The sequence below is a fragment of the Streptomyces sp. NPDC032940 genome (assembly GCF_040636935.1).
GTDB lineage: Bacteria > Actinomycetota > Actinomycetes > Streptomycetales > Streptomycetaceae > Streptomyces.
In genome coordinates this window covers 140808-253898 of record NZ_JBEZVJ010000003.1, presented here as the reverse complement: position 1 = coordinate 253898, position 113091 = coordinate 140808, and the positions used below count along the sequence as shown (strand labels likewise).

General features: G+C 73.4%; 104 protein-coding genes, 2 pseudogenes and 1 riboswitch (1 of these 107 cut by a window edge). Of the genes and pseudogenes, 46 read left to right on the top strand and 60 right to left on the bottom strand.

Going from position 1 to position 113091, the window contains the following annotated elements:
• Positions 1-70 carry the 3' end of an FAD-dependent monooxygenase gene (locus AB0E77_RS06150; RefSeq protein WP_361566236.1) on the top strand. 1334 nt of this gene lie to the left of the window's left edge, so 70 of the gene's 1404 nt are visible here — the last part of the coding sequence; its start codon lies beyond the left edge, outside the window; the stop codon is at positions 68-70.
• Between the two features lie 15 nt (positions 71-85).
• Here AB0E77_RS06150 and AB0E77_RS06145 read toward each other — a convergent pair whose 3' ends face one another.
• From AB0E77_RS06145 to AB0E77_RS06135, 3 genes are all read right to left on the bottom strand, one after another.
• Complete coding sequence (locus AB0E77_RS06145) at positions 86-655, bottom strand: hypothetical protein (protein ID WP_361566233.1); 570 nt, start codon at positions 653-655, stop codon at positions 86-88.
• Between the two features lie 89 nt (positions 656-744).
• On the bottom strand, positions 745-3135 hold the full coding sequence (locus AB0E77_RS06140; RefSeq protein ID WP_361566231.1) for a serine/threonine-protein kinase: 2391 nt from the start codon (positions 3133-3135) through the stop codon (positions 745-747).
• A 200-nt stretch (positions 3136-3335) separates the two neighbouring features.
• Entirely contained in the window at positions 3336-4094 is a 759-nt protein-coding gene (locus AB0E77_RS06135; RefSeq protein ID WP_361566228.1) for a VOC family protein, read from the bottom strand.
• Between the two features lie 123 nt (positions 4095-4217).
• Between AB0E77_RS06135 and AB0E77_RS06130 the strand changes: the two genes are divergently transcribed.
• The 3 genes from AB0E77_RS06130 to AB0E77_RS06120 all read left to right on the top strand — a co-directional run bounded on the left by AB0E77_RS06130 (position 4218) and on the right by AB0E77_RS06120 (position 6213).
• Positions 4218-4865 (top strand): TetR family transcriptional regulator, encoded by a 648-nt coding sequence (locus AB0E77_RS06130; RefSeq protein WP_361566225.1) that lies wholly within the window; start codon positions 4218-4220, stop codon positions 4863-4865.
• A gap of 204 nt (positions 4866-5069) precedes the next feature.
• Positions 5070-5495 carry a pyridoxamine 5'-phosphate oxidase family protein gene (locus AB0E77_RS06125; RefSeq protein WP_361566222.1) on the top strand — a complete coding sequence of 142 codons (426 nt, stop codon included), beginning with the start codon at positions 5070-5072 and terminating at the stop codon, positions 5493-5495.
• Between the two features lie 52 nt (positions 5496-5547).
• The gene (locus AB0E77_RS06120; RefSeq protein ID WP_361566220.1) at positions 5548-6213 is read left to right on the top strand and encodes a pyridoxal 5'-phosphate synthase; all 666 of its coding nucleotides are present in this window, start codon (positions 5548-5550) and stop codon (positions 6211-6213) included.
• Between the two features lie 7 nt (positions 6214-6220).
• Here the strand turns inward: AB0E77_RS06120 and AB0E77_RS06115 are convergent, their stop codons facing one another.
• The gene (locus AB0E77_RS06115) at positions 6221-6832 is read right to left on the bottom strand and encodes a GNAT family protein (protein ID WP_361566217.1); all 612 of its coding nucleotides are present in this window, start codon (positions 6830-6832) and stop codon (positions 6221-6223) included.
• 118 nt (positions 6833-6950) lie between these two features.
• On the opposite strand from AB0E77_RS06115, the gene AB0E77_RS06110 reads away from it, so the two are divergent.
• Positions 6951-8153 (top strand): NAD(P)/FAD-dependent oxidoreductase, encoded by a 1203-nt coding sequence (locus tag AB0E77_RS06110; protein WP_361566214.1) that lies wholly within the window; start codon positions 6951-6953, stop codon positions 8151-8153.
• A 7-nt stretch (positions 8154-8160) separates the two neighbouring features.
• Here the strand turns inward: AB0E77_RS06110 and AB0E77_RS06105 are convergent, their stop codons facing one another.
• Positions 8161-9048, bottom strand: a complete 888-nt coding sequence (locus AB0E77_RS06105) for a hypothetical protein (protein ID WP_361566211.1) — start codon at positions 9046-9048, stop codon at positions 8161-8163.
• A gap of 21 nt (positions 9049-9069) precedes the next feature.
• Positions 9070-10383 carry an MFS transporter gene (locus AB0E77_RS06100; protein ID WP_361566208.1) on the bottom strand — a complete coding sequence of 438 codons (1314 nt, stop codon included), beginning with the start codon at positions 10381-10383 and terminating at the stop codon, positions 9070-9072.
• 71 nt (positions 10384-10454) lie between these two features.
• Between AB0E77_RS06100 and AB0E77_RS06095 the strand changes: the two genes are divergently transcribed.
• On the top strand, positions 10455-11462 hold the full coding sequence (locus AB0E77_RS06095) for a helix-turn-helix domain-containing protein (protein WP_361566205.1): 1008 nt from the start codon (positions 10455-10457) through the stop codon (positions 11460-11462).
• A 343-nt stretch (positions 11463-11805) separates the two neighbouring features.
• Here AB0E77_RS06095 and AB0E77_RS06090 read toward each other — a convergent pair whose 3' ends face one another.
• The 3 genes from AB0E77_RS06090 to AB0E77_RS06080 all read right to left on the bottom strand — a co-directional run bounded on the left by AB0E77_RS06090 (position 11806) and on the right by AB0E77_RS06080 (position 13823).
• Complete coding sequence (locus AB0E77_RS06090) at positions 11806-12279, bottom strand: ATP-binding protein (RefSeq protein ID WP_361566676.1); 474 nt, start codon at positions 12277-12279, stop codon at positions 11806-11808.
• Positions 12280-12803: 524 nt separating this feature from the next.
• Positions 12804-13316 (bottom strand): EF-hand domain-containing protein, encoded by a 513-nt coding sequence (locus AB0E77_RS06085; protein WP_361566203.1) that lies wholly within the window; start codon positions 13314-13316, stop codon positions 12804-12806.
• A gap of 126 nt (positions 13317-13442) precedes the next feature.
• Positions 13443-13823 (bottom strand): STAS domain-containing protein, encoded by a 381-nt coding sequence (locus AB0E77_RS06080; RefSeq protein ID WP_361566201.1) that lies wholly within the window; start codon positions 13821-13823, stop codon positions 13443-13445.
• 370 nt (positions 13824-14193) lie between these two features.
• Here AB0E77_RS06080 and AB0E77_RS06075 point away from each other — a divergent pair, with 370 nt between their 5' ends.
• A complete protein-coding gene (locus AB0E77_RS06075; protein ID WP_361566198.1) occupies positions 14194-14775 on the top strand; it encodes a sigma-70 family RNA polymerase sigma factor in 582 nt (193 codons plus the stop codon).
• Positions 14772-16052 (top strand): zf-HC2 domain-containing protein, encoded by a 1281-nt coding sequence (locus AB0E77_RS06070; protein ID WP_361566195.1) that lies wholly within the window; start codon positions 14772-14774, stop codon positions 16050-16052. Before AB0E77_RS06075 ends, AB0E77_RS06070 begins: the two co-directional genes overlap by 4 nt.
• A gap of 83 nt (positions 16053-16135) precedes the next feature.
• Here the strand turns inward: AB0E77_RS06070 and purU are convergent, their stop codons facing one another.
• Complete coding sequence (gene purU / locus AB0E77_RS06065; protein ID WP_361566193.1) at positions 16136-17017, bottom strand: formyltetrahydrofolate deformylase; 882 nt, start codon at positions 17015-17017, stop codon at positions 16136-16138.
• Between the two features lie 75 nt (positions 17018-17092).
• Positions 17093-17539: a hypothetical protein gene (locus AB0E77_RS06060; protein ID WP_361566190.1), complete on the bottom strand. Its 447-nt coding sequence runs from the start codon at positions 17537-17539 to the stop codon at positions 17093-17095.
• Positions 17540-17710: 171 nt separating this feature from the next.
• On the opposite strand from AB0E77_RS06060, the gene AB0E77_RS06055 reads away from it, so the two are divergent.
• Positions 17711-19027: an ABC transporter substrate-binding protein gene (locus AB0E77_RS06055; RefSeq protein WP_361566187.1), complete on the top strand. Its 1317-nt coding sequence runs from the start codon at positions 17711-17713 to the stop codon at positions 19025-19027.
• A gap of 45 nt (positions 19028-19072) precedes the next feature.
• Here AB0E77_RS06055 and AB0E77_RS06050 read toward each other — a convergent pair whose 3' ends face one another.
• Positions 19073-20761, bottom strand: coding sequence for a hypothetical protein (locus AB0E77_RS06050; RefSeq protein WP_361566184.1), 1689 nt, complete (start codon positions 20759-20761; stop codon positions 19073-19075).
• 199 nt (positions 20762-20960) lie between these two features.
• Positions 20961-22346, bottom strand: coding sequence for a transcriptional regulator (locus AB0E77_RS06045; protein WP_361566181.1), 1386 nt, complete (start codon positions 22344-22346; stop codon positions 20961-20963).
• Between the two features lie 276 nt (positions 22347-22622).
• Between AB0E77_RS06045 and AB0E77_RS06040 the strand changes: the two genes are divergently transcribed.
• The 3 genes from AB0E77_RS06040 to AB0E77_RS06030 all read left to right on the top strand — a co-directional run bounded on the left by AB0E77_RS06040 (position 22623) and on the right by AB0E77_RS06030 (position 25823).
• Positions 22623-23276 (top strand): bifunctional DNA primase/polymerase, encoded by a 654-nt coding sequence (locus tag AB0E77_RS06040; protein WP_361566179.1) that lies wholly within the window; start codon positions 22623-22625, stop codon positions 23274-23276.
• 154 nt (positions 23277-23430) lie between these two features.
• Positions 23431-24207, top strand: coding sequence for an ABC transporter ATP-binding protein (locus tag AB0E77_RS06035; RefSeq protein WP_361566176.1), 777 nt, complete (start codon positions 23431-23433; stop codon positions 24205-24207).
• Positions 24204-25823: a transporter gene (locus tag AB0E77_RS06030; protein ID WP_361566173.1), complete on the top strand. Its 1620-nt coding sequence runs from the start codon at positions 24204-24206 to the stop codon at positions 25821-25823. Before AB0E77_RS06035 ends, AB0E77_RS06030 begins: the two co-directional genes overlap by 4 nt.
• Positions 25824-25847: 24 nt before the next feature.
• On the opposite strand, the gene AB0E77_RS06025 is transcribed toward AB0E77_RS06030, so the two are convergent.
• The gene (locus AB0E77_RS06025) at positions 25848-26738 is read right to left on the bottom strand and encodes an alpha/beta hydrolase (protein ID WP_361566171.1); all 891 of its coding nucleotides are present in this window, start codon (positions 26736-26738) and stop codon (positions 25848-25850) included.
• Between the two features lie 492 nt (positions 26739-27230).
• Positions 27231-27923 (bottom strand): metal-dependent transcriptional regulator, encoded by a 693-nt coding sequence (locus AB0E77_RS06020; RefSeq protein WP_361566168.1) that lies wholly within the window; start codon positions 27921-27923, stop codon positions 27231-27233.
• A 223-nt stretch (positions 27924-28146) separates the two neighbouring features.
• Between AB0E77_RS06020 and AB0E77_RS06015 the strand changes: the two genes are divergently transcribed.
• Entirely contained in the window at positions 28147-28902 is a 756-nt protein-coding gene (locus AB0E77_RS06015) for an SIS domain-containing protein (RefSeq protein ID WP_361566165.1), read from the top strand.
• Positions 28903-28942: 40 nt separating this feature from the next.
• On the opposite strand, the gene AB0E77_RS06010 is transcribed toward AB0E77_RS06015, so the two are convergent.
• The 3 genes from AB0E77_RS06010 to AB0E77_RS06000 form a co-directional block, all read right to left on the bottom strand.
• Complete coding sequence (locus AB0E77_RS06010) at positions 28943-30406, bottom strand: PAS domain-containing protein (RefSeq protein ID WP_361566162.1); 1464 nt, start codon at positions 30404-30406, stop codon at positions 28943-28945.
• A gap of 102 nt (positions 30407-30508) precedes the next feature.
• Positions 30509-31351 (bottom strand): GNAT family N-acetyltransferase, encoded by an 843-nt coding sequence (locus tag AB0E77_RS06005; protein WP_361566160.1) that lies wholly within the window; start codon positions 31349-31351, stop codon positions 30509-30511.
• Positions 31352-31707: 356 nt separating this feature from the next.
• Positions 31708-32808: a citrate synthase 2 gene (locus AB0E77_RS06000; protein ID WP_361566157.1), complete on the bottom strand. Its 1101-nt coding sequence runs from the start codon at positions 32806-32808 to the stop codon at positions 31708-31710.
• A 292-nt stretch (positions 32809-33100) separates the two neighbouring features.
• Here AB0E77_RS06000 and pdxH point away from each other — a divergent pair, with 292 nt between their 5' ends.
• Positions 33101-33769: a pyridoxamine 5'-phosphate oxidase gene (pdxH, locus tag AB0E77_RS05995; protein ID WP_361566155.1), complete on the top strand. Its 669-nt coding sequence runs from the start codon at positions 33101-33103 to the stop codon at positions 33767-33769.
• 24 nt (positions 33770-33793) lie between these two features.
• On the opposite strand, the gene AB0E77_RS05990 is transcribed toward pdxH, so the two are convergent.
• The 8 genes from AB0E77_RS05990 to AB0E77_RS05955 form a co-directional block, all read right to left on the bottom strand.
• Positions 33794-34408 carry a TetR/AcrR family transcriptional regulator gene (locus tag AB0E77_RS05990; RefSeq protein WP_359395683.1) on the bottom strand — a complete coding sequence of 205 codons (615 nt, stop codon included), beginning with the start codon at positions 34406-34408 and terminating at the stop codon, positions 33794-33796.
• Positions 34396-35130, bottom strand: coding sequence for an enoyl-CoA hydratase family protein (locus tag AB0E77_RS05985; RefSeq protein ID WP_361566150.1), 735 nt, complete (start codon positions 35128-35130; stop codon positions 34396-34398). The genes AB0E77_RS05990 and AB0E77_RS05985 overlap by 13 nt, the downstream gene beginning before the upstream one ends.
• Complete coding sequence (locus AB0E77_RS05980; protein WP_361566147.1) at positions 35127-36695, bottom strand: 4-coumarate--CoA ligase family protein; 1569 nt, start codon at positions 36693-36695, stop codon at positions 35127-35129. Before AB0E77_RS05980 ends, AB0E77_RS05985 begins: the two co-directional genes overlap by 4 nt.
• A gap of 28 nt (positions 36696-36723) precedes the next feature.
• A complete protein-coding gene (locus AB0E77_RS05975) occupies positions 36724-37869 on the bottom strand; it encodes an acyl-CoA dehydrogenase family protein (RefSeq protein ID WP_361566144.1) in 1146 nt (381 codons plus the stop codon).
• An 84-nt stretch (positions 37870-37953) separates the two neighbouring features.
• Positions 37954-39801: a biotin carboxylase N-terminal domain-containing protein gene (locus AB0E77_RS05970; RefSeq protein WP_361566141.1), complete on the bottom strand. Its 1848-nt coding sequence runs from the start codon at positions 39799-39801 to the stop codon at positions 37954-37956.
• A 14-nt stretch (positions 39802-39815) separates the two neighbouring features.
• Positions 39816-41414: a carboxyl transferase domain-containing protein gene (locus AB0E77_RS05965; RefSeq protein WP_361566138.1), complete on the bottom strand. Its 1599-nt coding sequence runs from the start codon at positions 41412-41414 to the stop codon at positions 39816-39818.
• Positions 41411-43105 carry an acyclic terpene utilization AtuA family protein gene (locus AB0E77_RS05960; protein WP_361566136.1) on the bottom strand — a complete coding sequence of 565 codons (1695 nt, stop codon included), beginning with the start codon at positions 43103-43105 and terminating at the stop codon, positions 41411-41413. The genes AB0E77_RS05965 and AB0E77_RS05960 overlap by 4 nt, the downstream gene beginning before the upstream one ends.
• A complete protein-coding gene (locus tag AB0E77_RS05955; RefSeq protein WP_361566134.1) occupies positions 43102-43896 on the bottom strand; it encodes a TIGR03084 family metal-binding protein in 795 nt (264 codons plus the stop codon). Before AB0E77_RS05955 ends, AB0E77_RS05960 begins: the two co-directional genes overlap by 4 nt.
• 173 nt (positions 43897-44069) lie before the next feature.
• Here AB0E77_RS05955 and AB0E77_RS05950 point away from each other — a divergent pair, with 173 nt between their 5' ends.
• Together AB0E77_RS05950 and AB0E77_RS05945 are read left to right on the top strand one after the other, a co-directional pair.
• Positions 44070-44468 carry a VOC family protein gene (locus AB0E77_RS05950; protein WP_361566131.1) on the top strand — a complete coding sequence of 133 codons (399 nt, stop codon included), beginning with the start codon at positions 44070-44072 and terminating at the stop codon, positions 44466-44468.
• Positions 44465-44977: a DinB family protein gene (locus tag AB0E77_RS05945; RefSeq protein WP_361566129.1), complete on the top strand. Its 513-nt coding sequence runs from the start codon at positions 44465-44467 to the stop codon at positions 44975-44977. The genes AB0E77_RS05950 and AB0E77_RS05945 overlap by 4 nt, the downstream gene beginning before the upstream one ends.
• Here AB0E77_RS05945 and AB0E77_RS05940 read toward each other — a convergent pair.
• Positions 44970-45968, bottom strand: coding sequence for an EamA family transporter (locus AB0E77_RS05940; RefSeq protein ID WP_361566126.1), 999 nt, complete (start codon positions 45966-45968; stop codon positions 44970-44972). The two genes, AB0E77_RS05945 and AB0E77_RS05940, sit on opposite strands and share 8 nt — an antisense overlap.
• A gap of 196 nt (positions 45969-46164) precedes the next feature.
• On the opposite strand from AB0E77_RS05940, the gene AB0E77_RS05935 reads away from it, so the two are divergent.
• From AB0E77_RS05935 to AB0E77_RS05925, 3 genes are all read left to right on the top strand, one after another.
• On the top strand, positions 46165-46617 hold the full coding sequence (locus AB0E77_RS05935) for an NUDIX domain-containing protein (RefSeq protein WP_361566123.1): 453 nt from the start codon (positions 46165-46167) through the stop codon (positions 46615-46617).
• A gap of 70 nt (positions 46618-46687) precedes the next feature.
• Positions 46688-46816, top strand: a complete 129-nt coding sequence (locus AB0E77_RS05930) for a hypothetical protein (protein WP_361566120.1) — start codon at positions 46688-46690, stop codon at positions 46814-46816.
• A gap of 51 nt (positions 46817-46867) precedes the next feature.
• Complete coding sequence (locus AB0E77_RS05925) at positions 46868-47482, top strand: SUKH-4 family immunity protein (RefSeq protein ID WP_361566118.1); 615 nt, start codon at positions 46868-46870, stop codon at positions 47480-47482.
• Positions 47483-47498: 16 nt separating this feature from the next.
• Here AB0E77_RS05925 and AB0E77_RS05920 read toward each other — a convergent pair whose 3' ends face one another.
• Both AB0E77_RS05920 and AB0E77_RS05915 read right to left on the bottom strand, forming a co-directional pair.
• Positions 47499-48056: a DinB family protein gene (locus tag AB0E77_RS05920; protein WP_361566115.1), complete on the bottom strand. Its 558-nt coding sequence runs from the start codon at positions 48054-48056 to the stop codon at positions 47499-47501.
• Between the two features lie 108 nt (positions 48057-48164).
• Positions 48165-49643, bottom strand: a complete 1479-nt coding sequence (locus AB0E77_RS05915; RefSeq protein WP_361566112.1) for a VCBS repeat-containing protein — start codon at positions 49641-49643, stop codon at positions 48165-48167.
• A gap of 217 nt (positions 49644-49860) precedes the next feature.
• Here AB0E77_RS05915 and AB0E77_RS05910 point away from each other — a divergent pair, with 217 nt between their 5' ends.
• Positions 49861-51057, top strand: coding sequence for an alpha/beta hydrolase (locus tag AB0E77_RS05910; protein WP_361566109.1), 1197 nt, complete (start codon positions 49861-49863; stop codon positions 51055-51057).
• 18 nt (positions 51058-51075) lie between these two features.
• Here the strand turns inward: AB0E77_RS05910 and AB0E77_RS05905 are convergent, their stop codons facing one another.
• Positions 51076-53925, bottom strand: a complete 2850-nt coding sequence (locus tag AB0E77_RS05905; protein ID WP_361566106.1) for an FAD-binding and (Fe-S)-binding domain-containing protein — start codon at positions 53923-53925, stop codon at positions 51076-51078.
• Positions 53926-54035: 110 nt separating this feature from the next.
• On the opposite strand from AB0E77_RS05905, the gene serC reads away from it, so the two are divergent.
• Positions 54036-55154 (top strand): phosphoserine transaminase, encoded by a 1119-nt coding sequence (gene serC / locus AB0E77_RS05900; protein WP_361566103.1) that lies wholly within the window; start codon positions 54036-54038, stop codon positions 55152-55154.
• 147 nt (positions 55155-55301) lie between these two features.
• Here serC and AB0E77_RS05895 read toward each other — a convergent pair.
• Both AB0E77_RS05895 and AB0E77_RS05890 read right to left on the bottom strand, forming a co-directional pair.
• Positions 55302-55400, bottom strand: a pseudogene (locus tag AB0E77_RS05895) (ABC transporter permease); the annotation flags it as partial.
• A gap of 376 nt (positions 55401-55776) precedes the next feature.
• Positions 55777-56751 (bottom strand): WD40 repeat domain-containing protein, encoded by a 975-nt coding sequence (locus AB0E77_RS05890; RefSeq protein ID WP_361566100.1) that lies wholly within the window; start codon positions 56749-56751, stop codon positions 55777-55779.
• 100 nt (positions 56752-56851) lie between these two features.
• Here AB0E77_RS05890 and AB0E77_RS05885 point away from each other — a divergent pair, with 100 nt between their 5' ends.
• From AB0E77_RS05885 to AB0E77_RS05875, 3 genes are all read left to right on the top strand, one after another.
• Positions 56852-57532 (top strand): GDSL-type esterase/lipase family protein, encoded by a 681-nt coding sequence (locus tag AB0E77_RS05885; RefSeq protein ID WP_361566096.1) that lies wholly within the window; start codon positions 56852-56854, stop codon positions 57530-57532.
• A 101-nt stretch (positions 57533-57633) separates the two neighbouring features.
• On the top strand, positions 57634-58035 hold the full coding sequence (locus AB0E77_RS05880; RefSeq protein WP_361566093.1) for a Uma2 family endonuclease: 402 nt from the start codon (positions 57634-57636) through the stop codon (positions 58033-58035).
• A gap of 52 nt (positions 58036-58087) precedes the next feature.
• Complete coding sequence (locus AB0E77_RS05875) at positions 58088-59080, top strand: aldo/keto reductase (RefSeq protein ID WP_361566090.1); 993 nt, start codon at positions 58088-58090, stop codon at positions 59078-59080.
• A 133-nt stretch (positions 59081-59213) separates the two neighbouring features.
• On the opposite strand, the gene thpR is transcribed toward AB0E77_RS05875, so the two are convergent.
• A complete protein-coding gene (thpR, locus tag AB0E77_RS05870) occupies positions 59214-59786 on the bottom strand; it encodes an RNA 2',3'-cyclic phosphodiesterase (protein ID WP_361566087.1) in 573 nt (190 codons plus the stop codon).
• A gap of 116 nt (positions 59787-59902) precedes the next feature.
• Here thpR and AB0E77_RS05865 point away from each other — a divergent pair, with 116 nt between their 5' ends.
• Positions 59903-60490 carry a Uma2 family endonuclease gene (locus AB0E77_RS05865; RefSeq protein WP_361566084.1) on the top strand — a complete coding sequence of 196 codons (588 nt, stop codon included), beginning with the start codon at positions 59903-59905 and terminating at the stop codon, positions 60488-60490.
• Positions 60491-60506: 16 nt separating this feature from the next.
• Here the strand turns inward: AB0E77_RS05865 and AB0E77_RS05860 are convergent, their stop codons facing one another.
• Both AB0E77_RS05860 and AB0E77_RS05855 read right to left on the bottom strand, forming a co-directional pair.
• Positions 60507-61871, bottom strand: a complete 1365-nt coding sequence (locus AB0E77_RS05860) for an MFS transporter (protein ID WP_361566081.1) — start codon at positions 61869-61871, stop codon at positions 60507-60509.
• Positions 61872-61898: 27 nt separating this feature from the next.
• A complete protein-coding gene (locus tag AB0E77_RS05855) occupies positions 61899-62336 on the bottom strand; it encodes a MarR family transcriptional regulator (RefSeq protein WP_359396527.1) in 438 nt (145 codons plus the stop codon).
• A 150-nt stretch (positions 62337-62486) separates the two neighbouring features.
• Here AB0E77_RS05855 and AB0E77_RS05850 point away from each other — a divergent pair, with 150 nt between their 5' ends.
• Complete coding sequence (locus tag AB0E77_RS05850; RefSeq protein WP_361566078.1) at positions 62487-62675, top strand: ribbon-helix-helix protein, CopG family; 189 nt, start codon at positions 62487-62489, stop codon at positions 62673-62675.
• Positions 62676-62701: 26 nt separating this feature from the next.
• Here the strand turns inward: AB0E77_RS05850 and AB0E77_RS05845 are convergent, their stop codons facing one another.
• Positions 62702-64159, bottom strand: coding sequence for an NCS2 family permease (locus AB0E77_RS05845; protein WP_361566075.1), 1458 nt, complete (start codon positions 64157-64159; stop codon positions 62702-62704).
• 179 nt (positions 64160-64338) lie between these two features.
• On the opposite strand from AB0E77_RS05845, the gene AB0E77_RS05840 reads away from it, so the two are divergent.
• Both AB0E77_RS05840 and AB0E77_RS05835 read left to right on the top strand, forming a co-directional pair.
• Entirely contained in the window at positions 64339-64626 is a 288-nt protein-coding gene (locus tag AB0E77_RS05840; protein ID WP_361566072.1) for a DUF2530 domain-containing protein, read from the top strand.
• Between the two features lie 130 nt (positions 64627-64756).
• Positions 64757-67150 carry an HAD-IC family P-type ATPase gene (locus AB0E77_RS05835; RefSeq protein WP_361566069.1) on the top strand — a complete coding sequence of 798 codons (2394 nt, stop codon included), beginning with the start codon at positions 64757-64759 and terminating at the stop codon, positions 67148-67150.
• A 54-nt stretch (positions 67151-67204) separates the two neighbouring features.
• Here the strand turns inward: AB0E77_RS05835 and AB0E77_RS05830 are convergent, their stop codons facing one another.
• Positions 67205-70357: a molecular chaperone Hsp90 gene (locus tag AB0E77_RS05830; RefSeq protein ID WP_361566066.1), complete on the bottom strand. Its 3153-nt coding sequence runs from the start codon at positions 70355-70357 to the stop codon at positions 67205-67207.
• Between the two features lie 225 nt (positions 70358-70582).
• A complete protein-coding gene (locus AB0E77_RS05825; protein ID WP_361566063.1) occupies positions 70583-71509 on the bottom strand; it encodes a DUF3027 domain-containing protein in 927 nt (308 codons plus the stop codon).
• 446 nt (positions 71510-71955) lie between these two features.
• On the opposite strand from AB0E77_RS05825, the gene AB0E77_RS05820 reads away from it, so the two are divergent.
• The 4 genes from AB0E77_RS05820 to AB0E77_RS05805 are packed head-to-tail and all read left to right on the top strand — an operon-like array spanning position 71956 to position 75473.
• Positions 71956-73344: an MFS transporter gene (locus AB0E77_RS05820; protein ID WP_361566061.1), complete on the top strand. Its 1389-nt coding sequence runs from the start codon at positions 71956-71958 to the stop codon at positions 73342-73344.
• Positions 73345-73403: 59 nt separating this feature from the next.
• Complete coding sequence (locus AB0E77_RS05815) at positions 73404-73916, top strand: DUF2771 domain-containing protein (RefSeq protein ID WP_361566058.1); 513 nt, start codon at positions 73404-73406, stop codon at positions 73914-73916.
• Between the two features lie 11 nt (positions 73917-73927).
• On the top strand, positions 73928-74635 hold the full coding sequence (locus tag AB0E77_RS05810; protein WP_361566055.1) for a futalosine hydrolase: 708 nt from the start codon (positions 73928-73930) through the stop codon (positions 74633-74635).
• Positions 74625-75473, top strand: a complete 849-nt coding sequence (locus tag AB0E77_RS05805) for a 1,4-dihydroxy-6-naphthoate synthase (protein WP_361566052.1) — start codon at positions 74625-74627, stop codon at positions 75471-75473. The genes AB0E77_RS05810 and AB0E77_RS05805 overlap by 11 nt, the downstream gene beginning before the upstream one ends.
• 106 nt (positions 75474-75579) lie before the next feature.
• Here the strand turns inward: AB0E77_RS05805 and AB0E77_RS05800 are convergent, their stop codons facing one another.
• On the bottom strand, positions 75580-75963 hold the full coding sequence (locus AB0E77_RS05800) for a cold-shock protein (RefSeq protein ID WP_361566049.1): 384 nt from the start codon (positions 75961-75963) through the stop codon (positions 75580-75582).
• 323 nt (positions 75964-76286) lie between these two features.
• Here AB0E77_RS05800 and AB0E77_RS05795 point away from each other — a divergent pair, with 323 nt between their 5' ends.
• Both AB0E77_RS05795 and AB0E77_RS05790 read left to right on the top strand, forming a co-directional pair.
• Entirely contained in the window at positions 76287-76544 is a 258-nt protein-coding gene (locus AB0E77_RS05795; RefSeq protein WP_361566046.1) for a hypothetical protein, read from the top strand.
• Positions 76545-76670: 126 nt separating this feature from the next.
• Positions 76671-76937 (top strand): hypothetical protein, encoded by a 267-nt coding sequence (locus tag AB0E77_RS05790; protein ID WP_361566673.1) that lies wholly within the window; start codon positions 76671-76673, stop codon positions 76935-76937.
• Here the strand turns inward: AB0E77_RS05790 and AB0E77_RS05785 are convergent.
• Together AB0E77_RS05785 and AB0E77_RS05780 are read right to left on the bottom strand one after the other, a co-directional pair.
• Positions 76898-77554: a haloacid dehalogenase-like hydrolase gene (locus AB0E77_RS05785; protein WP_361566043.1), complete on the bottom strand. Its 657-nt coding sequence runs from the start codon at positions 77552-77554 to the stop codon at positions 76898-76900. The genes AB0E77_RS05790 and AB0E77_RS05785 overlap by 40 nt on opposite strands.
• Before the next feature lie 304 nt (positions 77555-77858).
• On the bottom strand, positions 77859-78905 hold the full coding sequence (locus AB0E77_RS05780; protein ID WP_361566040.1) for a hypothetical protein: 1047 nt from the start codon (positions 78903-78905) through the stop codon (positions 77859-77861).
• 109 nt (positions 78906-79014) lie between these two features.
• Here AB0E77_RS05780 and AB0E77_RS05775 point away from each other — a divergent pair, with 109 nt between their 5' ends.
• The gene (locus AB0E77_RS05775; protein ID WP_361566037.1) at positions 79015-81588 is read left to right on the top strand and encodes a helicase C-terminal domain-containing protein; all 2574 of its coding nucleotides are present in this window, start codon (positions 79015-79017) and stop codon (positions 81586-81588) included.
• A gap of 57 nt (positions 81589-81645) precedes the next feature.
• Here AB0E77_RS05775 and AB0E77_RS05770 read toward each other — a convergent pair whose 3' ends face one another.
• The 5 genes from AB0E77_RS05770 to AB0E77_RS05750 form a co-directional block, all read right to left on the bottom strand.
• A complete protein-coding gene (locus AB0E77_RS05770; protein ID WP_361566670.1) occupies positions 81646-82821 on the bottom strand; it encodes an ABC transporter permease in 1176 nt (391 codons plus the stop codon).
• Between the two features lie 116 nt (positions 82822-82937).
• The gene (locus tag AB0E77_RS05765) at positions 82938-83633 is read right to left on the bottom strand and encodes an ABC transporter ATP-binding protein (protein WP_361566035.1); all 696 of its coding nucleotides are present in this window, start codon (positions 83631-83633) and stop codon (positions 82938-82940) included.
• The gene (locus tag AB0E77_RS05760) at positions 83630-85123 is read right to left on the bottom strand and encodes a peptidoglycan-binding protein (RefSeq protein WP_361566032.1); all 1494 of its coding nucleotides are present in this window, start codon (positions 85121-85123) and stop codon (positions 83630-83632) included. Before AB0E77_RS05760 ends, AB0E77_RS05765 begins: the two co-directional genes overlap by 4 nt.
• Positions 85116-86099, bottom strand: a complete 984-nt coding sequence (locus AB0E77_RS05755) for a hypothetical protein (RefSeq protein WP_361566029.1) — start codon at positions 86097-86099, stop codon at positions 85116-85118. The genes AB0E77_RS05760 and AB0E77_RS05755 overlap by 8 nt, the downstream gene beginning before the upstream one ends.
• A complete protein-coding gene (locus AB0E77_RS05750) occupies positions 86077-86580 on the bottom strand; it encodes a hypothetical protein (RefSeq protein WP_361566026.1) in 504 nt (167 codons plus the stop codon). Before AB0E77_RS05750 ends, AB0E77_RS05755 begins: the two co-directional genes overlap by 23 nt.
• 266 nt (positions 86581-86846) lie before the next feature.
• Between AB0E77_RS05750 and AB0E77_RS05745 the strand changes: the two genes are divergently transcribed.
• From AB0E77_RS05745 to AB0E77_RS05735, 3 genes are all read left to right on the top strand, one after another.
• Positions 86847-91283 (top strand): hypothetical protein, encoded by a 4437-nt coding sequence (locus tag AB0E77_RS05745; protein WP_361566023.1) that lies wholly within the window; start codon positions 86847-86849, stop codon positions 91281-91283.
• 98 nt (positions 91284-91381) lie between these two features.
• A complete protein-coding gene (locus AB0E77_RS05740; protein ID WP_361566020.1) occupies positions 91382-91570 on the top strand; it encodes a hypothetical protein in 189 nt (62 codons plus the stop codon).
• A 73-nt stretch (positions 91571-91643) separates the two neighbouring features.
• Positions 91644-93284 carry a DNA repair helicase XPB gene (locus AB0E77_RS05735; RefSeq protein ID WP_361566017.1) on the top strand — a complete coding sequence of 547 codons (1641 nt, stop codon included), beginning with the start codon at positions 91644-91646 and terminating at the stop codon, positions 93282-93284.
• Between the two features lie 33 nt (positions 93285-93317).
• Here AB0E77_RS05735 and AB0E77_RS05730 read toward each other — a convergent pair whose 3' ends face one another.
• Together AB0E77_RS05730 and AB0E77_RS05725 are read right to left on the bottom strand one after the other, a co-directional pair.
• Positions 93318-93704, bottom strand: coding sequence for a hypothetical protein (locus AB0E77_RS05730; RefSeq protein ID WP_361566014.1), 387 nt, complete (start codon positions 93702-93704; stop codon positions 93318-93320).
• A 121-nt stretch (positions 93705-93825) separates the two neighbouring features.
• Positions 93826-94011 carry a hypothetical protein gene (locus AB0E77_RS05725; RefSeq protein ID WP_361566011.1) on the bottom strand — a complete coding sequence of 62 codons (186 nt, stop codon included), beginning with the start codon at positions 94009-94011 and terminating at the stop codon, positions 93826-93828.
• Positions 94012-94286: 275 nt separating this feature from the next.
• Between AB0E77_RS05725 and AB0E77_RS05720 the strand changes: the two genes are divergently transcribed.
• On the top strand, positions 94287-96347 hold the full coding sequence (locus AB0E77_RS05720) for an AAA family ATPase (RefSeq protein WP_361566009.1): 2061 nt from the start codon (positions 94287-94289) through the stop codon (positions 96345-96347).
• Between the two features lie 51 nt (positions 96348-96398).
• Here the strand turns inward: AB0E77_RS05720 and AB0E77_RS05715 are convergent, their stop codons facing one another.
• Together AB0E77_RS05715 and AB0E77_RS05710 are read right to left on the bottom strand one after the other, a co-directional pair.
• Complete coding sequence (locus AB0E77_RS05715; protein ID WP_361566006.1) at positions 96399-97088, bottom strand: copper homeostasis protein CutC; 690 nt, start codon at positions 97086-97088, stop codon at positions 96399-96401.
• A gap of 116 nt (positions 97089-97204) precedes the next feature.
• Positions 97205-97888, bottom strand: coding sequence for a maleylpyruvate isomerase family mycothiol-dependent enzyme (locus AB0E77_RS05710; protein WP_361566004.1), 684 nt, complete (start codon positions 97886-97888; stop codon positions 97205-97207).
• A 50-nt stretch (positions 97889-97938) separates the two neighbouring features.
• On the opposite strand from AB0E77_RS05710, the gene AB0E77_RS05705 reads away from it, so the two are divergent.
• Positions 97939-98601, top strand: coding sequence for a hypothetical protein (locus AB0E77_RS05705; protein WP_361566001.1), 663 nt, complete (start codon positions 97939-97941; stop codon positions 98599-98601).
• Between the two features lie 10 nt (positions 98602-98611).
• Positions 98612-99691, top strand: coding sequence for a GNAT family N-acetyltransferase (locus AB0E77_RS05700; RefSeq protein ID WP_361565999.1), 1080 nt, complete (start codon positions 98612-98614; stop codon positions 99689-99691).
• Here the strand turns inward: AB0E77_RS05700 and AB0E77_RS05695 are convergent.
• Both AB0E77_RS05695 and AB0E77_RS05690 read right to left on the bottom strand, forming a co-directional pair.
• Positions 99664-99951, bottom strand: a complete 288-nt coding sequence (locus AB0E77_RS05695; RefSeq protein ID WP_361565997.1) for a DUF4031 domain-containing protein — start codon at positions 99949-99951, stop codon at positions 99664-99666. The genes AB0E77_RS05700 and AB0E77_RS05695 overlap by 28 nt on opposite strands.
• A 10-nt stretch (positions 99952-99961) precedes the next feature.
• The gene (locus AB0E77_RS05690; RefSeq protein WP_361565994.1) at positions 99962-100345 is read right to left on the bottom strand and encodes a hypothetical protein; all 384 of its coding nucleotides are present in this window, start codon (positions 100343-100345) and stop codon (positions 99962-99964) included.
• 55 nt (positions 100346-100400) lie between these two features.
• Between AB0E77_RS05690 and AB0E77_RS05685 the strand changes: the two genes are divergently transcribed.
• From AB0E77_RS05685 to AB0E77_RS05675, 3 genes are all read left to right on the top strand, one after another.
• Positions 100401-101354, top strand: coding sequence for a MurR/RpiR family transcriptional regulator (locus AB0E77_RS05685; protein ID WP_361565991.1), 954 nt, complete (start codon positions 100401-100403; stop codon positions 101352-101354).
• 130 nt (positions 101355-101484) lie between these two features.
• Positions 101485-102420: an N-acetylmuramic acid 6-phosphate etherase gene (murQ, locus tag AB0E77_RS05680; protein ID WP_361565988.1), complete on the top strand. Its 936-nt coding sequence runs from the start codon at positions 101485-101487 to the stop codon at positions 102418-102420.
• Between the two features lie 48 nt (positions 102421-102468).
• A complete protein-coding gene (locus AB0E77_RS05675; protein ID WP_361565986.1) occupies positions 102469-103032 on the top strand; it encodes a hypothetical protein in 564 nt (187 codons plus the stop codon).
• A 25-nt stretch (positions 103033-103057) separates the two neighbouring features.
• On the opposite strand, the gene AB0E77_RS05670 is transcribed toward AB0E77_RS05675, so the two are convergent.
• The 6 genes from AB0E77_RS05670 to thrC all read right to left on the bottom strand — a co-directional run bounded on the left by AB0E77_RS05670 (position 103058) and on the right by thrC (position 109268).
• The gene (locus tag AB0E77_RS05670; RefSeq protein ID WP_361565984.1) at positions 103058-103630 is read right to left on the bottom strand and encodes a dihydrofolate reductase family protein; all 573 of its coding nucleotides are present in this window, start codon (positions 103628-103630) and stop codon (positions 103058-103060) included.
• Positions 103631-103800: 170 nt separating this feature from the next.
• A complete protein-coding gene (locus AB0E77_RS05665; protein WP_361565981.1) occupies positions 103801-104931 on the bottom strand; it encodes an NADH:flavin oxidoreductase in 1131 nt (376 codons plus the stop codon).
• A 230-nt stretch (positions 104932-105161) separates the two neighbouring features.
• Positions 105162-106784: a chaperonin GroEL gene (gene groL / locus AB0E77_RS05660; protein ID WP_361565978.1), complete on the bottom strand. Its 1623-nt coding sequence runs from the start codon at positions 106782-106784 to the stop codon at positions 105162-105164.
• Between the two features lie 329 nt (positions 106785-107113).
• A complete protein-coding gene (locus AB0E77_RS05655) occupies positions 107114-107317 on the bottom strand; it encodes a cold-shock protein (RefSeq protein WP_004929928.1) in 204 nt (67 codons plus the stop codon).
• A 386-nt stretch (positions 107318-107703) separates the two neighbouring features.
• Complete coding sequence (locus AB0E77_RS05650) at positions 107704-107979, bottom strand: MoaD/ThiS family protein (protein ID WP_361565975.1); 276 nt, start codon at positions 107977-107979, stop codon at positions 107704-107706.
• Positions 107976-109268 carry a threonine synthase gene (gene thrC / locus AB0E77_RS05645; RefSeq protein ID WP_361565972.1) on the bottom strand — a complete coding sequence of 431 codons (1293 nt, stop codon included), beginning with the start codon at positions 109266-109268 and terminating at the stop codon, positions 107976-107978. Before thrC ends, AB0E77_RS05650 begins: the two co-directional genes overlap by 4 nt.
• An 18-nt stretch (positions 109269-109286) precedes the next feature.
• Positions 109287-109449, bottom strand: a riboswitch (SAM riboswitch).
• Between the two features lie 142 nt (positions 109450-109591).
• On the opposite strand from thrC, the gene AB0E77_RS05640 reads away from it, so the two are divergent.
• The gene (locus AB0E77_RS05640) at positions 109592-110536 is read left to right on the top strand and encodes a glucosyl-3-phosphoglycerate synthase (RefSeq protein ID WP_361565969.1); all 945 of its coding nucleotides are present in this window, start codon (positions 109592-109594) and stop codon (positions 110534-110536) included.
• 3 nt (positions 110537-110539) lie between these two features.
• Here AB0E77_RS05640 and AB0E77_RS05635 read toward each other — a convergent pair whose 3' ends face one another.
• A complete protein-coding gene (locus AB0E77_RS05635; RefSeq protein ID WP_361565966.1) occupies positions 110540-111208 on the bottom strand; it encodes a hypothetical protein in 669 nt (222 codons plus the stop codon).
• 152 nt (positions 111209-111360) lie between these two features.
• On the opposite strand from AB0E77_RS05635, the gene AB0E77_RS05630 reads away from it, so the two are divergent.
• Positions 111361-112749: a trehalose-6-phosphate synthase gene (locus tag AB0E77_RS05630; RefSeq protein ID WP_361565963.1), complete on the top strand. Its 1389-nt coding sequence runs from the start codon at positions 111361-111363 to the stop codon at positions 112747-112749.
• 13 nt (positions 112750-112762) lie between these two features.
• Here AB0E77_RS05630 and AB0E77_RS05625 read toward each other — a convergent pair.
• Positions 112763-113091, bottom strand: a pseudogene (locus AB0E77_RS05625) (hypothetical protein); the annotation flags it as partial.

Here is a 113091-nt window from a genome sequence, read left to right as displayed (position 1 = left end):
CGGCCCGAAGAGGCCCCACCTGGACGGCCCGCCGATCAGCGAGGCGGAGCGCCGGGCGGCCCGTTCCTGACCTCCGGGGGCCTGGTCACGTCAGCGGCAGGGGTTCCTCGTCGTCCAGTTCGCAGTGGTCGGCGGTCTCACCGGGGGCGTCGAACGCGAGGCGTACGCGGGTCGCGCTGCCGGCGGGGACGGTGGTCTCCTCCCGGGCGTCGTCGAGCGTGACGTCGCCGGCGTCCTTGAAGAAGACGGTGACGGCGAAGGTGTACTCCCGGTCGTTCGGGTTGGTGATCTCGACGGTGGCGTACGGGTCGTCCTCGGTCGCGCAGCTCACCAGCTCCACCGTGGCGGCCTGGAGGGCGCCGGCGGTGCCGTCGCCGCTGCCGCCGTCGGTGCCGTAGTCGTCATCGTCGTCGTGGTCGGAGTGACCGTAGCCGTAGCCACCGCTCGTGCCGCTGCCGGAGGAGCCGTCGTCCTTGTGGACGTCGCCGTCCGACGAGGAGGACGAGCTGTCGTGGTCCTGACTGCTGCTGCTGCAACCGCCCCCGCCGTCACCGCCGCCGTGGCCGTGGCCGCGTCCCGTCGTGAAGCCGGTCAGGCTGAGCACCACCAGTGCCGAGACCGCCGTGAACCTGAGAGCCCGTCCCCGTGTCGTCATGGCCCACACGCTAACCAGCCGCTGTCACGGTCATGTCACCGCCCTGCCACGACCGGACACGGGGTGTGACCGGACCGGGGCGGGGCGCGTCAGGCCGTACGGGCCGTGCCGGTGCCCTTCTCCGCGTCCAGCGCGTACACGCAGCGGTCCTTGCTGCACGCGTACACGATGCCGTCCCGCACGACCGGCGAGCCGGTGATCTCGCCGCCGGTGGCCAGCTTCCAGCGCAGCCGCCCGTCGTCGGCCTTCAGCGTGTAGAGCAGGTGGTCGGTGGAGCCGAAGTGGATGCGGCCCTCGGCCACCGCGGGCGCGCCGACGATCTCGCCGCCCGCCTGGAAGCGCCACTTGGGCGTGCCCGTGACCGCGTCCAGGGTGTAGAGGCCCTTGCCGCTGCCGACGTGGACGTGACCGGCGGCCACCAGGACCGGGTCGGTGGAGGAGCGGCCCTCCGTGGCGATGCGCCAGCGGTCGCGGCCGTCGGTGGCGTCGAGGGCGTACACCGTGCCGAGGTAGTCGGCCAGGTAGACGCCGCCGCCGGTCACCGCGGGGCCCGGTACGAAGACCGGCGGGGAGAGGAAGACGGCCGGGGCCTCGAAGTGCCAGCGGACGTGTCCGGAGGTGACCTCGAGCGCGAGGACGCGGGTGCCGGCCGCGACGTACACATAGCCGTCGGCCGCCTGGGTCAGGCGGACCGGGACGCCGCCGCAGGAGGCCGCGTCGCCGATCGGGTACGACCAGCGCTCGTCTCCGGTACGGGCGTCCAGGGCGCGCAGCCGGGCGTCCTGCCAGACGTACACCGTGCCGTCGTGGACGGTCGCGCCCGCCTCCGGGGACTCGAAGTCGGCCTGGGCGCCGGTGATCTCCCACAGCTTCTGGCCGCCGGAGGCCTCCCAGGCCTGGACGCCGCCGCCGCGGGTGGCGGTGACGACCGTGCCCCGGTCGGCCCGGAGAGAGTAGACCCAGGCGTCCGTCTGGACGCGCCACAGGTCGCCGCCCTCGCGCGCGTCCAGGGCGAACAGGGTCGGGCCGTCGGAGGCGTGGATACGGCCGTCCGCGACCGCCATCGACCAGGCCACGTCCCGGGTCTTGAAGCGGCGGCGTCCGGTGGCCACGTCCAGGGCGTGCACCTCGAAGGAGGTGACGTAGACCAGGTCGCCGTCGACGGACGGTGTGCCCCAGACGTCGTTGGACATGCGGAAACGCCAGGGCCGCCAGCCGCCGGCCGCCGCCTCGGGGGGCGTCGCCGGGGCGGCCGGCGCCGGTACGGCCGGGTCCGCACCGTTGACGCCGGGGCGCGGCCGGGACCAGGAGGCGGCGAGCGCGGACTCCGGGGGCGGCGGGGCGACGGCGGCGGCGCGCATGTCGGCGACGCGCGGGCCGGGGCCGATGGGCACCGCGGCGCCGGCCAGCTGGACGGGCCCGGTGTCCGGGGCGCCGGCGGGCACGGGCACCGGCGGCGCGGGGACGACGGGGTCGTGCGAGGGCGGGGGCGGCAGCGGGGGCGCCGGTACGGCGGGCCGGGCACCGCCCGGGCCGCTGCCGCCGCCGCGCCCGCCGGCCGTCGCCGGGGGCCGGGCCGTGGTGCGGCCCCCGCGGCGGCCCTCGATCAGCCCCACCGCCCGTTCGGGCAGCCACGCCGACGCCGTACCGCTGTCGTCCGATCCCGAGCCGTACAGGTGCGGGGCGAGCTGGGCCTGGAGGTCGGCCGGGTTGGGGCGGGCCGTGGCGTCCATCTGCATGCACGCCTCGATGAGCGGGCGCAGCTCGTCGGGCAGGCCCTCCAGGTCGGGGCCCTCGCGCAGCAGCATGAAGACCGTCTCGACCGGGTTGGCCCCGTGGAAGGGCGGGTGCCCGGTGGCGGCGAAGACCAGCATGGAGCCGAGCGAGAACACGTCGCTGGCGCCGGTGACGCTGCGCGAGTCCTTGGCCTGTTCCGGGGACATGTACGCCGGGGTGCCGACCGCGACGTTCGTCATGGTCAGACGGGTGTTCGAGACGCCGGAGGCGATGCCGAAGTCGATCACCCGGGGGCCGTCCTCGACGACGAGGACGTTGGACGGCTTGAGGTCGCGGTGGACGAGCCCGGCGCCGTGGATCGACTGGAGCGCCTCCGCGACGCCCGCCGCGAGCCAGCGCACGGCCTGGGCCGGCAGCGGCCCGCACTCGTTCACTATCTCCTCGAGGGAGGGCGCGGGGACGTACGCGGTGGCCAGCCATGGCACGGCGGCCCGGGGGTCGGCGTCGACCACGGCCGCCGCGTAGAAGCCGGACACCGCGCGGGCGGCCTCCACCTCGCGCGTGAAGCGGACCCGGAACAGCTGGTCCTCGGCGAGCTCCGTCCGCACCGTCTTGATCGCCACGCGCCGGCCGGACGCCGAGCGCGCCAGATAGACCAGCCCCATGCCGCCGGCGCCGAGCCGCCCCAGCACCTCGAACGGCCCGATCCGCCGCGGATCGTGCTGCGTCAGCTGATCCACCACTTGCCTGCCACCTCCCCGTACGAGCCGCGCCACCCACATATGTACGCGACCGACGTGCAGCGTCTCACCACCGCACCGCCGCGGCGGCACACACCCCGATTCTTCCTGTCCGAAGCGCTGGTGGCGAACCCTGGGACAATCGGGGTGTCACGCCGCAATCCCGGGCGAACACCCAACCTGGTCCGGCCACGCGGCGCCCGTCAGCGCTGGAGCAGCGCGAAGGACGCCCCCTGCCCGTCCGAGACCACGGCCACCGTGCCGTACGACGTCCCGAACGGCGGTACCCGCACCCGGCCGCCGAGCCGGGTCACCTCGGCGAGCGCCGCCTCGCAGTCCTCGACCCCGAAGTGCACGAGGAAGTGCGGCGGCATCTCGGCGGGGAAGACGTCGGTCACCGCGGCGCGGCCCACGTCGGGCGCGGCGCCGGGGCCGAAGAGGGCGTCGTGGAAGAGGTCCCCGTAGAAGGCGTTGGCGGCCTCCGTGTCACGGGTGTACAGCTCGGCCCAGGCGAAGGCGCCCGGCTCGTGCCGCCTGCCGAAACCGGCGAAGGCGGTCCCGTCGGCCTCCTGGGCCGGCTGCAGCAGGGCGAAGACCGCGCCCTGCGGATCGGCCACGAGAGCGGTGGTGCCCAGGCCGCCGACCGGCTCGGGCGGCGTGACGATCTGCCCGCCGGCCTCCCGGATCCGCCCGGCCAGTCCCACGGCGTCGCGGGCGGCGAAGTACACCGTCCACACGGTGGGCATCCGGCCGTCCACCTTGGGGACCAGCGCGGCGACGGGCTCACCGTCCAGCCGCGCCCACGCGGGGGCGCCGGGACGCATCTCCTCGAAGGTCCAGCCGAAGAGCCCGCCGTAGAAACGCTTGCCCGCACGGACGTCGGGGAGCTGCGCGTCCACCCAGCAGGGGACGCCTTCTGCGTACGCGGACGCCCTCCGGGCGGATGCACCGTTTTCGGCCATGCCGCCAACGTAACCGCGTCCCGCGCACCGCGCAGACCAGGCACAGCAGCCACTTCGCACCCGCGCACCCCATTTGCAGTCGGCCGAATCGCGCCCAGAACGCCCGTCGGTAAGCTGACCGGCATGACAGGACAAGTGCGCACCGTGGACGGCCGCGTGGCCGGTCGACGCGGGCAGGCGACCCGGCAGAAACTGCTCGACTGCCTGGGCGACATGCTGAGCTCCTCCCCCTACCGGGACGTCAAGGTCATCGATGTCGCCCGGAAGGCAGGCACGTCGCCCGCGACCTTCTACCAGTACTTCCCGGACGTCGAGGGAGCCGTCCTGGAGATCGCCGAGCAGACGGCCGCCGAGAGCTCCGGCCTGGCCGAGCTGGCGGCGGACCGGTCCTGGGTCGGCAAGGCCGGCTGGCAGACCGCGCAGGAACTGGTCGACGGCTTCCTGGAGTTCTGGCGGAAGAACGACGCGATCCTGCGCGTGGTCGACCTGGGCGCCGCGGAGGGCGACAAGCGGTTCTACAAGCTGCGCATGAAGATCCTGAACTCGGTGAACACGGCCCTCACGGACTCCGTCGCCGAGTTGCAGGCCAAGGGCAAGGTCGACAAGGACGTGAACCCGGCGGCGGTCGCCGGTTCGCTGGTCACGATGCTCTCGGCCGTCGCCTCGCACCAGAAGGGCTTCACGTCCTGGGGCGTGAAGCAGGCCGAGCTCAGGCCGGCCCTAGCCCTGTTGACGTATCTCGGCATCACCGGCAAGAAGCCCACGAAGTAGCGCGCCCGGCCTGCGCCCGACCGGTCACGCGGCAGCCTGTCATCCCTGCCCGATCCGCCACGCCCGCCCGTCGGACGCCCTCACCCTCGCCGGTGACTCCCCCGCCTCTCCACGCCTTGCGGAACAACCGCCCGCCCGCCCGCCGTTGCCACGGGTGCAGGCACCGAACAGCCGGACGTCCGAACGCCGTCGGAGGAGAGCTGCATGCCCCTGAGCCGCGAAGAACGTGAACAGTTCCTGGCCGAGCCCCGCATCGCCGCGCTGGCCGTCGACGCGGAAGCCGGACGCGCCCCGCTGACGGTGCCGATCTGGTACCAGTACGAACCCGGCGGCGACGTCTGGATCATGACCGGGCTCGACAGCCGCAAGAACGGACGGATCCAGGCCGCGGGCCGGTTCTCCCTCCTGGTCGACCGGCTGGAACCCACCATCCGCTACGTGTCGGTGGAGGGCCCGGTCGTCGAGACGGCCCCCGCCACCATCGAGCGGCTGCGGGAGCTGGCCGCCCGCTATCTGCCGGCCGAGAAGGTCGACGGCTACGTCGACTTCGCCTGGAAGAACCACGGCGAGCAGGTCGTCGTCCGGATGCGGCCCGAACGCTGGGTCTCCTCCGACCTCGGGCAGGTGTGAACCGTACGGGGAACGCCCCTCCCCCGGCCCCTCGTCACGTGACAATCGGGACATGGAACCCGATCTTCACGAGCTGCTGAGGTCACTGCGAGTCTGGGACCCGGCGGTCACCGAGCTGCCCCCGTTCGACCCGGCCACCGCGCCCGGCGATCCGCTGCCCCTGTTCACCCGGTGGTTCGCCGACGCGGTGGCCGCGAGGCAGAGCGAGCCGCACACCGTGACGCTGGCGACGGCCGACGCCGAGGGGTGGCCGGACGCACGCATCGTGATGCTGCACGGCGCGGACGCGGACGGCTGGTCCTTCGCCACGCACGCCGACAGCCACAAGGGCCGTCAGCTGGCCGCCCGGCCGTACGCCGCGCTCGTCTTCTACTGGCCGGTGCTGGGCCGTCAGGTGCGAATCCGCGGCCCGGTCACCGTCGCCCCGGCCGAGGAGGCGCGGGCCGATCTGCGCGCACGGTCGGCCGGTGCGCTGGCCGCGGCCCTCACCGGCCGGCAGAGCGCGCCGCTGAGCTCCCCGGAGGAGCTGGCGCGTGCCTCGGAGGCGGCGTGGGAGCAGGCGGAGCGGGAGCCGGACGCGCCCGTGCCGTCCTGGACGCTGTACCGGCTGCGGCCGGACGCGGTGGAGTTCTTCCAGGGCGACGCCCGGCGCCGCCATGTGCGCCTCGGCTACCGGCGGACGGAGGAGGGCTGGCGCACGCAGCTGCTGTGGCCGTGAGCGGCGCTCACCGCACTCCGGGGCCGGCCGGCTCCGGGTCGGTCGCCAGCCGGGCGTGCAGGTGCGCGTCCCGGAAGGCGTCGTGCCGGCCGGCCTCGAACATGGCGCCGCGCATCGTGCCCTCGTAGACGTACCCGCTCCGCTCGGCGACCCGGCAGGAGGCTCCGTGGCCCAGGGCGTGCCCCAGCTCCAGCCGGTGGACGCCGAGCTCGGCGAAGGCCCAGCGCGAGGCGAGGAGCAGGGCGCGGGTGGCGACGCCCCGGCCGCGGGCCTCGGGCAGCACCCAGTAGCCGACGTGGGCCTGCCCGAGGTGCGGGTTGATCTCGCCGACACCGATGTGCCCGAGCGTCGTGCCGTCCGCGCCGTCCGTGATCCGGAACGACGCGGACCTGCCCTCGCCGGCGTCCCGGGCCCGCGCCCGCAGCGACTCGCGGGCGGCCCTGAGGTCGGTCACCGGCCGGAGCGGTGTGTTCCAGCGCTGGAAGCCGGGGTCCAGGTGGCCGCGCAGCCACGCCTCCACGTCGGCGTCGTCGCCGGCGTCCCAGGCACGGAGGTGCAGGCCGTGTCCCCGCGGTCCGGTGACGGAGGGGGCGAGGGTGCGCATACGTGTGTGGGCCATCCGGCCATTCAATCCGACCGGGCCGCGACGAGGGGCGTGGGCCGGTCCGTGACCGATCCGCAACCGATTTCGGTCTTGACCGAGACCCATCAAGCGGGGGTGGGATTACGCTCGCCGCATGGCCGACTCCACAGCGTCCGCAGAACAGCGGTCCGCCCACCCCGCGGACCTCCCCGTGTACGTCGTCGGCGGCGGCCCGGGCGGCCTGGCCGTCGCCCACGCGCTGCGCGCGAGGGGCCTGCGGGCGGTGGTCCTGGAGCGGGCCGACCGGGTCGGCGCGTCCTGGCGGCGCCACTACGACCGGCTGCGCCTGCACACCACCCGCCGCCTGTCGGCGCTGCCCGGCCTGCCGATGCCGCGCCGCTTCGGACGGTGGGTCGCCCGGGACGACATGGTGCGGTACCTGGAGAAGTACGCCGACCACCATCAGCTGGAGATCGTCACGGGGGTCGAGGTCTCCCGCGTCGAGCGCGCGCCCGACGGCACGGGCTGGCTGCTGCACGCGTCCGGGGGCCGTGAACTGACCGGCGCCGCGGTCGTGATCGCCACCGGCCACAACCACACCCCGCGCCTGCCGGACTGGCCCGGCCGCGACACCTACACCGGCGAGCTCCGGCACGCCGCCGAGTACCGGAACGCGGCGCCCTACGCCGGCCGGGACGTCCTGGTCGCCGGCGCCGGCAACACGGGCGCGGAGATCGCCGTGGACCTGGTGGAGGGCGGCGCCGCGCGGGTACGGCTGTCCGTCCGCACCCCGCCGCACCTCGTCCGCCGCTCCACCGCGGGCTGGCCGGCCCAGTACAGCGGCGTCCTGTGCCGTCGCCTCCCGGCCGGCCTGGTCGACCGGCTCGCCCGGCCGCTGGCCCGCGTCACCGTGCCCGACCTGTCGGCCCAGGGACTGCCGCGTCCCGGGACCGGCCTCTACACCCGGGCCCGGCAGGGCGCGATCCCGGTGCAGGACGCCGGCCTGATCGACGCGGTCCGCTCGGGCCGGGTGGAGGTGGTGGCCGCGGTGGAGGGCTTCGAGGACGACAAGGTCCTCCTGGCCGACGGCACCCGCATCGCCCCGGACTCGGTGATAGCGGCGACGGGCTATCTGCGCGGCCTGGAGTCCCTGCTCGGCCACCTCGACGTCCTCGACCCGCACGGCGGCCCCGTCACCCGGGGCCCCCACGCCCCGCCGAACGCCCCCGGCCTCTACTTCACCGGCTTCACCAACCCGATCAGCGGCATGCTCCGCGAACTCGCCCGCGACGCCACCCGCATCGCCACGGCGATCGCAAGAACCGAGGGCCCCCGCGTCTCCCGCCTGCCGGGGTGACGCGGGGTCAGTCGCGAGTGAGGATCAGCACGTCACCGGCGTCCGGGTCGCCGAGAAGCACGAACAGCTCGGGGTGCTGCTCGGTACCGCCGATCGTCCAGTCCGTCTCCTGCGCGCAGTCGCCGGTCAGACGGACGACGACGCCGTCGCGGTACCGGTCGTGCTCACCCTCCCGTTCGAGGGCCCACGTGCCGGTGCCGTCGCAGCCCGCGGCGCCGCGGTCGTCCCTGACGGAGGCCGGGACGCGGATCGCCTCGGCCGTGCCGTCCGGCAGCAGGGTCAGCAGCATCCCGTCGGGGCCGTGCCACGGCCCGGCGATCCGGGCGGCGGACAGCACCGGGGGCTCGTAGTCGTCGACCAGGCAGAAGCCGGCGGCACCGACCAGGACGGCCAGGGCCACGGAGACGCCCGCGGAACGGAGCCAGACGCCCCGCTCCCACCGCCGCCCGCGCAGATACGCCAGCCCCAGGACCGGCAGCACACCGGCACCGGCGAACCACAGGGCGGGGCCGGCCAGGGACCAGCCCCACAGTGCGTGCGCGAGCACCGCCCAGCACACACCGACCAGGGCGGACGTCGTCAGGTGCCAGGCCCACTCGGGGCCCCCGGAGTGGCGCCGTTGCACGCGGGCCAGGGTCGCGGCCGGCATCACCTGCAGGGTGGCGTGCAGCAGGCCCAGGCACGGCACGATCACGGGTGCCGTCACCAGCAGAAGGGCCAGCCCCAAGGCCCCGTCGTACCGGCCGTGGTCGTCCCCGCTCGACGCGTCGATCGACGACCACAGCACCATCGCCGGAAGCTGCGCCGCGCACAGCGCCGCCGCCCGGCTCCACTCGCCGTAGTCCCAGAGCAGGCGCGTGCCTGCGCCCCGTTTCCCGGTCTTCCCCCACCCCACGCGCCGCAGCCTACGACCCCCTCACGCCGCCTGCGCCGCCACCGTCGGCCTGCGGCGGATCACCAGGGACATCAGGGCCGCCACCGCGCACAGGGCGCCCGAGGCGTACCAGACGACGTCGTACGTGCCGAAGGTGTCGCGGGCGACGCCGCCGAGGAAGGCGACGAGGGCCGCGCCGACCTGGTGGGAGGCGAGGACCCAGCCGAAGACGATGGCGCTGTCCTCGCCGTACTGCTCGCGGCACAGGGCGAGGGTGGGCGGGACGGTGGCGACCCAGTCGAGGCCGTAGAAGACGATGAAGAAGACCATCGGCGGATGGACGCCGGGGGCCAGGAGGAAGGGGAGGAAGAGGAGGGAGACGCCGCGCAGGGCGTAGTAGACGGCGAGCAGGCGGCGAGGTTCGAAGCGGTCGGTGAACCAGCCGGAGGCGACCGTGCCGATCACGTCGAAGACGCCGATGACGGCGAGCAGCGAGGCGGCGGCGGTCAGCGGCATGCCGTGGTCGTGGGCCGCGGGCACGAAGTGGGTCTGGATCAGGCCGTTGGTGGAGGCGCCGCAGATCGCGAAGGTGCCGGCGAGCAGCCAGAACGGGCCGGTGCGGACGGCGGAGAACAGGACCCTCAGCGCGCGGCGGGCGGCTCCGGGGACGGGTGCGGGCTTCGGCACGAACTCCTCGGCCCCGTAGGGCTTCTGGCCGATGTCGGCCGGGTGGTCGTGCAGCAGGAGCCAGACGAAGGGGACGACGGCCAGGGCGGCGAGGGCGACGGTGACGGCCGCGGGGCGCCAGTCGTAGGTCTCGACGATCCAGGACAGCAGGGGAAGGAAGATCAGCTGCCCGGAGGCCGAGGCGGCGGTGAGGACGCCGGTGACCAGTCCGCGGCGTTCGGTGAACCAGCGGTTGGTGACGGTCGCGGCGAAGGCCAGGGCCATCGATCCGGAGCCGAGGCCGACCAGCAGGCCCCAGCAGAGGATGAGTTGCCAGGCGGAGTTCATCCAGACGGTGAGGCCCGAGCCGAGTGCGATGACGGTGAGGGCGACGGCCACCACGCGGCGGATGCCGAACCGGTCCATCAGCGCGGCCGCGAAGGGCGCGGTCAGGCCGTAGAGCGCGAGGTTGACGGAGACTGCGGCCCCGATCGTGCCCCGCGACCAGCCGAAGTCGGCATGGAGCGGGTCGACGAGGATGCCGGGCAGGGAACGGAAGGCGGCGGCGCCGATGATCGTCACGAAGGTCACGGCGGCCACCCACCAGGCACGGTGCACCCGGGGTCCGCGGCGCGGCCGGGTGGGTTCGGTCCGCGGTGCGGTCGCCGTGGCGTCGGTTGTCTGGGTCACGTCACCGAGCTTCGCCGCTCGCCGCGGCCCGATCGAGTGGCCCGGAAGTCAGTGTTCGCTAGGATCGGGCCATGACGTCCGACCGTACGCACCGCCCGCACCGCGTCGTCGTCCTCGCCCTCGACGGCCTGCTCCCCTTCGAACTCGGCATCCCCCTGCGGATCTTCGGGCTCGCCCGCGACGACGGCGGGCGCCCGCTGTACGAGGTCGTGACCTGTTCCGTCCGGCCGCCGGGGCCGGTGCGGACGGACGCCGACTTCGCGATCATGGTCGAGAACGGGCCCGAGGCGCTGGCCGGCGCCGACACGGTCGTCGTCCCGGCGTCGTACGAGCTCGGCCCGGTGTACGAGGAGGGCGAGCTGACCGAGGAGCTGGCCGCCGCGCTGGCCCGGATCCGGCCCGGCACCCGGCTGGTCGCCATCTGCACCGGCGGTTTCGTGCTGGCCGCCGCAGGGCACCTGGACGGCCGCCCGGCGACCACGCACTGGTCCTCGGCCGCGCACTTCCAGCGCCTCTTCCCCGAGGTCCGGGTGGACGCCGACGTGCTGTTCGTCGACGACGGCGACGTGCTCACCTCGGCCGGGGTGGCGGCCGGCATCGATCTGTGCGTGCACATCGTGCGCCGCGACCACGGCACCGCCGTCGCCAACGAGGTGGCCCGCCGGACCGTCGTCCCGCCCCACCGGGACGGCGGGCAGGCACAGTACATCGAACGGCCGGTGCCCGACCCCCAGCAGTCGTCCACGACCAAGGCCCGCGCCTGGGCGCTCGGCCGGCTCGGGGAGCCGATCCAGCTGCGGGACATGGCGGCGCGGGAGGCGATGTCGGTGCGCACCTTCACCCGCCGGTTCCGCGAGGAGGTCGGCGTCAGTCCGGGCCAGTGGCTGACCCGGCAGCGGGTCGAGCGGGCCCGGCATCTGCTGGAGTCCACCGGCCTCTCCGTCGACCAGGTGGCCCGCGAGGCGGGCTTCGGGACGGCGCAGTCGATGCGCCAGCATCTTCAGGCGGTGCTCGGGGTCACGCCCACCGCGTACCGGCGGACATTTCGCGCGGAGTTGTCCACAGCCTGTGGAGAATGAGGGGGTCCGCCGGAAGGAAGGCTGTCGGCCGGCGGCGCCCGCCCCGGGCGTGGGCACCGCACGCCGCCACCCGACTCCGGCGCTCCCGCCCGGTCCCCGTCGCCCCCGAGGGAACCGCCGCCGAATCACGACCCACACTCGCCGAGGCTCCGTCACCGAGCCTCGTCGTCCCCTCGCGGCGAATCGTTGCCTACAAGCGTGAGGAAACGGTCACGATCCGTCAACCGGGCAGGCATGCTCCGCCACTTGGCACCCGCTGGTCAGGGACGCGCACGGAAGCACGCCCCGGCGCACCGCCGCATCGACGCCCGCGGAGACGGGGCCGATGCGCCCGGCACCGCCCTCACCGGGCCGCCTGGACCACCCCGTAGGCCAGTTGCTCGTGGGGCACCGCGCCGCCCGCGCAGGCCGGCGGGGCTGCCGCGGGGCCGGAACAGCGGTCCAGCTCGCACCAGATGCGCTTGCCGGCGCCCTCGCGGCTCCAGCCCCAGCGGTCGGCGAGCCCGTCGACGAGGGCGAGGCCCCGGCCGCCGGTCGCGTCGCCGTCCACGCACCGGGGCACCGGGGCGTGACCGCTGGTGTCGTCCACCTCGAGGCGGACCGTGGTCTCCTCGCCCACCGCGCCCGGCAGGACCAGCCGCAGCACGGCCGGGCAGCCGGTGTGCACGACGGCGTTGGTGACGAGCTCGGATACGAGCAGCACCAGCGTCTCGGCGAGGGGTTCGTCGGCCTGTATCCCGGATCCGGCGAGACGTGAGCGCGCCCACCGACGGGCTCGCCCCACCTCTGCGGGGTCGGGCCGGATCTCCAGCTGCACTTGAAGCACCTGCACCGCTCACACCATCCGAACCGGCGGACACAAAGGCTCGCGCCTCATGAGGGCCACGATCGTAGCCATACTCTGCATGGCCAGAACAACGGCCGGGTCGGGGTTCACGGAACGTGAATCCCGTGTGGGACAGCATGGTTGACGTACAGTCACCTCAACAAGCGCTTCGGGCATATTCCAGCGCGAAGGAGTACCCGTACGGCATACTGTGCGACGCTCGGTCCGGGCAGTCGAACAGGCGGCGGCCGACGGCCGTTCCGCCCTGCGGGGCAAGGCGCACACGGCCGGTTGCGGAGCCGCCCGGCGGGCGGCACCGACGCGGCCGGCGCTCGGAGGCACTCGCATCCCACACAAGGTACCGGAGCACGGCGCCGACTCCGGGCCGTGACGGGGCACACGCCGGAGTCGACCGGATGCGTACGCTGCGTGATCACCCATTGCCACGATCCGCGACACCGCGACACCGCGAGCGGGAACGCCACGGTGCCGCGCGGGTCACGCGGGGGCGTCGGTCACTCGGGCACGGTGAACCAGCGGGCGAACGCCGGGACGGCCTCCGCCTCCCCCACCTTGCCGTCGCCGTCCGTGTCGAGTCCGGCGGCGACCGTCCGGGCGGTGTCCGCGGGGACGCCGAGCGCGGTGAGCACCCGGGCGGTGTCGGGGACCGTGACGGCTTCGTCGCCGTCCGCGTCGGCGACCGCGAGGGCCGCGTGCAGGAAGGGGCGGGCGATCTCGGCGAACCGGTCCGGGTTGTCCCGCAGCCGCTTGACCGCCGCGGTGACGAACTCCTCACGGGTGATGCGCTGGTCGCCGTCGCGGTCGGCGATGCCGGCCATGCCCTGCCAGAGCGCCTCCGCTCCGCCGTACAGGGCCTGTCCCCGGTCGGACCGGGCGGCGACGGAGAACTCGGCGAGCAGCGCCTTGGCCGCCGCGCTGAAGTCCTGCCGGTCGATGTAGCCGTTGCCGTCCTGGTCGAAGGTGGCGAACCGCGCCGCGATCCTGCGCTCGTACTCGCTGCTGACCATGTCTTCTCCGACCGCCTTCACATCACGTCGGTGGGTGCGTCTCGCACGGAGGGTACGACGCCCGGGGCAGGCCCGCAGGGCGAACGGGTTCCCCGTCCGTCCCCCGGGCACGCCCGCCGTGCGCCGCTACGCGGTGAGCGGGCGCGGTTCGTCGCGGGTCGCCGAGGCGAGGTCGGGGTGGACGTCGAAGAGCCGGCGCACCCCCAGCGCGCCGAGGACCCGGTTGACGTGGGAGCCGTCGACGGCGCCCTGGGCGGGCAGTATCAGCCGCAGCCGGCCCTGGCAGGAGCGGATGAGGCGCCGGGAGGCGATGAGCACCCCGACCCCGCTGGAATCGCAGAACAGGACCTCGGAGAGGTCCAGGACGAGGCTGTGCCGCCCTTCGGCCACCTCGTCGTGCACCCGCTGCCGCAGCACCGGGGAGGTCACCAGGTCCAGTTCGCCCGACACCTGGAGCACGGCCCAGTGGCCCCGCTCGCCGCCGGTCACATGGAACGTCACCACCATGCCCTTCATTCGTCGGTACGTCCGGACTCATCTGAAACGGAAGCCATGCTTACGCTTCTTGGCCGCGCGCCTGCCCACCGGCCGTTCCCGCAAACGCCCGGCCGGAAACGGGCCTCGATCAGAAGAGGCTTGTTTCAGACGGTTTCGATCCTGTTCGATCGAATTCGGTCGCACCTGTGAGGGTAGGTGGTCGATCTGAGAGCTCGATGAGCGCCCTACCATCTCCGGCCCGCCGGGGGCGCGCATTGACACAAAGGGGCGTGCGTCGTCGGACGTGCCGACTACATTCGGGGAGACGGTGGCCACAGGCTGGAGGCCGGCACGGGAGCGGCCCGGCCGTCGGGGCCCGAGCAGGGGGTGGAGGAGCCGTATGGCGAAGAAGGACCTGCCGCTGCGCTGGGACCGCAAGATGCAGCAGCGGCTCGCCCGGGGCGAGGCCGCCGCGCTCGGTGAGCTCTACGACCGGTTCGCCTCGCTCGTGCACGGCCTCGCGCACCGCGTGCTGGACGACGAGCGGGCCGCCGACCACCTCACCCGCGACGTGTTCGCGCACGTCTGGGAGCACCCGGACACCTACGACCCCAAGCAGGGCCCGCTGCGCACCTGGGTCGCCGCGCTGACCCACCGCCTGGCCGTGCAGCGGCTGCGGGCCACCGAGGCCGCGGCCCTCGCCCGCGGCGGCCCCGGCACCACCGAGGAACTGGAGCGCAAGGTGCGCCACGCCTCGGTCGCGGCCCGCGCCGACTACATCGTCCAGTCCATGCCGGCCCCGCTGCGGGCCGCCCTGGAGCTGGCCTACTTCCAGCGCCGCGACTACCGCCAGACCGCCGCCGACCTCGGCGTCACGGAGGACGAGGCCCGCCGTCGCCTGCGCCTGGGCCTGCAACTGCTGGCCACCGCCCGCGACGCCGGCTCACCCGGGGCACCGCCGGGATACGGGGGTGCGGCATGAGCGGGGCGCACGACGGCCACGGCGAGCGCGACGAACACCCGGAGCACGGGGAGAACGGGCCGGACCGCGCGCCGCGCATCCCGCTGCCGCGCGCCTCCGTCGAGGACGGCGGGCGCCCGCTGCCCGCCGTGGGACCGGCCGCACCTCTCGTACTGGAGCATCACGTGCTGACCTCCCTCCTCGGTGCCTGGGCGCTGGCCGCCTGTTCCCCGGAGGAGGCCACGGCCGTCGAGGTGCACCTGGACGAGTGCGGGGCCTGCGCGGAGGAGGCGCTGCGGCTGCGCGACGCCGTCGCACTGCTCCAGCGCCCCGAGAGCCTCGACCTGGACCCCGGCCTGCGCACCCGCGTCCTGGACGGCTGCCTGGAGCGCCGCCCGCCGCGCATCCCGGTGCCCGAGTGGGCCACGCCCTACGACGCCGAGACGGCCCGCCTGGACGCGCTGCTCCAGGACTTCGGGGACTCCGAGTGGCACGCGCCGGTGCGGCTGCGCTGGTTCGGCGACGACGGCACGGCCAGCCGGCGCACCACCGTCGCCGGGGTCATCGCGCATCTGCTGTCGGTCGACGGGCTGGTCGGTGTCGCGCTGGGCCTGCCCGACCCGCTCGGCGAGATCACCGCCCGGACCCCGGCGCCGGCGAGCCGCACCGAGGCCTACTGGCGTGCCTCGCACTACCCGCCCACGCGGGCGGTGCGGGCGCCGTGGCGCGAGCAGAGCCATGCCATCGTCCGGACCGTGGCCTTCACCGGCAGCACGGGCGGCACGGGCGGCGGCGCGGGCCGGATGCCGGTGTCGTACGGCGACTTCGAGCTGCCGCTGCGCGACGCCATGCTGGACCGGGCCTTCGAGTGCTGGGTGCACGCGGAGGACATCGCCGAGGCGGTGGACTACCCGTACGAGCCGCCCTCGCCGCGGCATCTCAACCGCATGATCGACCTCGCCGCGCGGATGCTGCCGGGCGTCCTGGCCGCGCGCCGCAGGGCCGGGCTCGCCGCGTCCGCCGGCGGCCGGCACCTGGTCACGGCGGGCGAGCCGGGGCGCAGCCTGCGGCTGGAGATCGAGGGCTCGGGCGGCGGCGAGTGGCTGATCCCGCTGGACTCACCGGGGGCGGTGGGGTCCGCGGACCACGAGGTGGCCCATGTCGCCCTGGACGGCGTGGAGTTCTGCCGTCTGGCCGCGGGCCATGTGCCTCCGGCGGATGCGGCGGCGGGGCAGGTCGGGGACCGGGAGGCGATCAGGGACGTGCTGTTCGCGGCGGCGAGCCTGAGCAGGATGTAGAGGGTGGTCGCGGTTTCGTCGGCGACTGCGCGAGCAACCACCCACCACCCGCGGTCGCCGACGAGACAGGACTCCCCGAACTGCTACGCGAACACCACCGTGCGGCGCCCGTTCAGAAGGATCCTCCGCTCCGCGTGCCACTTCACGGCCCGTGCCAGCGCCTGGCACTCCACGTCCCGCCCGACCGCCACCAGCTGGTCCGGCGTGACGTCGTGGCCGACCCGCTCGACCTCCTGCTCGATGATCGGCCCCTCGTCGAGGTCGGCCGTCACATAGTGCGCGGTCGCGCCGATCAGCTTCACGCCCCGGGCGTGCGCCTGGTGGTACGGCTTCGCGCCCTTGAAGCTCGGCAGGAAGGAGTGGTGGATGTTGATGATCCGCCCGCTGAGCTGCTTGCACAGGTCGTCGGAGAGGACCTGCATGTAGCGGGCGAGCACGACGAGTTCGACCTTCTCCTCGCGCACGATCTCCAGCAGCCGCGCCTCGGCGTCCGCCTTGGTGTCCTTCGTCACGGGGATGTGGTGGAAGGGGACGCCGTAGGACCCCACCAGTTCCGCGAAGTCGGTGTGGTTGGACACCACCGCGGCGATCTCCACGGGCAGCGCGCCGGTCCGGGCCCGGAACAGCAGGTCGTTCAGGCAGTGCCCGAACTTGCTGACCATGAGCACGATGCGCATCTTCTCGTCGGCCCGGTTGATCTGCCAGTCCATGTGGAAGGCGTCGCCGATCGCCGTGAAGCTGGCCCGCAGCTTGTCCACGGTCACCGGCTCGTCGGCCGAGAAGTGGACGCGCATGAAGAACAGACCCGTGTCGTGGTCGCCGAACTGCTGGCTGTCCTCGATGTTGCAACCGGTCATGAACAGGTAGCTCGACACGGCGTGCACGATGCCCTGCTTGTCGGGGCAGGACAGGGTGAGGACGTACTGGTCGGCCGGTGCGGCGGCGGGGCTGGACTGCTCGTTCATGGGGGACAGGGTCCCATATCCGGCCCTGCCGGGCCGAAGGCCGCCCGACAGGCGGACCGCGTCAGGCGGACCCGGTCAGGCGGACCGCGTCATGATCCGCAGCACCTCGAGGCTGCGGGGCTCCGAGTCCGGCTCCTCGCCGTCGCTGGTCGCCAGCCGGACGTGCGCGTCCCGCGCCGCCCGCACCGCCTCCGGCCAGTCCGGGTGCTCGAGGTAGGCGGCCACCGGCGCGTCCGGCCCCACCTGGTGCATGATCCGCAGCACCCTCAGCACGGCGGTGTCGACGAGGGCCGCCTCCTGGGAGTCGCGGAAGATGGTGCCGACGTACTTCTCGGCGGACCAGTGGTCGAGCCAGGTGTCCTCCACCAGCCGGTACACCGCGTCGGTGACGTCGCCGTACCCGGGCGTGCCGGCCAGCCAGACGTCCCGCTGGAAGGCGGGCGCGGAGAGCATGTGCAGCGCGGAGCGCACCTGGCTGCGCCAGCGCCACCACGGCATGTCGTTGAGTGGCATGCCGCCCATGGTGGAGGAGCGACGGCCGCGACGGGAAGAGTTCTCCGAACCTTGCACGGTCACCGATCGTACGTTCCCCTCCCCTGCCGGCGTACCGGCCCCCGCAATTCACCTCGGCGTCACCCTGCGTCGACCACGGGTCACCTCCAGGTTATCCGTGTGGCGGAATCGTGCGGGACCATGACCGGCAGGCGACACCACCGCAGCACATTCCTCCGCGGCCTCCCCGGCCGCTTCCGGGCCGCCCGGACCGGGGCGGTGACCGCCGGCGCGCTGGCGGCGTGTGCGTCGCTCCTCACCGGCTGCGGGGTCGTCCCCGGTGTCACGGGGGGCTCCGGGGACGACCCGATCACCGTCATGACCTGGGCGCCCTCGGACACGGGCGCGACCAACAAGCCCGGCATGCCCGCCTTCGCCCGCGCCTACGCCCGCTGGGTCAACGCCCACGGCGGCCTGGGCGGCCGCAAGCTCAACGTCCTGACGTGCAACGACCACAACGACAGCGTGGCCGCCGCGAAGTGCGCCCGGCGCGCGGTCAAGGAGGGCGCGGTCGCCGTCGTCGGCTCCTACAGCCAGCACGCCGACTCGTTCTTCCCCGTCCTGGAGGGCGCCGGCATCCCGTACATCGGCGGCTACGGCATCACCAACACCGAGTTCACCAGCCCCCTGTCCTACCCCGTCAACGGCGGCCAGCCCGCGCTGCTCGCCGGGCTGGGCAGCGCGCTGGCGGAGGTCTGCGGTGACGTCACGCTCGTCCGGCCCGACACCATCGCCGGCGACCAGCTGCCCGCGCTGCTCGACTCGGGGCTGACCGGTGGCGGACACGCCCCGACCCACGACCAGCGGGCGAAGGAGGACGCCACCGAGTACGACCGCGAGTCCGACCGTGCGCTGCGGCAGGCGACCGCCGCAGCGGAGCGGGAGGGGTGCGTGGTGCCGGTCCTCGGGGACCGCACCGGCACCTTCATGGACTCCTTCCGGCGGGCCCGCGAGGAGTATCCGCAGGTGCGGACGGCGACGGTGCTCGGCAGCGTCGACCAGTCGACCGTCAACGCGTCCGGCGGGGCCTCGGGGCCCTACGAGGGCGCGTACGTCACCGGCTGGTATCCGGAGGCGGACGATCCGGGCTGGGACGGGATGAAGAAGGTCATCCAGGAGGAGGCGTTCGGCGACAACAGCGTCGACGCCGCGGACGCCGGGGTGCAGACCACCTGGATCGCCTACACCGTGTTCAAGGAGATCGTCGAGTCGCTGGGCGACGGCCGGGTGAGCGCCGACCGGGTCACCCGGGCCCTGGACGGCGGGCTGGAGGTCGGCACGGGCGGCCTGACGCCGACGCTGCGGTGGGAGTTCCAGGACAAGCTGGCCTCGGTCGGCTTCCCGCGGCTGGTCAACACGGAGGTCACCCTCCAGGTCGTCCGGCAGGGCCGGCTGGTCTCGGCCCGCAAGGGCGCCGTGGACACCACCCGGACGCTGCGCCACGCCGACGTCCTCTGAGCCGGGCCGGAGCGGGCGGGCCCGCGAAGGCCCGCCCGCCGTCGGTCAGAGCTGGGTCGGCTCGCGCTCGGTCAGGCCGTACTGCTTGGCGATGGCGTTCCAGAGGTCGGCGGCCTTCGCCTTCTCCTGGCTCGCCGTGCCGCTCGCCCGGTTCGCCTCCTTGGGCTGGGTGGCGGCCTTGCCCTTCTTGCAGCCCTTCTTCCCGGCCGTCTTGTCGGCCCAGGCCGCGTAGTGGTTGTCGGCCGACGCCGAGGCCTGCCACGCCTTGGTGAGCGCGGCGGTCAGCTCGGCGTGCGCGGGCAGCTTGTCCACGGACAGCTGGGAGAGGCTGGTGACCAGCCCGGACCGCTGCTTGGCGGCCTCGCGCAGGTCCTTGGCGGCCTGGGCCAGGTTGTCGCAGGTCTTCACGTCGGCCACCGCGTTGATCACGGTGGTGCGGCTGCTGCCGCTCTCGGCCAGCAGCTTGTCCAGCTCGACGGCCTGCTGCCGGACCGGGTCGGCGGACGGTGACTCCGGGGCCGAGGCCGACGCGGAGTCCGCGGGGGCCGTGGCGGACACGGTCTGGTTGGCGTTCTTGTCGTCGTCGCCGTCTCCGCCGCCCATCATCGCGCCGGCGCCGATCCCGACCACGGCGATGCCGACGCCCACGGCCGCCAGCAGCGGCAGACGGGAACCGGTCCGGCCGCCGCGGCCCCCGTCGCCGTGGCCGCCGCCGCGCCGGCCGCCGCCCGGACCCTGCGGGACGTACCCGCCCGCGTCGGCGGGGTGCGCGGGGCCCGGCTCGTCGAAGCGGGGCAGCTGCTGGGTGGCGGAGGCGGGACCGTCGGCGCCCGGTCCGCTGCGGAAGAGGCTGTCGAACTCGGCGGGCGGCTGCCGGCCGTCGTCGGCACCGGGCATGCCGCCGTGCGGACCGGCGGCCGGGCCTGCGGGCACGGGCGCGATGTACTGCGTGGCCTCGGCGTCGGGGTGGCCGGCCGCGGGCGCCGCCGGGTGGGGGGCGTGCTGCGGCGCGCGCCCGAGGAACTGCGTCGCGTCGGAGGGCGTACCGGCGGCGGGTCTCTCGGGGGGCAGCGCCCCCGGAGAGACGGGGGGTATGTACTGCGTCGCCCCCTCGTCGGCGGGTATGCCGACCGGCGGCAGGTACTGGGTGGCGCCCTCGTCGGCCGGCGGAAGCGGCGCGGCGGGCTGCCCGTGCGCCTGCTGGCCGTTGGGCTGCCCGTGCGGCTGCTGGCCGTGGGGCTGCCGGCCGTACTCCTGCTGCCCGTACGCGGCCTGTCCGTACTCCGGCTGCCCGTACGGCGGCTGCGCGCCCTGGGCGGGTCCCGCTGCGGCCGGGGCGCCGTACGCCGGAGGCTGGGTGTTCTCGGGGGGCAGCGGCCCCGGGCCCTGCGCGGGCGGCAGGCCGCCGGAGCCCTGCGCCGGCCCCTGCGCGGGCCAGGCGTGCTGATCGGCGGGCGGGCCGCCGGCCTCCGGGGAGCCCCAGGGCTGGGCGCCGGGCGGAGTGGGCCAGCCCTCACCCTGGGAGGGGCCGTACTGCTGCTGCCCCGGCCCCCACGGCTGGTCCCACGCCTGGGCGCCGGGCGGCGCCGAGGGGGGCGTGGACCCTGCGGCCTGCGGACCCGCGGGTCCGCCCGCCGGGCCCGGCAGCAAGGGCGCACCGCCGTCCGAGGGCAGCACGATGCCTTCGCGCGCTTGCCGCGGCGAGGGCTCTTCGCCCTGTCCACTCTGCGTCACCGGGACTCCTGTGAATGGGGGACCTTCGGAATCGTCGGCTCACGCTACCGGGTCCCCCGAGCCCCTGCCACGCCGCCCGGGGCGCGACCTCTTTCCCTGTGACCGCAGTAACAAAACCGGGCCCCGGCACGCTGTTTACGTTCCTTTCCGCTCTCCGCACAGCGTTTCACCGCACGTTCACACACCGGGGCCCGACGGCTCACGCGGCGGCGGGCAGATCGAGCCGCGCCCCGAACTCCCGTACCACCGACTCCTCCCGGTACGGCTCCAGGCGCTGCTGGAAGTCCTCCAGGTACTCGGCGCCCCGGTTGGAGCGCAGCGTCTCCAGCAGCTCCACGGCCTTCAGCGCCGTGTGGCAGGCCTGTTCGATCTCCCGCTGCTGCACCTGTGCCGTGGCGAGCAGCACATGGCCGATGGCCCGCCTGCGGGCCCGCGACTCGGGGTGCCCGGCGAGGGACTCCTCGGCGCACCGGGCCGCGGCGTCGGCCTGCCCGAGGTCCCGGTGGCAGTGCGCCAACTCGTCGGCCAGGTAGGCCTGGTCGAAGTGGGAGATCCACGCCGGATCGTCTCCGGAGGCCGGGTCGGCCGCCTCCATCGCCTCGATGGCGCGCCCGGCGGCCGCCTGGGCCGACCGCGCGTCGCCGAGCAGGGCGTGGCCGCGCGCCTCCGCGGCGTGGAACATCGACTCCGCGCGCGGGGTGACGCGCCCGCGTGCGCCCTCCTGCGCCGCGCGGGCCAACTGGGCGATCTCGCGCGGGTTCCCGAGCTGCGCGGCCAGGTGGCTCATGGACGCGGCGAGGACGTAGCCGCCGTAACCGCGGTCGCCGGCCGCCTGCGCGAGCCGCAGTGACTGGATGTAGTACCGCTGGGCCAGGCCTGGTTGGCCGGTGTCGACGGCCATGTATCCGGCGAGTTCGGTCAGTCGGGCGACCGTGGCGAACAGCTCCCTTCCGACCGCCTCCCGGTAGGAGCCCGCGAGCAGCCCGGAGACGACGCTGTTGAGGTAGTGCACGACGACGGGGCGCACATGCCCGCTGCCGTACTGGTGGTCCAGGTCGACCAGCGCCTGCGTCATCGCCCGCACGGCCGCCACGTCGGACTGGCCCACCCGAGGCCCGGCCGAGCGCGACACCTGCGGGTCGGGCGCGGAGATCAGCCAGTCCCGGCTCGGTTCGACCAGCGCGGACGCGGCGACGGAGGAGCCGGACAGGAAGTCCCGCCGTCCCACGTCGCTGCGCCACAGCTCGCAGACCTGCTCGATGGCCCCCAGTACCGTCGGCGAGAACTGGAGGCCGACGCCCGACGCGAGGTTCTTGCCGTTGGCCATGCCGATCTCGTCGATCGTGACCGTACGGCCGAGCTTGCGTCCCAGCGCCTCGGCGATGATCGCCGGGGCCCGGCCGCGCGGCTGCTGTCCGCGCAGCCAGCGGGCCACGGACGTCTTGTCGTACCTCAGGTCGAGGCCGTGCTCGACGCCGCACATGTTCACCCGGCGGGCCAGGCCCGCGTTGGAGCAGCCCGCTTCCTGAATGAGCGCCTGCAGCCGTTCGTTCGGCTGTCGCGCGACGAGAGGCCTTGCGGCCATGGCGTACCCCCATGCGGTTTCGATGCTGTCTCGGCGGAACGTGGGATGTCCGGCCGTGAAGATCAATGCCCCGCCGAACTGCCGACAATGCGAGGCTTGTGAGGTTTGCCGGGGTTACGGCCGGTGCCGGCCCCAGTCCTGGCTACCCAGCTCCGGCCGCGGATCCTCCCGCGCGCCCCCGAACGTGCACCCATGCGCCCCGAGTGCGGGAACGATGCTCCTCCCCCGCGCGTGGGAGGGCCGTAACCCGTGGTGGGCACGGGAGTTGAGTTCCACGTGGAAGAGACCATCCCGGGCACCGGATCCGCTCATATCCCTCAGCAGCGCGGAACGTCGCTGCTGGAGACCGCCGTCCGCTATGCCGAGGAGCGCCACTGGGACGTGTTCCCCGGGGCCTGGCTCGAGGCCGCCGACGGGGTGCAGCGCTGCTCCTGCGGGGAGCCGGCGTGCGCCGCCCCCGGGGCGCACCCGGCGCACGAGGACTGGGCGGCGCGTGCGACGGGCAGCGCGACCGTCGCCCGCCGGATGTGGCAGAAGCAGCCGGCGGCGTCGGTACTGCTGCCCACGGGACGGACGTTCGACGCGGTCGAGGTGGCCGAGAGCGCGGGGTTCCTGGCGCTGGCCCGGATGGAGCGGATGGAGCTGACGCTCGGGCCGGTGACGCTGGCGCCGGACCGGCGGATGCGGTTCTTCGTCCTTCCGGGAGCCGCGGCGAAGGTGCCGGAGCTGCTGCGGGGGCTGGGCTGGTCGCCCCGGTCGCTCGATCTGGCGGTGCTCGGGGAGGGCGGGTACGTCGCGGCTCCGCCGACGCGGGTGGGGACGCGGGGGGCCGTGCAGTGGGTGTGCCGGCCCACGGCGGCGAACCGGTGGTTGCCGGATGTGGAGGAGGTGATCTCGCCGCTGGCGTATGCGTGCGGCCGGGATCGGTGAGGCGCGCCTCTTCGTCTGCCCGGCTTGCGCCTGACGGCGGGTGCGGGTTGTCCTCCGGTTGATCGCGCCCACGCGGCGGAGCCGCACATGTGCACGGTCCCGCGCCCCTTCGGGGCGCTTCTCCCCCGTAGGGTTCCAAGCGACGGAGGGAGACGTGGTGAGTGCGAGCGCCGTACGTGTGCAAGGGCTCTGGAAGCGGTTCGGGCAGCAGGTCGCCGTGGGCGGTATCGATCTCGAGCTGCCCGCGGGGAAGTTCATCGGTCTCGTCGGGCCGAACGGGGCCGGGAAGACCACCACGCTCTCCATGGTCACCGGGCTGCTCCGGCCGGATCAGGGGTCGGTCGAGGTGGTCGGGCACGACGTGTGGCGCGATCCGGTCGAGGTGAAGGCCAGGATCGGGGTGCTGCCCGAAGGGCTGCGGCTGTTCGAACGGCTGTCCGGGCGGGAGCTGCTCGCCTACTCGGGTCGGCTGCGCGGGCTGCCCGGGGCCGAGGTGGACAAGCGGGCCACGCAGCTGCTGGACGTGCTGGACCTGGCCGGCGCCCAGCACAAGCTGGTCGTGGACTACTCGACCGGCATGCGCAAGAAGATCGGCCTGGCGACCGCGCTGCTGCACAACCCCGAAGTGCTCTTCCTGGACGAGCCGTTCGAGGGCGTCGACCCGGTGTCGGCGCAGACGATCCGGGGCGTCCTGGAGCGCTACACCGCCTCCGGCGCCACCGTCGTCTTCTCCTCGCACGTGATGGAGCTGGTGGAGTCGCTGTGCGACTGGGTGGCCGTCATGGCCGCCGGACGTATCCGCGCCACCGGCACGCTCGCCGAAGTTCGCGGTGACGCGGCCTCGTTGCAGGAGGCGTTCCTCGAACTCGTCGGGGCGGGCACCCGGGACACGGGCAGCGACCTCGACTGGCTGGGCGGCGGGGCGCGATGAGCGCGCGCACCGCACCCGCGGCACCGGCCGTGCCCCTGACGGCCGTGTTCGTACGGCTGAAGCTGTCCCTGCTGCGCAACGGGCTGCGGCAGTCCGGCGGGCGGCGGGCCGCCTACGTCGCCTCGGCCGTCGTCGTCCTGCTCTTCACCGCGCTCCAGCTGCTCGGCCTGGTCGCCCTGCGCGGACACGCGCACGCGGACGCGCTGATCGTGCTGCTCGCGGCCGTGCTCGGGCTGGGCTGGGCGGTGATGCCGCTGTTCTTCCCGAGCGGCGACGAGACCCTCGACCCGACGCGGCTGGTGATGCTCCCGCTGCGGCCCCGCCCGCTGGTGCGGGCCCTGCTCACGGCCTCCCTGGTGGGCATCGGGCCGCTGTTCACGCTGTGCATGTTCGCCGGGTCCGTGGTCTCGGTCGCGCACGGCGGGGCGGCGTTCGCCGTCGGCATCGTCGGTGCCGTCCTCGCGCTGCTGGTGTGCGTGACCCTCGCGCGGGCCGTCGCCGCGGCGAACGTGCGGCTGCTGACCAGCCGCAAGGGACGTGATCTGGCCGTGCTGAGCGGCCTGGTCGTCGCGGTCGGGGCCCAGCTGGTCAACTTCGGCGCGCAGCGGCTCGGCGCGTCCGGTCTGGGCCGGCTCGACCCGGTGGCCGACGTGCTGCGCTGGGTGCCGCCCGCGTCGGCGGTCGGCGCGACGGACGCGGCGAGCGACGGATCGTACGGCGTCGCGCTCGCCCAGCTGGCGCTGACCGCGGCCGCCCTGGTGCTGCTGCTGTGGGTGTGGGCGCGGCATCTGACCCGGCTGATGACCTCGCCCGACGGGTCCACGCTCCAGGCCGCCGAGGGCAGGCCCGCCCGCGAGCCGGGCTCGGCGGGCCCGGCCCGGCTGCTCCCGGCGGGCCGCACCGGCACCACCATGGAGCGGACCCTGCGGTACGTGTGGCGCGACCCCAAGACCAAGGCGGCCTGGGTGACCTCGCTCGCCATCGGCCTGATCGTGCCGGTGTTCAACGCCTGGCAGGGCACCGGCTCGGTGTACTTCGCCTGCTTCGCCGCCGGGATGCTCGGCATCCAGATGTACAACCAGTTCGGCCAGGACACGTCCGCCTTCTGGATCGTCGCGATGTCGATCTCCTCGACCCGGGACGCGTACGCCGAGCTGCGCGCCCGCGCGCTGGCGCTGCTGCTGATCACCCTGCCGTACGCCACCCTCGTCACCGTCCTGACCACGGCGATGCTCGACGAGTGGCGCAAGCTGCCCGAGGCGCTCGGCCTGTCCTTCGCGCTGCTCGGCGCGATGCTCGCGACGGGCGCCTGGACCTCGGCCCGTTTCCCGTACTCCGTTCCGCAGGAGGGCCACAAGAACGTGGTCCCCGGGCAGGTGGGGCTGGCCTGGATCTCCATCGTCGGCGGGATGGTGGGCGCCGCCCTGCTGTGCGCGCCGGTCATCGCGCTGACCGTCTGGCTGAACGTGCGCGAGGGCGGCGACGCGTGGGGCGCGGTGCTGCTGCCGGTGGGCGCCGGGTACGGCGCGGCGCTCACCCTGCTGGGCCTGCGGCTGGCCGCGCCGCAGACGGCGCGGCGGCTGCCGGAGATCCTGGCGGCGGTGAGCAAGGGCTGACGGGGGCGGGGCCCCCGTCCCGCCTCACCCTTCCCTGAGGGTGTCCAGGAACGGTTCGATGGCCGCCCGCCACGCCTCCGGCTGGTCGTAGTGGACGAGGTGGCCCGCGTCGGCGACCTCCGCGTACTGGCCGCGCGGCAGGACCCGGACCATCTCCTGGGCCTCGGCGCGGCCCAGCTCCCCGTCGAGTCCGCGCACGACCAGGGTGGGGCAGCGGACCTGGGCCAGCTCCTCCCAGTGGGCGTCGTAGACCCAGGTCTCGCGGGAGCGGAGCATCTGGTCGGGTTCGAAGACGGGGCGCCAGCCGTCGGGGGACTCGGCCATCACCTCGGCGTAGAACTCGCCCCGGGCCGGGTTGGGCCGCTCCACCCAGGGGTCGTCCTCGCCGAACCACTTGCGGACGTCGGCGAGGGTCGCGAACGGGACCGGCCAGGCCCGGAACCACTCGTCCCACACCCGCTGCGAGGCGGCGCCGAGCGCGGAGGCCCGCATGTCGCAGATGACGAGGCCGCGGACCAGGTCGGGGCGCTTGGCGGCGAGCTGCCAGGCGGTGAGCGCTCCCATGGCGTGGCCGATGAGGACGGCCGGGCCGAGGCCGAGCTGCTCCAGGGCGGCCTCGACGTCCTCGACGTACGCCTCCCTGGTGTACGCGCCCCGCGGGGGCTTGTCGCTGCGGCCGTGGCCGCGCTGGTCCAGGGCGACGGCCCGGTGGCGCGCGGAGAGCCAGCGCGCGGTGGGCGCCCAGTGCGACGCGCGGCCCATCAGGCCGTGCAGTAACAGCACGCCCGGCGGGCCGCCGTGCCGCCCGTCCTGCGGATCCGGGCCGTGGGTCCCGTCGGGCTTGGGAGGGTCGCCGAACTCCCAGGCGGCCAGGCGTACCCCGCCCGCCCCGGTGACGTCGATGCGCCGCGCCATAGGTCCTGGCACCCCCAAGTGTCGCGCCCTGTCGTGCCTGCGCTGCTCTTCGTGTCCGACAACCGCAGAGTATCGAATGGGTATTCGAAAATGGCGTCCCGACGGACAACACCCCTCCTTCGAGTGACACCCGTCAGGGATTGACCGCCGCCGCCGGGGGGAGATCTTCAGCGGGAGGCGGGCCGCTCGGGGAAAACGGTCCGACGGGATTGACCCTGGGAGCTCGGGGCTCCGGGTCAGCACAGGGGAGGACAGGCCCCGGCGCCGTCAGGCGCCGGGGCCCTCCACGTCTCTCCGGCATGTCCCTCCCCCTCCCCGGCCGGGCCGACATCGCTGTCGGGCCGCGGCCCAGCGCCTCACGCCCTCCGCCTCACGCGACAGCCTCGCACGCGAAACGCGCGACCGCTGCCGTTCCGGCGCAGCCCGTCCGCGAATCGACGGGATCGGCGACGCGTGGAGAGACCGGCCCGCGCAGGCGGCCGGCGCGGGCGCTCAGCGCTTGGCGACGAACACGTGGGACGCGACGTCCGCCTCCAGCTCGGCCGCCTCACCGCCGCTGCCGACCAGCACACCGCCCGCCGACTCCGTCACGCTCACCACGGAGCCCGGCTGCACGCCCGCCCGGCGCAGCGTGTACATCAGCTGCGCGTCCGTCTGGATCGGCTCGCCGATGCGGCGCACGACCACCGTCTTGCCCTCCGGGCCCGGACCGAGGTCGGCGAGCGACACCATGCCCTCGTCCAGGAACGGGTCGGCGCCGTCCGCCTCGCCCAGCTCCTCCAGGCCCGGGATCGGATTGCCGTACGGCGACTCGGTCGGGTGGCGCAGCAGCTCCAGCACCCGGCGCTCGACGGCCTCGCTCATCACGTGCTCCCAGCGACACGCCTCGGCGTGCACCTGCTCCCACTCCAGGCCGATCACGTCGACGAGCAGGCACTCCGCGAGCCGGTGCTTGCGCATCACGCGCGTCGCCAGCCGGCGCCCCTCGTCGGTCAGCTCCAGATGCCGGTCCGCGGCCACGGACACCAGACCGTCGCGCTCCATCCGCGCCACCGTCTGGCTGACCGTCGGGCCGCTCTGGTCGAGCCGCTCGGCGATCCGGGCACGCATGGGGACCACCCCTTCCTCCTCCAGCTCGAGGATGGTGCGGAGATACATCTCCGTGGTGTCGATCAGTCCGGACATACGTGCCCCTTGGTGAGATCTGCCGGAGGCTCAGGCCCACCGGCGCGTGCGCTGGCCCTGCACCCAATTCTGACGCATACCACCGACAAGCGTCCCTCGCCGCGGAAAGCCGGAGCGCCAGGCCCGCCGGACGCCGCCCCCACACGCCCCCCGGGCCGTATTGACACCGCACAGGTCCAGACCGCACCGTGATCGCGACGTAGCCACACCGAAGGGGCCCCGCATGAGCGACCGCAAGCCGGCCGGCCAGTTCCTCGACGCGGCGATCGACCTGCTGCGACGCGTCCGCGACGAGGAGGCCGACGCCGTCGAGGCGGCCGGCACCCTGCTCGCCGACACCGTCCGCGACGGGGGCCGCCTCTTCGCCTTCGGCGCCGGTCACTCCTCCCTCGCCGCCCAGGACGTCGTCTACCGCGCCGGCGGACTCGCCCTGATGAACCTGCTCGCCGTGCCCGGCGTCGTCGGCGTCGACGTCATGCCGGCCACGCTCGGCTCCGCCCTGGAGCGGGTCGACGGCCTGGCGAGCGCCGTACTGGACTCCTCGCCGCTGCGCGCGGGCGACGCCCTGGTGATCATCTCCCTGTCCGGGCGCAACGCGCTCCCCGTGGAGATGGCCATGAACGCCCGCGCCCTCGGGGTGAAGGTCATCGGCGTGACCTCGGTGGCCTACGCCTCCGGGACCAGGTCCCGGCACACCTCCGGCACCTTCCTGAAGGACCACTGCGACCTCGTCCTCGACTCCAAGATCGCCGTCGGGGACGCGGAACTCACCCTCGACACCGTCCCGGCGCCCTTCGCCCCCGCGTCCACCGTCGTCACCACGGCGCTGATGCAGGCCGTCATGGCGACGACGGCCGGCGTCCTCGCCGAGCACGGCATCGAACCGCCCCTGCTGCGCTCCGGCAACGTGGACGGCGGCCACGAGTGGAACGGCCGCGTGATGGAGGAGTACGGCGACCGGATCTTCTACCGCCGCTAGGCCGCGCGACGGGCCCGGGCGGGCTTCCGCACGGGCCCCGCTACTCCTCGGCGACCGCGCCCGCCAGGTCCAGCGCCGTCGCGATCCGCACCGCCACGTCCTCCGCGTACATCGCGTCGGGGCGCTCGAAGGCGCCGCGGCCGGCACCCCGCAGGAACGTCACGACGCCCAGCGTCCGCCCTCGGCTGCGCAGCACCGTGCACAGGGCGTGCACCGTGTCCGCCGGCCACTGCCGGGCCTCCGCCCACCGGCGCACCCGCTCCGGCGGCACCGAGCCGACACCGGCACTGACCCGCACCGAACCGGCCCGCTCCACGCACTGCAACGCCGGATGCCCCTCGCCGTACCGCACCGGCAGCCCGGCCGCGCCCGACGGCAGGCTCGGCCCCGGCGCGCCGGACGGCGTCGTCGCGACCCGCACCAGCCGGACCTCGTCCGCCGCCACGGAGTCCACGAGCGCCCCGCCCGCCACCCGGTCGATCAGCGCATGGTCCGCGAACCCGGCCAGCGCGAAGTCCAGATGGACGGTCGCCGCCTCGGCCGGGTCCTCGCACTCCGCCGCCGCCCGCGCCGCCCGGTGCAGCTGATGGGCGCGGAACCGCAGCAGCGCCGCCTCCTGCTCGGCCTGCTTGGCCTCCGTGACGTCCTGGAACAGCCAGCCCACGCCCAGCGGCACCGGCTCCTCCGCCAGAGGAGAGGCCAGCCGCACGAATCCGCTGCGCCAGCACCGCCGCCGCTCCCCCTCCGGGGTGCGCACGCTCACCCACACCTCGGCGGGCGCCGGCGGCGCACCCTCCGCCAGGACGTGCGTGAGCGCGCTCTCCAGCTCCTCCACGCCCTGCGACAGCAGATCACCCAGCGGCCGGCCCAGCACCGCCGTACGACCAGCGCCCAGGGCGCGCGCCGCGTGCGCGTTGACCACGGCGGGCCGCAGATCCACGTCCACGAGCACGACGCCCCAGCTCGCGTCCTCCAGCAGCGCCTCGCTCAGCGCGATGGACCGCTCCAGGTCGATCTGCGCGTGGACCTCGCTGAACGCGCAGTACACCCCCGCGGGCCCGCCGTCCGGGCCGCGCACGGCCGCCGACTGGGTGCGCACCAGCACCCGTCCGCCGTCCTTCGTCAGCAACGCGAACTCGTTGACCTGACGCCCCGGCGCCCGCATCGCGGACAGCAGCCGCTCCTCGACCTCCCCGGCGTCCGCGCTGCGCACCGCCCAGCCCGCGAAGCCCTGCCGGCCCACGGCCTCGGCCGCGCTCCAGCCCAGGATCCGCTCCGCCTCACGGTTCCAGTGGGTGACGACTCCCTCGGCGTCGAAGGCGCACAGCGCCGCGTCCATCCCGTCGAGGAGCGCGGCCAGCAGGTCCGCGCCGTCCCGCTCGGGCTGCTCCGGTTCGTCCGGCCCCAGCTCGTCCGTGGTCCCACTACGCCGGGAAGCACTCACCTGAACCCCCTGCAGGCTGCGTCCGCCGTACCGTACGCCGGTTCGTCCACTGGCCTTCATTCAACTCGAACGTGATGCAGCACACACCGGGTTCCCGCAAGTTCGGGGAAATCGTTGTACTGCGGAAACTCGGCATAGGCCCCTGTCATCAAGGGGCCGGCGTCACTCCCCGACGGCCAGCCGCAGATCGACCCACTCGTCGCTCTCGCCGTCCAGGACGTAGCGCTCGGACTCGGCGAACCCGCGCGCCGCGGCGAACCGCAGCCCCTCCCCGTTGGCCGCCAGCACCACCGTCTCCACCGCCCCGGCTCCCAGTCCGCGCGCGTGCGCCAGCCCCCGTTCGTACAGCGCCGTGCCGATGCCGCGCCCCCGGAACGCCGGCAGCACCCGCGCGATCACGGTGGCCACCCGCTCCTCCCCCGCGGGCGGACGCACGGTGGAGCACCCGGCGAGGACGTCCCCGAGGTAGGCGTTCTCCAGCCGGTACCGGGCGCTGCGCTCGCGCACGTCGTCCAGGGACATCGCGGCGGGCGGCACGATCTCGTTGTGCACGTGCCGCCACTGCTCGGCCATGGCCACGCCGTCCACGGCCTCGATCCGCAGCCCGGAGCCGGGCGCGACGAACCCCCGGCGCGCGTCGGCCTCGATCTCGATCCGCATCCGCTCGTCCGCGAGCCCGCACACCATCATGGTGGCCGCCGGCCGCACCTCGCCGAACACCCGCCGCAGCAGGGGCCAGCAGCGCTCGAAGTCCTCCCGCTCCGGCAGCAGGTACCGCACCCGCACCACGTCCGCGAAGGTGCACCCGGCCTCGGCCAGCGCGGCGCCCATGGTGCGCAGGCACTGCTCGGCCTGCTCCACCACGTCGTCGGCGATGGTCATCGTCGCGTAGTCGAACCCGGTCGTTCCCGACACGTGCACCCGGTCCCCGTCGACGACGGCCCGGGCGTACCCGATCCGCTCCTCGAAGGTGGACCCACTCATGATCGTCCGCCGCTGCGTCATGGTCGGAACGGTAGGTGAGCAGGGGAGACCGGGTCCATGCATATCGGCCGCGGAACCGGTCGCGGACCGCGCGAGAAAAGGCGTTGCCCCGGCGGCCGTCCGGTTCTTACTGTGGGGGCACACAGAAGGAAGGGAGGTGGTTCGGCAGATGTATCAGATCCGGACGCGTGAGGTGGCTGCGGGCTAGCGGCCCGGCACCACACGGAGTGCGGTGCCGGACCAGCGCGTGCGAGACGCGTGCAGCCGGCCCGATCCCAGGCAGTCACCCGACCCGCGAGTCGCCGGTACGTCCGGCCGGCTCCTCCACGGAGGAACCTGACTCGCGGGTCGTCTGCGTTGTGCGGGGGCCTGCGGGGTCAGTTCGCGATGTCCTCGTAGCCCTCCACCTCGCGCGGGTCGCGGGGGCCCGGGCCGGTGTAGCGGGCGGAGGGGCGGACCAGGCGGCCCGTGCGCTTCTGCTCCAGGATGTGCGCCGACCAGCCGGCCGTGCGGGCGCAGGTGAACATGGACGTGAACATGTGGGCCGGGACCTCGGCGAAGTCGAGCATGATGGCGGCCCAGAACTCGACGTTGGTGGCCAGGACGCGGTCGGGACGGCGGGCGTGGAGCTCGGCGAGGGCCGCCTTCTCCAGGGCCTCGGCGACCTCGTAGCGCGGCGCGCCCAGTTCGCGGGCGGTGCGGCGCAGGACGCGGGCTCGGGGGTCCTCGGCGCGGTAGACGCGGTGGCCGAAGCCCATGAGGCGTTCGCCGGCGTCCAGGGTCTTCTTGACGTACGCCTCGGCGTCCCCGGTGCGTTCGATCTCCTCGATCATGCCGAGGACGCGCGAGGGCGCGCCTCCGTGCAGCGGGCCGGACATGGCGCCGACGGCGCCGGAGAGGGCGGCGGCCACGTCGGCGCCGGTGGAGGCGATGACGCGGGCGGTGAACGTGGAGGCGTTCATGCCGTGCTCGGCGGCGGAGGTCCAGTAGGCGTCCACGGCGGCGACGTGCCGGGGGTCGGGCTCGCCGCGCCAGCGGATCATGAAGCGTTCGACGACCGACTGGGCCTTGTCGATCTCGCGTTGCGGGACCATGGGCAGGCCCTGGCCGCGGGCGGACTGGGCGACGTAGGACAGGGCCATGACGGCGGCGCGGGCGAGGTCGGCGCGGGCCTGCTCGGCGTCGATGTCCAGGAGGGGTTTGAGGCCCCAGACGGGGGCCAGCATGGCGAGCGCGGACTGGACGTCGACGCGGATGTCGCCGGAGTGCACGGGGATGGGGAAGGGTTCGGCGGGCGGCAGGCCGGGGTTGAAGGCGCCGTCGACGAGCAGGCCCCACACGTTGCCGAAGGAGACGTGGCCGACCAGGTCCTCGATGTCGACGCCTCGGTAGCGGAGGGCACCGCCCTCCTTGTCGGGTTCGGCGATCTCCGTCTCGAACGCGACGACTCCCTCTAGCCCGGGTACGAAATCGGACATCAGGCGGCTCCTCGTGGTCGTGATGTGTGGCGACCTGTGCGGGGGCGAGTGCGGTCGTCCCCAGGGATCCTCGGCCGTGTCCCCGGCTCGCGGTCCGTTCGGTCACCCGTGTGATGCCCCGTCCGGCCGGCGCTCATCCAACCGGGACGGAACCAGCACGATATCCCTGGGTGCCACCTTTGGGGAGGGGTTGCGGCACTCAGTGCCACTCAGTACCGCTCGACGCCGCTCGGTGCCGCTCAGTGACGGAGGACACCGCGAAGGGAGGCGTGCGGTACGGCAGGATGGCGTCGTGACCGACCGCGATGCCGTCCCCTTCGATCTTCCGTCGATGCGCAAGCAGTACCGGGCCGACGGGCTCGGTGAGCGTGAGCTGGCCGCGACGCCCGTCGAGCAGTTCGCGCGCTGGTTCAAGCAGGCCGCGACGGACGGCGGCCTGTTCGAGCCGAACGCCATGGTGGTCTCCACGGCGGACGCCGAGGGCCGGCCCAGCTCCCGCACGGTGCTCCTGAAGCACTTCGACGAGCAGGGCTTCGTCTTCTTCACGAACTACGACTCCCGCAAGGGGCGCGAGCTGGGCGAGAACCCGCACGTGTCGCTGCTGTTCCCCTGGCACGCGATGGCCCGCCAGGTCATCGTGACGGGGGTGGCGCGGCGGACCGGGCGGGACGAGACCGCCGCGTACTTCCGGACCCGGCCGCACGGCTCCCAGCTGGGCGCGTGGGCGAGCGTCCAGTCGTCGGTGGTGGCCGGGCGGGAGGCGTTGGACTCGGCGTACGCCGAGCTGGCGGCGCGCTATCCGGAGGGCGAGCGGGTGCCGGTGCCGCCGCACTGGGGCGGGTTCCGGGTGGTGCCGCGCACGGTGGAGTTCTGGCAGGGCCGGGAGAACCGGCTGCACGACCGGCTGCGGTACGTGGCCGAGGCCGACGGGGGCTGGCGGGTGGAGCGGCTGGCTCCGTGACCCTCCGGGCGGGCCGGGGGTGTGTCAGCCCAGCGCCCCGTCCAGCAGGTCGGCCCACTGGGCCACGACGCGTTCGCGCCGGCCGGCGTCGTCGGTGAGGAGGTTGGCGAGCCCGAGGCCGCGGGCCATGTCCAGCAGGCCCTGGACGGTCTCGCGGACGCCGGGGCGGCTCTCGTCGGCGCCGAGGAGGTCGACGGCGATGCGGTGGGTCTCGCGGCCGACGCGCGCCTCCAGCTCGGTCACCCGGCCGCGCAGCTGTTCCTCGTTCGAGGCGGCGACCCACAGGTGGAGCGCGGCGCGGAACAGCGGGCCGGTGTAGAGGTCGACGAGGGCGGCGACGACGGCCCGGCGGTCGTCGGCCGCGGCGCCCTCGGGGAAGAGGGCGCGCAGGGCACCGGAGCGTTCCTCCGCGACGTATTCGACGGCGGCCGTGAAGAGGTCCTCGCGGGTCGGGAAGTGGTGCTGGGCGGCGCCGCGGGAGACGCCGGCGCGTTCGGCGACGACGGAGACCGTGGAGCCGGCCCAGCCGTGTTCGGCGAGGCAGGCCACGGCGGCTTCGAGGAGGCGCTGCCGGGTGGCCCGGCTGCGGTCCTGCTTCGGTACGCGCTCGGCACGGTCGGCCGCGCTCACACCACCCATTCCGGATCCCGTCGTTCGAGGAAGGCCGTCATCCCCTCGCGGGCCTGCGGGGAGGAGAACAGCCGGGCCGAGAGCGCGGTCAGGTCGGCCGCGTCCCGGTCGAAGGCCTCCAGCACCCTAGCCGTGAGCAGCCGTTTCGTCTCGGCCAGAGCCTGGGGTGAGGCGCGGCGCACACCGTCGAGGACGGGGGCGAGGACGGCGTCCACGTCGTCGCCGGCCGCGGTGACCAGGCCGGTGCGGACGGCCTCGGCGGCGTCGAAGCGTTCGCCGGTGAGGTAGTGGCGGGTGAGGGCGCGGGGGTCGGCGCGGGGCAGCACGGTGAGGGTGATGACGGCGGGGGCCACGCCGATGCGGACCTCGGTGAAGGCGAAGGTCGACTCCGTGGACGCCGCCGCGATGTCGCAGGCGGCAAGCAGGCCGAGGCCGCCGGCGCGGACGTGTCCGGTGACCCGGGCGATGACGGGTTTGGGCAGTTCGACGATCTGCCGGAGCAGGGCGACGAGGGCGTCCGGGTCGGGCGGGTCGCGCAGGTCGGCGCCGGCGCTGAAGGTGGTGCCGGTGTGGGTGAGGACGACGGCGCGGACGCTCGGGTCCTCGCCGGCCGCGGTGAGCGAGTCGGCGAGGCCGGCGACGAGGGCGGCGGAGAGGGCGTTGCGGTTGTGCGGGGAGTCGAGGGTGAGGGTCTCGACGCCCCGTGCGCGGCTGCGGTCGATCGGGGTCACCGGCGGCCTCGCAGTTCGCGGCGGAGGATCTTGCCGCTGGCGGCGCGGGGCACGGCGTCGGTGAAGGTGACCCGGCGGACGCGTTTGTAGGGGGCGACGCGTTCTGCGACGTACATCATGATCTCTCCTTCGGTGGGCCCGTCGGCGGGCGTCCGGCGCACGACGTGGGCGTGGGGCACCTCGTTGCCGTCGTCGTCGTGGTCACCGACGACGGCCGCGTCGGCGATGCCGGGGTGGGTGAGGAGGAGGGCCTCGAGTTCGGCGGGGGCCACCTGGAAGCCCTTGTACTTGATGAGCTCCTTGACGCGGTCGACGACGAACAGCCAGCCGTCGGCGTCGACGTGCCCGACGTCCCCGGTGTGCAGCCAGCCGTCCTGGTCGATCATGGCGGCGGTGGCGTCGGGGCGGCCCAGGTAGCCCTTCATCACCTGGGGGCCGCGGATGAGGATCTCGCCGGACTCGCCGACGCCGAGGTCCTCGCCGGGGGCGGTGAGGGAGACGATGCGCATCTCGGTGCCGGCGATGAGCTTGCCGACGGTGCCGGGCGGTGCGTCGGCCATGGCGTCCAGGGGGACGACGTGGGTGCCCGGGGAGAGTTCGGTCATGCCGTAGGCCTGGCCGACGGGCGGCAGGCCGAGCCGCCGGGAGCAGGCGGCGGCGAGGTGCGCGTCCAGGGGTGCTGCGGCGCTGACGACGTACTTCAGCGAGGACAGGTCGTAGTCGGCGACCAGGGGGTGCTTGGCGAGGGCGAGGACGATCGGCGGGGCGACGTACAGGCCGGTGATGCGGTGGTTCTGGATCGCGGCGAGGAACTGTTCCAGGTCGAAGCGGGGCAGGACGACGACGGTGGCGCCGAGCCGCAGCGGGGCGTTCATGAGGGCGGTGAGCCCGTAGATGTGGAACAGCGGGAGGACGGCCAGGATGCGTTTGCCGGGGCCGGCCGCGATGGCGGGCTGGAGCTGGGCGAGGTTGGTGGCGATCTGCCGGTGGGTGAGCATGACGCCCTTGGGCGTGCCGGTGGTGCCCGAGGAGTAGGGCAGGGCGGCGACGTCCTCGGCCGGGTCGATGGCGACCTCGGGCTCGGGTGCGGTCGAGGCCAGCATGTCGATGAGGGAGCGGTGGCCGGACGCGCTGTCGCACACGAAGATCTCCTGGACGCCGCCCGCGAGTTCGGCGGCGCGGCGGGCGACGCTCAGGAGAGGTGAGACGGTGACGATCCAGCGGGCCCGCGAGTCGCCGAGTTGTCTGGCGAACTCCTCCGCGGTGGCGAGCGGGTGCACGGTGGTCACCGAGGCGCCCGCGCGGGTGGCGGCGTAGAAGGCGAGCGGGAAGGCGACCGTGTTCGGGCTGTGCAGGGCGAGGACGTCGCCCTTGCGCAGGCCGGCCTCGGCGAGGGCGGCGGCGATGCGCCGGTGGAACCGGTCCACCTGCTCGTAGGTGAGCGTGGTGCCGTCGGTGCCGTCGATCAGTGCCGGGGTGTTCCCGAACACGGCGGCCCGGCCGAGCACGGCGTCGTGGATGGGCTGTTCGACGGGCGGGACGTGTGCGTACTCGCTGCGGAACACGGTTCCTCCAACGCGGGCGGGATACGGCCTAGTACGACTTGGGCAGGCCCAGGGTCTGGTGGGAGACGTAGTTGAGGATCATCTCCCGGCTCACGGGAGCGATACGGGCCACGCGCGAGGCCGTTATCAGCCGGGCGAGACCGTACTCGCGGGTGAGGCCGTTGCCGCCGAGGGTGTGCACGGCCTGGTCGACGGCCTTCACACAGGCCTCGCCGGCCGCGTACTTGGCCATGTTGGCGGCCTCGCCGGCGCCGATGTCGTCGCCGGCGTCGTAGAGGCGGGCCGCCTTCTGCATCATCAGGCGGGCCAGTTCGAGGTCGATGTGGGCCTGGGCGAGGGGGTGGGCGATGGCCTGGTGGGCGCCGATGGGGGCCTTCCAGACGGTGCGTTCGCGGGCGTACTCGACGGCCTTGGAGAGCGCGTAGCGGCCCATGCCGATCGCGAAGGCGGCGGTCATGACGCGCTCGGGGTTGAGGCCGGCGAAGAGCTGGAGGAGGCCCGCGTCCTCGTCGCCGACGAGCGCCTCGGCGGGCAGCCGTACGTCGTCCAGGACCAGCTCGAACTGCTTTTCGGCGGCGTCGAGCTCCATGTCGATGGGGCGCCGCTGGAAGCCGTCCGCGTCGCGGGGGACGATGAACAGGCAGGGCTTGAGCCTGCCGGTGCGGGCGTCCTCGGTGCGGCCGACGACGAGGGTGGCGTCGGCGATGTCGACGCCGGAGACGAAGACCTTGCGTCCGGTGAGCAGCCAGTCGCCGCTCGCCGGGTCGCGGCGGGCGGTGGTGGTGATGCGGTGGCTGTTGGAGCCGGCGTCGGGCTCGGTGATGCCGAAGGCCATCATGCGGCTGCCGTCGGCGAGGGCGGGGAGCCACTCCTGCTTCTGGGCCTCGGTGCCGAAGCGGGAGATGACGGTGCCGCAGATCGCCGGGGAAACGATCATCATGAGCAGGGGGTTGCCGGCGGCGCCCATCTCCTCGAGGACGAGGGAGAGTTCGGCGATGCCGCCGCCGCCCCCGCCGTATGCCTCAGGCAGGTTGACACCGATGTAGCCGAGCTTGGCGGCGTCCTGCCAGAAGCGGCGGCTGTCTTTGCCGAGGGTGGTGGGGTGGCTGGCGGCGAAGGCTGATACCGCTTCGCGGAGGGACTTGTGCTCTTCGGATTCGAGGAGGGTGGTCATCACTGTGCTCCTTCGGGTGCGGGTTTCGTTGTGGCTGGTCGCGCCCACGCGGCGGAGCCGCATATTCAATGCAGCCCCGCGCCCCTAAGTCCCTTGCACTACCGCCAGTAGCGAGCCGACCGTCACTTGTTGTCCCGGTACGGCGTTCAGCGCTGTGAGTGTTCCCGTGGCCGGGGCGGTGATCTTGTGTTCCATCTTCATCGCCTCCAGCCACAGGAGGGGCTGGCCGGCCTGGACCGGGGTGCCCTCCGTCAGGCCCTCCGCGATGCGGACGACCGTGCCGGGCATGGGGGCGAGGAGGGAGCCGGGGGCGTGCTGGGCGGTGGGGTCGGGGAAACGCGGCAGGGCGGTGAGCGCGGTGTCGTTCACGTGGATCCGGTCGCCGTAGCGGGCGATGTCGTAGGTGCGCCGGACGCCGTCCCTCTCGAGGACGACGCGGGCCGCGTCGGCGTGGACGACGCGGACGCCGTCGGCGGTGAGGCCGTCGCGGGTGTGGTGGTAGCGGACCTCGTGTTCCTCGCCCGCCATGGCGTACCGCTTGACCTGCGGCTGGGACGGGACGTTGCGCCAGCCGCCGAACCGGGAGCGGCCGTGGGCGTCGGCGAGGGCGGCGGCCAGCGGGGCGAGGGGGTCGGGGGCGGGCTCGGTGAGGGCGGTGAGGTGACGGTCGTAGAAGCCCGTGTCCATGCGGGCGGACGTGAACTCCTCGTGGCGCAGGGAGCGGACGAGGAGGTCCCGGTTGGTGACCGGGCCGTGGATCGCCGCGCGTTCCAGCGCGCCGGCGAGGCGGCGGACGGCCTCCGCGCGGGTGGGTGCGTGGGCGACGGCCTTGGCGAGCATCGGGTCGTAGTGGACGCCGATGTCGTCGCCGTCGGTGTAGCCGGTGTCGAGGCGGATGCCGTCCGGGACGGCGAGGCGGTGCAGGCGGCCGGTCTGCGGGGCCCAGCCCTGCGCGGGGTCCTCGGCGTACAGACGGGCCTCGACGGCGTGGCCGCGGGCGGGCGGCGGGTCGGCCTCGAGGGCGTGGCCCTCGGCGATCCGGAGCTGGAGGGCGACCAGGTCGATGCCGAACACGGCTTCGGTGACGGGGTGTTCGACCTGGAGGCGGGTGTTCATCTCCAGGAAGTGCGCCTTGCCGTCGGCGACGAGGAACTCGACGGTGCCGGCGCCTGCGTAGTCCACGGCGCGGGCGGCGCGGACGGCGAGCGCGTGGAGCTCGGCGGTGAGTTCGGGGGTGAGGCCGGGTGCCGGGGCCTCCTCGATCACCTTCTGGTGGCGGCGCTGGAGGGAGCAGTCGCGGGTGCCGAGCGCCCACACGGTGCCGTGGGTGTCGGCGAGGACCTGGACCTCGACGTGCCGGCCGTTCTCCACGTAGGGCTCGACGAACACCTCGCCGTCGCCGAAGGCGCTCGCCGCCTCCGCGCGGGCGGCGGTCAGTTCGGCGTCTAGACCGGCGAGGTGCCGGACGACGCGCATGCCGCGTCCCCCGCCGCCCGCCGCGGCCTTCACCAGCACCGGCAGGTCGGCCTCGGTGAGCGTGTCCCGGTCCAGGGGCGCGACGCCCATGAGGTCCTTGGCGCGGGTCTTGGACGCCATCGCCTCGATGGCCTCCGGCGGCGGCCCGATCCACACGAGGCCGGCGTCGGTGACGGCGCGGGCGAAGTCGGCGTTCTCGGAGAGGAAGCCGTAGCCGGGGTGGACGGCGTCGGCGCCTGCGGCGATCGCGGCCTTCACGATCAGGTCGCCGCGCAGATAGGTGTCGGCGGACGCCGTGCCCGGCAGGCGGACCGCGGCGTCGGCCACGCGCGCGTGCAGGGCGTGCTCGTCGGCGTCCGAGTACACGGCGACGGTGCGGATGCCCGACTCCCGGCAGGTGCGGAAGACACGGCAGGCGATCTCGCCGCGGTTGGCGACGAGGACGGAAGTGATCACTGGTCCCTCATCCCTCACATTCGGAAGACGCCGAAGCCACCGCGCGCCCCTTCGTAGGGCGCGGTGTGGATGGCGGACAGGCACAGGCCGAGGACGGTGCGGGTGTCGCGCGGGTCGATGACGCCGTCGTCGTAGAGCCGCCCGGACAGGAACATGGGCAGCGACTCGGACTCGATCTGCTGCTCCACCATGGCGCGCAGCGCGGCGTCCGCCTCGTCGTCGTACGGCTGTCCCTTCGCGGCGGCCGACTGGCGGGCCACGATGGAGAGCACCCCGGCGAGCTGCTGGGGGCCCATGACGGCGGACTTGGCGCTGGGCCAGGCGAACAGGAAGCGCGGGTCGTAGGCGCGGCCGCACATGCCGTAGTGACCGGCGCCGTAGGAGGCGCCCAGGAGGACGGACAGGTGCGGGACCCTCGAGTTGGAGACCGCGTTGATCATCATCGCGCCGTGCTTGATGATGCCGCCCTGCTCGTACTCCTTGCCGACCATGTAGCCGGTGGTGTTGTGGAGGAACAGCAGCGGGATGTCGCGCTGGTTGGCGAGCTGGATGAACTGGGCGGCCTTCTGCGACTCCTCGCTGAACAGGACGCCCCGCGCGTTGGCGAGGATGCCGACTGGGTAGCCGTGCAGGCTCGCCCAGCCGGTGGTGAGGCTGGTGCCGTACAGGGGCTTGAACTCGTCGAAGTCGGAGGCGTCGACGATGCGGGCGATGACCTCGCGCGGGTCGAACGGGGTCCTGAGGTCACCGGGGACGATGCCGAGGAGCTCCTCGGGGTCGTACTTGGGCGGCTCGGCGGCAGGCGGGTCGGCGTACGCCTTGCGGTGGTTCAGGCGGGCGACGACGCGGCGGGCCTGGCGCAGGGCGTCCGGTTCGTCCACGGCGAAGTAGTCGGCGAGACCGGAGGTGCGGGCGTGCATCTCGGCGCCGCCGAGGGACTCGTCGTCGCTCTCCTCGCCGGTGGCCATCTTCACCAGCGGCGGCCCGCCGAGGAACACCTTGGCGCGCTCCTTGACCATGATCACGTGGTCGGACATGCCGGGGATGTAGGCGCCGCCCGCCGTGGAGTTGCCGAAGACGACGGCAATGGTGGGGATGCCGGCCGCCGACAGCCGTGTGAGGTCCCGGAAGATCGCGCCGCCGGGGATGAAGATCTCCTTCTGCGACGGCAGGTCGGCGCCGCCGGACTCGACCAGGCTGATGCAGGGCAGCCGGTTGGCGAGGGCGATGTCGTTGGCGCGCAGCGACTTCTTCAGCGTCCAGGGGTTGCTGGCGCCGCCGCGCACGGTCGGGTCGTTGGCGGTGATCAGGCACTCCACGCCCTCGACGACGCCGATGCCGGTGACGAGGGAGGCGCCGACCGCGTACTCGCTGCCCCAGGCGGCGAGCGGCGACAGCTCCAGGAAGGGCGTGTCGGGGTCCGTGAGCAGCTCGATGCGCTCGCGGGCGAGCAGCTTGCCGCGCTTTTGGTGCCGGGCGACGTACTTCTCGCCGCCGCCCGCGAGGGCCTTGGCGTGCTCGGCGTCCAGTTCGGCGAGCCGGCCGAGCATGGCCTCGCGGTTCGCGCGGTGGTCGGGGCCGGCCGGGTCGACGGTGGTGGGCAGGACCGTCACAGGAGAACCTCCGGGATGTCCAGGTGGCGGGAGCGCAGCCATTCGCCGAGCGCCTTGGCCTGCGGGTCGAAGCGGTGCTGGGCGGCGACGCCCTCGCCGAGGATCGACTCGACGACGAAGTTCACCGCGCGCAGGTTCGGCAGCACGTGCCGGGTGACGGTCAGGTCGCGGGCCTCCGGGATCAGCTCCCGGAAGCGGTCGGCGGTCAGTTCGTGCGCGAGCCAGCGCCAGGCGTCGTCGGTGCGGGCCCACACGCCGACGTTGGCGTCGCCGCCCTTGTCGCCGCTGCGGGCCCCGGCGACCAGGCCGAGGGGGGCGCGGCGCACGGGCCCCGGCGGCAGCGGTTCGGGCAGGTCCGGTTCCGGTACGGCGGTGAGGGCGGCGGAGTCCGGCGCCGGGGGGATCTCCGTCCGCTGCCCGTCGGGGAGGACCGCCACCTGCTCCACGGTGTCCTGCGGGACGTGGGCGGCCTCGAAGACGCCGTAGGGGGTGCCCTTGCCGGGGGGCGCGGTCACGTGGAAGCCGGGGTAGCTGGCGAGGGCCAGCTCGATCGCGGCGCCGCTCAGCGCCCGGCCGACGGCCTGCTGGTCGGCGTCGCGGACGACCAGCCGCAGCAGCGCGCTCGCCGTCTCCTCGGTCGGCGCGTCGGGCCGGTCGGTGCGGACCAGGTCCCAGCGGACGTCGGCGAGCTTGCCGAGGGCGGGTTCCATCTGGGCCCGCACGAGGTCGGCCTTGGCCTCGACGTCGAGGCCGGTGAGCACGAAGGTGACCTCGTTGCGGAAGCCGCCGAGGCGGTTCAGGCCGACCTTGAGGGTCGGCGGCGGCGCCTCGCCGCGGACGCCGTCGATCCGGACGCGGTCGGGCCCGTCCTGGGTGAGCCGTACGGTGTCGAGCCGGGCGGTGACGTCGGGTCCGGCGTACCGGGCGCCGCCCGTCTCGTACAGCAGCTGGGCCGTCACCGTGCCGACGTCGACGAAGCCGCCGGTGCCGTCGTGCTTGGTGATGACGGAGGTGCCGTCGGCGTGGAGTTCGGCGAGCGGGAAGCCGGGGCGCCGGACGCCGCCGTCGCGGAAGCCCTCGGGGAAGCCGTCGCGGAAGAAGGAGTAGTTGCCGCCGGTCGCCTGCGTCCCGCACTCCAGCACGTGCCCGGCGACGACCGCCCCCGCGAGCCGGTCGTACTCCGTCGGCGACCAGCCGAAGTGCGCGGCGGCGGGCCCGGTGACCAGGGCGGCGTCCGTCACCCGCCCGGTGACGACGACGTCGGCACCCGCGCGCAGGCACTCCGCGATGCCGAAGCCGCCGAGGTAGGCGTGCGCGGCGAGCGTTCCCGGGTGGGCGGCGGTGAGGTCGTCGCCCTCGACGTGCGCGACCCGTACGGGGATGCCGAGCCGGCCGGCGAGGACGCGTACGGCGTCGGCGAGCCCGGCGGGGTTGAGTCCGCCGGCGTTCGCGACGATCCGGACGCCCCGCTCGTGGGCGAGGCCGAGGCACTCCTCCAGCTGCCGCAGGAAGGTGCGGGCGTACCCGGCGCCGGGGTCCTTCAACCGGTCGCGGCCGAGGATGAGCATGGTCAGCTCGGCGAGGTAGTCACCGGTGAGGACGTCCAGCGGGCCGCCGGTGAGCATCTCGCGCATCGCGTCGAAGCGGTCGCCGTAGAAGCCGGAGGCATTGCCGACGCGGAGCACGCTCACCTGCCCGCCCCCTTCGGCTTCCGCCCCTGTCCCGGCGGTCCGGCGAAGGCCTGGGCGATGTCCAGCCAGCGGTCGGCGTCCGGACCCTCGGCGGCGAGCGCGAGGTCGGCGCGGTGCGCACGCTGGGTGACCAGGAGACAGAAGTCGAGGGCGGGGCCGGTGACGCGCTGCGGGGCGCCCTCGGGCCCGTACGCCCACGGGGCGCCGCTCGGCGAGGTGAGCTCGACGCGGAACTGATCGGCGGGCGGAGTGAGTCCGTGGACGGCGTAGGCGAAGTCCCGGGCGCGGACGCCGATGCGGGCGACGTGCCGGAGACGGTCGGTGGGCGGGCGTCCGACGCCGAGCGCGTCCGCGATGTCGAGACCGTGCGCCCAGGTCTCCATCAGCCGGGCGGTGGCCATGGAGGCGACGGCCATCGGCGGGCCGTACCAGGGGAACCGGGCCCCGGCCGGGGCCTCGCGCAGCGCCTTGTCGAGCGCGCCGCGCCCCGCGCGCCAGCCGGCCAGCAGCTCGTCGGGCGCCTGGCGGGCACCGTCCTCCGCCCCCTCGTCGACGTACCGGTCGGGCGCGGCGAGCGCCTCCTCGACCTTGCCGCGGAAGCCCTCCTCGTCGGTGACGGCCAGCAGGGCGGCCCGGTCCGTCCAGGCCAGGTGCGCGATCTGGTGCGCGATCGTCCAGCCCGGCGCCGGGGTGGCGAGGCGCCACGCCTCCGGCTCCGACCGGGCGACCAGCGCGTCGAGTTCCTCGCTCTCCTCGCGCAGATCGTCGATCACGGACGTCGGGTCGGACACGGGCGCTCCCCTCGGGCACGGCGGTGTGCGGCGTGGTGAGGAGCATGGCAGGGGCCCGATTAACAATCAAGCACGCTTGCATGATTTTTGGCCGTTCCTCGTTCTGACCCTCGTTCTGGGATCGCTCCCACCACTCCCTGTACATCGCACGCCCGTACGGAGATCCTCGACGGATGACCCAGACCAGCGACACCTCCTGGCCCCCGGCCATCAGCGCCGTCACCCTCTTCGCCGAGGACCTCGACGCCACGAAGCGGTTCTACACGGAGGTCTTCGGACTGCCGGTGGCCTACGAGAACGAGAACTCGGCCGTCTTCATGTTCGGGGCGACGCTCATCAACCTGCTGCGCGTGACGCAGGCGGACACCCTGATCGGTCCCGCCCGGGTCGCCGCCCCGGAGGCGGGGTCGCGGATGCAGTTCACGCTCACCGTCGAGGACGTCGACGCGAAGTGCGCGGAGCTGGTCGCGCGCGGGGTCACGCTGCTGAACGGCCCGATGGACCGCCCCTGGGGCATCCGGACCGCCTGCTTCAGCGATCCCGCCGGGCACGTCTGGGAGATCGCCTCGTGACGGCCGCACCGGACGCGGACGTCGAGGTCCGCGCACTGCTGACGGCGCTGGACGGCCAGCGGCGTCATGTCCTCGGCGCCCTGGAGGGGCTGGACGAGGAGGCGCTGCGCAGGCCCGTACTGCCGTCGGGGTGGAGCTGCCTGGGGCTGGTCCAGCATCTCGCGCTGGACGTCGAGCGGTTCTGGTTCGGCGCCGTCGTCGCGGGTGACGCGCGGGTGATCGCGGCACTGGACGAGGTGGAGGACGCCTGGCGGGTGGAGGCGGGCGTGGCGGCCTCCGACGTCCTCGACCGCTACCGGCGCGAGGTGCGGCTCGCGGACGCCGTCATCGGCGCCACCCCTGTGGCCGCGGCCCCGGCCTGGTGGCCGCACCACCTCTTCGGCGAACCGCATCTGCACACCCTGCGGGACGTCCTCCTGCACGTCATCACGGAGACCGCCTGCCACGCCGGCCACCTGGACGCCGCGCGTGAAATCATCGACGGACGGCGCTGGCTGGTCCTCACATAGGCCCGGCCCCCAGGTCCGGCACCGCCTTCGCCCGGCGGCGCCCCACCTGCGTCCGTACCGCGCCCATGCTGGCCGCGATGACCAGGGCGATGGCGGCGGACTGGGTGGCGGACAGGGCCTGGTCGAGGACGAGGAAGCCGGCCGCGGCGGCGATGGCGGGCTCCAGGCTCATGAGGATCGCGAAGGTCGGCGCGGGCAGGCGGCGCAGCGCGAGCAGTTCGAGGGTGTAGGGCAGGACGGAGGAGAGCAGCGCGACCCCGGCGCCCAGGGCGAGCGTCACCGGCTCGATCAGCTTCGTCCCCGACTCGGCGATGCCCAGCGGCAGGAACAGCACCGCGCCGACCGCCATGGCGAGGGCCAGCCCGTCGGCCTGCGGGAAGCGGCGGCCGGTGCGCGCGCTGAAGACGATGTACGCGGCCCACATCGCGCCCGCCCCCAGCGCGAAGGCGGCACCTGCCGGGTCGAGGCTGTCGAAGCCGCCGCCGCCGAGCAGGAAGACGCCGGCCAGGGCGAGCGCGGCCCAGACCAGGTTGAGCGCGCGTCGGGAGGCGAAGACGGACAGCGCGAGCGGGCCGAGCACCTCCAGGGTGACGGCGGGGCCGAGGGGGATGCGGTCGACGGCCTGGTAGAAGAGACCGTTCATACCGGCCATGGCGATGCCGAAGACGACGACCGTGCCCCAGTCGGCCCGGGAGTGCCCGCGCAGCCGGGGCCGGCAGACCAGGAGCAGGACGACGGCGGCCACGGCCAGCCGCAGCGTGACCACGCCGAGGGCGCCGGCCCGGGGCATGAGGCTCACCGCCAGTGCGGCGCCGAACTGCACGGAGATCCCCCCGGCGAGGACCAGCCCGACCGGGCCGAGGGCACCCCACCTGCCGGTCGGGGCGTCACCCGGCGCGGTCGCGTGGCCGGCGGCCTGCGCCGCCTCGGGGCCCGCCGTGGAGGCGGCCGGGGACGGGGTGGTGCCGGGGGTGGCGCTGGAGGTGCTCACGAGGGCTCCGGGACGGTCTGCGGGTCATGGTCGTTCACCGTGCTGTACGGCACGGTCCAGGGCAGTGGACTCAGTCAGGCGCGTAGCTCTGTCAAGCTACTGTCGCGGGCGGGGTGTGCGGCTGTCAACGCGTGTCCGCCTGGCGGGCGGGGACGCGCCGACCGGGTCCGGGCGCCGAGGAGGTAGCGTCCGCGGCGTGAGACGACTCCTTGCCCGCCTCTGGCGCCTGCTGCGCCCGCTGCAGAGCCGCATCATGTGGCTCCTCAACGCCAAGTTCGTCGTCGGCGTGACCGGCGTCGTACGGGACGACGAGGGGCGGGTCCTGATGCTGAGGCACCGGATGTGGCCCGAGGGCCGCCAGTGGGGTCTGCCGAGCGGTTTCGCCCGCAAGGGCGAGGACTTCCGGACGACCGTGGTGCGCGAGGTCGCGGAGGAGACCGGTCTGGACGTGGAGGTGGGCCGGCTGGTCATGCTGAACAGCGGTCTGCGCACCCGCCTGGAGGTGGCGTACGAGGCCCGTCTGCTCGGCGGCGAGCTGCGCCTCGATCCGTTCGAGATCCTGGAGGCCCGCTGGTGCCGTCCGGACGGACTCCCCGAGGGCGTGCAGCCGGTGTGCGGTCCGCTGGTGCGGGGCGAGACGGTTCCCTGAACCGCCCGCCCCGGGGTGTCGAGAGCGCCGGTCCCCGATCGACGCGAGGGTGAGGACGGGCGGGACCAGGGTGCCCGTGCTCCTCGGCGACGGACTGCGGCCCTTCGGGGGACTGGTCCCGGGCCTGCGCGGCCTCGAGCAGGTCAGGGTCGTGGAGACACCCCTGGCGACCCACCTGAGGTACCGCTTCGTACAGTGACCCGGCGGTCCGGGCGACGGACCGGTCCCGGCCGAGATCGGAGTCCCGGCAGTGCTTTTCGACGTCACCCGCGGCGGGCTCGCCGCCGCCTTCGGCGAGGACCGGCTCGCAACCGTGCCCGCCGCCGCCTTCCCGCCCCTCGCCGCGGACACCGAGGGCGCCCGGCTCCTGCGGACGGCCGGCGTCCCCACCGGGACGCTCGTGCTGCGCGGGCGCGACGGGGAGTCCGGCCGGCTGCCCCTCGTCCGGGACGTCGTCAACGCGGAGGACTTCGAGGACGCCCCGAGGAGGGCGGGCGACTGGCCCGTCGTCGGCTGGCTGCTCAACGCCCACCTCGCCCTGGACCCCGGCGACGGCAGGGTGTACGCCGTCGACCCCGACGAGGAGACCGTGCGGGCCCTCCACACGGACGTCTCCTCCCTGATCCAGGTCACCGCCCGCTTCCAGCGCCTGCTGGAGGAGTTCACCTTCCGCGACGACGAGGACGAGGAAGCGGGCTTCGCGCGCCTGGACCGCGAGGTGGAGCTCGTCCGCCGGGAGACGGGCGGCGTCGACCCGCTGCCCTTCCGGGACGACGACACGGTGTGGTCCGTGGTCGGCGAGGAGATCGCCATGGGGCAGCGGTTCCGGGCCGGCAGCCCGGGAGCCCGCGCCCTCTACGGCTGACGTCCCGGCCGCGCGGTCAGCCCATGCTCTTCGCGCCGTCCAGGGACTCGCGGATGATGTCGGCGTGGCCCGCGTGCTGGGCGGTCTCGGCGACGATGTGCATCAGCACCCGGCGTGCCGACCACTGCGCGTCGGCCTCGAACCACGGCGCCTTCGGCAGCGGCCAGGCGGCGCCCAGGTCGGACAGGCCGGCGACCAGCTCGTCGGTCCGGCTGGCCACCTCGGCGTAGTCGGCCAGCACCCCGGCCAGCGTCTCGCCGGGCAGCATCCGGAACTCGTCGGCCCGCCGGGCCCAGTCCTCCTCGGTCATGGCCGTGAAGTCGCCCATCGCCGACGGGCCCTTCAGGATGAAGTCCCCCCAGTTCCGCTCGACGGCGGTCACGTGCTTGATCAGGCCGCCCAGACAGAGCTCGCTCGCGGTGGTCCGCCGGCCGGCCTGCTCGTCGGTGAGGTCACGGGTGGTGAAGCGCAGGAAGTGCCGCTGCTTGGCCAGCGCCTCGAGCAGGTCGGCCCGCTCGCCGGTGACGGCCTGGGCATCGCTCGCGTTGCTGGTGGTGGGCTCACTGGTGGTCATGGTCTCCGCCTTCCGGTGTTCCTGCTCCGCTCGGTGAGTACCACGCTACGAGCCATATAGGACGATTCGTGTCCTAGAGCGCTCCGGACAGCGGGACGGAGGGAGTCTTCAGCGGGCGATCTCCCCGCCGCCCAGCAGCAGGCCCAGCCCTTCGGCGTCGTCGAAGGCGTCCCCGGTCAGCCGGGTGACGCCCGCCGTGGACGGCCCGTCGGGGGTGCCGGGCAGCAGATACACGACGCCGTCGACCGTGTCGCTGCCGGGCGCGGTCACCACGAGGTCGGCGCGGCCGTCGCCGTCGAGGTCGGTGAGGGCCACGGCGGCGCCGAAGTCGGCGGCCCCGCCCGGGGCGGCGCCGAAGTCGTCCCCGTCGAACAGCCGGGCGCCCGCACCGGTGAGTCCGCCCGGTCCCCCTGCCAGGAACAGCACCTGTTCGGGCCCCGGGTGCCCGTACACGTCCCAGCGGGGAGCGCCGGCCACCACGTCCGCGTAGCCGTCGCCGTTGACGTCCCCGGCGTCCAGGGCGGTGAAGGCGGCGTCCTCGTCCTGGGGTTCCTCGCCGGGCACGCCGCGGGTGTCGCGGTCGACGGTCGTCGTCCGCTGCCCCGGCCCGCCCTGCGATCCGTACACGACGGTCACCGAGCTGCGGCTCGTCCGGCCGCCCCGGGGGCTGAGGACGAGGTCGTCGCAGCCGTCCCCGTCCACGTCGCCGACCGCGCCCTCGCCCGCGTCGGGCAGCCGCGTGCCCTCGGGCTGCGTGAAGCCGTCCCGGCCGCCGCGCAGATAGCTCACCGGCCGGTTCCGCGCGCCCCAGGACGCCTCGGGGTCACGGTCGGCCTCGTGGAAGCTCACCAGATCGTCGATGCCGTCGCCGTCGAGGTCCCCGGCGAGGAGGTCGCCGTACCGCGCACCGGCGGTGTCCGGCGCGGGACGCCGCGGGGCGGGGACACGGGCCGTGCCGGCCGGGTTGCCGTCGCGGCCGAAGGGGCCCTTGAGCAGCCCCTTGCCGGAACCGAGCCCGAAGACCAGGTCGGGATGCCCGTCCCCGTCGAAGTCCCCGCCGACGAGCTGCTCGTCCAGGATGGGGTCGTCGCCCCAGGAGACGTGGCTGCCGTCCGTGCCCGCCACCCGGGTGGCGCGCGTGAGCCCGTCCTCCGACCCCCACATGATGATCACGCCGGGCTTCCAGTCGAAGACGGAGGCGGCGAGGTCGGTGTAGCCGTCCCCGTCGAGGTCTCGGGCGACGACGTCGGTCCCGAAGAAGGCCTCGTCCCGGTTCTTCCCGGGTATGCCGGCGTCGTCCTGCGTCAGGTACTGGCACCGGCCGATGCCCGTCCCGGCCCCCGTCCCGTACGCGACCTCGACGCTCCCGCCGCCGGCCCCGCCCGCCACGCTGCCCATGGAGCCGAAGGCGAGGTCGGGGTGCCCGTCCCCGTCGAAGTCGGCGGCGCCTTCCGTGACGGACGCGGCGGACGCGGTGCCGTGGACTCCGGTACCGCAGCGGTACGGCGAGGCGATGGCGAGGACCGGCTCGTCACCGCCGGCCACCACCCCCACGGCGACCACCGACGCGACGACGCCGGCACTCACCCACGACCGCCTGCCGCCCCGCCGCCGCGACGCCTCCACCTGACCGCCCGAACCGTCCATGGAAACGATCACGCGCGGGCCGGGGGCCGCGGTTCCGCTCGGGCCGGCCCTGGACCACGGTCGGACTCCACGCCTCGGGCGTCATACCTCGGGACCAGCGCGACGTACCTCCCCGGCCCGACGCGCCGAGCGCCTCGTCGGGCCTAACTTCACCCGCATGACACGTAGTTCACGCCCCACCGCCCTGGCCGCGGTGCTGGCGCTCGCCCTGTCCCTCCCCCTGCTGGGCGCCGCCCCGGCCTCCGCGGCCGGGGACGCGCCCGCCGCGGCCCGGGCGGTCTCGGACCCGCCGGTCACCGCGCGGCCGGAGCTGCCCGCGCCCGCCGGCCCCCACGCGGTGGGCCGCCGTACCCTGCACCTCGTCGACCGGAGCCGTACGGATCCCTGGATGCCGGCGGTGGGGCACCGCGAGTTGATGGTGTCGGTGTCCTATCCGGCCCGCCCGTCCGGCGGGGCGCCCGCGACGTACATGACCACCGAGGAGGCGCGCCTCCTGCTGGAGGAGAGAGGGCTCGGCGGGGTCGTGGCGGCCGGGACGGTCGCCGGGACGCGTACGCACGCCCGGACGGCCGCTCCCCCGGCGCCGGGCCGCTTCCCCCTGGTCCTGCTGTCCCCCGGCTTCGGGATGCCGCGCACCACGCTCACCTCGCTCGCCGACGACCTGGCCAGTCGCGGTTACGTCGTCGCCGTCGTGGACCACGCGTACGAGTCCGTCGGCACGGAGTTCCCCGGCGGCCGGATGCTGCCCTGCGTGGCGTGCGAGGAGGTCGGTTCGGGGCCGGAGTACGCCTCGGTCGTGTCCGGGCGCGCCGCCGACCTGTCCTTCGTCATCGATCAGCTGACCGCCCGTCACGGCCCCGGTGCCGCGCTCTCCCGCATGATCGACGCGCGGCGGATCGGAGTCGCCGGGCACTCGATCGGGGGAGCGGCCGCCGCCGGGACCATGGCGGCCGACCGGCGGGTGCGGGCGGGTGCCGATCTGGACGGCGACTTCTTCGTCCAGGAGCCCGGCGCCGGGCTCGGCGGACGGCCGTTCCTGATGATCGGCGCGGCGGCCACCCACAGCCCCGACAGCACCGGCACCGACTGGTCGCAGGCCTGGAGCCGGCTGCACGGCTGGAAGCGCTGGCTGACCTTCGACGGCGCCGGGCACTTCTCCTTCACCGACTTCCCCTGGCTGGGGGACCAGCTCGGACTGCCGGACCCGGCGGTGCCGCTGTCGGGCGAGCGGAGCTGGGCCCTCACCCGCGACTACGTCGCGGCCTTCTTCGACCGCCACCTGCGCGGCATCCCCCGGCCCCTGCTCGACGGCCCCACGCCCTCCCGCCCCGAGGTCACGTTCCACCGTCGGTAGCGGCCACCGCCGGGGGCCTCACTCCAGCCCTTCCGCGAGCACCTCCGCCAGATGCCGCCCCCGCACCCCCGCCAGCTGCTCCAGCTGGGTCCGGCACGAGAAGCCGTCCGCCAGGACCACCGCCCCGGCCGGTGCCTCGCGCACCGCCGGGAGCAGCCGGTCCTCGGCGCACGCGGCCGACACCTCGAAGTGGCCTTCCTCGAAACCGAAGTTGCCCGCGAGGCCGCAGCAGCCGCCGCTCAGCTCGCCCGTGAGGCCCGCCGCCTCGCGCAGCCGGCGGTCGGCCGTGTCGCCCAGCACCGCGTGCTGGTGGCAGTGGGTCTGGCCGACCGCCGGACGGTCCACCGCGGGCGGGGTCCAGTCGGGGGCGTGGCGTTCCAGGGCCTCCGCGAAGGTCAGGACGCGGGAGGCGAGCAGGGCCGCGCGCGGGTCGTCGTGCAGCAGCTCGGGCAGGTCCGTGCGCAGGGCCGCGGCGCAGCTCGGCTCCAGGACGACCACCGGCACCCGGGTCTCCAGCACCGGCGCCATCAGGTCCAGCGTGCGGCGCATCACCGTGCGGGCGCGGTCCAGTTGGCCCGTGGAGACGTACGTCAGTCCGCAGCAGACCCGGCCCCGGCGGGAGCGCAGGAGGGCCGCCGCGGACCTCGTACGGCCGTCCCCGACGCGCCCTGCCCGCAGGGCCGGCGGCAGCACCACCCGCAGCCCCGCCGCCTCCAGCACCCGTACGGCCGCCCGGCCCACGGACGGGGAGAGGTGCTCGGTGAACGTGTCCGGCCACAGGACCACCGGTTCGCCGCCCCCGCCGGGCCCTCGCCGTCGCTTCCGCCACCACCGGCTGAACGTCTCCCCCGCCAGCCGCGGCACCTCCCGTTCCCCGGCGATCCCGCCCAGCCGCTTCCCGGCGGCCGCCAGGGGGCGTACGCCGGCCAGGGCGTTGACCACCGGGGCCAGCCGCAGACGGGAGGCCCAGCGCAGCCACACGGGCAGCCACCCCATCGTGTAGTGGGCGGCGGGGCGGCGGCGGCCGGCGTAGTGGTGGTGCAGGAACTCCGCCTTGTACGTGGCCATGTCGACCTCGACCGGGCAGTCCGAGCGGCAGCCCCTGCAGGACAGGCACAGGTCCAGGGCGTCCCGTACCTCCGTCGACCGCCAGCCGTCCGTCACCAGCTCCCCGGCGAGCATCTCGTGCAGCAGCCGGGCACGCCCCCGCGTGGAGTGCTCCTCCTCCCCCGTCGCGCGGAAGGACGGGCACATCACCGCCGGGCCGGTCGCCGGCGTCGTACGGCACTTGGCGACACCCACGCAGCGCCGTACCGCCGCCGCGAAGTCCCCGCCGTCGGACGGGTAGCCGAACTCCACGTCCACGGGCTCGCGCGGCAGGACGGCGAAGCGCAGGTTCGCGTCCAGCGGAGCCGGGCGGACCAGCATCCCCGGGTTGAGCAGGTCGTCCGGGTCCCAGATCCCCTTGGCCCGCTCGAAGAGGGCCACCGTCTGCGCGCCGTACATCCGCGGCAGCAGCTCCGCCCGCGCCTGCCCGTCCCCGTGTTCCCCGGACAGCGAACCCCCGTGCGCCACCACGAGGTCCGCCAGTTCCTCCGAGAAGCGGCGGAAACGGGTCACCCCGGCGTCCGTCAGCAGGTCGAAGTCGATGCGCACGTGGATGCAGCCGTCGCCGAAGTGGCCGTACGGCGTGCCGCGCAGGCCGTGGGCGCTCAGCAGGGCCCTGAAGTCCCGCAGATAGCCGCCCAGCCGGGCCGGGGGCACCGCACAGTCCTCCCACCCGGGCCATGCCTCCGAGCCGTCCGCCGTCCGCGTCGCCGTGCCGCTCGCGTCCTCCCGGATCCGCCACAGCGCCCGCTGCCCGGCCGGGTCGGTGACCACCAGCGCGTCCACGACGTCCGCCGCCCGCACGACCGCCTCCGCCCGCGCGCGTGCCTCCGCGTCCGTGTCGCCGCCGGTCTCCACGAACAGCCACGCGCCGCCCCGGGGCAGTCCGTCCGGGGACGGCACGAGGTCGGCCGCCATGCCCTCCACGGTCAGCGGGCCGAGCGGCAGCAGCCCGGCCGCCGCCTCCGCCGCCCCGGTCTCGTCGGCGTAGCCCAGCACCGCCAGCGCCCGCGCCCGCGGCGCCTCGACCAGCCGGACGACCGCCTCGGTCAGCACGCCCAGCGTGCCCTCCGAGCCGCAGAAGGAGCGGGCCACGTCCGCGCCGTGCTCCGGCAGCAGCGCGTCCAGCGCGTAGCCGGAGATACGGCGGGGCAGGTCGGGAAAGCCCGTGCGCAGCCGCGCCAGGTCGCCGGACACCAGCTCGCGCAGGCCCTCCGGCGCCCCGGCCCAGTCCCGCCCGAGCCGCAGGGACCGCCCCCGCGCGGTGAGCACCGTCAGCTCGCGCACGCTGTCCGCCGTCGTGCCCCAGGCCACCGAGTGGGAGCCGCACGAGTTGTTGCCGATCATGCCGCCGAGCGTGCAGCGGCCGTGGGTGGAGGGGTCGGGGCCGAAACGCAGGCCGTGCGGGGCGGCGGCCTCCTGGAGGCGGTCCAGGACCAGGCCCGGCTGCACGACCGCCGTGCGCGCCCCGGGGTCGAGCGAGACCAGCCGGTTCATGTGCCGGGTGAAGTCGAGCACCACGCCCGTCCCCGTCGCCTGCCCCGCGATCGACGTGCCGCCGCCGCGCGCCACGACGGGCACGCCCCGCTCCCGGCACACCTCCAGCACCGCCGCCACGTCGTCGGCGTCCCGCGGCGCCACCACGCCGAGGGGGACGCGGCGGTAGTTGGACGCGTCCATGGTGGTCAGCGCCCGGGAGGTGACGTCGCATCCGACCTCGCCCCGGACTGCCCCGCGCAGTGCTGCCTCCAGATCGCTCATGCGTCAAGGATGGGCTCTTGTAGCTCGCTACAGGTCCGCACGGCGGAGATCTCGTCTCATCGGACGGACATGTCGCCGTCCGGTTTCGCCCAGGGGGTAGCCTCCGGCTCGTGGCTGAGATCCAGATTCCTGCTGACATCAAGCCCGCGGACGGTCGATTCGGCGCGGGTCCCTCCAAGGTGCGGGTGGAGGCGCTGGACGCGCTGGCCGCCACCGGTACGTCCCTCCTCGGCACCTCCCACCGCCAGGCCCCGGTCAAGAACCTGGTGGGCAAGGTCCGTGAGGGCATCTCCGAGCTGTTCCGGCTCCCCGACGGGTACGAGGTGATCCTCGGCAACGGCGGCTCCACCGCGTTCTGGGACATCGCGACCCACGGCCTGATCGAGAACAAGTCGCAGCACCTCACCTTCGGCGAGTTCTCCTCCAAGTTCGCCAAGGCGGCCAAGCTCGCCCCCTGGCTGGCCGAGCCGACGGTCGTCTCCGCCGACCCGGGCACCCACCCCGAGGCGCACGCCGAGGCGGGCGTGGACGTGTACGCGTTCACGCACAACGAGACCTCGACGGGCGTCGCGATGCCCATCAGGCGCGTGGCGGGCGCCGACGAGGGCTCCCTCGTGCTGGTGGACGCCACCTCGGGCGCCGGCGGTCTGCCCGTCGACATCGCCGAGACCGACGTCTACTACTTCGCCCCGCAGAAGTCCTTCGCCTCCGACGGCGGCCTGTGGATCGGCGTCTTCTCCCCGGCCGCGATCGAGCGCGCCGAGCGCGTCCACGCGTCCGGCCGCCACGTCCCGGAGTTCTTCTCGCTGCCCACGGCGATCGACAACTCCCGCAAGAACCAGACGTACAACACACCGGCGCTGGCGACCCTGTTCCTCCTGGGCGAGCAGCTGGAGTGGATGAACGGCCAGGGCGGCCTGGACTTCACCACCGCTCGCACCAAGGACTCCTCGACCCGCCTGTACTCCTGGGCGGAGGAGGCCAAGTACGCCACCCCGTTCGTCTCCGACCCGGCCAAGCGCTCGCAGGTCATCGGCACCATCGACTTCGCCGACGACATCGACGCCGCCGCCGTCGCCAAGGTGCTCCGCGCCAACGGCGTCGTCGACACCGAGCCGTACCGCAAGCTCGGCCGCAACCAGTTGCGCGTCGCGATGTTCCCGGCGATCGACCCGGCGGACGTCGAGGCGCTGACGAGGTGCGTCGACTACGTGATCGAGAAGCTCTAGCCTCCGGCGGCAGCACGCGAAAGGGGCGCCCGGCGATCGAATCGCCGGGCGCCCCTTTCGTGTGCTGACGCCGGTCATTCGCGGTGTCCTGCGGTGATCGGCAGAGTTCTGCGTGCGATGCGAGAGGCTTCCGGCCGGGTGGGAGAACTACCGGCTCAGCCGCTGGAAGCGTCGTACCGCCAGTGGCAGGAAGATCGCCGCAGGTGGCACCGGCCACACGACCGCCATCAGCAGCGCGTGCTGCTCGGACCGTGACGGGCTCGGCGCGGTCGCGATGCGCCGGATCGCCACGGAGCCGGTCACCGGCACGATGTCCCTGCACCGCTACGTCCCCGGCAGGGGCGAGCTGATCGAACTGGTGCCGGACCGCGTACAGCGCCCGTCCGAGAACCCAGCCGGCCTCGGCGACGGCGGCTGGCGCCCGGCGTCCGGCGCTGGAGGCGCTCGGCCGCGCCACACTCGCCCTCTACCGCCGCCACACCTGGCTGCTGGAGGTCAGCCAGTGCCGCCCGGTCCTCGGCCCAGGCGCCCTGGAGGGCATGCAGAAGGCTTCGAGTTCGGGCTGCAGCGCCTCCTGGACGGGCTGGAGGTGCTGGTGACCGCGCGGAAGGGGCCGGGCGGCTCAGCGGCGCCGGAAGACGCGCCGTAGCCCGAACAGCACCGCGCACGCCACGAGCAGGCCGACCGCGCCGACCTTGAGCGTGCTCCCGTCGGACGAACCGCCGGAGGATGCGGAGGCGCCTCCCGAGGAGGACGAGGGCGTGTCGCCGCCGGCTCCGGGCGCGTCCTCCGCCTTCACCGGGCTGTTCTCGCCCTCCATGCCGAGCAGCAGCTTCTTGCCGTCGGCGGTGTAGGTGGCGGACTCCCCCTGGCCCAGCGGCACGCTGATCCGGCCCTTGCGCTGGATCTTCCCGCCGTTCCAGGCGTACCAGATGCCGCCGAGATAGCCGCGCACGGCGAGCTGCTCGCCGTCCGGGGAGAACGCGGCGTCCGTGGCCCACAGATCGACCGGGACGGTGGGCCGGAAGACGTTGGTAGCGGAGGCCGACAGCTTCGCCGGACCCTCGTACAGGTGCCCGCCGTCCTCGTTCTTGTCGATGATGTAGACCCGCCCGGTCTCGGGGTGGACGACCATCGACTCGGCGTCGCGGGCACCGTCCGCGTACTTCACGACGTACTGCGTGGCCTTGACGGTCTGGTCCTTCAGCTCCTTCGGCTCGGGCAGCTCGTAGATCCACACGTACGGCCAGGTGCCGCCGAGGTTGTCGCCGATGTCGCCGACGAAGATCCGGTTGCCCGGTCCGATGGAGATCGCCTCGACGTCCCGCGGGGTGCCGACGCCGGACAGCGCGACCCGCGCGACGGTCTCGCCGGTGGCGCCGTCCACGGCGTACAGATACGGCCCGTTGTCCTGGTCGTTGTGGGTCCAGTAGATGCCGGGGTGCAGGCGGGAGGCGGCGAGACCGCTGGACTCGGTGATGCGCGGGTCCTTGATCGTGAAGCCCTCGCTCCCGTCGTCCCCGTCCGCGGCGGATGCGGGCACGGCGAACACGCCCACGAGGAGGGCCGAGGCGAGGAGGGCGAAAGATCGGCGCATGCGCCAAGCCTGCCATCCCGCACGGGCGTTCACGGTGACGGTCACCCCGGGTGGCCGGGCTCACATCGCGCCGGCCAGGCGGATCGTCCATGATGAGCGGATGCTCAGGTTCATGTTCGTCGGTGACTCCATGACGATCGGGAGCGCCGGGGAACACACCTGGCGCTACCGCATGTGGCAGCACCTGCGCGACACGTACGGCCGCCCCTTCACCGTCGTCGGCCCCCGCGAGACGCTGCACGACCCGTCGACGGACGCCCCCACCTCGTACGCCTACGCCGACCCGGACTTCCCCCGCGCCCACCTGGCCGGCTGGGGCGAGGGCTGGCACCACATGACGCCGCTGATCGGCGAGGCGGTCCGCGCCCACCGCGCCGACGTGCTCCTGGTCTCCCTCGGCCTGATCGACCTCGGCTTCTACACCAACCCGGAGCAGACCGCGGACAACGTCCGCGCCTTCGTGGCCGCGGCCCGCTCGGCCAACCCCCGCGTCCGCGTGGCCGTCATGCCGGTGATCACGAACATCCGGGTGGAGGCCGACACGACCTTCGCCGAGCAGGTCCACCGCTTCAACGAACTCCTGGCCAAGACGGTCACCGACCTCGACGCACCGGGCTCCGCCCTCCTCCTCGTCCCGCCGCCCGCCTCGTACGACTTCCACACGGACACGTACGACGGCACCCACCCCAACACCGACGGCGAGCACAAGATCGCGGGCGCGTTCGCGGAGGCGCTGCACGAGGGGTGGGGGCTGGGCGGCCCGTACGCGGGCGCCTCCTAGTCCCCTGGCATATTCGCACCCTGCCGTGACCTGGCCCCCGTGCGTATCGTTGTGCCGCGCCGCTGCTCCCGCCCGTGGGACGGCCGGGGAGGAGCGCCACGATGACCGTCCTTGAAGACAGGATCGCCATGGCCGACGCCAACACCCAGCGCCTGGACGAGTGGTTCGAGCGGCTGGAGCGGATGCCCGTGGCCAAGCTGTGCGACGGGGCGAAGCGGGACGAAAGCGGCCACTGGCGCCACCAGGACGTCGAGTTCCTCGCCGAGGTCAACTCCCAGGGCACCGCCGCCAACGACTACGGCCCCAAGAGGCTCGCATACGCCGCCGCCGAGGTCCCGCTCTACCTGATCGCCGACCCCTACCAGGGCCGCTGCCACATCTTCACGCATCCCAAGGACGGCGACTACACGATCGAGACCCGGGTCGCCTTCGGGCAGGATCTCGACCTCACCGACACCGTCCTCGGCCTCACGCTCCCCACTGCCGACTTCCCCCGCGACTGACAGCTGCGACCCGCTTGCCTGGAGCGCACTCCAAGTCGTTGGCTTGGGAAGCATGAAGTACACGCAGCTCGGACGCACAGGACTGAAGGTCAGCCGGCTCGTCCTCGGGACCATGAACTTCGGCCCGCAGACCGACGAGGCCGACAGCCACGCGATCATGGACGCGGCGCTGGACGCGGGCATCAACTTCTTCGACACCGCCAACGTGTACGGCTGGGGCGAGAACAAGGGCCGTACCGAGGAGATCATCGGCAACTGGTTCGCCAAGGGCGGCGACCGGCGCGACAAGACCGTCATCGCCACCAAGGTGTACGGCAACATGGCCGCCGACGGCGACGCGTGGCCCAACCACGACAAGCTGTCCGCCGTGAACATCCGCCGGGCCGTCGACGCCAGCCTGAAGCGGCTGCGGACCGACCACATCGACCTGTACCAGTTCCACCACATCGACCGCGCCACCGGCTCCGACGAGATCTGGCAGGCGATCGACACCCTGGTCCAGCAGGGCAAGGTGCTGTACGCCGGGTCGTCGAACTTCCCCGGGTACAAGATCGCCCAGGCCAACGAGACCGCCGCCCGGCGCGGCGGCACCATCGGCCTGGTCAGCGAGCAGTGCCTGTACAACCTGGCCGAGCGCCGGGCCGAGATGGAGGTCATCCCGGCCGCGCAGGAGTACGGCCTCGGCGTCATCCCCTGGTCGCCGCTGCACGGCGGGCTGCTGGGCGGCGTCATCAAGAAGGAGGTCCGGGGCGGGCGCCGCGCCTCGGGGCGGGCGGCGGACACGCTGGCCGACCCGGCGAAGCGCGCGCAGATCCAGGCCTACGAGGACCTGCTCGACAAGCACGGCGTCGAACCCGGCGAGGCCGCGCTGGCCTGGCTGCTGACCCGGCCCGGCGTGACCGGCCCGATCGTGGGTCCGCGGACCGCCGAGCAGCTGACGTCGGCGCTGCGGGCCGTGGAGCTGGAGCTGTCCGACGAGCTGCTGGCCGGGCTGGACGAGATCTTCCCGGGGCCCGGGCCGTCGCCGGAGGCGTTCGCCTGGTAGAGGGGTGAGCGGGGCGGCGGCCGCCCCTCCGGGCGCCTATCCGACCGCCGCCGCCACCGCCACCACGACGAGCATCAGCACAAGCACACCGGCCATGATCCGGTTACGGGTCTTCGGGTCCACGCCCCCGAGCCTAACCGGACGCGCCGAGCCGCCAACGGGCGACCGCCTCGTAACGGGGCTGCTCGCCCGGCACCCCGGACCTCGGCAGGTTGCTGCGCACCAGCGCCAGGTCCGTCACGGTCCAGGTGTGGCCGGTGAAGTCGTCCAGCGCGTCGACGTAGGGGCGCACGTCGTACGCGTCCCGGCTGCGGGCCAGCGTCAGGTGGGGGTGGTAGCGCCGGTGCTGCCCCATCGGGACGCCCGCCTTGCGCGCCGCCGACTCCGCGCGGTCGGCGAGCAGCCGCAGCGTTGCGAGATCACCGTCCGCGCCCGCCCACAGGGCCCGCCCGTGCCCGAACTGGCCACCCCCGCGCAACGCCAGACCGAAGGGCGCGGTGCGGTGCGCGGCCCGCTCCAGACGGGCCGACAGGCCCGCGGCGAGGTCGTCGTCGACCTCGCCGTAGAAGGCGAGCGTGAAGTGCCAGCCGGGACGGCCGGTCCAGCGCAGCCGGTCCGCGCCGGGCAGCTTCCGCAGCGCGGCCACCTCGGCGGCGAGGGAAGCGGCGACGTCCTCGGGGGGCAGTACGGCGGCGAACAGTCTCATGCCGGTCAGTCTCCCCCGGGGAACACGCGTACGTCCGCGCGTGCCCTCGTCACCGTGCGTATCGTTGTACCGCGCGGCTGCACTCGTCGTTGGGGCAGCCGGGGAGGAGCGCCACGATGACCGTCCTTGAAGACAGGATCGCCATGGCCGAGGAGAGCACCGAGCTGACTCTGGACGTCATGTTCGAGTGGCTCGAGAAGATGCCCGTCCCCGAGGGATACAAGACCGAGATCGTCGGGGGTCACATCTTCATGACGCCGCAGCGGGACACCCACTGGGACATCATCGCGGACATCTACGACCAGCTGCGGGCCAAGTACCCACGCAAGCGCGTGAAGTCCGACGTCCGCATGGACTACCCGGGGCATCTCAACGGCTTCGCCTCCGATGTCGTGGCCCTGGCAGAGGGAGCCGAGCGTGACGGCAAGGGCCTCTGGCGCACCGAGGACGTCGCGTTCGTCGCCGAGGTCATCTCCAGGAGCACGGCCGGCAACGACTACGGTCCCAAGAAGGACACCTACGCCACCGCCGAAGTCCCGGTGTACCTGATCGTGGATCCGTACGCCGGCGAGTGGCACCTTCACACCCTCCCCAAGGACGGCGAGTACCACTGCTCCGTCAGCTTCGGTTTCGGTGAGGACGTCGATCTGACCGGGACCGTCGTCGGTCTCGCCCTCAGGACCGACGACTTCCCCCGCGACTGACCGACCGGGCCCCGGTCTACGCCGCCGGCGCCAGCTCCTCCCGGCGCTCGCGCGGTACGAAGCGCACCTGCGGGTGCCCCCGGTGCCAGCCGACCGACAGGCGCAGGTTGCCGACGCGGGCCAGGATGAGGCCGATCACGGCGGCCGCGGTGGCCGCGACGGCGCCGCCCGCGGCGAAACCGACCCGGGCGCCGTAGGTGTCGGTGACCCAGCCGACGATAGGGGCGCCGACCGGGGATCCGCCGAGGAAGACCATCATGTACAGGGCCATGACACGGCCCCGCATGGCCGGGTCGGTGGACATCTGGATGCTGGTGTTGGCGGTGACGTTGACCGTCATGCTGAAGACGCCGATCGGGATCATCAGCAGGGCGAACAGCCACAGCTCGGGCGCCGTCGCCGCGACGATCTCCAGGACGCCGAAGCCGAGGGCCGCGGCGATCAGGACGCGCAGCCGGGCCGTGCCGCGCCGGGCGGCGAGCAGGGCGCCGGTCAGGGAGCCGACGGCCATGAGGGTGTTGAAGAGGCTGTACTCGCCGGCGCCCGCGTGGAAGACGTCGTCGGCGAAGGCGGACAGGAAGACGGGGAAGTTGAAGCCGAAGGTGCCGATGAAGCCGACCAGGACGATGGTCCAGATCAGTTCGGGGCGCCCGGCGACGTAGTGCAGGCCTTCGCGCAGCTGTCCCTTGCCGCGCGGGGTGCGCTGCACGGCGTGCAAGTCGCGGGCCCGCATCAGCAGCAGGCAGCTCAGCGGCGCCACGAAGGACAGGCCGTTGGCGAGGAACGCCCAGCCGGTGCCCACGCCGGTGATCATCAGGCCGGCGACGGCGGGGCCGACCAGCCGGGCGGACTGGAAGTTGGCGGAGTTGAGGCTGACCGCGTTCTGCAGCTGGTCGCGGCCGACCAGCTCGGAGACGAAGGACTGCCGGGCCGGGTTGTCCATGACGGTGGCCAGGCCCATCGCGAAGGCGGCGACGTAGACGTGCCAGACCTGGACGTGGCCGGTCAGGGTGAGGGCGGCGAGGGCGAGGGCGGTGAGGGCCATCGCGGACTGGGTGACCAGCAGGGTGGGCCGCTTGCGCAGGCGGTCGACGAGGACGCCGCCGTAGAGGCCGAAGAGCAGCATCGGCAGGAACTGGAGGGCCGTCGTGATGCCGACGGCCGCGGAGGAGCCGGTGAGGCTCAGCACCAGCCAGTCCTGGGCGATGCGCTGCATCCAGGTGCCGATGTTGGAGACGACCTGGCCGACGAAGAACAGGCGGTAGTTCCGGACCTTCAGGGAGGCGAACATGGACGTCTTGCGCGGGGCCCCGGGGGCCTTGGACAGGGAGTCGTCGTGGTCAGGTGCGGGGGCGGAAGCTGCTCCGGGTCCCGTACTCAAAAGGGTTCGCCTCCTCGCGAATGACGGCTACAGGTGTGCGAGCTTCTCCAGCACGGGGGCGGCCGCGCGCAGCTTGGCCCACTCGTCCTCGTCGAGCCCGTCGACCAGGGTGGCCAGGAACGCGTTGCGCTTGCGGCGGCTCTCCTCGAGCATCACCACGGCCTGCTCGGTCTGCGTCACGACCTTCTGGCGCCGGTCCTCGGGGTGCGGCTCCAGCCGGACCAGCCCCTTGGCCTCCAGGAGCGCCACGATGCGGGTCATCGAGGGCGGCTGGACGTGCTCCTTGCGGGCGAGCTCGCCCGGGGTGGCGCTGCCGCAGTTGGACAGGGTGCCGAGCACCGACATCTCGGTGGGGCTGAGCGACTCGTCGACCCGCTGGTGCTTGAGCCGACGGGACAGCCGCATCACGGCGGAGCGCAGGGAGTTCACGGCGGCAGCATCGTCGCCATGCTTGAGGTCCGGCATGTTTCTTAGCGTAACTCATTAGGCTCGCGAAATACCAATGCGTTCCGCGCCGATTGCCCGTGACTCACGCCACTGAAACCTCGGCTTCACCCGTACGGGTGAGCTGTTTCCGGAAACCGGAGCATCACCCGGCCGGCGGGGGTGACCCTCGTGCGCATGGGGACCAGCGTGCTCAGCCTGCGGATGGACGGGGAGCTGCTCGAAAGGCTCCGGGACCATGCGGCGAAAAGAGGAATGAGCGTCCAGGACTATGTCGTCCGGACGCTCATCCGCAATGACTTCGACGAGCGGTTCCAGACCGCCGTCGAGGAGACGGAACGGTTCTACGGGGTGCCGTGACCCCGTGGGACCGTTCCGTCGGACGGTCAGGTCAGGCCCAGGGCCGGCATCAGGTAGTAGAAGGCGAAGACCGCGGAGACCGCGTACATCGCCACCGGAACCTCCCGGCCCCGGCCGGTGGCCAGGCGCAGCACCACGAAGGTGATGAAGCCCATGCCGATGCCGTTGGTGATCGAGTAGGTGAACGGCATCATCAGCATCGTCACGAAGGCCGGGACGGCGATCGTGAAGTCGGTCCAGTCGATCTCCGTGATCGAACCGGCCAGGATCAGGAAGCCGACCGCGACCAGTGCCGGGGTGGCCGCCTGCGAGGGGACCATCGTGGCGACCGGCGTGAGGAAGAGGGCCAGGGCGAACAGCCCGCCGCTGACGAGGTTGGCGAAGCCGGTGCGGGCGCCCTCGCCGACGCCGGCCGTGGACTCCACGAAGCAGGTCGTGGCCGAGGACGAGCTGGCGCCGCCCGCGGCGACCGCGATGCCGTCGACGAACAGGACCTTGTTGATGCCCGGCATCTGGCCCTCGCCGTCGGTCAGCTTGGCCTCGTCGCTGACGGCCATGATCGTGCCCATGGCGTCGAAGAAGCAGGACAGCAGGACGGTGAAGACGAACAGGACGCCGGTCAGGATGCCGACCTTCTCGAACCCGCCGAACAGGCTGACCTGGCCGACCAGGCCGAAGTCGGGCGTGGAGACCGGGTTGCCGGGCCACTCGGGGGTGGTCAGACCCCAGGACGGGACGTCGGTGACGGCGTTGATGATCATCGCGACGGCGGTCATCACGACGATGGAGATCAGGATGGCGCCGGGGGTCTTGCGGACGATCAGCGCCAGCGTGAGCAGCACACCGAGGACGAAGACCAGGACGGGCCAGCCGAGCAGGTGACCGCCCGTGCCCAGCTGGAGCGGGACGGTGGTCTGGGCGGCGTCCGGCATCCGGGTGACGAACCCGGAGTCCACGAGACCGATGAGCATGATGAACAGGCCGATACCGATGGCGATGGCCTTGCGCAGCCCGAAGGGCACGGCGTTCATCACCCGCTCGCGCAGACCGGTGGCGACCAGCAGCATGACGACGAAGCCGGCCAGCACCACCATGCCCATGGCGTCCGGCCAGGACATCCGCGGGGCGAGCTGGAGGGCGACGACGGAGTTCACGCCGAGACCGGCCGCGAGCGCGATCGGGACGTTGCCGATGACGCCCATCAGGAGCGTCGTGAACGCCGCCGTCAGCGCGGTCGCGGTGACCAGCTGGCCGTTGTCGAGCTGGTGGCCGTACATGTCCTTCGCGCTGCCCAGGATGATCGGGTTCAGCACGATGATGTAGGCCATCGCGAAGAAGGTGGCGAGACCGCCCCGGATCTCGCGGGGCAGCGTGCTGCCGCGCTCGGAGATGCGGAAGTAGCGGTCGAGGGCGTTCTGCGGGGGTCGCCGGCCCTCCGGCGACTCCGGGGACGGGGGGACCTTGGCAGCGGCCGAGGCGGACATGCGAGACCTCATCACCAACAGGTTCCCCCACGGCCTTGTTGGTGTTTTCTACGAATGAAAGCGGTCAGAGACAAACGGGTTCAGTATGAACGTATGAGCCGCGGATCGCTATCTCCGCGCGTAGAACCGTGCGGCGGCGCGCCGCACGGGTGTGCGCACCGGGCTCGTAAGCTGTACGCATGGCGAAGTGGACACCTACGCATGAGGCGCCGGAGCCCCTGGAGGGGCCCGTGGTCGCGACGATCACCGGCGGCACCGTCCTCTGGTTCGTCCTCTTCCTGGCCCAGCTGCCCTTCTACGGCTGGTTCGACGACCACGGGCACGCCTGGTGGGTGTGGACCTGCCTGGCGGGCGGCGGGCTCGGCCTGATCGGGATCTGGTACGTCCGCAGGCGGGACGCCGCGATCAAGCGGGACGCCGCGAGGACCCGGGACGGCGCCGCCCCGGAGGCCCGCCCCGCCGGGTAGTACCCGGGCTGCACCCGTCCCACCGCGTAGTACCAGGGCAGCACACGGCACCCACGCCTCCTCGTACCCAGGTCGGATCTTCCGCACATCCGGCGGGTGAAGCCGCAAAGCCGCACGTACCGTCGAATGCATGACGCATATCGACGCGGACTCCGCACTCGATCCGGCGCATCCCGTACCCCTGTCCTCACCCGAGACGGGGCTGACCACCGCCGAGGTCGCCGAACGGGTGGCGCGCGGGCAGGTCAACGACGTACCGGTGCGCAGCAGCCGCTCGCTCGGCGAGATCGTCCGCGCCAACGTCTTCACCCGCTTCAACGCGATCATCGGCGTGCTCTGGGTGATCATGCTGATCGTCGCGCCGATCCAGGACAGCCTCTTCGGCTTCGTGATCCTCGCCAACACCGGCATCGGCATCGTCCAGGAGTGGCGGGCGAAGAAGACCCTCGACTCGCTGGCCGTGATCGGCGAGGTCAGACCGGCCGTGCGCCGGGACGGCAGGAGCGCCGAGATCAGCACCTCGCAGATCGTGCTGGACGACGTCATCGAGATCGGCCCCGGCGACAAGGCCGTGGTCGACGGGGTGTGCGTCGAGGCCGACGGGCTGGAGATCGACGAGTCGCTGCTGACCGGCGAGGCCGACCCCGTCGTCAAACGGCCCGGGGACGAGGTCCTGTCCGGGAGCTTCGTCGTCGCGGGCGGCGGCGCGTTCCGCGCGACCAAGGTCGGGCGGGAGGCCTACGCCGCCCAGCTCGCCGAGGAGGCGTCCCGCTTCACCCTCGTCCAGTCCGAGCTGCGTTCCGGCATCTCCACGATCCTCAAGTACATCACCTGGATGATGGTCCCGACCGCGATCGGCCTGATCATCAGCCAGCTGCTCACCAAGGACGACGCATTCAAGGACTCCGTCGCGCGCACGGTCGGCGGCATCGTGCCCATGGTCCCCGAGGGGCTGGTCCTGCTCACCTCCGTCGCCTTCGCGATCGGCGTGATCCGCCTGGGCCGCAAGCAGTGCCTCGTCCAGGAGCTGCCCGCCATCGAGGGCCTCGCCCGCGTCGACACCGTCTGCCTGGACAAGACCGGCACCCTCACCGAGGGCGGCATGGACGTCACCGCGCTGCGCCCGCTCGGCGACGCCGACGAGGAGTACGTGCGCGCGGTGCTCGGCGCCCTCGGCGAGGCCGACCCCCGCCCGAACGCCTCCCTCCAGGCGATCATCGACGCCTATCCGGTCGCCGAGGACTGGCGCTGCACCGAGTCCCTGCCCTTCTCCTCCGCCCGCAAGTACGCCGGCGCCGCCTTCGACGAGGGCGGCGGCGCATGTGGCACCTGGCTGCTGGGCGCGCCCGACGTGCTGCTGGCCGAGGACGATCCCGCCCTCGCCGAGACCGAACGGCTCAACGAGCAGGGCCTGCGCGTGCTGCTGCTCGCCCGCGCCACCCGGGCCCTCGACGACGCCGAGCCCGCCGAGGGCGCCGTGCCGACCGCGCTGGTCGTGCTGGAACAGCGGCTGCGCCCGGACGCCGCCGACACCCTGCGCTACTTCGCCGACCAGGACGTACGGGCCAAGGTCATCTCCGGGGACAACGCGGTCTCCGTCGGCGCGGTCGCCGCCAAACTCGGGCTGTCCGGCACCGCCGTCGACGCGCGCCGGCTGCCCGCCGACCGGGAGGAGATGGCCGCCGAGCTCGACGCGGGCACCGTGTTCGGGCGGGTCACCCCGCAGCAGAAGCGGGACATGGTCGGCGCCCTCCAGTCCGCCGGGCACACGGTCGCGATGACCGGCGACGGGGTGAACGACGTCCTCGCGCTGAAGGACGCCGACATCGGCGTGGCGATGGGCTCGGGCTCGGAGGCCACCCGGGCGGTCGCGCAGATCGTCCTGCTGAACAACAGCTTCGCCACCCTGCCGTCGGTGGTGGCCGAGGGCCGCCGGGTCATCGGCAACATCACCCGGGTCGCGACGCTGTTCCTGGTGAAGACGGTGTACTCGGTGCTGCTGGCGGTGCTGGTGGTGTGCTCGCGCGTCGAGTACCCGTTCCTGCCCCGCCATCTGACGCTCCTGTCCACCCTCACCATCGGCGTCCCGGCCTTCTTCCTGGCCCTCGCCCCGAACAAGGAACGCGCCAGACCGCACTTCGTCCGGCGCGTCATGCGGTACGCCGTCCCGGGCGGGGTGGTGGCCGGCGCGGCGACCTTCGCGACGTACCTCCTGGCGCGGCACCACTACAGCGGGCCGGGGGCGCTGGACGCGGAGACCAGCGCGGCGACGCTGACGCTGTTCCTGATCTCGATGTGGGTCCTGGCGATCGTCGCCCGCCCCTACACCTGGTGGCGGGTGCTGCTGGTCGCGGCGATGGGGCTGGCCTTCGTGGTGGTCCTGGCGGTGCCGTGGCTCCAGGACTTCTTCGCGCTGAAGCTGGTGGGGGTGACGATGCCGTGGGCCGCCGTCGGCATCGCGGCGGCCGGTGCGGGCCTTCTGGAGCTGGCGTGGCGGTGGGTGGGGCAGCGGTTCCCCGCGTGAGGGGCCCGAGCGCGCCCACCCGGCGGAGCCGCACGCCGGCACGGCCCCGCTCCGTCAGTCGAACCAGCGGTCCCTGGCCAGCTCCTCCGTCCTCGACTCGTCCTCCAGCAGGGCCGCGACCTCGAAGCGCCGCGGCCACTGGCCCGCCGCCCAGGCGAGGCCCGCGGCCACGCCCTCCAGGGTCGCGGCGTGCAGCACGCCGTCGTCCGTCAGGCGCCAGTCGATCTCCACGCCGTCGACCACGAGCTCCTCGTGCTCCACGTACGACGCCGGGGTCCGCGCCCCCAGCAGCACCCGCACCGGCTCCGGTACGTCGTACTCGGTGCCCTCGGAGTCCACGCGGCCGGTGACGGACCGGCTCAGGCGCCGCACCTGGAACAGCTCCGCCAGTTCGGCGGCGAGCGCCGGCCGGACCGGCAGCAGCGGGACGCCCGACGTGAAGGGCAGCAGGTCGGGCGAGTCGACGACGACGGCGTCGGAGGCGTCCACCACCTCGACGCGGCCGTCACGCACGGCCCGCAGATCGTCCGGCAGGGTGACCTGCTCCGGGTCCAGCTCGGCCAGCGCCCCGTACAGGGCGTGCAGCTGGGCGGCCGTGACCGGGCGGTCGGGATCGGCGAGACGCTCCAGCAGCTCGGCCGCGCCGCCGGGCTCGTCGAGCAGGGCGGCCACGGACGTGCGTACGCCCAGCGCCCGCAGCACCTGCTCGTCCTCGAAGCCGGTCGCGTCGGCCTCGTCGTACAGGCCCCGCAGCAGCGGGTCGCCGCCGGCCGCGCGCAGTCCGGCCGGGCGCCGCCCGCCGAGCACCGGGTGCCCGCGCAGCCACCACGCCGTGTACGGCCGTACGGCCTCGTGGGTGCCGTCGGGCAGCAGGACGCGCACCGGTTCGACCAGGGCGTCCCGCAGCGGCGGCCGCGACAACATGGCCAGGGCCCGCGGCCACTGCTCGTCGTCCACCAGGTCCAGGTCGCGCACGGCGACGATCTCCGTGGCGACCGGGGGCACGGGGCTGTCCGGGAAGCGGTCGAGGACGTCCTCGCTCCACACGTCCACGGCGTCCAGCAGGCCCGCGTCGTCGGGCTCGGCGAAGTCGCCCTCACGGGGCTCCAGTTCGTCCGGGTCCAGGACGACGTCGGTGGCGCGGACGAGGGCGAAGGTGACGAGGACGCCGCAGGCGGCGAGCGGCTCCGGACCCCACTTCTCGGCGAGTTCGGCGTCCACGGCGGCGAGTTCGTCCTCGCGCATCACCTGCGCGAAGGGGCCGCCGGGGAAGACGAGTTCACCGGCCGGGGAGAGTTCACCGTCCTCGTCGGGCAGGGCGAGCGCACCGAGCCAGGGCTCGTCGCCGGGGCCGATCCCGGCGTCCCGGACCAGGCCGAGGACCGTGTCGGCCAGCTCTTCGGCGTCGAGGGCGTCCTCCTCCCAGTTCATGCCGCCCTCGTCGTCCAGCGAGGCGGCGACCGCGGCCCTGACCTGCGGGGTGGTCAGCACGGCGCGCGAGGTGGCCGGGAGCGCTCCGAGCTTCTCCAGGAGCGGATGGGCGGCGTCCGGGTGGACGACCTTGAGACCGAGGCGGGTGAGGACGCCCGGGTCGAGGGAGGCGGCGTCCGGGGAGGGCAGCAGCACCTGGCGGGGGCCGATCGTGGTCCGCCCTCCCCCAGAGCCGAAGGCCTGGGTGGTACCCCCGGCCAGAGGCACCGGCAGGCCGGACAGCCGGTCCGGGTCGACACCGGCGAGGCTGTCGTAGAGCCGCCACCACCACGCGGGGTCCTTCTCCAGGCCGGCCAGCCGGTCGATCGCGTCGGTCAGCGGCACCCGGGCCACGCCCAGCGTGCGCAGCTCCGGGCGGCGCTCCAGACCGCCGGGCAGCAGGGTGGGCAGCACCTCGGCGAGCACGCGCACCGTCTCCGCGCCCGCGCCCTCGACCACCTCCGCGTCGCGGGGACGCAGGGCCTCGGGCAGTTCGGGGTCGTCCTCGCGCGGCGGCAGGGCCGGCGGCAGGAAGGCGGTGCGCGGCAGCCGGTCGAGGATCGCCCGACGCAGCGCGCCGTCGAGTTCGCCCTTGCCCAGCGGGCCGGGCACGAGGTCGATGACGCCGGCGGCGACCGGACGCCAGTCGGCGAGGAGGGCGGCGTAGGCGTCCGCCGCGCGCTGCGTCAGGAAGTCGGTCAGCGGGCCGGGCGCGGTGTGCCGGCGGGTCGAGTCCAGCGGGAAGGACGCGATGAGCAGGGCGGGGACGCCGAGGGGCTCGTCGCTGGGGGTGGGGGCGTGCACGACGGGGCTGGTGCGGGGCCGGGCGGGAGAGCCGTCGGCGTCCACGGGGACGGCCCAGGTGACGGACCAGTGGGGGCGCAGCCGCTCCTCCACCGGCCGGTCGGCGAGCAGATCGGGCGTGAGCGGCCCGTGCGCCGCGGCGGTACGCCAGCGGGTCGTGCCCTCCCGCGAGTCCTCCACGACGGTCAGGGCACCGTCCGTGCCGCGCCGCAGCGTCCGTACGTCGTCCCCCGCCTCGATCACGACCTCCTCCAGGCCCGGCAGGGCGAGGAGCAGGGCGTCGTCCACGGCGTGCAGGAGCCGTTCGGCGAGGTCGGCTGCGGCCGTGTCCCGCAGCGGCAGGATGACGGCCGTGTCGTACGGGTCGGGGGCGCTGCCCTCGGCGGGGAACGGCAGCCGCAGCAGCGGCACATGGCCGTCGCGCCGCCGCAGCTCGTCGCCCAGGCCGGGACTGTGCAGCGCGGTGTCGGCGGCCAGTCCCCGCGCCTCGGCCAGGGACCAGCGCACGCCGCCGTGCCGGCCGACGACGGCGGGTTCGTCGGTGACCGCGAGGACGGCGGCGAAGCCGACCCCGAACCGGCCGACGGCACCCTCGCCGCCCTCCCGCTTGGCGGAGGCCCGCAGCGTGGACAGCGACTCGGCGCCGACCGCGTCCAGCGGGGCGCCGGTGTTGGCGGCGACGAGGACGCCGTCGCGCAGGGTCAGCCGGAGCCGGCCGGGCACGCCCGCGCGGGCGGCGGCGTCGGCGGCGTTCTGGGCGAGCTCGACGACCAGCCGGTCGCGGTAGCCGCCGAGGACGAGGTCCTCCTCGGCGTTGGCGTCCTCACGGAACCGGGCGGGGCTCGCCGCCCAGGCGTCCAGCACTCCGCGCCGCAGACGTGCCGTGCCGAACGGGTCGGTGCCCTCGGCGGCGGGCTGCACGAACATGCTCACGGTGACTCTCCTCGTCGACGGACCACGAAGGTACCGCGAGGACGCGCGCCCGCCGACGCCGAACGCCGGTCGGCGCCACTTCCCGGCCCGTCCGGCGTTCGGGGACGAGGCCGTCGAGGCCGAGGGGGTCCGGGGACGCAGCCCCCGGGACGCGCGCCACGACGCACCCGCCCACGCCGCGGAGCGCACCCGCACCGCCTCACGCCGCGGAGCGGCCCCGCGTCGTCAGGAATGACCCAGCTCGGCCGACGCCTCGTCCTCCGTCACCGGCACCGACCCGGAGTCCGACGCCGGCCGCAGCGGGAACGGGTCGATCCGCGTCTCGTCGATCACCGGCGGAGCCGGCTGCGGGGTCTTCGGCATCACCGCGGCCTCGGAGTGGCCGCCGCAGCCGTAGGCCAGGGACACGACCCGGCCGTCCGCCGGGGAGAACTCGTTGGCGCACACCCCGAAGGCCTGGCCCAGCGAGCCGCCGATGCGGGCGAGGAAGCCGCAGGAGGCGCAGGTGGCCGGCGCGGCCTGGGCCATCGCCGTCTTGGGCCCGAAGGCGTCCTCCCACCGGTCGGCGGCGATGTGCAGGCCGTAGCGGGAGAGCACCCGCGCACGGCGCAGGCCCAGCTCCTCGGCGACCGCCGCGATCGTGCCGCGGGCCGGGGTGGTCGACAGCTCGGCGGGCGGCCCGGCCGTGACCTCGGCGTCCTCGGCCTCGACCAGGTCGGCCATCTCGTGGGAGACGGCGGAGTTCGGCGGCGGCTCGTCCTCGCCGGTCCACCCCGGCTCGAGCCGCAGGTCCTCCGCGTCGGTGGGCAGCAGATCGCCGGGCCCCATGTCGCCGGGGCGCAGCCGCTCGCTCCACGGCACCCACTCGGGGGCGAGGAGGGCGTCCGGGCCGGGCAGCAGTACCGCCTCGTCCACGGTGACGATCTTGGCGCGGGAGGCCCGGGCCACGGTGACGGCCCAGCGCCAGCCCCGGTATCCCAGCTCCTTGGCTGCGAAGTAGTGCGTGACGACCCGGTCGCCCTCCGACACCAGCCCCTCGTGCTCGCCGACGACGCCGGGTGCGGCGGCCTCCTCGGCTGCGGCGCGGGCGAGGTCGACGGCCTCGGCGCACAGACGGTCAGGGGTGCGGCTTCGCGTTGTCGCTGCGCTCACAGGTATCGCTTCTCTCCATACGCCGTCTCACGAGTGCGCCGCTGCCTGCGAGGGGCGGACGGAGCGGACCTGTGGACCGCGTCGACGTCCGCGCCCGATCGCGCTCGGGCACACCTACGTCATCCATTCTGCGGTATGGCCGTAAGGCGCGCGGCCGAGAACGTTCGCCACGGCGCGCTAGGCACGCTACCTGCTCAGGTGCGCTGGGCCTACACCGACGGGGAGTTTCGGCGAGGGCACCCGCGCGCCGCACCCCGGCCGCGGGCCCCGGCCGGCGCGCGCGGAACCCGCCCAGAACCCCGGCGGGGCCCGTGCCCGGCGCCGCCGGACCGCCCCGGACGGGCCCCGCGCCGGACCCCCGGACGGGCCCCCGGGCCGCCCGACTCGTCCGTACCATCCGTGCCGTAACGACGCTAGAGCCCAGTCTCACGGGGCACTATGACGGAGTGGCAGCCGCACGGACGGAGTTCAAGGGCGGGAGCCGGGGACGTGGTCCCGGCCGGTTCCGCGCGCTCGGCCGTGCCCTGCGCCTGCCGGTCACCGGGACCGTCCGCGGCATCCGCCGGGCAACGCACGCGCACGGCGCCGGCGAGTCCGGCCTCGGCAAGCTGATCGAGCTGCACGGGGTGAACGGCGCCGGCGACGTCATGATCACCGTCGCCCTCGCCTCCACCGTCTTCTTCTCCGTGCCGACCGACGAGGCGCGCGGCCGGGTCGCGCTCTACCTCGCGATCACCATGGCCCCGTTCACGCTCCTCGCCCCCGTCATCGGCCCGATCCTGGACCGCGTCCCGCACGGCCGCCGCGCGGCCATGGCGACCGCGATGGCCGCCCGCGCCCTGCTCGCGCTGGTGCTGTCCGGCGCGGTGATCACCGGCAGCATCGAGATGTACCCGGCGGCGCTCGGCGTCCTCGTCGCCTCCAAGGCGTACGGCGTGGTGAGAAGCGCGGTGGTGCCCCGGCTGCTGCCGCCCCGCTTCTCCCTGGTGAAGGCCAACTCGCGGGTCACGCTGTGCGGGCTGCTCGCCACCGGCGTGGCCGCGCCCATCGGGGCCGGACTCCAGCACCTCGGACCGCGCTGGCCGCTCTACGGCGCGTTCGTGATCTTCGTGGCGGGGACCGTGCTGTCGTTCACGCTGCCGCGGAAGGTGGACTCCGCCCGAGGTGAGGACCGGGCGCTGCTCGCCGCGGACGAACGGCATCTGCACGGGCCGCACCGCAGGTCGGGCAAGCGCCCCGGACTGCGCACGGTCGGCCCGGCGGTCACCCACGCGCTGGCCGCCAACGCCGCCATCCGCTGCCTCACCGGCTTCCTGATCTTCTTCCTGGCGTTCCTGCTGCGCGTCCACCCGATGACGGGCCAGAGCGCGGCGGTGTCGCTGGGCATCGTGGGCGTCGCGGCCGGCGCGGGCAACGCGCTGGGCACGGCCGTCGGGGCGTGGCTGCGGTCCCGGGCGCCGGAGGTCATCATCGTGACGGTCGTCGCGATCGTGCTGGGCGCGGCGCTCACGACCGCGGTGTTCTTCGGAGCGGTGCTCGTGGCGTGTCTGGCCGCGGTGGCCGGATTCGCACAGGCGCTGGCCAAGCTGTCCCTGGACGCGCTGATCCAGCGGGACGTCCCCGAGCACGTCCGCACCTCGGCGTTCGCCCGCTCGGAGACGCTGCTCCAGGTCGCCTGGGTGTTCGGCGGCGCGGTGGGCATCGTGCTGCCGCTCGACGGCACGCTGGGCATGTCGGTGGCCGCCGCCATCGTCGCCGCCGGATGGCTGACCACCGTACGGGGGTTGATCGGTTCGGCCCGGCACGGAGGGACCGCACGGGCCAGGGTGGCGTGACCACGCCACGCCGTACCCAGGTGGGGGGACGGCAGGGGCCGCAATATAGCCTTCGTCCCATGACCACGTTGCCCCGCGGCGCAGCCGCCATCGGACACCGCGTTGTGCGACGCCGCCGTGCCGTCGCCGCCGCCGGTGCCGTATCCGCCGGACTGCTCCTGCTGTCCGCCTGTGACGAGCCGACCGCCCTGTCCACGATCACGGTCGGCAGTGACTCGGTCAGCTCCGAGGCCACCTGCGGAGGACAGGACAAGGCCCTGTCCGACGACGAGATCAACAAGTGCCTCAAGGACCCGGACGCCAAGTCGATCACCGTCGACCAGGACGAGACCGTCCGCTTCGGCGTCGACCCGGAGATCGCCGACGATCACTGGACGATCCTGATGAACGGGCAGCAGCTGGTCGAGGACAGCAAGAAGACCTACCGGACCATCCCGGGCAGCGTCTTCTTCAACGCCCAGTACGGCGCCCAGGGCGACTCCACGAACGTCGCCATCGCGGCCCGTGACGGCAAGGAAGGCAGCCAGAAGATCACCGGCGTGTGGGTCTTCAAGCTGAAGAAGGACGACTGACCACGTCCTCCGTGCGTGTCCTCGTGGCCACCGCGGTCCCCGCCGAACGGGACGCGGTGGCTCGGGCGTTCCCGGCGCCGGCCGTCGAGACGCCCCGGCCCGGGGTGGTCCTGCACCGGCTCCCGGACGGGCCCGACCTGCTGGCGGCCGGCGTCGGCCCCGCCCTCGCCGCCGCCTCCACCGCCGCCGCCCTCACCGCCGCGGCCCTGCACCACGCCCCGTACGCCCTGGTCGTCTCGGCCGGCATCGGCGGCGGCTTCGCGCCCGGCGCGCCCGTCGGCTCCCTCGTCGTCGCCGACGAGATCACCGCCGCCGACCTGGGCGCCGAGACCGCCGACGGCTTCCTGCCGGTGACCGACCTCGGCTTCGGCACGGTCACCCACCGCCCGCCCGCCGGGCTCGTCACCGCCGTCGCCGACGCGACCGGCGCCCGCCCCGGCAGCGTCCTGACCGGCTCCACCGTCACCGGCACCGCCGAACGCGCCGCGCTGCTGCGCGCCCGCCACCCCCGCGCCCTCGCCGAGGCCATGGAGGGCTTCGGCGTCGCCGAGGCCGCCGCCGCGCACGGGGTGCCCGTGCTGGAGCTGCGCGCGGTCTCCAACCCGGTCGGCCCCCGCGACCGCGCCGCGTGGCGCATCGGCGACGCGCTCGCGGCCCTCACCGACGCCTTCGGGAAGCTCGCCCCCGTCCTCACGAGTTGGAACCCTCATGACCACTGAGCCCCTGCAGATCGCGTACTCGCCCTGCCCGAACGACACCTTCGTCTTCGACGCCCTGGCCCACGGCCGCGTACCCGGCGCCCCCGCCCTCGACGTGACCTTCGCCGACATCGACATCACCAACGGCATGGCCGAGCGGGGCGAGTCCGACGTGCTGAAGGTGTCGTACGCGGTGCTGCCGTACGTCCTCGGTGAGTACGCCCTGCTGCCCTGCGGCGGCGCGCTGGGCCGGGGCTGCGGCCCGCTGGTGCTGACCCGGGAGGCGGACGCGGACTTGCGCGGCCGCACCGTCGCGGTGCCGAGCGAGACGTCCACCGCCTACCTGCTGTTCCGCCTCTGGGCGGCCGACACGGTGCCCGGCGGGGTCGGCGAGATCGTCGTCATGCCGTTCCACGAGATCATGCCGGCCGTACGGGACGGAAAGGCCGACGCGGGCCTCGTCATCCACGAGGCACGCTTCACGTACCAGAACTACGGTCTCCACAAGCTCGCCGACATGGGCGAGCACTGGGAGCACACCACCGGGCTGCCGATCCCGCTCGGCGCGATCATCGCCAAGCGGTCGCTGGGCGCCGAGACGCTGACCCGGCTCGCCGAGTCCGTGCGCGCCTCGGTCCGCGCGGCCTGGGACGACCCCGAGGCGTCCCGCCCTTACGTGATGGAGCACGCCCAGGAGATGGACCCGGCCGTCGCCGACCAGCACATCGGCCTGTACGTCAACGAGTTCACGGCCGACCTGGGCGAGGACGGCTACGCGGCGATCCGGGGCCTGCTGACCCGCGCGGCGGCCGAGGGACTGGTACCGGCCCTCGGCCCGGACGCGCTGGCGTTCCCCTAGGGCCAGGGCCTGTCGTTTGGATCAGGTCGGCCGAGAGCGACCGTGCGTCTCGGCCGACCCGAGCCCCGCGACGCCGACATGATCCAAGCGACAGGCCCTGGGCGGGTCAGACGTCGAGCTGGTCGGCGACCGCGCGGAGCAGGCCGGCGATCTTCTTGCCGGCGGCCTTCTCGGGGTACCGGCCCCGCTCGAGCATCGGGGTGATGTTCTCCAGCAGGGTCGTCAGGTCCTGCACGATGGAGGCGAGTTCGTCGGGCTTCTTGCGCTGCGCCGCCGCGACCGACGGGGCCGGCTCCAGCAGCGTCAGGGACAGCGCCTGGTCACCGCGCTGACCGGCGACGACGCCGAACTCCACGCGCTGGCCCGGCTTCAGTGTCTCGACTCCGGCGGGGAGGACCGAGGAATGCACGAAGACGTCACCGCCGTCGTCGCGGGAGAGAAAGCCGAAGCCCTTCTCGGTGTTGAACCACTTGACCTTGCCAGTCGGCAAAGCACACACTCCCTCGATCGGTCCCGGACGGGGCCGGACGCCTTTGAACTGCCGTTGACCACCTTACTGGGGCTCTCCCCAGGGACACACAGGCTTAATCCCGCCTGGAAACCAGGCTGAAGCCCCCACTGGACACTCCGGGCGAGGTCAACTTTCCAGATGCCCAGGTCTCTCCCCGGGCAGCAGCGATCAGGTCCGGGTGCCCCCGCCTCTACGCTCGGTACCGCTTTGTCATGGCAGATGAGTGCGGAGATCGAATGCGTGACCTTTACACGGACACGCCGTTGATCGGATGACAGGATCACAAGTGCAGGGGGTGAGTAGTGAGCCGGAAACTGCCGGTCGGCGAGAGCGAGACCACCCGCACGGCGTGCGTCCGTAGCCTGCTGCGCTCTGCGGTCGACGAGCGGACCGGCGAGCTCCTGTCCACCCGCGTGTTGGCCGAGCGGGTCGGTTGGGCTACGGATCTCCTGTCCGGCATGACAAGCGAGCTGACTGCCGCGCACTGGAACGCCACCGATGTGGACGCTCTCGCCTCCGGCGAGGATGCCGGGGGACGGAAGCTGCCGTCGAACGCCTGAATGGCGCTGCGCCGCCTGGGCTGGACCGTGACGGTCCCCGAGGGGATGAAGGTCGACGACCGGATCGTGCGCATGGCCCAGGACGTCCCCCGGTTGTTCCTTCGGGCTGGGAACTACCCTGGTCGGGTGCGTGACAAAACCCGAACGAATTCCGCCGTGCCCGGTGACCGGCTGATCCGCGCCGGTGCGATCGTCTTTTTCGTCGGCGCCGTGGCCACACTGGTCACGGTGGCCCCGCTGTTTCTGGGGACGACGCCCTTTCCCACCTACATGTTCGCACTGAGCATGCTCATGGGAGTGGGTTTCCTGGTCTCCGGCGCGGGGGTGCTCCGGTCGGTCGCCGCGGGGCGGCGTCAGGCGCGGGCCGCGGCCGGCCCGCCGGCGTCGCGGTAGCCCGCGAGCCATTCGGGGAATTCCGTCAGGTCGGTCAGGACGACGTCGGCGCCCGCCGCGCGCAGTTCCTCGGCGCTGCACGGTCCGCTGGCCACGGCGACGGAGAGGGCGCCCGCCGTGCGTGCGCCGCGGACGTCGCCGAGGTGGTCGCCGACGTACACGTGTGCGCCGTGCTCGCGCAGCGCCACGGCCTTCTGCTCGGCCCACAGGTCGCCGACCACCGCGTCCGGCTCGATGCCGAGGTGGTCCAGGTGCAGCTTGGCGCTGGGCTCGTACTTGGCGGTCACGACGACCGCCCGCCCGCCTGCCGCGCGCACCGCCTCGACCGCCTCCCGGGCGCCGGGCAGCGCGGTCGTGGCGGTGACGGCGTACGTCGGGTACAGCTCCCGGTACAGGTCGGCGACGGCCGCTATCTCGTCGGCGGGGAACCAGTTCGCCAGCTCCTCCACCAGCGGCGGTCCGAGCCGGGTGACGGCGAGGTCGGCGTCGACGTACGTGCCCGTCCGCTCGGACAGCGCCACGTAGCAGGCGCGGATGCCGGGCCGGGAGTCGATCAGGGTCATGTCGAGGTCGAAGCCGACGGTGGGCGCGGTGGCGGGGCGGGTCGTGGAGGCCATACGGCCATTGTGCCGGGCCCCGGGTCCCCCAGCTGCGGGCAGTCGTGCCTCCCCCAGTGCCCGAACGGCCTGGGGAGGTACCCCCGGGGGCGGCGCGGATGGGCGGTGGGGGCACCTCCCGCTCATGGGGGTGCCCCGCGCATGGGGGTCCCCCCGCGCGAGCGAAGCCGAGCGTGGGAGAGAAGCCGAGCGTGGGAGAGGCACCCGCTTCGCCGGGTCCCGCGCGACCCACCCGCCCTGCATCCGCGCCGGCACCCGGCAACACCGGACCGCGTGCCCCGGTCCACGCCCGCGCCGGGCGCCTTCAAGCGCGAGTACGCCGCGAGCGCCAGATCAGGTACAGCGCCGTCGCGACCGCCGCGGACCGCAGGACCCACGGCCACGTCTCGGCGACGGCGTCGTTCATGTGGCCCTCGGCCACCGGATCGCCCCAGCGGCCCTCCGTGCGGCCCCAGAGCCAGACCACACCGGCCGCCAGAACGGTGCCGGGCAGGCCCAGTACCGCCCACTTCGCCTGGGCCGGGGTCAGCCGGCGGGAGAGGTAGGTGATCAGCCAGCCCAGGCCCAGCGGGACGAGGCTGCCGAGGACGGCGCCGGCGATCAGCAGCGCGGCGGCGAGCAGGAGGAGGGGGTTGTTCCAGCCGCCCTCCGGCCAGAGCCGGCGGCGGAGCGGGGTGCGGGCGGGGCGGGACTCGGCGGGCTTCGCCGCGGGCGGGTCAGCCGCGTCCGCCGTGTCGTCGGCGTCCTCGGCCTCCTTCGGCGCCTTTCGGCTGGTGGCGCCCTTGCCGCCCCTCGGCCCCGGCTCGCCCGGCGGGGGCTTGAGCAGGTCCGGGATCTCCACGCCGCCGACGAAGCCGGGCACGCTGTCGCCGTCGCCCGCGAACGGGCTGTCGTCCAGCCGCCACCAGTCCGGCTGCACGGCGCTGTCGCCCAGTTCCTGCGCGCTCGCCAGGTGCGGCGGGGCTGCGGCGGGCTCGGCCGCGGGCGGCGGCGCGGCGGGGCGGGGGCGCGGTACGGCGCGCCGCAGGCCCTTGCGCTTCTCCCGGCCCTCCGGCTCGGCGTCCCGTTGTACGGGCACGGCGGCGGACGCCCCGCCGGAGCCCCCGGGCGGGCCCGACGCGCCGGTGCCGCCCGCCGCGTCGACGATGTCGTCGGGGCTGCCGAGCCGGTCCAGGATGCGGCGGACGGCGGCCGGGCTGTCGACGGTCGTCCTCGCGCGGCGCCGGTCGATCTCGTTGCGCAGCTCGGACACCAGCCGCATGCGGGTGGACGACGGCAGCTGCCGTTGCTGGGCCACGTCGCCGACGCGGCTCAGATACTCGTAGACGACCTGGTCGCTCTCGATCCCCACGAACCCCTCCGGGGCGGGTGAGTTGTGATACCCCGTCGGACGACGGTACCGAATCTTCCCGGGTGCACGCGCGTCTCCGCCGTCGGGTCCACCCGCTAACGTTGGCCGGATGAGCACCGAGGAGAAGTCCGCGGCCCCCCGGTCCCTCGCGGAAGCGCTCCGCGCGAGGGACGACGTCTCCCTGGCCGCCCTCCTGCGCAGCCGCCCCGATCTCATCACCCCCGTGCCCACGGACCTCACCCAGCTCGCCACCCGGGCCGGCACCCGTGCCTCGGTGGTGCGGGCGCTGGAGCGGCTGGACCGGTTCACGCTGCAGACGGCGGAGGCGCTGGCCGTGGCGGGGGACCCGGCGACGTACGGCGAGCTGCTCGGTCTCATGGCCGGTGACGACGGTGATCCGGCCGTCGCCGGCGCCCTCCCGCGGGCGGTCGCCCTGTTGCGCGAACAGGCCCTGGTGTGGGGCGGCGACGACCGGCTGCGGCTGGTGCGCACGGCGCGCGAGCTGCTCGCGCCCTCTGCGCAGCATCCGTCCCCGACAGGGCTGGGGCCCACCGTGCGGGAGGCCGCGGCGGGGATGTCGCCCGGGCGTGTCCAGGACCTCCTGACCACCCTCGGTCTGCCCTCGACGCACGACTCGGTCACCGCGCTGGCCGCGCTCAGCGCCCTGTTCACCGACCGGGAGCGGATGGCGGCCCTGCTGGCCGAGCTGCCGGCGGGCTCCGTGGAGGTGCTGGACCGGCTGGTCTGGGGCCCTCCCTACGGTCAGGTCACCCACGACCCGGCGCCCCACCTGCGGCAACTGCTGGACCGCGGTCTGCTGCTGCCGACCGCGCCCGGCACGGTCGTGCTGCCCCGGGAGGTCGCCCTGCATCTGCGCGCCGGCCGGGCGCACCGTACGACCGAGCCGGTGCCGCCGCCGGTGGAGGCCGTCGCCGCGTACCGTCCACAGGTTGTGGACGCCACCGCGGCGGGCCAGGCCCTCGCGGCGCTGGCGACCGTGGAGGAGCTGCTGAAGGACTGGCACGAGGGCGGCCCCGCGGTGCTGCGGGCCGGCGGGCTGAGCGTGCGGGACCTGAAGCGGACGGCGGTCGCGCTGGACGTGCCCGAGCCGGTCGCCGCGTTCTGGACCGAGCTGGCCTACGCGGCGGGGCTGCTGGCGTCCGACGGCGAGGCCGACGAGCGGTACGCGGCGACCCCGGCGTACGACGAGTGGCGGGAGCTGCCCGCCGCCGAGCGCTGGGCGCGGCTCGCCGAGGCGTGGCTGGCGGCCACCCGGACGCCGGGGCTGGTGGGCGGGCGGGACGCCAAGGACCGCACGCTCTCGGCGCTCGGCCCGAATCTGGACCGGTCGGCGGCGCCCGAGGTCCGGCACCGGGTGCTGGCCCTGCTGGCGGGGCTGCCGGAGGGTTCCGCACCGGCCGAGGAGTCGGTGCTGGCCAGGCTGCGCTGGGAGCGTCCGCTGCGCGGGCCGCGGCGGGACGGCGGGGACGGCCGGGAGGACGACCTGCGCACCCGGCTCGCCCGCTGGACGCTGGCCGAGGCGGAGCTGCTGGGCGTCACCGGGCGCGGCGCGCTGGCGGCGGCGGGGCGGGCGCTGATCGGCGCGCCCGAGCCGGCGCACCGGGCCGGGCCCCCCGAGGATTCCGCGGGGCCGGGCGCCAAGCTTCCCGTCCACCACCACCGCACGCCCGCCGCGCTGCCGTCGCCGAGCGCCGCCGAGCGGGCCGCCGCGTCCGCGGCCGCCGCCCGGCTGCTCGCGCCGTTGCTGCCCGAGCCGCTGGACCACGTGCTGCTCCAGGCCGATCTGACCGCGGTGGCGCCGGGTCCGCTGGAGCGTCCGCTCGCGGACACGCTGGGGGTGCTCGCGGACGTGGAGTCGAGGGGCGGGGCGACCGTCTACCGGTTCACGCCGGGCTCGGTGCGCCGTGCGCTGGACGCCGGCCGAACCGCCGCCGACCTGCACGCCTTCCTCGCCCGGCACTCCCGTACGCCGGTGCCGCAGCCGTTGACGTATCTGATCGACGACGTGGCCCGGCGGCACGGGCAGCTGCGGGTGGGGGCCGCCTCGGCGTACGTGCGGTGCGACGACGACGCGACGCTGGACGAGATCCTGGCCGACAAGCGGGCCGCCGGGCTCGGTCTGCGCCGGCTGGCGCCGACCGTGCTGGCGGCGGAGGCGGACCCGGCGGCGCTCCTCGAGGGGCTGCGCGCGATGGGGTTCGCGCCGGCCGCCGAATCCGCGGGGGGCGATGTGCTGATCTCCCGCGCCGACGCGCATCGCACGCCGCCGCGTGCGGCGCCGGAGCCCGTGCCGGACGGCCCGCCGGTGCCCGACGACACGCTGCTGACGGCCGCGATCCGCGCCGTCCGGGCCGGTGACCTGGCGTCCACGGCTCCGCGCAAGCCGGTCCCGGGCACCGGCGAGGGCACGCCGGCCGCGAACGGCGAGCTGCCGCGCACCGGCGCGGCCGAGACCCTGGCCACCGTGCAGGCGGCCGTGCTGACCGGCGAGGCGCTGTGGATCGGCTACGTGAACGCCGAGGGCGCCGCCAGCCAGCGCGTCATCGCCCCGATCCGGGTGGAGGGCGGTTTCGTCACGGCGTACGACCACACGGCGGACGAGGTGCGCACGTATCCGCTGCACCGGATCACGGGCGTGGCGGAGCTGGCCGAGGAGGGCTGATCCCGGCCGTCGTCCCGGGAGACCGGGGCGGCCGGGACTTCTCGGATCCGCCCCGGGTCAGCGCCGCAGGGCTTCGACGGGCTGGATGCGGGCGGCGCGCCAGGCGGGGTAGAGCCCGGCCAGCGCTCCGGTGGCGAGGCCGATCAGCGGCGCGGCGAGCACCGTCGTCGGCTGGATCACCGGCGTCCAGTCCCGGGCGACGGCGACGCCGACGACCGCGAGGACTCCCAGGGAGGTGCCGATCACGCCGCCCAGGGAGCCGAGGACGGCCGATTCGGTGAGGAACTGGGTGAGGACGTGCCGGGAGCGGGCGCCGAGCGCGCGCCGGAGTCCGATCTCCCCGGTGCGCTCCATGACGGCGACGAGGGTGGTGTTGGCGATGCCGACGGCGCCGATGAACAGGGAGACGGCGGCGAGGAGCAGGAACAGCTCGCCGAGGTCGTCTCCGACGCCGCTGCGCAGGCTCGTGGGGTCGGGCGGTGGTACGGCCTCGAAGTACTCGGGGTGGTCGGGGCGCAGCGCGTAGGGGACCTCGCGGGCCACCTGCTGGGCGGCGCCGACTCGGGTGGCAACGAGCATGTCCGCGCCGTCCTTGGGCGGGCCCCACAGTTCCTGGGCGGTGCTGCGGGGGACGATCACGGACAGCAGCAGGTCGGCCCGGCGCCGTACGTCGCCGACGATGCCGACGACCGTGAAGGCGTCGTCGCCGATGAAGACGGCCGGGCGGGTGTCGAGGGTGGTGATGCCGAGCCGGCTCGCCATGCCGGCGCCGAGCACGGCGACGCGTTGCCGGGTGGTGTCGTGCCAGGTGTCGAACAGGCGTCCCTGGCGCAGCCGGGGTTCGGCGGCCCGGACGGCGCCGGAGGATGCGGCCACGACCTGGATCTGCCGGCCGGCCGAGATGTCGGCGACCGGGGAGGAGCTCACCTGGCGGCCGTCGCGGAACTGCACGGGCCACAACACCCCGGCGTGCTCGACCCCGTTGAGCCGTTCGACCCGTCGGGCGGCGTCGTCGGGGAAGGCGAGCGGGACGAACTCGGTGTGCTCGCGGGCGACGTCGTGGACGGTGACCTCGGTGGCGGCGAGCATGGTGAAGCGGCCGTCGATCTGTGAGGCCGCGGTCGCGGTGAGGCCGAGCACGGCGACGAACGAGCCGACGCCCAGGACGGTGCCGAGGGCGGTGAGGGTGGCGCGGGCCGGACGCTGGAGGATGCCCACGGTGGCCTCGGCCAGCGCGTCCCGCCAGGAGAAGCGCGTGAGCGCGGTGGCCTCGCCGTGGCCGGGCCCGGTGGCCCGTGTTCGGCGGGTGAACCACGGCGGGTGCGGCAGGCGGCGCGGCGCGCGGGGCGTCACGCGGGTGCCCCCTGGGTCTGCGGCTCGGCGAGGACGCCGTCGCGGATGGACAGCGTCCGGGTGCCGCGCGCGGCGACCGCGGGGTCGTGGGTGATGACGACGATCGTCACTCCGTCGGCGTTCAGCTCCTCGAGCAGGCCGAGGACCTGTTCCGAGGTGGTGGTGTCGAGGTTGCCGGTCGGCTCGTCGCAGAGCAGCACCGACGGCGAGCCGACCAGGGCCCGCGCGATGGCGACGCGCTGCCGTTCCCCGCCCGAGAGGGTGGTGGGCAGGGCGTCGGTCCGGTGGCCGAGGCCGACCCGGGCCAGCACCTCGCGGGCGCGGGCCGTCCGCTCCCGGCGCGGGACGCGCTGGTACACGAGGGCGAGCTGCACGTTCTCCGCCGCCGTGCGGTGGGGCAGCAGGTGGAACGCCTGGAAGACGAACCCGATGCGCCGGCCGCGCAGCGCCGAGCGGGCCGCGTCGCCGAGCCGGCCGGTGTCGATCCCGCCCAGCAGGAAGCGGCCCTCCGTCGGGGAGTCCAGCAGACCGACGATGTTCAGGAACGTCGATTTGCCGGACCCGGAGGGTCCGACGACGGTCACGAAGTCCCCCTCGTGGACGGTGAGGTCGCACGGGAGGAGTGCCGTGACCGCGGGCGGTCCCGGGTAGGTGAGCGCGACCCGCTCCAGCGAGATCACCGGTATGGTCATCCGTCGCCTCCCGGTCCGGTGGCGGCGGCGCCGGTGACGGCCTTCTCGCCGGCCGCGAGCGTGGTCCCCGCCACCGGCCTGACCTCCACGTAGCCGTCGCCCGAGGCGCCGGTCGTCACCGGGACGCGCCGCCGGGTGCCGCCGGGTTCGACGACCGTCACCGTCGTGGCGCCGTCCGCTCCCGCGGAGATCGCGGACACGGGGACGACGAGGACCTCGCCCTTGGTGGCGGCCGTGCGGACGGTGAGCCGTACGTCCTGTCCCGTCATCGAGTCGGCGAGCGGTCTGTCCGGCGTCACGGTCACGGCGTAGCCGGGGGCCGTGCCGTCGCCGGGCGCGGCGTCCGCCTCCCGGCCGCCGCCGGAGGTGCCGGAGCTCTGGACGGGGTCCACGGTGTCCGCCACGGTGCGGACCTCGCCCTCGGCGGTGGTGCCGTCGAGTTCGGAGAGGATCTCGACGCGCTGGCCCGGCCGGACCAGTCCGCGCTGGCTGCGGGAGAGCGTGCCGGTCACCACGAGGCGCCCCGCCGAGATCGTCATCGCGCTGCCCGAGACCTGGTGGCCCACGACGGCGCCGACGGCGCTCACGCGGGCGGGGAGGCTCTGCACGTACACGACTTCGGAGGCGGGGAGCATCGGGCCGTTGCCGGCCTCGGTCTTCGCCAGGTCCTCCTGGGCCTGCTCCAGGTCCTCGCGGGCGCGGTCGGTCTCTACGGAGCGGTGGGCCGGGGACGCCGCCTCGGGCGCGTCGGCTCCCTTGCCGTCGCCGGAGCCGGCCGGCTGTCCGGTGGCCGGCTGTTCGGGTGCCGACCGGATGTCCTCGAGGTGGCGGCGGGCCTCGGTCACCGCGTCGCGGGCCTCGGCCAGGGTGGCTTCGCCGTCCGGGTCGGCGGGCAGCGGGTCGTAGCCGGCGCTTCGGTACAGGTCGCTCAGGGCGGCCTTGGTGCCGGCGCCGAAGTACCCCTTCCGGTCGCCGCCCACCGAGTGACCCGTCTCGCCCAGCGCCTGCTGGAGCTGGGCGACGTCCTTGCCCTCGACGCCCGGCTTGAGGTCGCGGTACACCGGCAGCGTTCCGCGCAGGGCGATGACGGGACGTCCGGAGACCTCGAGCAGGACCTTGCCCGGCCGGACGCTCTCGCCGGCCCGCACCCCGACCGCGGTGATCACGGCGCCGCCGACGCCCTCCTGCGCGGAGCCGGAGGGCGTGACGTCCACGGACTGCGACGCGGCGACCATGCCCCGGACGATCACGGAGTTGCGCAGGACGCGCTTCTCCACCGGGGCGGTCATCACGCTGGGCGGCGGAGCCGCGGTGTCGGCCGCCGCCTGCGCGGGCGACTTGACGACCCGCGAGGCGCCGATGCCCAGGCCCGAGACGGCGACGGCCCCGATCAGCGCGGTGACGAGCACGCGCCGCCGCCGGGCCAGCTGCCGGCCGGCGGACGGCGCGGTGCCGTCGTCCCCGACGAGGGTCACGGGCGGCTCAGCCACGGAGCGCCGCTTCCGCGGCCTTGACCGCCTTGCTGTTCCTGTCCTTCAGCTGTTGCAGGGCGAGCTGGTTCTCCTCGACCTGGCGCGCCTGGATCTCGGCGTCCACCCTGTGCCACACCGCGACGAGGTCCGTCTCCTTCTTGCAGTCGATGTCCGCGAGGGCGAGGGTGATCTCCTCCTGCGTCGGGTCGCCCGTGGCCTTCTCGGCGGCGATGTCGGCGGCGGCGAAGGGGTCGGCGACCGTGTAGCCCTTGCCCTTCATGCAGGCGGACCAGGCGCCGAGCGAGCTCCGTACGCGCGGGTCCTCCTGGGACCTGACCAGGCTCTCGTGGTCGAGCCGGGACGGCAGGGTGAAGTCGATGCGCGCACCGAGCTTGTCGAAGGCCTGCGCCTGGCAGCCGCCCTCCGGGACCTTCCGGCCCTTGTACGTGGACGGCGCGGCCTCGGCCCTCGGGTTGTTGCCCTTGCGTCCGGTCAGCACGGCGACCGCGGCGGGGGACAGCTGCGGCGGGGCCGGGTGCTCCGTCGCGTCCGGGGGCAGCTGGTAGCCGTAGGTGGCGGCCGCCGCCCGGTCGCTGAGCCCGTAGCGCCGCGGCATGTTCGCGTCGTCCGCGTTCGGCGGCGGGTTCACGCCCACCGGCGGGAAGACCACCGTGAAGCCGTAGCCGGCCATGCACTCCGTCTCGAGGGTGCGGGCGGCGCGCTCGATCGTCATGGAGTCCTGGTAGGTCTGCATGTACGGCTGCAAAGGAAGTGTCAGGCCCTTGACGAGCCCCGAGTCCGCCACGGTCTTCGGCCACTTCGACATGTCCCCGACCGCCGTGGACGTCCCCCCGGCGGCACCTCCGCCGCCCTCGCCGCCCGCGTCGTCCGTGGAGGACGAGCAGGCGGAGAGGCCGACGGACGCGGCGGCGGCGAGGGCCGCCACCGCGATCCGGAACCGGCGCCCGCCGTTACGCGAAGTGCAGCGAGGCATTGTTGTTCTTCAGCGTCGCGTCGAGGTTGGTGCTGGAGCCGCAGCCGTAGTAGTGCGGGATGGACTGGGAGTGTCCCGCGTAGCCCGAGTTGTAGTAGACGCGGTAACCGTCCACGGTCGAGCAGTTGTTGGCGGAGGCGGCGTTGTTCTTCACCGCCTGGCCGGCGCCGTCGCCCTGCCCCTTGAAGAACACGTAGACGTAGTGGACGGCCGTTGCCCCGTTGTAGGAGACGTATGTGCCCGCGAGGTCGTAGATGTTCCCGTAGAACTGGGCGAAGCTGCCCGACGGGTTGCCCTGTCCGGACACCGCCACCGAGTGGTAGTTGAGGATCAGGTCGCCCTCGCTGCAGTTCATGAAGGCGCAGTTGTCGCTGACGTACTCGGTGGTCGTCGCCGCGGCTGCCGGTCCCCCCGAGTACCCGACGGCCGAGACCGCGGACAGCAGGGCCGCGACGGCCAGACCCGCTCGTTTCGAGCGCATGGAACTCCCCCTCTCTCAGGCCGTTCCGGAGGCCTGAGACGGCGCCCGGAACGGTCCAGACCATTGTCCCGGTCGGGATCATGGTGCGTCATGAACGCGTCAGTCAAGGGCCTGTCTCATGGCCGGCAGAAATCGTTGTATGTGACATGTACCACAGGCGATTAATCAATTCCTGTGAAGAGCCCGGGTTGTTACTGTGCTTGCGCCGTTGACGTGTCTCCATCATTGATGGGTCGTCAGCTTCATAACTGCAAACGAAAGAAGCCGTGTTGAGACATCAGAGAACGGCTCGTGCGGGGATGGTGGGCCTCGCGGCCGCCGCAGTCCTGGCCGGGCTGATACAGAGTGGTGCGGCTCAGGCCGCCGCACCCCGGACCACCACCCCGGCGGCGAAACCGACGCCCGAACCCGCTGCCGGACCCGCCGGTTCGGGCCGGGTGGCCCGTCCCGACGAACAGCTCGGCAAGGGCTGGAACACGTCCGAGGACCGGGCCGTCACCGCCGCCGCCGACGCAGACGGCCTGCGCATCCTCACCGCCGAGTCCAGCACGGCGTACGCCTGGCAGACGGCGGCCGTCCTCAACGAGCCGGGCATGCCCGCCGACTCGTGGGTCGGCAACCAGTGCGTCATGGACGACTCGCACGTCGCCGCCGTGTACGCCCCGCGGGCCTTCACCAACAAGCCGGACCTCATGCAGGGCGGCGCGTTCACCGCGATCGTGAACACCGAGACCGGCGACGTCACGAAGCTGCCCTTCACCGCGACGCTCGCCTACTTCGACCCCACCTGCAACACCACCACGCACACCGCGGCGTTCACCCAGTACCGCGACATGAACGACGCGTCGGAGGTCAAGACGCGGGTCATCACCGTGGACACGGCCGGCAAGACGGTCCTGACCTCCGGTGAGCTGCGCGGCCAGGTCTCGTCGGCCGCCCCCGTGAAGGACGGTTTCGTCGCCGGCCTCGGCCGCGACCTCGTCCACATCGACGGGAAGGGGAAGACCCGCCGGCTCGCCACGGGCGACAGCATCCCCTTCGACATCCGCCCCCTGGCGGACGGCCGGGTCGGCTTCGTGGACCGCAAGGGCACGAAGAAGGCGCAGGCCAAGGTGTACGGCGGCAAGGGCACACCGAAGACGGTGGCCACCGGCCCGCTCGGCGACCTCGACCTGGCCCCCGGAGCGGACGGCCGCGCCTTCCTCACCGGCAAGGCCGAGAACGTGAACGTGGCGGGCACCGGCGTCACCGCGCTGGACGCCCCGGCCGACACCGCCGTCTCCTCGCACGGCCGCCTCGCCGTCGAGCCCGTCCTCACCCCCGGTGTCCGGGCCGGACTGACCCGCATCAAGGCGGTCGGCAAGGGCTTCGACAAGGTGGAGGAGCCCCAGGCCGGCGTGCGCGACCGCTCCGGCGAGTCCCCGGCGACCACCACCCGGGACGACACCACGCTGACCGTCACCTCGACCGCCACCACGACGGGCGAGAAGGTCGAGCAGCGGGTCGTCTCGACGGAGCCGCGCCTGGACGACGGTCTCTCCCCCGCCCTGACCGGCGGCACCGAGCCGCGGAAGCTGTCCCGCACCGGGGCCGCGACCACGGACGCGACCGTCTCCCACGACCCGCGCGACACCGACCGCTGGTGCTCCGTCTCCCGCAACGACATGAGCCTCCAGGCGCTCCAGCCGACGCCGAACCAGGTGGAGTGGGCGGTCGACATGGCCGTACGCGGTGAGCTGCGCGGCAACTGGCTCCGCCAGGGCGACTACCGCAACCAGGCCGGTCTCGGCACGATCGACCCGCAGGGCCTGTTCCCCCGCCCGGAGCTCAAGGGCGGCGGGCGCATCCCGGCCAACGTGCTGCTCGGCATCCTGGCGCAGGAGTCCAACCTGTGGCAGGCCGAGTCGGGCGCCATCCCCGGCCAGATGGGCAACCCGCTGGCCGCCGTCGACGGCTACTACGGCCACGACGCCAAGGACACCCTGCTCGGCTACTGGCGCATCAACTGGGACGACTCCGACTGCGGCTACGGCGTCGGACAGGTCACGGACGGCATGCGGCTGGCGGGCCACGAGAAGACCGGGGAGACGAGTCTCGACCCGTCGCTCCAGAAGATCATCGCGGTCGACTACGCCGCCAACATCGCCGCCTCCATGAAGATCCTCGCGGACAAGTGGAACGAGGTGCACACCGACGGGCAGCGGATCACGGTCAACAACGACGACCCCGCCCGGGTGGAGAACTGGTTCACCGCCGCCTGGAACTACAACCTCGGCTTCAACCCGCCGTCCGAGTCCGGCAAGAACGGCGGCCACTGGGGTCTGGGCTGGTACAACAACCCGGCGAACCCCATGTACAAGGAGGGCGCCTGGGACCACCCGTTCATGGACGTCAGCCTCGACCCCGACAACATCCGTGACGCGGCGCACCCGCAGTACTGGCCCTACGAGGAGAAGGTGATGGGCTGGTCCGCCTGGTCCATCGACACCGGTTTCTCCTACTCCACCGACGGCCGGCAGGACTGGCAGGGAGAGTCCGGGTTCTCCTCGGCCGGTTTCCAGCCGGCCTGGTGGCTGACCGTCCAGGACCGCAGCGCCGTCAGCCCGCAGCTGGACACGTTCTGCAACGCGAAGAACAACTGCAGCACCACCAGCCCGGTCGACTGCCCGGACGAGGCCTGCTACCGGCAGTTCTGGTGGAACCAGGAGAACGCCACCTGGAAGACCAACTGCGACCAGACGTGCGGCAACGAGAACATCAAGTACGTCACCCTGCGCTCCGAACCGGGCCGCGGATACCGGCTGAAGAACGGCACACCGGTGTGCGGCACCGCCCCCTCGGGCTCGGACGTCGTGACGTCCGTACCGAACGGCACGCAGACCTGGTCGACGTGCGGGGCGGCCTCGTCGACGGGCAGTTTCCAGTTCACGTTCTATCCGGACTGGGACGGCAACTACGAGGCGAAGGCCGACCTGCACTCGATCGGCGGCGGCCACGGCGGCCACTTCTGGTACACCCACACCCGTAACGAGGACCACCTCGGCGGCGACGGCAACCGGATGACGATCGACGGCACCTGGACGGCCGGCAAGTCCTACGACCTCGCGGCCGTGTACGCGTACATCCCCGACACCGGCGCGCAGACCCGGCACGCCCGGTACGTCATCGGCGGCGCCTCGGGCGGGCCGTACGAGCGGTACGTCGACCAGAACGCGAACAACGGCAAGTGGGTGTCGCTGGGCGCCTACAAGTTCACGTCCACGCCGAAGGTCACGCTGACCAACTTCACCAAGACGGGCACCGCCGACCGTGACGTCGCCTGGAACTCGGTGGCGTTCAAGCCGATCAAGGGCAGCTTCGTGCAGCGCTCCCTGTCGGCCGTGGCGGTCTTCGACCCGAACCAGGAGCTGAACTCCAACTGGCCGATCTCCACCGAGATCAACTCCCCGGTGCGGTCGATGAAGTCGCTCTACGACTGGGGCATGGGCCTCGCCTACCGGGGTCCGCTGTGGAACAACACCGAGGCGGACGCGTACGGCCTGTCCTACGAGGCGCGCTGCCCGACGGCACAGGCCGTCGGTGAGTGCACCGGGCAGAAGACGTGGGACGCGGCCGACGCCTGGGCCGCGGACATCAAGGCGGGCGGCTGGGAGCCGCGCGCCGACGGCTCGGCGCCCGCGATGTCGATCCCGGTCTGGATGGCCATGTCCAACCAGCGCCCGGACACGTCGAAGCCGGCGTCCGAGGCGTTCAAGGACCCCAACAGCTACAAGATCAAGTCCGATGTGCACGTGACCTTCGTGGTCGGCGAGGACGGGAAGATCGTCGACGGCAGCGTGGGCTCGGACTACCGCGCCCGCGTCGGCAACGCCCACCTCCCCACCTTCGTCACGAAGATCATGAAGACGATCGAGGCGGACTACGGGATCCCCGCGCCGGACATCGACTACACCACGCAGGACGCGCTGGAGTACGGCGACGTCCGCTCGTCGCGGCCGTACGAGGACGGGGACACGCCGGGGCAGGCGTACTTCCCGCACTTCCGCGGCGCGCGGCTGGACGACGCCAAGGAGTGCGTGGACTTCCGCGCCGTCGGCGGCGGCGTCCACGGCTACCGCGCGATGATCGGCCACAAGTACATCAACGACAACGTCAAGGCGTGGGTCGACGAGATCAACTCGAACCTCGAGACGAACTACGCGGTGAAGAACTTCGCCGGGGACGTCTACTCGATGTTCTTCAAGAACACCGGTTCGTGGAACAACAACATGTGGGGCTCCATGATCGGCAACGCCCCGCCGATCTGGCAGGACATCTCGGCCGCGTTCTGCGCCGACGGGTCCGTGAAGCCGACGCACCGGGAGGAGAACGGGGACGCCAACCCGCCGAACGGGATGGTCTTCCAGTCCTACATGCCCGACCTGTACGTGTACGTCGACGACCACATGACCGACAACCTCGGCCGCCCGTCGAACCACAAGGTCCACGGTGGTGACTGGAGGAACTTCTCCAACTTCCCGGCCACCGCTCCCAACGGCAACGCGTACGGTGTGTGCGAGTCGCGCCAACGCGGCAACGGGGGCAACCCGTGGGGTGTGGACGCCCCGGTCCCGTTCGTCGGTGACGGACCGGGGAACCGGCCCGACTGGGTGGTCCACTGCGACGAGCCGGAGAACAGGTTCACCGTCAACCTCACCCCGTAGGGGCCGAGCACACCGTGCTTCAATGCGGTGAGACGGGGAGGGGGCCGGTCCGCACGGACCGGCCCCCTCTTTCCCGTCCGATCAAGGGAGCGTTTCTCGTGGGCTTCTTGTACCTCGCCTTCTTCGGCATGTTCCTCTATCTGGGCCCCGCGATCCTTCTCTGTGTGAAGGTCGCGGCGCGCACGACCAGGCGGATGGGCTGGCTGATGGCCTTCGCGCTGATCGCCCTGCCCGCGATCGTGCTCACCGTCGGGGGAGTGATCGATGCCCGGCAGGCCGCGTCGTGACCTCGGTCACCCGGCCCCGTAATCCGCGCGATGGGCGACCATGGAGGGTGGCGCCCATCCCGCGGAGGTATGCATGTCCTGCCTGATCGTCCAGTCCGACAAAACCCTGCTCCTCGAGGTCGATCACGAGCAGGCCGACGACTGCCGCCGGGCCATCGCGCCCTTCGCCGAGCTGGAGCGGGCGCCGGAGCACATCCACACCTACCGGGTGACGCCGCTGGGCCTGTGGAACGCGCGGGCGGCGGGGCACGACGCCGAGCAGGTCGTGGACGCGCTCGTGCAGTACAGCCGCTACCCGGTGCCGCACGCGCTGCTCGTCGACATCGCCGAGACGATGGACCGCTACGGCCGCCTCACCCTCTCCAAGCACCCGGCGCACGGACTGGTCCTGACGACGACCGACCGGCCGGTGCTGGAGGAGGTCCTGAAGTCGAAGCGGATCGCCCCGCTGGTCGGCGCCCGCATCGACCCCGACACGGTGGTCGTGCACCCCTCCGAGCGCGGGCAGATCAAGCAGACGCTGCTCAAGCTGGGCTGGCCCGCCGAGGACCTCGCCGGGTACGTGGACGGCGAGGCGCACCCGATCGAGCTGGCCGAGGACGGGTGGGCGCTGCGCCCGTACCAGAAGCAGGCCGTGGAGAACTTCTGGCACGGCGGCAGCGGGGTCGTCGTCCTGCCCTGCGGCGCGGGCAAGACGCTGGTCGGCGCCGGGTCGATGGCGCAGGCCAAGTCGACCACGCTGATCCTGGTCACCAACACGGTCTCGGCCCGGCAGTGGAAGCACGAGCTGGTGAAGCGGACCTCGCTGACCGAGGACGAGATCGGCGAGTACAGCGGGACGAGGAAGGAGATCCGGCCCGTCACCATCGCGACCTACCAGGTGCTGACGACCCGCCGCAAGGGCGTCTACCCGCATCTGGAGCTGTTCGACTCCCGGGACTGGGGGCTGATCGTCTACGACGAGGTGCACCTGCTGCCGGCGCCGGTCTTCAAGTTCACCGCCGACCTCCAGGCGCGCCGCCGGCTCGGGCTCACCGCGACGCTGGTCCGCGAGGACGGCCGGGAGTCCGACGTGTTCTCGCTGATCGGCCCCAAGCGCTTCGACGCGCCGTGGAAGGAGATCGAGGCGCAGGGCTACATCGCGCCCGCCGACTGCGTCGAGGTCCGGGTCAACCTCACCGACTCCGAGCGGCTCGCGTACGCCACCGCCGAGACGGAGGAGAAGTACCGCTTCTGCGCGACGACGGCGACCAAGCGCAAGGTGACGGAGGCGATCGTGCGGCGCTTCGCCGGGCAGCAGATCCTCGTCATCGGCCAGTACATCGACCAGCTGGACGAGCTGGGCGAGCACCTGGGGGCGCCGGTCATCAAGGGCGAGACGTCCAACGCCCAGCGGGAGAAGCTCTTCGAGTCCTTCCGGCAGGGCGAGATCAGCGTCCTGGTCGTGTCGAAGGTCGCGAACTTCTCCATCGACCTGCCGGAGGCGACGGTCGCGATCCAGGTCTCCGGCACCTTCGGGTCGCGGCAGGAGGAGGCCCAGCGGCTGGGCCGGGTGCTGCGTCCGAAGGCGGACGGCCACCAGGCGCACTTCTACTCGGTGGTCGCCCGCGACACGCTCGACCAGGACTTCGCCGCCCACCGCCAGCGCTTCCTGGCGGAACAGGGCTACGCCTACCGGATCATGGACGCGGACGAGCTGCTGGCGGAGGGCTGACGTCCCGGCGCCGCCTCCCGGCCGCCGGCCCGGTCACGGCTCGGGAAGGGTGAAGACCAGCAGCAGGACGAGGAGGGACGGCAGCAGCGAGGCGAACGCCAGCCACGCGCGCAGGGCCGCCCACCGGCGGGTCCACGGGATCACCCAGGCGGCGGTCCAGACGCCGAGGGAGAGGAAGCCGCCGAAGTACAGGGTCCCGTAGATCAGCTCCAGGGAGGTCATCAGCGCCCGCGAGCAGTCGTCCGGGCCGCAGCTGTCGGTCGCCATGACCGACAGCCCGCCGAGGAACATCGCCGCCGGGCCCAGGACGGTGAGCAGCGCGGTGGCGACGGCCGGGGCGACCCAGGCGTGACGGTGCCGGTCGGCCCGCTGCGGCAGGCAGGCCGGCGGCTGCGCCGTGAAGTGCGGTGTGGTGGTCATGCGGCCAGTGAAGCCGCGCGGCCGGTGCCCGCGCACCGGCGGACGTACTCAACCGCCGCGCGTCGCCGTACTCACACCGGCGGTGCGTGTACGGACGTCACCGGCGGTGCGTGTACGGACGTCACCGGCGGCGGACGCCGGCCTCCTCGCCGTACTCGCCGAGGACGACCACGTCGAAGGCGGCGCCCGCGAACACCCTGACGGCGCGCAGGGCGTCACCGAGCCGGTGCCGGTGGCTGCCGGCCACGGGCGTGGCACCGGCCGGGCGGCCCGGTGCCGGGGCTGGGGAGATGGTTGCTGCGCTCATGTCTCCATAGTGCGATTGCGGACATAAGGCTGTCATCGGTCTACGGACCGACCCCGCGCCGCCGCCCGCTACGACCGTGGAGGGAGCGCGTCCCCCAGTGCGCGAGGCGTGATCCCCTAGGGGTCGGGAAAACCGTTGGCCCGGCCCGCGCCGCTTCCCCTAGAATCTCCGCTCTTGCCCGCCTCCCTCCACGGAGTGCCGCCGTCCGGACGGAAACCGGTCGGCCACCGCGCCGCGCGCGCCCACCGAACCGCAGGTCATCCGGAGGCACCCCCTTGTCCACGCCCGTCCACGACGACCCCCTCTCCCACGAGCGCGCCCATCTCGTCGCGTCTCGTGCCGCCCTGCGGGCCATGCGCGAGGACGTCGAGTCCCTCGACATCAGCGACGTCACCGCGAACTGGGTCAACGCCGCGGTCCTGGAAGCCCAGATCGAGGACCGCATCAAGGCGCTCGCCGACCTCAGCGACACCCCGCTGTTCTTCGGCCGGCTCGACTACCTGCGCGCGCCCGGGGCGGAGCAGGCGGAGGGCGCGGAAGGGGAACGCTTCTACATCGGGCGCCGTCATGTGCACGACGCGGACGGCGACCCGATGGTGATCGACTGGCGGGCGCCGGTCTCGCAGCCCTTCTACCGGGCGTCGAAGAAGGACCCGCTGGACGTCGGGCTGCGCCGCCGCTTCGGGTACACCGGCGGGGACCTCACCGCGTACGAGGACGAGCACCTGTCCGACCCGGCCGAGGCCGCCACCACCAGCAAGCTGCTCCAGCAGGAGATCGAGCGGCCCCGCGTCGGCCCGATGCGCGACATCGTGGCGACCATCCAGCCCGAGCAGGACGAGATCGTGCGCGCCGGGCTCGCCGGGTCGGTCTGTGTGCAGGGCGGTCCCGGCACCGGCAAGACCGCCGTCGGCCTGCACCGGGTCGCCTACCTCCTGTACGCCCACCGCGAGCGGCTCGCCCGCACCGGCACCCTCGTGATCGGGCCGAACAAGTCCTTCCTGCACTACATCGAGCAGGTGCTGCCCGCGCTCGGCGAGCTGACGGTCCGCCAGGCCACCGTCGACGACCTGGTCGCGCACGTCGAGGTGCGCGGCGCGGACGACGCCGGCGCCGCGGTGATCAAGGGCGACGCGCGGATGGCCGAGGTGCTGCGCCGGGCGCTGTACGCGCACGTCACGCCGCCCACCGAGGGGATCGTGGTGGTGCGCGGCTCGCGCCGCTGGCGGGTGGCGGCGTTCGAACTGGAGGAGATCGTCGAGGAGCTGCTCGCCCGCGACATCCGTTACGGCGCCGCCCGCGAGGCCCTCCCGCAGCGCATCGCGCACGCCGTGCTGGTGCAGATGGAGCGGGCGGGCGAGGCGCCGGACGACCGGGTGCAGAACGCGGTGGCACGCAACGCCGCGGTGAAGGCGGCGGTGAAGACGGTCTGGCCGCAGGTCGACCCGGCGAAGCTGGTGCTGCGCCTGCTCACGGACGCGGACTTCCTCGCCGAGCACGCGGAGGGGGTGCTGAGCGCGGACGAGCAGAAGGCGATCCTCTGGGTGAAGCCGGCCCGCTCGGTGAAGTCCGCCCGGTGGTCGCCCGCCGACGCGGTGCTGATCGACGAGGCGACCGACCTGATCGAGCGCACCCACTCCCTCGGGCACGTGGTCCTCGACGAGGCGCAGGACCTGTCCCCCATGCAGTACCGGGCGGTGGGCCGGCGCTGCACCACCGGCTCGGCGACCGTCCTCGGCGACCTGGCGCAGGGCACCACGCCGTGGGCGACGCGGAGCTGGGAGGAGGCGCTGGGGCACCTGGGCAAGGGCGAGGCGGTGATCGAGGAGCTGACGGCCGGTTTCCGTGTGCCGACGGACGTCATCACGTACGCGTCGCGGCTGCTGCCGTCCATCGCGCCGGGCCTGACGCCGGTGGCGTCGATCCGTGAGAACCCGGGCTTCTTCGAGATCCGCACGGCCCCGGACGGCACGGCCGACGTGGTGGCGGCCTGCCGTGAGCTGCTGGACCGGGAGGGCTCGGTGGGCCTGATCGCCGCCGACGCGCGGGTGCCGGGGCTGGCGGACGCGCTCACCGCCGCCGGGATCGGCCACCTCGCCCCCGGCGAGGAGACGACCCACGCCGTCCGCCTCACCCTGGTCCCGGCCTCGCTGGCCAAGGGCCTGGAGTACGACTACGTGGTCCTGGACGAGCCGCAGGCCGTGGTCGACGGCGAGCCGGACGAGCGGACGGGCCTGCGCCGCCTGTACGTCTGCCTGACCCGAGCGGTCTCGGGGCTGATCGTCACGCACGGAGCCGGCCTGCCCGCACAGCTGTCCGCGGAGCCGACGCGGTGAGGGACGGCAGTGTGACGGACCCGCCGCCCAGGTGACCGCGCGGCCGGGTGCTCAGTCCCCGAGCACCCGCCGCCACTGGGCGACCGCGTCCGCCGACACCGGGCCCGACCAGCCGCCGGGCCGCGCGGCACCGCCGATGTGGAAGCCGTCGATGCCCGCGTCCAGCAGCCCCGGTACGTGCTCCAGCCGCAGACCGCCGCCGACCAGCAGCTGCTGCTCGTACCCCGGCTCGCCGCGCCTCCGCGCCTCCGTGAGCAGGACGTTCAGGCCTTCGTCCACGCCCCCGGCCGCCCCGGCGGTCAGATAGGTGTCCAGGCCGGGGAAGTCCGCGAGCTGCTTGCGCAGCGCGTCCCGGTTCGCGGCCCGGTCGATGGCGCGGTGGAACGTCCACCGGCATCCCCCGATCGCCCCGGCGACGCGCTCCACCGCCCGCAGGTCCACGTCGCCGTCCGCGTCGAGGAACCCGAGCACGAACTGGTCCGCCCCCGCCTCCCGCATCTCGCCCGCTACGGCGACCAGCCGGTCGACGTCTCCGGCGGCGAACCCGTCCGCGAGCCGCAGCATCACCCGCAGGTCGATGTCGACGGCGGCGCGGATCGCGGCGACGGTCCCGGCCGACGGGGTGAGTCCGTCGGCCGCCATGTCGGTGACCAGTTCGAGGCGATCCGCGCCTCCGGCCTGGGCGGCGACCGCGTCCTCGGCGTCGAGGGCGATCACCTCCAGGACTGCTCGCTTGCTCATGGGACCCCATTCGTCGGGCTTGGTCGGCTTCGGCGGACCGCTACAGGTCTAGTCCAATCCAAGACTACGCCCCGACAGCCTCCCGAGGGGTCCCTTCGCCCCGGACCCGCGGCCGCTCAGTCGCCGAAGATGTTCAGCTCCGCCGCCTCGACCCCGGCGAGCTCGTACCCGGCCCCGGCGTCCACCGGCCGCCCCGCGTACAGCCGCACCAGCGTCGCCGCGTCCCCGATGAACCGCCCCGGCGGCCGCTCACCGCTCGCCTCGCCCAGCTTGAGCGGCTCGTCCACGTCGTCGAGGTCGGCGTGCAGGGGCACGTGTCCGAGGTCCCGGGTGACCGAGGTCAGCAGCGTCAGTGCGTCCGGCAGCCCGCGCCCCGCGTACGCCCCCGGCTCGCCGAGGGCCACCCGCACATCACCGGCGTGCACCCACTCGCCCAGCGCGACCCGGTCCAGCACCCCGCCCGCGCGGCCGATCACGGGCCCGGCCTCGGTCATGCCGCGCTCCAGCTCGTCGACGATCCGGGCGTTGGTCCAGTCGGCGCGCTCGGCGATGTCGCGGTCGTTGGAGGGGGGCGAGAAGACGCCCTTCTCGAAGCGCCGCTCCACCACCCGCATCAGGGCGGACGAGCAGTGCGCCAGCACGTCCCGCACGGTCCAGCCCGGACACGCCGCCACCGGCAGCGCGAAGTCGCCGTCCGCCCGGGACCGCAGCAGCGGCACCAGCTCGTCCCGTTCGAGGGTGAGCAGCCGGCCCGGCAGCTCGGGGTCGCGTACGTCGTGCACATCGGCAGGAGTCGTCATGGGCTCCACGCTAGGCCCTGTCGTCGGGCCCCTCGCGGGAGAATGAGCGCATGGCCGATCTCGACGCCCTGCGCGCCCGCTTCGCCCGAGCCCTGAACGGAGCCCGGGGCCCCGGCGCCGGTCCCGACCCGGCGCCGTACGCCGGCAACCTGCTCGCCCGCTGGCAGGAGCCCCAGCGGCGCTACCACACGCTCGCCCATCTCACCTCGGTCCTCGACCGCGTCGACGAGCTGGAGCGGTACGCCGACGACGCCGACGTCGTCCGGCTGGCCGCCTGGTTCCACGACGCCGTGTACCTGCCCGAGCGGTCCGAGAACGAGGAGCGGTCGGCGCGGCTGGCCGAGCGTGCACTGCCCGAGGCCGGCGTGCCCGCGGACAAGGCCGCCGAGGTGGCCCGGCTGGTGCGGCTCACCGTCTCCCACGACCCCGCCGACGACGACCGCGACGGCCAGGTGCTGTGCGACGCCGACCTGTCCGTCCTCGCGTCGCCACCCTCGGCGTACGCCGCCTACACGGCCGCCGTCCGCGAGGAGTACCACTTCGTCCCGAACGACGCCTTCCGCGCGGGCCGCGCCGCGATCCTGCGTCAACTTCTCGGCCTGCCCCGGCTGTTCCGCACGCCGTACGGGATCCGGGAATGGGAGGCGACCGCCCGCCACAACCTCACCGGGGAGCTGGAAATGCTGTCGCCGGACGGCGGCCGGGCCCCGTAGCCTGCCCGGCATGCGGACCATGGGCGGGGACCAGGTGGAAGAGGCCGTGGCGGGCGCGGTGGCGCTGCTGCGGACGGCGACGGACCGGGACTGGGAGGGGGTGCGGGCCGGGCGGCTCGAGTGGAGCTGCCGGTACACGGCGGAGCACATCGCGAGCGACCTCATCGCGTATGCGGGGCAGCTCGCCGGACGCGCCACCCGGGCCTACGTCCCCTTCGAGATCACCCTCGACGACGGCACCGGCAACGAGGGCGTCCTCCAGGTGATCGAGACGACGGGCGCCTTGCTCGCCGCCACCGTCCGCACCACCCCGCGCGAGGTCCGCGCCTTCCACCCGTATCCGTTCCGCAGCGCGGACCGCGAGGGCTTCGCCGCGATGGGGATCACCGAGGTGCTGGTGCACACGCACGACATCGCCGAGGGCCTGGGCCTGGCGTACGAGCCGCCCGCCGGGCTCTGCGCGGAGGTGCTGAGCCGGATCTTCCCGCACGTCCAGCCCGGCGCCGACCACTGGCGCACGCTGCTGTGGGCCACCGGCCGCGGCGAGCTGCCCGGCCGCGCCCCGCTCGAGACGTGGCGCTGGCACAACAACCTCGTGATCCCCGCCGGCCGCCTCACCCTCCAGGGCGTCACCCCCGCTGCCGCCGCCGATCTCGCAGTGGGCGGCGACGGCGGCTTCGTCTGGGTCGACGGCGGGCCGTACCAGGGCACGCGGGACGCCGCCGGCATGCTGCTGAAGGCGTACGAGACGGGCGTGCACCGGCCGGAGTGGGGCGTGTTCACGCTCGTGCGCACCGAGGACGGGCGTGCGGTCGGCGGCATGGGCTTCCACGGCGCGCCCGACGAGGACGGCCGGGTGGAGATCGGCTACGACCTCGCCGAGCCGGCCCGCGGCCACGGGTACGCCACCGAGGCGCTGCGCGCCCTGTCCGCGTGGGCACTGGAGCGCGCGGAGGTGACGTCGGTGTTCGCGACGACCGAGCCCGGCAACCTGCCGTCCCAGGCCGTCATCGAGCGGGCCGGTTTCACCCGGGTCACGGGCGAGGACGACAAGCAGTTCGCCTACGAGCTGCGGGCCGCGCGTCCCTGACCGCCGCCCTTGCGCCGCCGCAGCCCCGCCCCGTGCAGCAGCCGCACCACCTCGCGGCTGCTGACCTCCAGGGCGCCGGCGGACACGGCGTCCGCGTACCGGTGGGCGGGCAGGTCGTAGTGGTCGCGTTCGAAGGCGCGGCGCGGCACGCCCAGGGCCTCGGCGAACGCGTGCAGTTCGGCGTAGGAGGCGTCGCTGACGAGGTGGGACCAGAGACGGCCGTGGCCCGGCCAGGTCGGCGGATCGATGTAGACGGTCACCGGGGCGTCCTCACGACGACGGCGTGCCGCCCAGGGCGGTGCCCAGGGAGCCGACCGCCGCGACCTTGACCCCGGCCTTGCCGCACACCCAGTGCGGATCGGGGCCGAGTTCCGGCTCGACGTCCAGCGCGTGCGGGTCGCCGGAGCCGCACACCGGGCACAGCGGCCAGCGGCCGTACCGCTCCAGCAGGGCGTCCTGGACGTCCTGCGCGACCAGCCCGGCCACGAACTCCACACCCTCGGGCCACTGCTCGACCCACCAGCGCCGCTGTACGACGGACTCCTCGACGAGCGACACGACGTCCGGCTCGGCCGCCCGGCCCGCCACCAGGTCGGCGAGCACGAGGGCGCGCGCGGCGTGCAGGGCCTGCTCCAGCGGGCTGATGGGGTCCATGCCCCCATTGTGCGCACTCTTGACCCGCGGGCCGAAACGAAAATATCTTTCATGAGTGACCGATGAAGTGAAGGAAACTTTCGCGAGTGCGTCCGCCGGCCGCCGCGCCGGCGGAGGCGGGAGCGCGCCGCCCGCGCCCGCCGCCCTCGCGGCCAAGGTGCGCACCCTGGCGCCGTCGATGACCCGCTCCATGCAGCGGGTCGCCGAGGCCGTCGCCGGCGACCCGGCGGGCTGCGCGGCCCTCACGGTCACCGGCCTCGCCGAGCTCACCGGCACCAGCGAGGCCACCGTCGTGCGCACCGCCCGCCTGCTCGGCTACCCCGGCTACCGCGATCTGCGCCTCGCCCTCGCCGGGCTCGCGGCGCAGCAGCAGTCGGGGCGCGCGCCCGCCATCACGACGGACATCGCGGTCGACGACCCGATCGGGGACGTCGTCGCCAAGCTGGCCTACGACGAGCAGCAGACCCTCGCCGACACCGCCGCCGGACTGGACACCGTCCAGCTCGGCGCGGCCGTCGCCGCACTCGCCGCCGCCCGCCGCACCGATGTGTACGGCATCGGCGCCTCCGGGCTGGTCGCCCAGGATCTCACCCAGAAACTGCTGCGCATAGGGCTGATAGCCCACGCCCCGAGCGACCCGCACCTCGCCGTCACCAACGCGGTGCAGCTGCGCGCCGGGGACGTGGCCCTCGCCATCACCCACTCCGGCTCGACCGGGGACGTCATCGAGCCGCTGCGGGCCGCCTTCGAACGCGGGGCGACGACCGTCGCGATCACCGGCCGCCCGGACAGCCCCGTCACGCAGTACGCCGACCATGTGCTGACCACGTCCACGGCCCGGGAGAGCGAGCTGCGGCCGGCGGCGATGTCGTCGCGGACCAGTCAGCTGCTGGTGGTGGACTGCCTGTTCGTGGGGGTGGCGCAGCGGACGTACGAAGCGGCGGCGCCGGCTCTGGCGGCGTCCTATGAGGCGTTGGCTCATCGGCATGGGCCGCGCGGTAGACCGTAGGGGTTGTCCGCCATGCGCGACTGCGGGTTCGTCGTGGCTTGTCGCGCCCACGCGGCGGAGCCGCATATCGACACAGCCCCGCGCCCCCAGGTATGTACAGGCATCGCACGTTGAAAAGGGCCGCATCCTTATGACCTCCACCCCCCATCACCCCGACCTCCGCTCCCAGTTGGAGGCGATGTCCACCGAGGCGTTCCGGCCCGAGCTGGCCGAGATCGACCGGATGTCCACCCTCGACATCGCGCGGACGATGAACGGCGAGGACGCCACGGTGGCGGCCGCCGTCGCCGCGCGGCTGCCCGAGATCGCCGCCGCCGTCGACGCCGTCGCCGCCCGGATGAGCCGCGGCGGCCGGCTGGTCTACGCCGGCGCGGGGACCGCCGGACGGCTCGGTGTGCTGGACGCCTCGGAGTGCCCGCCCACCTTCAACACGGAGCCGGGGCAGGTCGTCGGCCTGATCGCGGGCGGCCCTGAGGCCATGGTCACCTCCGTCGAGGGTGCCGAGGACTCCGCCGAGCTGGCCCGCGCGGACCTGGACGCCCTCGGCCTCACCGCCGACGACACGGTGGTCGGCGTGTCCGCCTCCGGCCGCACCCCGTACGCGGTCGGTGCCGTCGAACACGCCCGGGCGCTGGGCGCGCTGACCGTCGGCCTGGCCTGCAACGCGGGCAGCGCGCTGGCCGTCGCCGCCGAGCACGGCATCGAGGTCGTCACCGGGCCCGAGCTGATCACCGGCTCCACGCGGCTGAAGGCCGGCACGGCGCAGAAGCTGGTCCTCAACATGTTCTCGACGATCACGATGATCCGGCTCGGCAAGACCTACGGGAACCTGATGGTCGACGTGCGCGCCTCCAACGAGAAGCTGCGCGCCCGCTCCCGCCGTATCGTCGCGCTCGCCACCGGCGCCGGGGACGAGGAGATCGAGCGGGCCCTGGCCGCCACCGACGGCGAGGTCAAGCACGCCGTCCTGGCCCTGCTGGCCGACGTCGACGGCCCGACGGCCGCCCGGCTCCTGGAGGAGTCCGACGGTCATCTGCGCGCCGCGCTGGCTGCGGCGAAGGGCTGACGGCACGGGCGGGCGGGACCGGCGGTGCCGTGTGCGACCCTGAGGAGCATGAACCACGCCCAGCTGACCGCCCTGGGCCGCGCCCTGCGTCTCCTCGGTGAGCACGGCGAGGCCCTGACCGCCGACACGCCGGACGCCAAGGTGCACGAGATCCGCGCCGACGTGAAGCGCGCGCTGGACCTGCTGGAGGAGAGCGTCACCACGGCCGCCCCCAGCACCCGCTGCCCCGAGCATCCGAACGGCCCGGTCGACGAGGCCGCCCCCGACCTGTGCCTGCTGTGCGAGACCCGCCGCCGTGCCGCCCGCCGCGCCGAGTACGGCGGCGGCCCGGCCCCGGTCCGGACCGCCGAGCCGGCGCAGTCCCGCTACGGGGTGCGGGGCGACCGTCCGCAGCCCCAGCAGCGCTGGCTGCCGGAGCTGTGGAACGGCCAGGCGTGGCAGCTGTGCGGCACCCCGCGCCGGGACCGCCGCGAGGCCGAGCTGTACATCGCCGCCCAGTTGCGTGCCCCGCGCGCGGCCATGGCGTACCGGCTGGTGCACGAGTTCACGGACTACGAGGTGCTGCGCGTGTGGGGGACGCCGGTGCGGGTGGACATCGAGCCGATGGGCTGAGCCGGCGCGGGGAAGGAAGGGGACGTCAGCGGACGACGTCGAACACCATCTTCTGGACGCCGTTGGCGTACGCCTCGTGCTCGGTGAGCTTCAGCTTCTGCGCGTCCTTGTCCGTGTCGCTGAACAGGCGCTTGCCCGCGCCGAGGAGCAGCGGGAAGACCAGCAGGTGGTAGCGGTCGACGAGGCCGGCGTCCGCGAGGGCCCGGCCCAGGGTGGCGCTGCCGTGCACGATGACCGGGCCGCCCTCCGTCTCCTTGAGCGCGGCGACCTCGTCGACCGAGCGCAGGATCGTGGTCTCGCCCCAGTCGGTCACGAGGTCGTCGTCGGTGAGGGTGGTGGAGACGACGTACTTCGGCATCTCCCTGTAGTCGGCGAAGTCCTCCATGTCCGGCCAGACGGGGCTGAACGCCTCGTAGCTGACCCGGCCGAGGAGCATCGCGCCGGCCTCCTTCTGCTCCCGCCCCTTGATCTCGTACGCCTCGGGGAGGAACTCCACGTCCTTGAAGGTCCAGCCCGCGTTGCGGTAGCCGGACTCGCCGCCGGGCGCCTCCACGACCCCGTCGAGCGAGACGAAGGCGGTGCTGATCAGGGTGCGCATCTGGGTCTCCTGGGTGGCTCGTGGTTCCGGGCGGCTCGTGCCCCGCCGTCACATGGTGCGTTCACCCTCTCTGACCGCGGCGCCCGGGAAAACTCATCGGTCACCGCCGGCCCAGGACGCGCACCGCGGCCGCCCGTGCCGCGCCGCGCGTCCGCACGCCGGACCGGGGTTCAGCTGAGGGTCTTCAGCGCCGCAGCGTCGAACGGCGTCAGCTCGTCCAGGCGGCCGTCCAGGACCTTGCGGGCCCACTGCGGGTCGTGGAGCAGGGCGCGGCCGACGGCGACGAGGTCGAACTCGTCGCGCTCCAGGCGGTCCAGGAGGTCGTCGAGGCTGCCGAGCCCGGCGCCCTCGCCCTGGAAGGCCTTGACGAACTCACCGTCGAGGCCGACGGAGCCGACGGTGATGGCGGTCCTCCCGGTCAGCTTCCGGGTCCAGCCGGCGAGGTTGAGGTCGGAGCCCTCGAACTCGGGGACCCAGTAGCGGCGGGTGGAGGCGTGGAAGGCGTCGACGCCGGCCGAGGCCAGCGGCGTGAGGATCGCCTCCAGCTCCTCGGGGGTCTCGGCGAGGCGGGCGTCGTAGGCCTCCTGCTTCCACTGGGAGTAGCGGAAGATCACGGGGAACTCGGCCGAGACCCGCTCCCGCACGGCGGCCACGATCTCCGCGGCGAACTTCGTCCGGGCCACGGGGTCGCCGCCGTAGGCGTCGGTGCGGCGGTTGGTGCCGGCCCACAGGAACTGGTCGACGAGGTAGCCGTGGGCGCCGTGGATCTCCACGCCGTCGAAGCCGATGCGCTCGGCGGCGGCCGCGGCGTCGGCGAAGGCGCCGATGACGTCGTCCAGGTCGCGCTGGGTCATGGCCTTGCCGGTGACCTCGTCCTCGCCGATGCGCAGACCCGAGGGGCCGACGGCGGGGGCGTCGGGGAAGGGCTTGTCGCCCTGCTTGCGCACCATGCCGATGTGCCACAGCTGCGGCACGATCGTGCCGCCCGCCGCGTGCACGGAGTCGGCGACCTTCGCCCAGCCGGCCAGCTGCTCGTCACCGTGGAAACGCGGCACACGGTCGCTCTGCCCGGCGGAGTCGTGGCCGACGTACGTCCCCTCGGTGACGATCAGGCCGACCCCGGCGGCGGCGCGGCGCGCGTAGTACGAGACCACGTCCTCGCCGGGGATGCCGCCCGGGGAGAACATGCGGGTCATCGGCGCCATGGCGATGCGGTTCGGCACGGTCAGGCCGTTGATGACGGCCGGGCGGGCGAGGATCTGCGCGGCGCGCGAGGCGGCGTCGGAGGCGGTGACGGTCACGGGGGGTCTCCTCAGGAGGTACCGGTCAGTATGTGCATGCGCATGAATGCCTGCACCCCCTGCAACCGGCGCACCCGCCACCGCCATTCCGGCCGCCCGTCATCCGTGACCCGGGTCACACGGACCCGTGGGCAGGGGGCCGGAAAGCGCCCGAGGGCGGCACCCCCGGCCTCGGCCAGGAGTGCCGCCCTCGGCACGTGAAGGACGGTCGATCAACCGGAACCGGTCGATCAGAAGTCCATGTCACCGCCCGGCATGCCGCCCGGAGCGGCCGCGGCGGCCTTCTCCGGCTTGTCGGCGATGACGGCCTCGGTGGTGAGGAACAGCGCGGCGATGGAGGCGGCGTTCTGCAGCGCGGAACGGGTCACCTTCGCCGGGTCGATGATGCCCTCGGCGATCATGTCGACGTACTCGCCGGTCGCGGCGTTCAGGCCGTGGCCGACCTGGAGGTTGCGGACCTTCTCCACGACGACGCCGCCCTCGAGACCGCCGTTGACGGCGATCTGCTTCAGCGGGGCCTCCAGGGCGAGCTTCACAGCGTTGGCGCCGGTCGCCTCGTCACCCGACAGCTCCAGCTTCTCGAAGACCTGGGAGGCCTGGAGCAGGGCCACGCCACCACCGGCGACGATGCCCTCCTCGACGGCCGCCTTCGCGTTGCGGACGGCGTCCTCGATGCGGTGCTTGCGCTCCTTGAGCTCGACCTCGGTGGCGGCACCGGCCTTGATGACGGCCACGCCGCCGGCCAGCTTCGCCAGACGCTCCTGGAGCTTCTCGCGGTCGTAGTCCGAGTCGCTGTTCTCGATCTCGGCGCGGATCTGGTTGACCCGGCCCTGGACCTGCTCGGCGGAGCCGGCGCCGTCCACGATCGTGGTCTCGTCCTTGGTGATGACGACCTTGCGCGCCTTGCCCAGCAGGTCGAGGGAGGCGTTCTCGAGCTTGAGACCGACCTCCTCGGAGATGACCTCGCCGCCGGTGAGGATGGCGATGTCGCCGAGCATGGCCTTGCGGCGGTCGCCGAAGCCCGGGGCCTTGACGGCGACGGACTTGAAGGTGCCGCGGATCTTGTTGACGACCAGGGTCGACAGGGCCTCGCCCTCGACGTCCTCGGCGATGATCAGCAGCGGCTTGCCCGACTGCATGACCTTCTCCAGGAGCGGCAGCAGGTCCTTGACGTTGCCGATCTTGGAGTTGGCGATGAGGATGTACGGGTCGTCGAGCGACGCCTCCATCCGCTCCATGTCGGTGGCGAAGTACGCCGAGATGTAGCCCTTGTCGAAGCGCATACCCTCGGTGAGCTCCAGCTCCAGACCGAAGGTCTGGGACTCCTCGACGGTGATGACGCCTTCCTTGCCGACCTTGTCCATGGCCTCGGCGATGAGCTCGCCGATCTGGGTGTCGGCGGCGGAGATGGAGGCCGTGGAGGCGATCTGCTCCTTGGTCTCGACGTCCTTGGCCTGCTCGAGCAGGGCGGCGGAGACGGCCTCGACGGCCTTCTCGATACCGCGCTTCAGCGCCATCGGGTTGGCACCGGCGGCCACGTTGCGCAGACCCTCGCGCACCAGGGCCTGGGCGAGGACGGTCGCGGTGGTCGTACCGTCACCGGCGACGTCGTCCGTCTTCTTGGCGACTTCCTTGACCAGCTCGGCGCCGATCTTCTCGTACGGGTCCTCGAGCTCGATCTCCTTGGCGATGGAGACACCGTCGTTGGTGATCGTGGGCGCGCCCCACTTCTTCTCGAGGACGACGTTGCGGCCCTTGGGGCCGAGCGTCACCTTGACGGCGTCCGCGAGCTGGTTCATGCCGCGCTCGAGGCCGCGCCGCGCCTCCTCGTCGAACGCGATGATCTTGGCCATGTGAAGTGGTCCCTCCAGGACTGGGGGTGATTCCTTCGGACCGCGCCCGCGCCCGCGACGGACGGCTCGCCGGCCTCGTGGGTTCCTTCCCCACCCGGCCCGCGGGCCTCACCGACCCGGTCCTTCGTTGTCACTCTCACCTTCAGAGTGCTAACGCCAATGATTAGCACTCGGCCCTGTCGAGTGCAAGCGCCTCGGGACATCGACGCCCCGGCTCAGCCACCCGCGAACACCCGGGGGCCTACCGGGCCCGGACAGGCCGAAGGGCCCGTACCCGGCCGGGTACGGGCCCTTCGGAGAAGACCGTTGGCTTGCGGTGGCCGCACGTCTCAGGCGCTGAGGCGAACCATGTCGGCCTGCGGGCCCTTCTGACCCTGCGAGATCTCGAACTCGACCCGCTGGCCTTCTTCGAGGGTGCGGTAGCCGTCCATCTGAATCGCGCTGTAGTGGACGAAAACATCCGCACCACCGTCGACCGCGATGAAGCCGTACCCCTTCTCCGCGTTGAACCACTTGACGGTGCCCTGAGCCATGCCTAACTCCCCTATTACTGGCCCTTGCACAGATCCGCACTTCGCGGATCCGGGTCAGACCTCACCCCCCAATGGGTGGGGGCGTGCGCCGGAACGCGTCGACCGCGGCTGAATGTATCTGTCCAACTGCCGTCTGCAACAGGTCAATCGGACGAGAAATCTGGACGCAGCCGGTCCGGAATGTGGCGAGAATTCGCCTGAATTCGGGTCAAGTCGGGCTACACAAAGTCCACAAAAGCCGCGAAATACGCCCACAGTTTGGCTATTTCTTGTCGGGCGAGCGGGAGCGTGTTCCCCAACTCTACCGCGCTCAATCCAATGGAATCGCCCCCTCCGCTTCTATTGCGGAGGGGGCAATGCGCACTACCGGGAGTAGGAGGCTCCGGTCAGCCGCCCGCGACGGCCGGAATGATGGAGACGCCGGCGCCGTCCGGCGTCGCCGTCTGAAGGCCCTGCTCGAAGCGGACGTCGTCGTCGTTGACGTAGACGTTGACGAAGCGGCGGAGCTTGCCCTGGTCGTCCAGGACACGCGCGGCGATCCCGGTGTGGTTCTTCTCCAGGTCCGAGATGACCTCGGCGAGGGTCGCCCCCTCGGCGGCGACCTCGGCCTGCCCGCCGGTGTAGGTGCGCAGGATGGTCGGGATGCGAACGGTCACGCTCATGCGAGGCCAGCCTCTCGGAAGGAGTCCAGGTTGGGGCGGATCGTCGCGGTGAGGCCGGTGCCGGCCACCGCGTCGAGGGTCTTGAGGCCGTCGCCGGTGTTCAGCACGACGGTCGTGAGCGACGGGTCCAGGACGCCGTTCTCGATCAGCTTCTTCGTGACGCCCACCGTCACACCGCCCGCGGTCTCCGCGAAGATGCCCTCCGTGCGGGCGAGCAGCTTGATCGCGTCGACGACCTGTCCGTCGGTCACGTCCTCCACCGCGCCGCCGGTGCGGCGGGCGATGTCGAGGACGTAGGGGCCGTCGGCCGGGTTGCCGATGGCCAGCGACTTGGCGATGGTGTTCGGCTTCTGCGGGCGGACCACGTCGTGCCCGGCCTTGTACGCGGTGGACACCGGCGAGCAGCCCTCGGCCTGCGCGCCGAAGATCTTGTACGGCTTGTCCTCGACCAGGCCGAGCTTGATCAGCTCCTGCAGTCCCTTGTCGATCTTCGTCAGCTGGGAGCCGGACGCGATCGGCACGACGAGCTGGTCGGGCAGCTGCCAGCCGAGCTGCTCGCAGATCTCGTACGCGAGGGTCTTGGAGCCCTCGGCGTAGTACGGCCGCAGGTTGACGTTGACGAAGCCCCAGCCCTCGCCGGCCGGGTCGCCGATCAGCTCGGAGCAGAAGCGGTTCACGTCGTCGTAGTTGCCCTCGATGCCGACGAGTTCACCGCCGTAGACGGCGGCCATGACGACCTTGCCCTGCTCCAGGTCGTGCGGGATGAACACGCAGGAGCGGAAGCCGGCCCGCGCGGCGGCGGCGCCGACGGCACCGGCGAGGTTGCCGGTGGAGGAGCAGGACAGGGTGGTGAAGCCGAAGGCGCGGGCGGCCTCCAGGGCCTGGGCGACGACGCGGTCCTTGAAGGAGTGCGTCGGGTTGCCCGAGTCGTCCTTGACGTACAGACCGCCGGTGACGCCGAGTTCGCGGGCCAGGTTGTCGGCCTTGACCAGCTTGGTCCAGCCCGGGTTGATGTTCGGCTTGGTCGCGACGTCCGCCGGGACGGGCAGCAGGGGCGCGTAGCGCCAGATGTTCGCGGGGCCCGCTTCGATCCGCTTGCGCAGTTCCTCGGTGTCGTAGGCCGAGAAGTCGTAGGCGATCTCCAGCGGGCCGAAACACTCCTCGCAGGCGAAGACCGGACCGAGGGGCACGCGGTGGCCGCACTCGCGGCAGGAGAGGGCGGCGGCGGGGCCGAGGTCCACGGTGGAGGGGGAAGCGGTGGTGTCGGTTGCGACAGTCTGCACAGCCATGTGAGGCGAGGCCCTTTCTCCTCATCTTCCTCACGACGCATCTCGCCGTGAGACGGATTTGGCACCTTCCCTAGCCGGGAGCCTCGCGCTGCGATCGACGGTGACCGGCGATCTGCGAGAACCGACTGGAGGGTTGCCGGGGCTTCATCGGGCCGTATCCCTCTGCCCCTCTGGATGAGCGGTATGTGGTTGTTCTGCGGTGGTTCACACGGTGACCCCGGCATGCGCCGGTCATCCGCGTTGTTCAAGACTGTAACCGAAGGCCACGACAGTTGAGATAGTCGTCCGTACCGCGAGATGGATCACAAAGGAGCCCACCGACCGTGCTGGAAGAAGTCGAGCGCTGGCTTGGCGCACGCTCCTGGTCCGTGGCAGACCGCACGCTTCCGCAGATCATGGCCGCCAAGCGCGCCACGGGGCAGTCGGTCAGCGTCGTGCTGCCCGCGCTCGACGAGGAGGCCACCGTCGGCGACATCGTCACGGTGATCCGCCGTGAGCTGATGCACCGGGTGCCGCTCGTCGACGAGCTCGTGGTCGTGGACTCCGGCTCGACCGACGCCACGGCGGCGGTGGCCCGCGCGGCGGGGGCGCGCGTCGTGCACCGCGACGAGATACTCCCCCGCATCCCGGCCGTGCCCGGCAAGGGCGAGGTGCTGTGGCGCTCGCTGCTGGTCACCGGCGGCGACGTCGTCTGCTTCGTCGACGCCGACCTGCGCGAGTTCTCCGCGGACTTCGTCTCCGGCATCGTGGGCCCACTGCTCACCGACCCGGAGGTCCACCTCGTCAAGGCGATGTACGACCGCCCGCTCGACGCCGCCCCGGGCGAGGGCGGCCGGGTCACCGAGCTGATGGCCCGACCGCTGCTGAATCTGCACTGGCCCCGGCTGGCGGGCTTCGTCCAGCCGCTGGGCGGTGAGTACGCGGCCCGCCGCTCCCTGCTGGAACGGCTCCCCTTCCCCGTCGGTTACGGCGTCGAGCTGGGGATGCTGGTCGACTCCCTGCACCTGGTGGGCCTGGACGCGCTCGCCCAGGTCGACGTCGGGGTGCGCCGGCACCGGCACCAGGACGGCCGGGCGCTGGGCCGGATGTCCGCCGCGATCTACCGCACCGCCCAGCTCCGGCTGGCCCGCGGCCATCTGCTCCGGCCGGCCCTCACCCAGTTCGAGCGGGGCATCGACGGCTTCGAGCCCCGCACCTACGCCGTGGACACCGAGGAGCGCCCCCCGATGGCGGAGATCGCGGAGTACGCGTCCCGCCGGGTGGCCTGAGCGTCAGCCGGCGACACCGTCCGACCAGCGCCACCTGCCGCCGGAGTCCAGCGAACAGGTCAGGTACTCGCCGCCGCGGCCGTGGGTGCTCAGGCCGTGGTGCTTGTTCGCGCAGAACTGCCCGTCGGCGTAGCAGTTGCCCGCGGGACTCATCAGCTCGCAGGCGCCGCTCCCGGTGCCGCCGCTGCCGCCGGTGTCCCGGGTCTTCTCCGGCGCGGGCGGGGTGGGCGTCGGGGTGTGCAGCAGGCGCCCGGCGCAGTCACGGCCGTCGCGCGGGACGGTGAAGGTCACGTCGCCGGGTCCGCCGGTCTGTTCGCAGACCTTCTCGCCCGCGCCCCAGGAGGCGGCGGTGCGGCCGGTGCCCTGGAGCCGGACGACGTAGCGGACCCCCGCCTTCTCCGCCGCCGCGACGGCCGGCCCGATCGTGCCGCCGCTGAGGTCGGGCAGCGTGGCCGGGGTGGGGGTCGGCGTGGGCGCCGGGGTCTCGGTGGAGGGGGCCGCCTCGGGGGTCGGGCTGTCGCCCGGTGTGGCGGTGGCCGTCACGGCCGTGGGCCGCTCGTCCGCCGTCGCGGCGGCGTCGCCGTCGCCGCAGCCGGCCAGGACCAGCGCGGATGCGGCCATCAGTGCCGCGGTCGCGGCGAACCCCCGTATGCGCGCCTGTCGCCAGTACATGGGCACGGAACGCCCACCCCCCAGATGGTTGAAATGTACACTGCACATACTCAACCCGTTCACATCTTCCACACAAGTGACGTGACCGAATCGCCGCCGAGGGGACGTCAGGACACGTTTGAGGTTTTCGGGGCCGGGCTAGGTTGAGGCGTATGGCTTCAAGCTTCGGTGCTGCTCAGGTGCTGGTCGCCTCCAATCGGGGGCCCGTCTCGTACGAGGTGCGGGAGGACGGTTCGCTGCATGCCAAACGGGGCGGCGGCGGACTGGTCTCCGGACTGTCGGCCATCGGGCCGGACGCGGACGCGCTGTGGGTCTGCTCCGCGCTCGGCGACGGCGACCGCGAGGCGGTGCGGCGCGGGATCGGCGAGGACGGCGTGCGCATGCTGGACGTCCCGGCCGACGTGCACGCGGACGCGTACAACGGGATCGCCAACTCGGTGCTGTGGTTCGTGCACCACATGCTGTACCAGACGCCCCTGGAGCCCGTCTTCGACGCGGAGTTCCGGCGCCGGTGGGCGTCCTACGAGGCCTACAACCGGGCCTTCGCCGAGGCGCTGGCCGAGGAGGCCGCCGAGGGCGCGGTCGCCATCGTGCAGGACTACCACCTGGTGCTGGTCCCGGGGATGCTGCGGGAGCTGCGCCCGGACCTGCGCATCGGCCACTTCTCGCACACGCCGTGGGCGCCGGTCGACTACTTCCGGATGCTGCCGGACGACATCGCCGAGCAGGTGCTGCGCGGCATGCTCGGCGCCGACCGGCTCGGGTTCCTCACCCGGCGCTGGGCCGACGCGTTCACCGCCTGCTGCGAGGCGCTGGTGGGCGGGCTCGGCGGCACGGAGATCGGCGTGCACGGGCTCGGCGCGGACGCGGACTTCCTGCGGAAGCGGTCGCACGAGGCCGACGTGGACGAGCGGATGGCGGCGCTGCGTCAGGAGATCGGCGAGGGGCGCCGGACCATCGTCCGGGTGGACCGCACCGAGCTGTCCAAGAACATCGTGCGGGGCCTGCTGGCGTACCGGCGTCTGCTCGCCGACCGGCCCGAGTGGCGGGAGCGGGTCGTGCACGTCGCGTTCGCCTACCCGTCGCGCCAGGACCTCGCCGTCTACCGGGACTACACGGCCGAGGTGCAGCGGGTCGCCGAGGAGATCAACGCCGAGTTCGGGACGGCCGCGTGGACGCCGGTCGTGCTGCACGTGAAGGACGACTTCGCGCGCTCGCTGGCCGCGTACCGTTTGGCGGACGTGGCGCTGGTCAACCCCATCCGGGACGGGATGAACCTGGTCGCGAAGGAGGTGCCGGTCGTCTCCGACGAGGGGTGCGTGCTGGTGCTGTCGCGGGAGGCCGGCGCGTACGAGGAGCTGGGCGAGGACGCCCTGGTGGTCAACCCGTACGACGTCTCCGGCACGGCGGACGCCCTGCACGAGGCGTTGTCCGTGCCGGCGGGCGAACGGGCCGAGCGGTCGAAGCGGCTGTCCGCCGCCGCCACCGCGTTGCCGCCGGCCCGGTGGTTCCTGGATCAGCTGGCGGCACTGCGGGGCTGACGCGACGGGCGGGTCACTGCTTCTGGACCGGCGGGCAGTAACCGGTCTTGTCGCCGATGGAGTTGATCTCGGCGTTGGACCGCGGGTCACCCGCGTAGTCCACCTGGTCCGTGCACTTCTTGCCGTCCTGCACGGGGGTGCCGGACGGGGCCGTGCCGCCCGCCTGCGGCTCGGGGCAGGCGCCGGTCCGGTCGCCGATCGAGTTGATCTCCGCGTTGGACCGCGGGTCACCCGCGTAGTCCACCCGGTCCGTGCACTTCTTGCCGTCCTGCACGGGGGTGCCGGACGGGGCCGTGCCGCCCGCCTGCGGCTCGGGGCAGGCGCCGGTCCGGTCGCCGATCG

Bases quoted from the DNA above. Each gene is read 5' to 3' on its own strand.
- AB0E77_RS06145 (WP_361566233.1), bottom strand. From the start codon at position 655: ATGACGACACGGGGACGGGCTCTCAGGTTCACGGCGGTCTCGGCACTG.
- AB0E77_RS06135 (WP_361566228.1), bottom strand. From the start codon at position 4,094: ATGGCCGAAAACGGTGCATCCGCCCGGAGGGCGTCCGCGTACGCAGAA.
- AB0E77_RS06130 (WP_361566225.1), top strand. From the start codon at position 4,218: ATGACAGGACAAGTGCGCACCGTGGACGGCCGCGTGGCCGGTCGACGC.
- AB0E77_RS06125 (WP_361566222.1), top strand. From the start codon at position 5,070: ATGCCCCTGAGCCGCGAAGAACGTGAACAGTTCCTGGCCGAGCCCCGC.
- AB0E77_RS06120 (WP_361566220.1), top strand. From the start codon at position 5,548: ATGGAACCCGATCTTCACGAGCTGCTGAGGTCACTGCGAGTCTGGGAC.
- AB0E77_RS06115 (WP_361566217.1), bottom strand. From the start codon at position 6,832: ATGGCCCACACACGTATGCGCACCCTCGCCCCCTCCGTCACCGGACCG.
- AB0E77_RS06110 (WP_361566214.1), top strand. From the start codon at position 6,951: ATGGCCGACTCCACAGCGTCCGCAGAACAGCGGTCCGCCCACCCCGCG.
- AB0E77_RS06095 (WP_361566205.1), top strand. From the start codon at position 10,455: ATGACGTCCGACCGTACGCACCGCCCGCACCGCGTCGTCGTCCTCGCC.
- AB0E77_RS06085 (WP_361566203.1), bottom strand. From the start codon at position 13,316: ATGGTCAGCAGCGAGTACGAGCGCAGGATCGCGGCGCGGTTCGCCACC.
- AB0E77_RS06080 (WP_361566201.1), bottom strand. From the start codon at position 13,823: ATGGTGGTGACGTTCCATGTGACCGGCGGCGAGCGGGGCCACTGGGCC.
- AB0E77_RS06075 (WP_361566198.1), top strand. From the start codon at position 14,194: ATGGCGAAGAAGGACCTGCCGCTGCGCTGGGACCGCAAGATGCAGCAG.
- AB0E77_RS06070 (WP_361566195.1), top strand. From the start codon at position 14,772: ATGAGCGGGGCGCACGACGGCCACGGCGAGCGCGACGAACACCCGGAG.
- purU (WP_361566193.1), bottom strand. From the start codon at position 17,017: ATGAACGAGCAGTCCAGCCCCGCCGCCGCACCGGCCGACCAGTACGTC.
- AB0E77_RS06060 (WP_361566190.1), bottom strand. From the start codon at position 17,539: ATGGGCGGCATGCCACTCAACGACATGCCGTGGTGGCGCTGGCGCAGC.
- AB0E77_RS06055 (WP_361566187.1), top strand. From the start codon at position 17,711: ATGACCGGCAGGCGACACCACCGCAGCACATTCCTCCGCGGCCTCCCC.
- AB0E77_RS06045 (WP_361566181.1), bottom strand. From the start codon at position 22,346: ATGGCCGCAAGGCCTCTCGTCGCGCGACAGCCGAACGAACGGCTGCAG.
- AB0E77_RS06030 (WP_361566173.1), top strand. From the start codon at position 24,204: ATGAGCGCGCGCACCGCACCCGCGGCACCGGCCGTGCCCCTGACGGCC.
- AB0E77_RS06025 (WP_361566171.1), bottom strand. From the start codon at position 26,738: ATGGCGCGGCGCATCGACGTCACCGGGGCGGGCGGGGTACGCCTGGCC.
- AB0E77_RS06020 (WP_361566168.1), bottom strand. From the start codon at position 27,923: ATGTCCGGACTGATCGACACCACGGAGATGTATCTCCGCACCATCCTC.
- AB0E77_RS06015 (WP_361566165.1), top strand. From the start codon at position 28,147: ATGAGCGACCGCAAGCCGGCCGGCCAGTTCCTCGACGCGGCGATCGAC.
- AB0E77_RS06010 (WP_361566162.1), bottom strand. From the start codon at position 30,406: ATGAAGGCCAGTGGACGAACCGGCGTACGGTACGGCGGACGCAGCCTG.
- AB0E77_RS06005 (WP_361566160.1), bottom strand. From the start codon at position 31,351: ATGACGCAGCGGCGGACGATCATGAGTGGGTCCACCTTCGAGGAGCGG.
- AB0E77_RS06000 (WP_361566157.1), bottom strand. From the start codon at position 32,808: ATGTCCGATTTCGTACCCGGGCTAGAGGGAGTCGTCGCGTTCGAGACG.
- AB0E77_RS05990 (WP_359395683.1), bottom strand. From the start codon at position 34,408: ATGGGTGGTGTGAGCGCGGCCGACCGTGCCGAGCGCGTACCGAAGCAG.
- AB0E77_RS05975 (WP_361566144.1), bottom strand. From the start codon at position 37,869: ATGACCACCCTCCTCGAATCCGAAGAGCACAAGTCCCTCCGCGAAGCG.
- AB0E77_RS05950 (WP_361566131.1), top strand. From the start codon at position 44,070: ATGACCCAGACCAGCGACACCTCCTGGCCCCCGGCCATCAGCGCCGTC.
- AB0E77_RS05920 (WP_361566115.1), bottom strand. From the start codon at position 48,056: ATGACCACCAGTGAGCCCACCACCAGCAACGCGAGCGATGCCCAGGCC.
- AB0E77_RS05910 (WP_361566109.1), top strand. From the start codon at position 49,861: ATGACACGTAGTTCACGCCCCACCGCCCTGGCCGCGGTGCTGGCGCTC.
- AB0E77_RS05905 (WP_361566106.1), bottom strand. From the start codon at position 53,925: ATGAGCGATCTGGAGGCAGCACTGCGCGGGGCAGTCCGGGGCGAGGTC.
- AB0E77_RS05890 (WP_361566100.1), bottom strand. From the start codon at position 56,751: ATGCGCCGATCTTTCGCCCTCCTCGCCTCGGCCCTCCTCGTGGGCGTG.
- AB0E77_RS05885 (WP_361566096.1), top strand. From the start codon at position 56,852: ATGCTCAGGTTCATGTTCGTCGGTGACTCCATGACGATCGGGAGCGCC.
- AB0E77_RS05880 (WP_361566093.1), top strand. From the start codon at position 57,634: ATGACCGTCCTTGAAGACAGGATCGCCATGGCCGACGCCAACACCCAG.
- AB0E77_RS05875 (WP_361566090.1), top strand. From the start codon at position 58,088: ATGAAGTACACGCAGCTCGGACGCACAGGACTGAAGGTCAGCCGGCTC.
- thpR (WP_361566087.1), bottom strand. From the start codon at position 59,786: ATGAGACTGTTCGCCGCCGTACTGCCCCCCGAGGACGTCGCCGCTTCC.
- AB0E77_RS05865 (WP_361566084.1), top strand. From the start codon at position 59,903: ATGACCGTCCTTGAAGACAGGATCGCCATGGCCGAGGAGAGCACCGAG.
- AB0E77_RS05855 (WP_359396527.1), bottom strand. From the start codon at position 62,336: ATGCCGGACCTCAAGCATGGCGACGATGCTGCCGCCGTGAACTCCCTG.
- AB0E77_RS05845 (WP_361566075.1), bottom strand. From the start codon at position 64,159: ATGTCCGCCTCGGCCGCTGCCAAGGTCCCCCCGTCCCCGGAGTCGCCG.
- AB0E77_RS05840 (WP_361566072.1), top strand. From the start codon at position 64,339: ATGGCGAAGTGGACACCTACGCATGAGGCGCCGGAGCCCCTGGAGGGG.
- AB0E77_RS05835 (WP_361566069.1), top strand. From the start codon at position 64,757: ATGACGCATATCGACGCGGACTCCGCACTCGATCCGGCGCATCCCGTA.
- AB0E77_RS05815 (WP_361566058.1), top strand. From the start codon at position 73,404: ATGACCACGTTGCCCCGCGGCGCAGCCGCCATCGGACACCGCGTTGTG.
- AB0E77_RS05805 (WP_361566052.1), top strand. From the start codon at position 74,625: ATGACCACTGAGCCCCTGCAGATCGCGTACTCGCCCTGCCCGAACGAC.
- AB0E77_RS05785 (WP_361566043.1), bottom strand. From the start codon at position 77,554: ATGGCCTCCACGACCCGCCCCGCCACCGCGCCCACCGTCGGCTTCGAC.
- AB0E77_RS05775 (WP_361566037.1), top strand. From the start codon at position 79,015: ATGAGCACCGAGGAGAAGTCCGCGGCCCCCCGGTCCCTCGCGGAAGCG.
- AB0E77_RS05765 (WP_361566035.1), bottom strand. From the start codon at position 83,633: ATGACCATACCGGTGATCTCGCTGGAGCGGGTCGCGCTCACCTACCCG.
- AB0E77_RS05755 (WP_361566029.1), bottom strand. From the start codon at position 86,099: ATGCCTCGCTGCACTTCGCGTAACGGCGGGCGCCGGTTCCGGATCGCG.
- AB0E77_RS05750 (WP_361566026.1), bottom strand. From the start codon at position 86,580: ATGCGCTCGAAACGAGCGGGTCTGGCCGTCGCGGCCCTGCTGTCCGCG.
- AB0E77_RS05735 (WP_361566017.1), top strand. From the start codon at position 91,644: ATGTCCTGCCTGATCGTCCAGTCCGACAAAACCCTGCTCCTCGAGGTC.
- AB0E77_RS05730 (WP_361566014.1), bottom strand. From the start codon at position 93,704: ATGACCACCACACCGCACTTCACGGCGCAGCCGCCGGCCTGCCTGCCG.
- AB0E77_RS05725 (WP_361566011.1), bottom strand. From the start codon at position 94,011: ATGAGCGCAGCAACCATCTCCCCAGCCCCGGCACCGGGCCGCCCGGCC.
- AB0E77_RS05715 (WP_361566006.1), bottom strand. From the start codon at position 97,088: ATGAGCAAGCGAGCAGTCCTGGAGGTGATCGCCCTCGACGCCGAGGAC.
- AB0E77_RS05710 (WP_361566004.1), bottom strand. From the start codon at position 97,888: ATGACGACTCCTGCCGATGTGCACGACGTACGCGACCCCGAGCTGCCG.
- AB0E77_RS05705 (WP_361566001.1), top strand. From the start codon at position 97,939: ATGGCCGATCTCGACGCCCTGCGCGCCCGCTTCGCCCGAGCCCTGAAC.
- AB0E77_RS05700 (WP_361565999.1), top strand. From the start codon at position 98,612: ATGCGGACCATGGGCGGGGACCAGGTGGAAGAGGCCGTGGCGGGCGCG.
- AB0E77_RS05690 (WP_361565994.1), bottom strand. From the start codon at position 100,345: ATGGACCCCATCAGCCCGCTGGAGCAGGCCCTGCACGCCGCGCGCGCC.
- murQ (WP_361565988.1), top strand. From the start codon at position 101,485: ATGACCTCCACCCCCCATCACCCCGACCTCCGCTCCCAGTTGGAGGCG.
- AB0E77_RS05675 (WP_361565986.1), top strand. From the start codon at position 102,469: ATGAACCACGCCCAGCTGACCGCCCTGGGCCGCGCCCTGCGTCTCCTC.
- AB0E77_RS05670 (WP_361565984.1), bottom strand. From the start codon at position 103,630: ATGCGCACCCTGATCAGCACCGCCTTCGTCTCGCTCGACGGGGTCGTG.
- groL (WP_361565978.1), bottom strand. From the start codon at position 106,784: ATGGCCAAGATCATCGCGTTCGACGAGGAGGCGCGGCGCGGCCTCGAG.
- AB0E77_RS05655 (WP_004929928.1), bottom strand. From the start codon at position 107,317: ATGGCTCAGGGCACCGTCAAGTGGTTCAACGCGGAGAAGGGGTACGGC.
- AB0E77_RS05650 (WP_361565975.1), bottom strand. From the start codon at position 107,979: ATGAGCGTGACCGTTCGCATCCCGACCATCCTGCGCACCTACACCGGC.
- thrC (WP_361565972.1), bottom strand. From the start codon at position 109,268: ATGGCTGTGCAGACTGTCGCAACCGACACCACCGCTTCCCCCTCCACC.
- AB0E77_RS05635 (WP_361565966.1), bottom strand. From the start codon at position 111,208: ATGTACTGGCGACAGGCGCGCATACGGGGGTTCGCCGCGACCGCGGCA.
- AB0E77_RS05630 (WP_361565963.1), top strand. From the start codon at position 111,361: ATGGCTTCAAGCTTCGGTGCTGCTCAGGTGCTGGTCGCCTCCAATCGG.